Origin of the sequence: Brevundimonas sp., from assembly GCF_016463485.1 — a bacterium.
Classification (GTDB): Bacteria; Pseudomonadota; Alphaproteobacteria; order Caulobacterales; family Caulobacteraceae; genus Brevundimonas.
Window position 1 is genome coordinate 1 of record NZ_JAEMRD010000003.1, and the last position, 87,094, is coordinate 87,094.

77 protein-coding genes and 1 pseudogene are annotated in these 87,094 nt (G+C 65.4%); 44 read left to right on the forward strand and 34 right to left on the reverse strand.

Annotated features, from left to right (window positions below):
- Together JHC99_RS01115 and JHC99_RS01120 are read right to left on the reverse strand one after the other, a co-directional pair.
- Window positions 1-256: NAD(P)H-dependent oxidoreductase subunit E (locus JHC99_RS01115; RefSeq protein ID WP_292151630.1), on the reverse strand; the 256-nt coding region annotated here is incomplete at its 3' end.
- Between the two features lie 69 nt (window positions 257-325).
- On the reverse strand, window positions 326-1,231 hold the full coding sequence (locus JHC99_RS01120; protein WP_292151631.1) for a LysR family transcriptional regulator: 906 nt from the start codon (window positions 1,229-1,231) through the stop codon (window positions 326-328).
- Between the two features lie 167 nt (window positions 1,232-1,398).
- Between JHC99_RS01120 and JHC99_RS01125 the strand changes: the two genes are divergently transcribed.
- A complete protein-coding gene (locus JHC99_RS01125) occupies window positions 1,399-2,841 on the forward strand; it encodes an alpha/beta hydrolase domain-containing protein (RefSeq protein ID WP_292151632.1) in 1,443 nt (480 codons plus the stop codon).
- On the opposite strand, the gene JHC99_RS01130 is transcribed toward JHC99_RS01125, so the two are convergent.
- Complete coding sequence (locus tag JHC99_RS01130) at window positions 2,829-3,377, reverse strand: TetR/AcrR family transcriptional regulator (RefSeq protein ID WP_292151633.1); 549 nt, start codon at window positions 3,375-3,377, stop codon at window positions 2,829-2,831. The genes JHC99_RS01125 and JHC99_RS01130 overlap by 13 nt on opposite strands.
- A 142-nt stretch (window positions 3,378-3,519) precedes the next feature.
- Between JHC99_RS01130 and JHC99_RS01135 the strand changes: the two genes are divergently transcribed.
- The 3 genes from JHC99_RS01135 (at window position 3,520) to JHC99_RS01145 (ending at window position 8,457) form a co-directional block, all read left to right on the forward strand.
- Window positions 3,520-5,175, forward strand: coding sequence for a GMC family oxidoreductase N-terminal domain-containing protein (locus JHC99_RS01135; protein ID WP_292151634.1), 1,656 nt, complete (start codon window positions 3,520-3,522; stop codon window positions 5,173-5,175).
- 37 nt (window positions 5,176-5,212) lie between these two features.
- Complete coding sequence (locus JHC99_RS01140; RefSeq protein ID WP_292151635.1) at window positions 5,213-6,703, forward strand: aldehyde dehydrogenase family protein; 1,491 nt, start codon at window positions 5,213-5,215, stop codon at window positions 6,701-6,703.
- 95 nt (window positions 6,704-6,798) lie between these two features.
- A complete protein-coding gene (locus tag JHC99_RS01145; RefSeq protein WP_292151636.1) occupies window positions 6,799-8,457 on the forward strand; it encodes a carboxylesterase/lipase family protein in 1,659 nt (552 codons plus the stop codon).
- 4 nt (window positions 8,458-8,461) lie between these two features.
- Here JHC99_RS01145 and JHC99_RS01150 read toward each other — a convergent pair whose 3' ends face one another.
- Window positions 8,462-9,793 carry a GntR family transcriptional regulator gene (locus JHC99_RS01150; protein ID WP_292151637.1) on the reverse strand — a complete coding sequence of 444 codons (1,332 nt, stop codon included), beginning with the start codon at window positions 9,791-9,793 and terminating at the stop codon, window positions 8,462-8,464.
- Window positions 9,794-9,901: 108 nt separating this feature from the next.
- Entirely contained in the window at window positions 9,902-12,052 is a 2,151-nt protein-coding gene (locus tag JHC99_RS01155) for a TonB-dependent receptor (RefSeq protein WP_292151638.1), read from the reverse strand.
- A gap of 454 nt (window positions 12,053-12,506) precedes the next feature.
- On the opposite strand from JHC99_RS01155, the gene JHC99_RS01160 reads away from it, so the two are divergent.
- Both JHC99_RS01160 and JHC99_RS01165 read left to right on the forward strand, forming a co-directional pair.
- Window positions 12,507-14,597 (forward strand): tannase/feruloyl esterase family alpha/beta hydrolase, encoded by a 2,091-nt coding sequence (locus tag JHC99_RS01160; protein WP_292151639.1) that lies wholly within the window; start codon window positions 12,507-12,509, stop codon window positions 14,595-14,597.
- 105 nt (window positions 14,598-14,702) lie between these two features.
- Window positions 14,703-16,358, forward strand: a complete 1,656-nt coding sequence (locus tag JHC99_RS01165) for a tannase/feruloyl esterase family alpha/beta hydrolase (RefSeq protein ID WP_292151640.1) — start codon at window positions 14,703-14,705, stop codon at window positions 16,356-16,358.
- Between the two features lie 63 nt (window positions 16,359-16,421).
- Here JHC99_RS01165 and JHC99_RS01170 read toward each other — a convergent pair whose 3' ends face one another.
- Entirely contained in the window at window positions 16,422-17,093 is a 672-nt protein-coding gene (locus JHC99_RS01170; protein WP_271143684.1) for a TetR/AcrR family transcriptional regulator, read from the reverse strand.
- Window positions 17,094-17,430: 337 nt separating this feature from the next.
- Here JHC99_RS01170 and JHC99_RS01175 point away from each other — a divergent pair, with 337 nt between their 5' ends.
- The 10 genes from JHC99_RS01175 (at window position 17,431) to JHC99_RS01220 (ending at window position 29,438) form a co-directional block, all read left to right on the forward strand.
- On the forward strand, window positions 17,431-19,095 hold the full coding sequence (locus JHC99_RS01175) for a carboxylesterase family protein (protein ID WP_292151641.1): 1,665 nt from the start codon (window positions 17,431-17,433) through the stop codon (window positions 19,093-19,095).
- Window positions 19,096-19,146: 51 nt separating this feature from the next.
- Complete coding sequence (locus JHC99_RS01180; protein ID WP_292151642.1) at window positions 19,147-19,986, forward strand: SDR family oxidoreductase; 840 nt, start codon at window positions 19,147-19,149, stop codon at window positions 19,984-19,986.
- A 3-nt stretch (window positions 19,987-19,989) separates the two neighbouring features.
- Complete coding sequence (locus tag JHC99_RS01185) at window positions 19,990-20,928, forward strand: nuclear transport factor 2 family protein (RefSeq protein ID WP_292151643.1); 939 nt, start codon at window positions 19,990-19,992, stop codon at window positions 20,926-20,928.
- A 214-nt stretch (window positions 20,929-21,142) separates the two neighbouring features.
- Window positions 21,143-23,383, forward strand: a complete 2,241-nt coding sequence (locus JHC99_RS01190) for a TonB-dependent receptor (protein ID WP_292151644.1) — start codon at window positions 21,143-21,145, stop codon at window positions 23,381-23,383.
- A gap of 89 nt (window positions 23,384-23,472) precedes the next feature.
- Window positions 23,473-24,300, forward strand: a complete 828-nt coding sequence (locus tag JHC99_RS01195; RefSeq protein WP_292151645.1) for an SDR family NAD(P)-dependent oxidoreductase — start codon at window positions 23,473-23,475, stop codon at window positions 24,298-24,300.
- Between the two features lie 4 nt (window positions 24,301-24,304).
- The gene (locus tag JHC99_RS01200) at window positions 24,305-25,105 is read left to right on the forward strand and encodes an SDR family NAD(P)-dependent oxidoreductase (RefSeq protein WP_292151646.1); all 801 of its coding nucleotides are present in this window, start codon (window positions 24,305-24,307) and stop codon (window positions 25,103-25,105) included.
- Window positions 25,105-26,448 carry an MFS transporter gene (locus JHC99_RS01205; RefSeq protein WP_292151647.1) on the forward strand — a complete coding sequence of 448 codons (1,344 nt, stop codon included), beginning with the start codon at window positions 25,105-25,107 and terminating at the stop codon, window positions 26,446-26,448. Before JHC99_RS01200 ends, JHC99_RS01205 begins: the two co-directional genes overlap by 1 nt.
- A gap of 47 nt (window positions 26,449-26,495) precedes the next feature.
- Complete coding sequence (locus tag JHC99_RS01210; protein WP_292151648.1) at window positions 26,496-27,530, forward strand: hypothetical protein; 1,035 nt, start codon at window positions 26,496-26,498, stop codon at window positions 27,528-27,530.
- Window positions 27,527-27,877 (forward strand): nuclear transport factor 2 family protein, encoded by a 351-nt coding sequence (locus JHC99_RS01215; RefSeq protein ID WP_292151649.1) that lies wholly within the window; start codon window positions 27,527-27,529, stop codon window positions 27,875-27,877. The genes JHC99_RS01210 and JHC99_RS01215 overlap by 4 nt, the downstream gene beginning before the upstream one ends.
- Before the next feature lies 1 nt (window position 27,878).
- Window positions 27,879-29,438 (forward strand): NAD(P)/FAD-dependent oxidoreductase, encoded by a 1,560-nt coding sequence (locus tag JHC99_RS01220; RefSeq protein WP_292151650.1) that lies wholly within the window; start codon window positions 27,879-27,881, stop codon window positions 29,436-29,438.
- Between the two features lie 10 nt (window positions 29,439-29,448).
- On the opposite strand, the gene JHC99_RS01225 is transcribed toward JHC99_RS01220, so the two are convergent.
- Both JHC99_RS01225 and JHC99_RS01230 read right to left on the reverse strand, forming a co-directional pair.
- Window positions 29,449-30,249: an SDR family NAD(P)-dependent oxidoreductase gene (locus JHC99_RS01225; protein WP_292151651.1), complete on the reverse strand. Its 801-nt coding sequence runs from the start codon at window positions 30,247-30,249 to the stop codon at window positions 29,449-29,451.
- Window positions 30,246-31,430 carry an MFS transporter gene (locus tag JHC99_RS01230; protein ID WP_292151652.1) on the reverse strand — a complete coding sequence of 395 codons (1,185 nt, stop codon included), beginning with the start codon at window positions 31,428-31,430 and terminating at the stop codon, window positions 30,246-30,248. The genes JHC99_RS01225 and JHC99_RS01230 overlap by 4 nt, the downstream gene beginning before the upstream one ends.
- Before the next feature lie 108 nt (window positions 31,431-31,538).
- On the opposite strand from JHC99_RS01230, the gene JHC99_RS01235 reads away from it, so the two are divergent.
- A complete protein-coding gene (locus JHC99_RS01235; protein ID WP_292151653.1) occupies window positions 31,539-32,567 on the forward strand; it encodes an amidohydrolase family protein in 1,029 nt (342 codons plus the stop codon).
- A 22-nt stretch (window positions 32,568-32,589) separates the two neighbouring features.
- On the opposite strand, the gene JHC99_RS01240 is transcribed toward JHC99_RS01235, so the two are convergent.
- Window positions 32,590-33,942 carry an MFS transporter gene (locus JHC99_RS01240; RefSeq protein WP_292151654.1) on the reverse strand — a complete coding sequence of 451 codons (1,353 nt, stop codon included), beginning with the start codon at window positions 33,940-33,942 and terminating at the stop codon, window positions 32,590-32,592.
- A gap of 287 nt (window positions 33,943-34,229) precedes the next feature.
- On the opposite strand from JHC99_RS01240, the gene JHC99_RS01245 reads away from it, so the two are divergent.
- The 3 genes from JHC99_RS01245 (at window position 34,230) to JHC99_RS01255 (ending at window position 36,655) form a co-directional block, all read left to right on the forward strand.
- Complete coding sequence (locus JHC99_RS01245) at window positions 34,230-35,306, forward strand: amidohydrolase family protein (protein WP_292151655.1); 1,077 nt, start codon at window positions 34,230-34,232, stop codon at window positions 35,304-35,306.
- 72 nt (window positions 35,307-35,378) lie between these two features.
- Window positions 35,379-35,813, forward strand: a complete 435-nt coding sequence (locus JHC99_RS01250; RefSeq protein ID WP_292151656.1) for a hypothetical protein — start codon at window positions 35,379-35,381, stop codon at window positions 35,811-35,813.
- Window positions 35,810-36,655 (forward strand): fumarylacetoacetate hydrolase family protein, encoded by an 846-nt coding sequence (locus tag JHC99_RS01255; RefSeq protein WP_292151657.1) that lies wholly within the window; start codon window positions 35,810-35,812, stop codon window positions 36,653-36,655. Before JHC99_RS01250 ends, JHC99_RS01255 begins: the two co-directional genes overlap by 4 nt.
- Before the next feature lie 9 nt (window positions 36,656-36,664).
- Here JHC99_RS01255 and JHC99_RS01260 read toward each other — a convergent pair whose 3' ends face one another.
- On the reverse strand, window positions 36,665-37,327 hold the full coding sequence (locus JHC99_RS01260; RefSeq protein WP_292151658.1) for a TetR/AcrR family transcriptional regulator: 663 nt from the start codon (window positions 37,325-37,327) through the stop codon (window positions 36,665-36,667).
- A gap of 160 nt (window positions 37,328-37,487) precedes the next feature.
- Here JHC99_RS01260 and JHC99_RS01265 point away from each other — a divergent pair, with 160 nt between their 5' ends.
- A complete protein-coding gene (locus JHC99_RS01265; protein ID WP_292151659.1) occupies window positions 37,488-38,339 on the forward strand; it encodes an SDR family oxidoreductase in 852 nt (283 codons plus the stop codon).
- Between the two features lie 260 nt (window positions 38,340-38,599).
- On the opposite strand, the gene JHC99_RS01270 is transcribed toward JHC99_RS01265, so the two are convergent.
- From JHC99_RS01270 to JHC99_RS01300, 7 genes are read right to left on the reverse strand one after another with little or no spacing between them, the layout of a single operon-like run.
- Window positions 38,600-39,313 (reverse strand): SDR family oxidoreductase, encoded by a 714-nt coding sequence (locus JHC99_RS01270; protein ID WP_292151660.1) that lies wholly within the window; start codon window positions 39,311-39,313, stop codon window positions 38,600-38,602.
- On the reverse strand, window positions 39,304-40,131 hold the full coding sequence (locus JHC99_RS01275; protein WP_292151661.1) for an SDR family NAD(P)-dependent oxidoreductase: 828 nt from the start codon (window positions 40,129-40,131) through the stop codon (window positions 39,304-39,306). Before JHC99_RS01275 ends, JHC99_RS01270 begins: the two co-directional genes overlap by 10 nt.
- A 27-nt stretch (window positions 40,132-40,158) precedes the next feature.
- Complete coding sequence (locus tag JHC99_RS01280) at window positions 40,159-40,971, reverse strand: SDR family NAD(P)-dependent oxidoreductase (protein ID WP_292151662.1); 813 nt, start codon at window positions 40,969-40,971, stop codon at window positions 40,159-40,161.
- On the reverse strand, window positions 40,971-41,885 hold the full coding sequence (locus tag JHC99_RS01285; RefSeq protein ID WP_292151663.1) for a VOC family protein: 915 nt from the start codon (window positions 41,883-41,885) through the stop codon (window positions 40,971-40,973). Before JHC99_RS01285 ends, JHC99_RS01280 begins: the two co-directional genes overlap by 1 nt.
- A 27-nt stretch (window positions 41,886-41,912) precedes the next feature.
- Entirely contained in the window at window positions 41,913-42,671 is a 759-nt protein-coding gene (locus JHC99_RS01290; RefSeq protein ID WP_292151664.1) for an SDR family NAD(P)-dependent oxidoreductase, read from the reverse strand.
- A complete protein-coding gene (locus JHC99_RS01295) occupies window positions 42,668-44,053 on the reverse strand; it encodes an MFS transporter (protein WP_292151665.1) in 1,386 nt (461 codons plus the stop codon). Before JHC99_RS01295 ends, JHC99_RS01290 begins: the two co-directional genes overlap by 4 nt.
- Entirely contained in the window at window positions 44,050-44,268 is a 219-nt protein-coding gene (locus JHC99_RS01300) for a ferredoxin (protein ID WP_292151666.1), read from the reverse strand. Before JHC99_RS01300 ends, JHC99_RS01295 begins: the two co-directional genes overlap by 4 nt.
- Before the next feature lie 148 nt (window positions 44,269-44,416).
- On the opposite strand from JHC99_RS01300, the gene JHC99_RS01305 reads away from it, so the two are divergent.
- The 3 genes from JHC99_RS01305 (at window position 44,417) to JHC99_RS01315 (ending at window position 47,420) form a co-directional block, all read left to right on the forward strand.
- Window positions 44,417-45,793: an aromatic ring-hydroxylating dioxygenase subunit alpha gene (locus tag JHC99_RS01305; protein WP_292151667.1), complete on the forward strand. Its 1,377-nt coding sequence runs from the start codon at window positions 44,417-44,419 to the stop codon at window positions 45,791-45,793.
- A gap of 31 nt (window positions 45,794-45,824) precedes the next feature.
- A complete protein-coding gene (locus JHC99_RS01310; RefSeq protein ID WP_292151668.1) occupies window positions 45,825-46,406 on the forward strand; it encodes a 3-phenylpropionate/cinnamic acid dioxygenase subunit beta in 582 nt (193 codons plus the stop codon).
- An 87-nt stretch (window positions 46,407-46,493) separates the two neighbouring features.
- Window positions 46,494-47,420 (forward strand): zinc-binding dehydrogenase, encoded by a 927-nt coding sequence (locus JHC99_RS01315; RefSeq protein ID WP_292151669.1) that lies wholly within the window; start codon window positions 46,494-46,496, stop codon window positions 47,418-47,420.
- A 50-nt stretch (window positions 47,421-47,470) separates the two neighbouring features.
- Here the strand turns inward: JHC99_RS01315 and JHC99_RS01320 are convergent, their stop codons facing one another.
- Entirely contained in the window at window positions 47,471-48,019 is a 549-nt protein-coding gene (locus tag JHC99_RS01320) for a glutathione peroxidase (protein ID WP_292151670.1), read from the reverse strand.
- Window positions 48,020-48,137: 118 nt separating this feature from the next.
- On the opposite strand from JHC99_RS01320, the gene JHC99_RS01325 reads away from it, so the two are divergent.
- Both JHC99_RS01325 and JHC99_RS01330 read left to right on the forward strand, forming a co-directional pair.
- Window positions 48,138-48,536, forward strand: coding sequence for a limonene-1,2-epoxide hydrolase family protein (locus JHC99_RS01325; protein WP_292151671.1), 399 nt, complete (start codon window positions 48,138-48,140; stop codon window positions 48,534-48,536).
- Window positions 48,537-48,641: 105 nt separating this feature from the next.
- Window positions 48,642-49,922, forward strand: coding sequence for a cytochrome P450 (locus tag JHC99_RS01330; RefSeq protein ID WP_292151672.1), 1,281 nt, complete (start codon window positions 48,642-48,644; stop codon window positions 49,920-49,922).
- A gap of 143 nt (window positions 49,923-50,065) precedes the next feature.
- Here JHC99_RS01330 and JHC99_RS01335 read toward each other — a convergent pair whose 3' ends face one another.
- On the reverse strand, window positions 50,066-52,492 hold the full coding sequence (locus tag JHC99_RS01335) for a TonB-dependent receptor (protein WP_292151673.1): 2,427 nt from the start codon (window positions 52,490-52,492) through the stop codon (window positions 50,066-50,068).
- 257 nt (window positions 52,493-52,749) lie between these two features.
- On the opposite strand from JHC99_RS01335, the gene JHC99_RS01340 reads away from it, so the two are divergent.
- On the forward strand, window positions 52,750-53,514 hold the full coding sequence (locus JHC99_RS01340) for an SDR family NAD(P)-dependent oxidoreductase (protein WP_292151674.1): 765 nt from the start codon (window positions 52,750-52,752) through the stop codon (window positions 53,512-53,514).
- On the opposite strand, the gene JHC99_RS01345 is transcribed toward JHC99_RS01340, so the two are convergent.
- The 5 genes from JHC99_RS01345 to JHC99_RS01365 form a co-directional block, all read right to left on the reverse strand.
- On the reverse strand, window positions 53,511-54,410 hold the full coding sequence (locus JHC99_RS01345) for a fumarylacetoacetate hydrolase family protein (RefSeq protein ID WP_292151675.1): 900 nt from the start codon (window positions 54,408-54,410) through the stop codon (window positions 53,511-53,513). The genes JHC99_RS01340 and JHC99_RS01345 overlap by 4 nt on opposite strands.
- 28 nt (window positions 54,411-54,438) lie before the next feature.
- Complete coding sequence (locus tag JHC99_RS01350) at window positions 54,439-55,206, reverse strand: SDR family oxidoreductase (RefSeq protein ID WP_292151676.1); 768 nt, start codon at window positions 55,204-55,206, stop codon at window positions 54,439-54,441.
- Window positions 55,207-55,302: 96 nt separating this feature from the next.
- Window positions 55,303-57,570 (reverse strand): TonB-dependent receptor, encoded by a 2,268-nt coding sequence (locus JHC99_RS01355; RefSeq protein ID WP_292151677.1) that lies wholly within the window; start codon window positions 57,568-57,570, stop codon window positions 55,303-55,305.
- 187 nt (window positions 57,571-57,757) lie between these two features.
- Window positions 57,758-59,380 (reverse strand): AMP-binding protein, encoded by a 1,623-nt coding sequence (locus JHC99_RS01360; protein ID WP_292151678.1) that lies wholly within the window; start codon window positions 59,378-59,380, stop codon window positions 57,758-57,760.
- Between the two features lie 216 nt (window positions 59,381-59,596).
- Entirely contained in the window at window positions 59,597-60,619 is a 1,023-nt protein-coding gene (locus JHC99_RS01365) for an NADPH:quinone oxidoreductase family protein (protein WP_292151679.1), read from the reverse strand.
- A gap of 239 nt (window positions 60,620-60,858) precedes the next feature.
- Between JHC99_RS01365 and JHC99_RS01370 the strand changes: the two genes are divergently transcribed.
- The 7 genes from JHC99_RS01370 to JHC99_RS01400 all read left to right on the forward strand — a co-directional run bounded on the left by JHC99_RS01370 (window position 60,859) and on the right by JHC99_RS01400 (window position 67,151).
- On the forward strand, window positions 60,859-62,139 hold the full coding sequence (locus JHC99_RS01370; RefSeq protein ID WP_292151680.1) for an MFS transporter: 1,281 nt from the start codon (window positions 60,859-60,861) through the stop codon (window positions 62,137-62,139).
- A 73-nt stretch (window positions 62,140-62,212) separates the two neighbouring features.
- A complete protein-coding gene (locus JHC99_RS01375) occupies window positions 62,213-63,007 on the forward strand; it encodes an enoyl-CoA hydratase-related protein (protein ID WP_292151681.1) in 795 nt (264 codons plus the stop codon).
- Between the two features lie 35 nt (window positions 63,008-63,042).
- Window positions 63,043-63,438 carry a Zn-ribbon domain-containing OB-fold protein gene (locus tag JHC99_RS01380; RefSeq protein ID WP_292151682.1) on the forward strand — a complete coding sequence of 132 codons (396 nt, stop codon included), beginning with the start codon at window positions 63,043-63,045 and terminating at the stop codon, window positions 63,436-63,438.
- A complete protein-coding gene (locus tag JHC99_RS01385; RefSeq protein ID WP_292151683.1) occupies window positions 63,438-64,628 on the forward strand; it encodes a thiolase family protein in 1,191 nt (396 codons plus the stop codon). Before JHC99_RS01380 ends, JHC99_RS01385 begins: the two co-directional genes overlap by 1 nt.
- A gap of 48 nt (window positions 64,629-64,676) precedes the next feature.
- A complete protein-coding gene (locus JHC99_RS01390; protein ID WP_292151684.1) occupies window positions 64,677-65,645 on the forward strand; it encodes a lactoylglutathione lyase in 969 nt (322 codons plus the stop codon).
- Window positions 65,646-65,649: 4 nt separating this feature from the next.
- A complete protein-coding gene (locus JHC99_RS01395; protein WP_292151685.1) occupies window positions 65,650-66,186 on the forward strand; it encodes a carboxymuconolactone decarboxylase family protein in 537 nt (178 codons plus the stop codon).
- Window positions 66,183-67,151: a DMT family transporter gene (locus tag JHC99_RS01400; RefSeq protein WP_292151686.1), complete on the forward strand. Its 969-nt coding sequence runs from the start codon at window positions 66,183-66,185 to the stop codon at window positions 67,149-67,151. The genes JHC99_RS01395 and JHC99_RS01400 overlap by 4 nt, the downstream gene beginning before the upstream one ends.
- Window positions 67,152-67,154: 3 nt before the next feature.
- On the opposite strand, the gene JHC99_RS01405 is transcribed toward JHC99_RS01400, so the two are convergent.
- The 4 genes from JHC99_RS01405 to JHC99_RS01420 are packed head-to-tail and all read right to left on the reverse strand — an operon-like array spanning window position 67,155 to window position 70,570.
- Window positions 67,155-67,823, reverse strand: a complete 669-nt coding sequence (locus JHC99_RS01405) for an SDR family NAD(P)-dependent oxidoreductase (protein WP_292151687.1) — start codon at window positions 67,821-67,823, stop codon at window positions 67,155-67,157.
- 20 nt (window positions 67,824-67,843) lie between these two features.
- Complete coding sequence (locus JHC99_RS01410; RefSeq protein WP_292151688.1) at window positions 67,844-68,479, reverse strand: glutathione S-transferase N-terminal domain-containing protein; 636 nt, start codon at window positions 68,477-68,479, stop codon at window positions 67,844-67,846.
- A gap of 16 nt (window positions 68,480-68,495) precedes the next feature.
- Window positions 68,496-69,683, reverse strand: a complete 1,188-nt coding sequence (locus JHC99_RS01415) for a thiolase family protein (protein ID WP_292151689.1) — start codon at window positions 69,681-69,683, stop codon at window positions 68,496-68,498.
- Window positions 69,680-70,570: a 3-hydroxyacyl-CoA dehydrogenase gene (locus JHC99_RS01420; protein ID WP_292151690.1), complete on the reverse strand. Its 891-nt coding sequence runs from the start codon at window positions 70,568-70,570 to the stop codon at window positions 69,680-69,682. Before JHC99_RS01420 ends, JHC99_RS01415 begins: the two co-directional genes overlap by 4 nt.
- A gap of 259 nt (window positions 70,571-70,829) precedes the next feature.
- On the opposite strand from JHC99_RS01420, the gene JHC99_RS01425 reads away from it, so the two are divergent.
- The 5 genes from JHC99_RS01425 to JHC99_RS01445 are packed head-to-tail and all read left to right on the forward strand — an operon-like array spanning window position 70,830 to window position 75,739.
- Window positions 70,830-71,981, forward strand: coding sequence for an acyl-CoA dehydrogenase family protein (locus JHC99_RS01425; protein ID WP_292151691.1), 1,152 nt, complete (start codon window positions 70,830-70,832; stop codon window positions 71,979-71,981).
- The gene (locus JHC99_RS01430) at window positions 71,981-72,997 is read left to right on the forward strand and encodes an acyl-CoA dehydrogenase family protein (RefSeq protein WP_292151692.1); all 1,017 of its coding nucleotides are present in this window, start codon (window positions 71,981-71,983) and stop codon (window positions 72,995-72,997) included. The genes JHC99_RS01425 and JHC99_RS01430 overlap by 1 nt, the downstream gene beginning before the upstream one ends.
- Entirely contained in the window at window positions 72,994-73,794 is an 801-nt protein-coding gene (locus JHC99_RS01435) for a crotonase/enoyl-CoA hydratase family protein (protein ID WP_292151693.1), read from the forward strand. Before JHC99_RS01430 ends, JHC99_RS01435 begins: the two co-directional genes overlap by 4 nt.
- Before the next feature lie 7 nt (window positions 73,795-73,801).
- The gene (locus tag JHC99_RS01440) at window positions 73,802-74,938 is read left to right on the forward strand and encodes an acyl-CoA dehydrogenase family protein (protein WP_292151694.1); all 1,137 of its coding nucleotides are present in this window, start codon (window positions 73,802-73,804) and stop codon (window positions 74,936-74,938) included.
- 21 nt (window positions 74,939-74,959) lie between these two features.
- The gene (locus JHC99_RS01445; protein ID WP_292151695.1) at window positions 74,960-75,739 is read left to right on the forward strand and encodes an SDR family oxidoreductase; all 780 of its coding nucleotides are present in this window, start codon (window positions 74,960-74,962) and stop codon (window positions 75,737-75,739) included.
- Here the strand turns inward: JHC99_RS01445 and JHC99_RS01450 are convergent.
- The 3 genes from JHC99_RS01450 to JHC99_RS01460 form a co-directional block, all read right to left on the reverse strand.
- A complete protein-coding gene (locus JHC99_RS01450; protein ID WP_292151696.1) occupies window positions 75,736-76,719 on the reverse strand; it encodes a fumarylacetoacetate hydrolase family protein in 984 nt (327 codons plus the stop codon). The two genes, JHC99_RS01445 and JHC99_RS01450, sit on opposite strands and share 4 nt — an antisense overlap.
- A gap of 36 nt (window positions 76,720-76,755) precedes the next feature.
- On the reverse strand, window positions 76,756-79,200 hold the full coding sequence (locus JHC99_RS01455; RefSeq protein WP_292151697.1) for a TonB-dependent receptor: 2,445 nt from the start codon (window positions 79,198-79,200) through the stop codon (window positions 76,756-76,758).
- Between the two features lie 192 nt (window positions 79,201-79,392).
- The gene (locus tag JHC99_RS01460) at window positions 79,393-80,010 is read right to left on the reverse strand and encodes a TetR family transcriptional regulator (protein WP_292151698.1); all 618 of its coding nucleotides are present in this window, start codon (window positions 80,008-80,010) and stop codon (window positions 79,393-79,395) included.
- A 67-nt stretch (window positions 80,011-80,077) separates the two neighbouring features.
- On the opposite strand from JHC99_RS01460, the gene JHC99_RS01465 reads away from it, so the two are divergent.
- Genes JHC99_RS01465 through JHC99_RS01475 form a run of 3 tightly spaced genes read left to right on the forward strand, consistent with a single transcriptional unit; the run spans window position 80,078 to window position 83,196 of the window.
- Window positions 80,078-80,809, forward strand: coding sequence for an SDR family NAD(P)-dependent oxidoreductase (locus JHC99_RS01465; RefSeq protein ID WP_292151699.1), 732 nt, complete (start codon window positions 80,078-80,080; stop codon window positions 80,807-80,809).
- Window positions 80,810-80,836: 27 nt separating this feature from the next.
- On the forward strand, window positions 80,837-82,135 hold the full coding sequence (locus tag JHC99_RS01470) for an acyl-CoA dehydrogenase family protein (protein ID WP_292151700.1): 1,299 nt from the start codon (window positions 80,837-80,839) through the stop codon (window positions 82,133-82,135).
- The gene (locus JHC99_RS01475) at window positions 82,132-83,196 is read left to right on the forward strand and encodes a phosphotransferase family protein (protein WP_292151701.1); all 1,065 of its coding nucleotides are present in this window, start codon (window positions 82,132-82,134) and stop codon (window positions 83,194-83,196) included. Before JHC99_RS01470 ends, JHC99_RS01475 begins: the two co-directional genes overlap by 4 nt.
- 63 nt (window positions 83,197-83,259) lie before the next feature.
- Here the strand turns inward: JHC99_RS01475 and JHC99_RS01480 are convergent, their stop codons facing one another.
- Entirely contained in the window at window positions 83,260-84,594 is a 1,335-nt protein-coding gene (locus JHC99_RS01480) for an amidohydrolase family protein (protein WP_292151702.1), read from the reverse strand.
- Window positions 84,595-84,758: 164 nt separating this feature from the next.
- Here JHC99_RS01480 and JHC99_RS01485 point away from each other — a divergent pair, with 164 nt between their 5' ends.
- Window positions 84,759-85,163, forward strand: coding sequence for a VOC family protein (locus tag JHC99_RS01485; RefSeq protein WP_292151703.1), 405 nt, complete (start codon window positions 84,759-84,761; stop codon window positions 85,161-85,163).
- Between the two features lie 12 nt (window positions 85,164-85,175).
- Here JHC99_RS01485 and JHC99_RS01490 read toward each other — a convergent pair whose 3' ends face one another.
- The gene (locus tag JHC99_RS01490; RefSeq protein ID WP_292151704.1) at window positions 85,176-86,012 is read right to left on the reverse strand and encodes an IclR family transcriptional regulator C-terminal domain-containing protein; all 837 of its coding nucleotides are present in this window, start codon (window positions 86,010-86,012) and stop codon (window positions 85,176-85,178) included.
- 226 nt (window positions 86,013-86,238) lie between these two features.
- Between JHC99_RS01490 and JHC99_RS01495 the strand changes: the two genes are divergently transcribed.
- Window positions 86,239-86,703 carry a hotdog domain-containing protein gene (locus JHC99_RS01495; protein ID WP_292151705.1) on the forward strand — a complete coding sequence of 155 codons (465 nt, stop codon included), beginning with the start codon at window positions 86,239-86,241 and terminating at the stop codon, window positions 86,701-86,703.
- A 14-nt stretch (window positions 86,704-86,717) separates the two neighbouring features.
- On the opposite strand, the pseudogene JHC99_RS01500 reads toward JHC99_RS01495, so the two are convergent.
- A pseudogene (locus tag JHC99_RS01500) lies at window positions 86,718-87,094 on the reverse strand (SDR family NAD(P)-dependent oxidoreductase); the annotation flags it as partial.

The following is an 87,094-nucleotide window of genomic DNA, read 5'->3' on the forward strand; positions in this document are numbered from 1 at the left end:
CGGCCGGCTGACGGCGAAAGTCGTGATAAAAGGTCACCACGCCGTGGACATCGGCCCTGCTCAAATTCAGCGCATCAGCGACTACAGGAACGATGCGGTCGTCGATGTATCCGAACTCGGCTTGCACGGCATGCAGCCACGGCAACAGCATGCCGCGATCAATACCCAGCGTCGCCTTCAGCCGGTCGACCGCCGCCGCGTAGATCGGGTCCGCTTGAACACCCGGTCGTTCAATCGGCCTGTCTTTGCGTCCCATCCGACCGGACTGCCGCGCCGGCAGACCACCGTCAAATCGCGGTTTCCAATGGATGATAAGCAGAGACTATCATGGTGGAGAAAATTTCGGCGCGAGGGCGAGGCCTCGCGCGGCAAGTGCCGCGGCCTTGGCTAACCGGCTGGTCGGTGAACGATCCGAGATGATCAGGCCGACCCTGCTAAAGGGCAATGGATCGTCGAATCGGACCACCCGCGCCCACAGGTCTGTCGGCAGAAGGCTAGCGTAGACATCCGGCACGATCGACGCATAGACGCCGCTCTCGACCAGCGCCATCAGGGCCACATACGAATCCGCCGTCGCGCGGGGATGTACCGCCAGACCCCGTTCAGCGAGATGGGCGTCCAGTATTCTGCGGTTCTGCATCCCTTCGTGGAGCAGGCACAGGGGGTAGGACAGGGCCTCATCTACGCACATGCCTGCGGCGTCGGTCGGGCGGCTGCCCGCTTGGGCAAGAAACACTGCGCGCTCGGAATACAACGGCACGCTGACAACCTGGGCCGGCGGCTCGTGGTCGAGATAGGTGACCCCAGCGTCCAGCTCGAACGCGGCCAAGCCCCGCTCGATCTCGCGGGAGGTCAGCGAGCGCACGGAGACGGTCAGGTCCGGATGCCCAGCCCTCAACGCCCGCACGAGTGGGCCGATGACGGGCATGGATGCGGGGATCGCACCCAGCCGCAAGTCGCCTCGCAGCGCCCCCGTATCGGCCTCGGCCGCCTGGTGCAGCCCATCCAGCATGGCAACGACCTGCTGGGCCCAGGGCAGAATGGCCGCACCGTCCGCTGTCAGGCCGATGAAGCGCCGGTCCCGATCGACAAGCCGCTTTCCCAGCAGATCTTCCAACGTCAGCAGACCCGCCGACAGTGCGGGTTGGGTCACATTGCACGCCGCCGCCGCACGAGCGAAATGCCCCTCTCGGGCCAGGACGACGAAATATTCGAGCAGTCGCAGTTGCATGACGTGTTCCGTGACGGGTCGACGAGGACATCTGGATCCGTGCTCGGTAATCTCTAGCGGGCGGCTCTGTCACAGCCAAACTCGCGCGCCATCGCTTGTCATTCTAGATACGATCACACATTCTGGATTTGATCGGCTCGTCAGGTGTAGACGGACAAGGCTCGAACATGACCATAACATCGCTCGACATGGCGAAATCCGCATCGCCGCCTGGCCGAGCGATGACGACCTGGCCGATCGCAGGCCCACCTGCGCTCACCCTGACGGCCTTTGACCTCGCCGAGGTCGGATACCGGGTCGATGAACATCTCCTGTCCGGGCACGCCACCGCCTACAAAGCGTCAGGGCCCCAGGGCCGCGACGGCCGCTGGTCTGCGAGACCGCGAGATACAGCCCAATACGCGACGCGTCTGGTTGTCGTGCGGCCCGTCGATGCGACCCTGTTCAACGGCACGGTCGTCGTTGAATGGCTGAATGTCAGCGCCGGGGCCGATACCGCGCCGGAGTGGGGATACACGCATCGCGAACTGATCCGGAGCGGCTACGCCTGGATCGGTGTGTCTGCTCAGAAGGCCGGGATCGATGGCGGCGGACTGATGGCTTTTCCCGGAATGGAGGCTCTGAAAAAGGCCGATCCCGAACGCTACGGATCGCTCAACCACCCCGGTGACGCCTTCTGCTACGACATCTTCACCCAGGCCGCAAAGGCGGTTCGGGCCGAGCCGGAGAGACTCTTGGGCGTCCAGGCAGCGAAGACACTGATCGCCGCCGGAGAGTCACAGTCGGCAGGACGGTTGACGACCTATATCAACGCCATCGCGCCGCTGGAACAGGTGTTCGACGGATATCTGGTCCATTCGCGATTTGGCGGCGCACCGGGCCTCGGCACGTCGTCGATCCTGATGTCGCTGCTGACCGCGCTGCGGCCGATCCATATGCGCGCCGATACGCCCGTCCCGATCCTGAACTTCATCACCGAGACCGACCTGATGATGAAGCGGTTCGGCTATCTTCCGGCGCGTCAGCCTGACCATGATCGACTCAGGACCTGGGAGGTCGCGGGCACGGCTCACGCCGACACCTACGTCATGGGGGCGTCCCCGATGGACAGTGGCACGGCGTCCTTGGAAGCGTTGGCCCGCGCCATGGCCCCGACCTGCGACCTTCTGGGTCTGACCCTGCCCGGCGAGATCAACGCGGCTCCGCAACACCACTATGTCATGATGGCCGCCTTGTCCGCGCTGAACCGGTGGGTCACCACAGGCGAGGCTCCGCCGACCGCGCCGCGATTGACGCTGGAAGCCGACAGACCGGCGAGGCTGAAACTTGACGACACCGGCAACGCCGTGGGCGGCATACGCTCGCCCTGGATGGACGTCCCGACGTGCCGACTGTCCGGGCTGGCCGTAGCGAAAAGCCGGATGGGGGCTCTTTTCGGATCAACCGCTGCCTTCGCACCGGCCGTTCTGGCCCGCCTCTATCCGGCCGGGTACGACGACTATATGGCAAAGTTTCGTGAGGCGCTGACGGCAGCGATCACCGCCGGTTTCATCCTGCCCCAGGACCGCGCCGAGATCGAAGCCCTGGCGGCGGCGAGCTATCCGAAGTGAGCTGAACCTCGGGGTGTCTGCTCCGCGTCGGACCGGATGCCTTCGAGCAGCAGGGCCAGGATGCGCGGCGCGCGGACCCGGCGCTCCTCCAGTCCCCACCGCTTCAAGGCAGACCCCGCCATGACGGTCAGGTCCAGCAGGTCCGTCTCGTCGAGATCCAGACGGACGATCCCGGCGCGGCGCGCGGTCTCCAGCGGAACCTGACAGATGGCGACGAACCGAGCCAGCAGCGGTGCCGGAACAATGAGGTCGCTGTCCAGCAGAGGTGCGACGTCGATGTCCTGGTCGATCATGGTCCGGATGAGGCTCAGCAGCCCGTCCGGCTGATCCGCGAGATCGGCCGCCTGGGCTTCGAGGTCGTCGAGGTTGCGGTTCAAGAGGGCGACGACCAGGTCGATCCGCTCCGGGAAATGCCGATACAGGGTGCCCCGCCCTACCCCGGCCCGTTTCGCGATCTCGCCCAGCGGTGCCTCGACGCCGCCCGCCGCGAACACCTGAGCCGCCGCGTCCAGCAGGGCAGCCCGATGACGGACCACATCCTTGCGCGGCAATGGCTTCGGAACAGAAATCGTCTTTTTGTTCAAAACGGACATTGATGTACTGTTTTTTCGGGTGGATAGTCGTCGTCTGGAACCGCGACCGACGCAAGCGTCACGGACCATACAAGGGACGAAAACCGTGCAGGACCAATTCGACTACATCGTCATCGGTGCAGGTTCGGCGGGCTGCGTGCTCGCCAACCGACTGTCGGCCGACCCGGCCAACTCGGTCTTGCTGGTCGAGAGCGGGCCTTCAGACGACAGCCTGTTCGTTAGGATGCCACGCGGGATCGGCGTGCTGCTCACCCCCGGCAACGAGCGGCTGTTCACCTACGAGGCGCGCCAGGGCGGCAATCGCAAGACCGAGACCTGGGTTAAGGGTCGTACGCTCGGCGGATCCAGCTCGGTCAACGGCATGGTCTATATCCGGGGCGCGCCCCGCGATTTCGACGGCTGGGAAGCCGAAGGCTGCATTGGCTGGGGCTGGGACGAGATGCGTCGTCGCTTCATCGAGCTGGAAGACCACGAACTGGGGGTGGGCCCGGATCGGGGCGTCGGCGGGCCGCTGAAGATCAGCGTGCCCGCGTTCGGCGATCCGATGAGCGAGGCGTTGATCACCGGCGCGGGCGAACTGGGTGTGCCCCGGGCCCGCGACATCAATGACCGGGCCTCAGTCGATGACGGCGGGTTCGGCTATCAGCCGGTGACGATCCACGACGGCTCGCGATTCAGCGCCGCCAAGGCCTTCATCCACCCGATCCGCAAGCGTGACAATCTGACGGTCGTCAGCGACACCCACGCCCTGCGCCTCCATTTCGACGGGACGCGAGTCACCGGAGTAAGGCTGCGCGGCAAGGCCGGCGAGCGTGACGTCCGGTGCGGGCGCGAAGTCATCCTCAGCGCCGGCGCGATCGAGACCCCCAAGCTGCTGCAACTGTCGGGGATCGGCCCGCGCGACCTGCTGACCTCGCTGGGAATCGACGTGGTCGCCGAGGCGCCCAACGTCGGCAAGAACCTGATCGAGCATCGCTATCTGTCGATCCAGCACCGCAGCCGTGCGCCCAGCCAGAACGAGAAGCTGCGCGGGCCGGCTATGCTGGGCAGCCTGCTGACCTATCTGTTTACCGGCAAGGGCCCGATGACGCGCGGCGCCTACGAGGGTGGGGGCTTCATCAAGACCGACCCGGCGCTGGCACACCCGGACATCCAGATCGGCGTCGGCCTGTTCTCCATGGCAGAGATGGGGATGTCGCTGGACGGTGCTCCGGAGCCGAAACCGGGCGAGACGCCCAAGCCGCCGAAGATGCAGGTCGATTCCGCGCCTGGAGTCTCGGTGGGTGGCTATTTCACCCAGCCCAAGAGCCGGGGCGAGATGCGGATCCAGTCGGCCGATCCCGATACGCCCCCGATCATCGACGCCAACTATTTCTCTCATCCCGACGACCGCAAACACTCCATCGCGATGGTCCGCTGGATCCGACGGTTGATGCGGACCGAGGCGGTTCGACCTCTGATCGTCGAGGAACTGGTTCCCGGTCCCGCCTGCGAAACCGATGACGAGATCATCGAGGCCTTTCTGACACTTGGGACCACCGCCTTCCACGTCGCAGGAACCTGCCGGATGGGATCGGATGCTCAGTCAGTCGTCGATCCTCGATTGCGCGTCCGGGGTGTCAGCGGTCTGCGCGTCATGGACACCTCCGTGATGCCCACTCTGGTGTCCGGCAACACCAATGCGGCGACCCAGGCCATGGCCCTGCGCGCCGCAGATCTGATCCTCGAAGACGCCGCCTGACGGCTGACCCCTCCCCTATTCTCTGGAGACCACCACCGTGGACATCCCCTTCACCGACATCAGCAACCTCTATATCGACGGCAGATGGGTACCAGGTGACGCACCCGCCGAGGCGGTCCTGAACCCCGCAACGGAACAGATCATCGGCCATGCGCCGGTCGGCGGCGTCGGCATGGCGGACGCCGCAGTCGATGCGGCGCGACGGGCCTTCGACAGTGGCCCGTGGCCGCTGATGTCGATGGCTGAGCGGGTAGCGGTGATGACCCGCCTTCACGCCGCACTCGAGGCGCGCAAGGCCCGGATCGCCGCCCTGATCGTCGCCGAGGTCGGATGTTCACAGGGCATCACCTGGGCCATGCAGGTCCAGGCACCGCTCGACCATTTCCGCGACGCCATGGTCCACGCCATGCGCGACACCACGGTGCAGTTGCCGATCGAGGCCACCCCCAACCCGATGAACCCGGAAGGGCCTCAGATTCTCGGAGGAACGACCGTGGTGCGCGAACCGGTCGGGGTGGTCGCCGGGATCACCGGCTACAACTTCCCCTTCCTGCTGAACCTGTCGAAGGTCGCGCCTGTCTTGCTGGCCGGCAACACCCTGGTGCTCAAGCCGTCGGCCTTCACGCCGTTCTCGGCCCTGTTGTTCGGTGAGGCGGCCGACGAGGCAGGCCTGCCCCCCGGCGTGCTCAACATCGTCAATGGAGGGCTCGAGGTCGGCCAACTGCTGACGACCGATCCCCGTGTCGACTTGGTCAGTTTCACGGGCTCCGAAACCGTCGGTGCCGCGATCATGGCCCAGGCCTCGCCGACCCTGAAACGCGTGCATCTGGAACTCGGCGGCAAGTCAGCCCTGATCATTCGCCACGACGCCGACGTGCAGCGCGCGGCCATGACGGTGGTCGGGATGCTGTCGGTCAATGCGGGCCAGGGCTGCGCCCTGTTGACGCGCCTGCTGGTCCACAACAGCATCCGCCCGGCCTTCGTCGAGACGGTCAAGGCCTTCGCCGCCATGTGGAAGATCGGCGATCCGGCCGATCCCAGCGTCATGATGGGGCCACTGATCCGCGAGTCGCAGCGCGCCAAGGTCGAACACTATATCCAGCTGGGTCTCGATTCCGGAGCAAAGCTGATCCACGGCGGCGGGCGACCGGCGGGCCTGGACAAGGGGTTCTTCACCGACCTGACGCTGTTCGACGATGTCGACAACAACTCGGCCATCGCCCAGGACGAGATCTTCGGGCCGGTCGGCTGCATCATCGGCTTCGACACCGACGACGAGGCGATCCAGATCGCCAACGATTCTCGCTACGGCCTGAACGGCGGCATCGAGACTGCCGACGCCGCGACCGGTTATGCGATGGCCAGACGTATCCGCGCGGGCAGCGTGATGATCAACGGCGGCACCGGCAAGATGAGCTTCGCCCCCATCGGTGGCTACAAGCGATCCGGCGTCGGCCGCGAGTACGGGCCGGACTGGCTCAAGGAATTCACCCAGGAGAAATCCATCTTCTATCCGGTCGGCCGCTAGCGGCGACAGGCGACGGCGTGCAGGCCCCGTCGGCCATCGGCGGATCAATAAAGGCGCAAGGCCGATCCAACGGCGCGCTCAAGGGAGACTGAGACATGGCTGACACTTTCGCCGCGCCGAACCGGCGTACACTGTTCGGTGCAGCGGCGCTCGCCGCCGGCGCCGCCCTTTCGACCGAGGCCATGGCCTCGTCTGGCGTTGTCGCACAGGCCACGCCAGAGGCTCCATCCAGCCCAGGGTTCCCGGTCGTCGAGACCACCCACGGCAAGGTGCGCGGCCAGACGAATGGCGATGTGCGACAGTTCAAGGGCATCCCCTACGGTGCCCCGACCGGAGGTCGAGACCGCTTCATGCCGCCGCGCAAGCCGGAACCCTGGACCGGTGTCCGCGACGCGCTCGGCTTCGGCCCGGTCAGTCCCCAGACCCTGATCGATCTGCGCGCCGACCTGGCCATGCTGGTGCAGTGGGACCGTCAGGAGGGCGGCATGGGAGAGAGCCCGCTGCACCTCAATATCTGGACCCAGGGTCTGGACGACGGCAAGAAGCGGCCGGTGCTGGTCTCGATCCACGGCGGTGGTTTCGAGAGCGGATCGGGCAATGCGCCCGGCTTCGACGGGGCCCAGCTGGCCCGCTACGGCGACGTCGTGGTGGTGACGGTCAGCCACCGGCTGGCCAGTTTCGGCTATATCAACCTGGTCGACAACGGCGCACCGGCCGAGTTCGCCTCGGCGGGCGTGACCGGCATCATGGACCTGGTCCTGTCGCTGGAATGGGTGCGCGACAATATCGCTGCCTTCGGCGGGGATCCGGCCAATGTGACGATCTTCGGCCAGTCCGGCGGGGGCTACAAGACGACCGTGCTTTTAGCCACGCCCGCCGCCAAGGGCCTGTTCCACCGGGCGATGGTCCAGAGCGGCTCGGCGCTGAAGCTTACGGAACGCGAAGCCTCGGCCCGCACAGCTGCGGCCCTGCTGAACCATCTGGGGATTGACAAAAGCCGCATCACCGACCTGCAACAGGTGCCGTGGACCACGCTGCTGGAGGCCCAGACGGCGGTGGCAGCAATGCCGACCGGCGGGCGGTTCTCGCCTGTGCTCGACGGGTCCTATCTGCCGCGTCATCCGTTCGATCCGAGCGGTCCGGCGGAGTCGGCCGACATCCCCCTGATTATCTCGACGACGCTCGAGGACGGCGGCCTCATCAGCTTTAACTGGGACCTGGACGAGGCGGGACTGAAGGCTCAGATGGCCGCAAGGATGGGTCCGCTCGGCGACCAGGCCGTCGCCCTGTACCGCGCCCGCTATCCGAACAAATCGCCCTTCCTGATCCAGGCCCAGATCGCGACCGATGCCGGCTTCCGCAAGAACGCGATCCTCCAGGCCGAGCGCAAGGCAGCCCAGAGCCCAGGCAAGGTCTGGATGTACCAGTGGGATTGGGAAACCCCGGCATACGACGGCAAGTTCGGAGCCATCCACGGTATCGACGTCTCGGCGTCGTTCCACAACTACCGCGACGGCATGGTCGGCTGCGGCGTGGCGTCGGGGCGGCTGATGTGCGACCGACTGGCCTCGACGCTGATCGCCTTCGCCAAGACCGGCAATCCGAACAACGAACAGATCCCCGCTTGGCCCGCCTATGACGCCGGGACACGCGCAACGATGATTTTCGACAACGAGATGCGCGTCGAGAACGATCCCAGGTCGGAGATCCTCGGGTTCTGGAACAGCCTGCCGGCACCCACGCCGGCGCGGTAGACCCTCAAAGCCGTGGCAAGTTCTGTGTCCGCTCAAGGACGATGCGTCGCGCCAGTGGTGCATCGCCCCTGAGCAGGGCCTGACGCAGACCTGGAACCGACGCAACGGCGGGGGCCGTAACTTGCGTGGAGACGGCCGCCACGACGGACAGGAATATCTCGATCGCGTCATCGCCGGACAACGGACCGAGTTGGTCAAAAATCGATGACTCACCGACGGATTTCAACCGCTCTGCACGGACGGCATCCGGCGTCTCGCAGGCGGCGCTCACCGCCTCGAGCTGGAGCTGTCGATGGAAGGACGCCAGATCGTCGGAGGCGACCGTCGTCTGCCCCAGATACTCAAGCGCGCGCGCAACGGCCCGAGCCGGGTCGGGCACTGTGACGACCACGCCACCGGAACGCCCGCGCTCCATTCGGACCACCCCGTTCTGCTCCAGAATGCGGACGGCCTGTCTAAGGGTGCCCACCGTGACCTTGTAACGCGCCAACAGGTCGCCCGCCCCGCCGATCCTCGCACCCGGCCGCCAGCCGAGCAGGCGAACGTCACGCAGCAGCTCGCGCGCCAGGCGCTCGGCCGGGCTGGATCCGCCGCCTATGGGCTGTTCAGTCTCGATCGGCGGCAGGAGGCGACCCTCCCTGTCGATGGCGCTCCAGGCGTCCTGGCTGTCCCGGATCACGGCCAGTTGTCGGCGGCGCAGATCGAAAAGAGCGGCGACATCGCCGGCCATTTGCGCGTCGACCATTTCCAGCAGGGCGTCCCACCACGAGCGCTGAAAGTCCTGCCCCCCGGCGACGACGCTGTAGGGTGCCAGATCCTGGCCGTAGTCGGCCGTCACCTCATAGGCGAGACCGGCCAGAGGGTCCCTGACCAGACGTCGGATGGCGACCATCAACTGACCGATCTCGCCGGCGGGCATGAGGCCGGCATTGCTCGCGCGCCTTAGCCGTTGGGCCAGCTGGCGTATGCGCTGGCACTCGACCAGCTCAAGCCTTGGCGTCGCTGTCAGAAAGACGTGTGTGTCGGTCGCCTTCAACAAGCGTTCGAGGGCGTGGGGGCCCTTCATCCGGCTTTCCAGCACAATGGCGAGCGCCCTACCGGCTGAACGTGGATCGGGAGGAGAGACGACTAGGCCACCGCCCGCGCCCCGCTTCATCGTGGCGACGCCACGCTCATCGAGAATGCGGACCGCCTGACGCAGGATTGACCGCCCGACATCGTGGCGAGCGCGTAGATCCTGCTCGGACGCGACCACGTCTCCCGGCTTCAGGTTCGATCCCCGGATCAGGTCCGTCAGTTGTGTCGCGAGTTGGACGGCGGCCGGATCGGCGGACATGGTTCTAACCGTCATTGTCGCACGGACGCCGCCGATCGATACGCGATCCGGCGAGGCCCGGATAGAGACATCGATCGACGGCGCTTGCGCGACGCGCCGAAACCCGGATCAGGTCCCGAAATCGAACCGCAACTCGACTCCGAAGAAGCGAGGCTGGCCGTACAGATAGGTGGCGACGCCGAACTGGCTGGTCAGCTGGTTGTTGGTCCCGGTGATATATTCTTCATCGGTCGCGTTGCGGACATAGGCGGCGGCACTGACGCCCGTGCCGTTGATGTTGCGCCAATCGGCCCGCAGATCGATCCGGGTATAGGCGTCGACATTGGTGCCCATGCTGGACAGGGCGACCAGGGCATTGCCGTTCGGCACGTTGGCCGGATCGGTCGCGATGCCGCTCTGGTAATAGACGCTGGCCAGAGCCGACAGGTCGCCCATGCCTTCGGGCAGCGGGATTTCCACGCGGGGCGTGAAGTTCAGCTGGTGCTCGGGCGTGTTGGGGAAGCGGCTGCTGGACAGGTCGCCCAGCAGGGCATCGTTATAGCTGTCGTATTTGGCGTCGAGATAGGTGTATTGCACCGAGGCGCTGAACCAGTCGGTCGGGGCAATGGTCAGATCGAGATCGATCCCGGCGATGGAACCCGCAGCCGCGTTGCGCGTCACCGTCGATGCCGGCACGGTCGCCAGGTTCACGAACCGCTGGATGTTGGTGTAGTCATCGTAGAAGACGTCGGCCGCATACCGCACCTGCCAGTCGCCCAGGACGGCCAGACCCTTGATCCCGAACTCGTAGTCCGTGACTTCCTCGGGCTGGAAGAACTGGTCCGCCGGGTTGATCGCCGTGCCGTTGAAGCCGCCGCTCTTGAAACCCTTACGGACGGTCGCATAGACATTCAGATCCTGGCTGAACTGGTAGTTGGCCGCGACGTTCCATGTCGTCGCATCGAAGCTGGCGAACAACCTGGCACCCGCCGCCGCGCTAAGACCGGTCGGGTAGGGCTGGAGCGGCGAGAACAGCACAAAGGTCTCTGACGGTCCGCTCGAGCGTTCGTCGGTGGTCTTGCGAATGCCGCCGGTCAGGGTCAGCTGATCCGTGACGGCCCAGTCGACCTGACCATAGAAGGCTCGGCTGCCCGAGGACCCTTGGGCGATGTTGACGGCCTGGATCACGCCGCCGTTGGGCAGAAGGCCCGGGATCCGCACGAACTGACGCGTGTCAAATCCGTAGACGATCGGCGTGTTGGAATCCTCGGTGAAATAGCCGATGACCCCGTCGATGTTCCCGAAGTTGAATTGGGCCTGGAACTCTTCGCTGGTGGTCTTGGTCTTCTTGCCGACCGGGTTGGTGACGTGCAGGACCGTTACCGGGCTACCGTCGAGGTCATAGGATTGCCCGGCTGTGAATCGACGCTGGCTGTAGATGTTCTTCAGCGTCAGGTGATCGTTGAGGCGCCAGGTGGTCGTATTGATCCAGCCCTGGCTGTCCAGCTTGATGAAGTCAGGCTCGTAGTTGGTCGCGATGGATCGCGGCCCTCGCGCCCTCTGGGCCGTCAGAGCCGTCTGCAACTGGGTATAGATCGGCTCATTCGAGAACGTCGGGGTGATGACCGACAGCAGCAGGCCGGAACCGGCCTCATCGACCTCGACGTCCTGATAGAGCAGCGTGTTCTCGAACCCGTCGAACGGACGTGCCGTAATGCTGGCGCGCCAGGCCTGACGGTGCTCGTCATCCATCTGATCACCGGTCGTGACATTGTCGGTATAGCCGTCGCGGCGCAGCATCTGGCCCGCCACGCGGAACATCAACCTCTCGCCCAGGAGCGGGCCGCCGAGACCGAACTCGACGTCGCGGCGGCTGTAGTTGCCGACCCGGCCCAGCAGATAGCCGTTGAAGTCCTCGCTCGGCGCCTTGGGCGCGAACAGGATGGCACCGCCGGTGGTGTTCCGGCCGAACAATGTGCCCTGCGGTCCCTTCAGGACCTGGATGCCCTGCAAGTCGAAGATGGCGTCTCCGAACGAGGGCACTTCGGCAAAGTAGGGCACGACGCCGGGAGAATTCTGACCGAAGGTCTGACCCTGGCCGCGAATCGAATAGGTGATGTTGTTGCGGTTTGCGGTGGTGTTCTGAACACTGAGGCCCGGCGCGACCTGACCCAGGTCGTTGGCATCCCGGACGCCCTTTTCTTCGAGGATTTCCTCGCTCAACGCCGTTACGGCGATCGGCACTTCCTGCAGGCGCTCCTGCCGACGACGGGCAGTCACGACCACGTCGTCCACGGCCGATGCGGAATTCGGGTCACTGGATGATGGCGTAGCCTGCTGTGCGGATACCAGCGTCGGGGCCGTCAGGCAGGTCGCGAAAAGCAGACCTGCAAGGCCAAGCTTGCGAAGTGGGCGCGCGAAAGCGGCGCCGAAAGCGTGATCGTTCATCGTTCCCTCCGTGCCGGCAACACCCTTGATGGGTGCTGGTGGGATGATCCCCCCGCCGTGCATTGAACAAATCAGTCTCATATGTTCAGAAAGTCGGCAAGAAGATTCGTCTGATATCAGAACGGTGGTTTTGGAGACCAACCAAAGGCGGGTTGATATTGGGTCACCCATTCAACCTCGTTCCCACTAGAGAATAGTTGACCGATATCAGAATGACTGCATAGATGGCATCATCGGCCGCAGAGCCGGGACCGGATGCGGTCACACATTGGGAAGAACGCTTATGTTGAATGTCGTCGATAAGCCGGCGCTGGAGACCCGCGGCTACGTCGTTCGTGACAGCTATTTTGGTGCCCCGTACATCGACCGGGACGAATGGCGCGAGAAACCCTACCCCCATCGCAACGTCCACGGGGGATTCGCAGACACCGACACGCGCTTTACCTTCTACTTCCCGGCCGAGGAGGAATGGGGCGGCCGGATGTATCATCCACTCGAAGGTGCCCATGCGGGACACGAAGAGGCCTTTGCCGGGGCCATGGGCGCGCTGCTGGGTGGTCTCGACATGATGGTCGGCCTGGGCGGCTATATGGTCGAATCGAACTCGGGCCATATCGGCGACGACATCGATCCGCGCGCCGGCATCGATCCAAGCCTGTACGGCTATCGCGCCAGCGTCGAGAGCGCGCGGTTCTCGAAATACGTCTGCAAACAGGTGTTCGGCCGCGAGCCGGACTACAGCTATGTCTGGGGCGGCAGCGGCGGTGGCCGCCGGTCGCCACTGTGTCTGGAATATTGCGACGGCGTCTACGACGGCGCCCTGCCCTTCATGGGCGGCGGCAATGTCGAGCCCCACGGCACAAACTCGCGTGTCCGCAGCGAGCAGCCCTTCTCGTTCGGCAGTATGTTCAACGTCCAGCGCCTGTTGCGCGGCGACAAGCTGGACAGTGTCATCGACGCCATGGCCCCCGGCGGCAGTGGCGATCCCTTTGTCGGGCTGACCCAGCACGAGCGCGAGGAACTGGCCAACCTCTATCGCCTCGGATACCCGCGCGGCGACGAGTTCATGATCGCCAAACCCATGGGCCAGATCTGGCTGTGGTGTTCGATCGCCGGAATGCTGCTGGAGGAGGACGCGGACTATTTCGCGAACTTCTGGACCCAGCCCGGCTATATCGGTCACGATCGCCCCGAGGTGGTCAGGGACGACCTGATCGACGTCAAACTTCCGATCACCCGCATCATCACCGCCCAGGACCTGATGGGCGAGGAGTTCGCCGGGGCCGAGTATGCCGACTCCAAGGCGATGATCATGCTGATGGCATCCAGCAGCGGGGCCTGGGACCTGCCCGTCGCCATCGAGGTCAAGGGCCTCACCGGCGGCTACAGCACCGGCTGCGGCGTCAGGATCGACAGCGGTGCCGTCGCGGGCCGGCAATTGTTCTGCACCCGCGCTGTGGGCGACATCTGGTTCTGCGACGGTCGCGCCGACGCCAACATCCTGCGCTTCCGAGGTGTCGAGGTCGGCGACAGCGTCCACCTGGACAACCACGCCTTCCTGGCCTTCTGCTACGCCTATCGACACCACATTTCGGAAGATCCGCTGAACGACTTCCTGCGCGTGGACGGTCAGCCGATCTATCCGCAGCACGGCGTGCCGGTGCAATCGCCGCTGATGGGCGTGCCCTATTCGGGACAGTACGAGGGCAAGCTGCTTTGGGTCCACCACACCCATGACGCCTCGCTATGGCCGCCCCAGGGCGTCATCTACAAGAGGGCGGTCGAAGAGGCGCAAGGGCCTGAAAAGGCACGCGAGAGGTTCCGTCTGCAGTGGACCCAGAACGCCGAGCACGTCCCGCCGATGCTGCTGCCGACCAATCCCAAACGGGCGACGACGACCTGGCTGATCGACTATATGCCCGTTATCGAACAGGGACTGGTCGATCTGGCGACCTGGGTCGAACAGGGCATCCCACCTGCCGAGACGACCTATGCCTTCTCGGACGGAAAGGTCACCCTGCCTCATTCCGCCCGGGAACGCGGCGGCATTCAGCCGGTCGTGGAGGTTACCGCCAACGGAACCGTGCGGACCGACGTCAGGGTCGGTGAACCGGTCACCTTGACCGTCCACGCCGAGGCACCCGAGGGCGCAGGGACCTTCACCCAGGCGCATTGGGATCTCGACGCCAGCGGCGCCTATTCGCTCATGGCCGAAGTGGCACATGGCCAGACCGACCTGACGCTGTCGACGACGACCGCCTTCGACAAACCCGGCGTCTATTTCGCCACCTGCCGGGTGCGGCTGAACCGTCACGGCGATCCGTCGGCCCGCAGGCAGGTCGAAAACCTCGCCTCGGCCAGGGTCGTGGTCACCTGAGTTCAGAACAACGAACGGGTCCAAGGCGACCCAGACTTTTCCAACGCCGGTGATGCGTCCGATCAAGAGGCGCGATGCCTGCGACAACGTCCAGGGAGAACAATCGTGAGTCTATCTGTGAAATCCAGACTACTGGCGTGCGGCGGTGCCGTCGGGGCGCTGGCGCTATTCTACGGGTCATCCGCGTCCGCAAGGACGTGCGAGACCGCCACGGTCCAGGCCAGCGCACCGGCCGACACCACGATCACTTCGGCGACCCCGACGGCGGCCCCTGTGCCGCACTGCCGGATCGAGGGCTATGTGACGACCACCAACCCCGGTCCGAACAAGGTCAATTTCCGCCTGCAACTGCCCGACACCGGTTGGCAGAACCGCTATTATTTCATCGGCATGGGAGGGGCGGCGGGATATGTGCCGTCGGATTCGCAGATCCCCGCCGGCAATCCGCTGGTTCAGGGTTTCGCTGTCGCCGGCACCGATACGGGGCACACCGGGCACATCCTGGACTGGAGCTTCCTGGCCGATCCCGCTCAGGCCCGCGACCACATCGACCGCGGGGCCCATGTCACCGCTGTCGCGACCCAACAGATCACGCGTCTCTATTATGGCGTCCAGTCCTTCTATCGCTACACCTCCGGCTGCTCAGGCGGCGGGCGGATGACGACGGAGGCCATCGAGCGGCACCCCGAGGACTATGACGGCGTCCTGCTCGGTGCCCCCGGTGGTCGCAGCTCGGCGACCATGCTGGCCTTCATCAACGCGGCCCAGCAGATGGCGCGTGAGCCGGGTGCCTGGGTCTCGCCGGCCAAGTTCGCCATGCTGGACGCCAAGGTCACCGCCGCCTGCGACGAGATCGACGGTGCCAAGGACGATATCATCCAGGACCACACCAAATGTCGCTTCGACTTCGACACGGTGGCCTGCACCGACGGTGACAAGCCGGATTGCCTGACTCAGCCCGAACTCAAAAGCATCAAGGCCATCGTGGCCGGGCCCCGCAGTCCGGCAGGCCAAATCAAGGTCGGCTTTCCGATCTCCAACATGACCGTGTGGGCGGGCTTCATGGGCCAAGTTCCGCCCCCTTGGTCGGACGCCGCCACGGTCGAGAACATGGCGCGTTCATCGCCCGGCTATGTGATCGGCAGCTCGCTGGCCAAGGTCCTGTTCGGCCCTGACTTCGACGTCATGACCATGGACCTCAACGACCAGGCCACGGTCGATCGCTGGTGGGAAGCGACCAAGGAGCTGGATTTCGGCTGGCCCTACAGCGCCAATCTCGCGCCCTATCGTGCCGCCGGCGGCAAGGTGCTGATGTGGAACGGGGTCAGTGATCCTTGCTGTATCGACACGGAGATGGAGCAATATTACGCCGATGCGGCTGTTTCGGTCGGCGGCATGGACAACCTGCGCCAGTTCGCCAGCTTCTATAAGATCCCAGGCATGGGCCACTGCGGCTCGGGCACGGGGCCCGGCGATGCGCCCGACGTGCTGATGACCGAGCTCATCAACTGGGTCGAGAAGGGCGAGGCTCCCGGACCCGTCGTCGCCCACCGCGGAGTGGATCGTCAGCAGCTGCTGTTCGCCGATCCCGCGACCCGGATGGTGTCCGGTGTCCTCGTGCCGCCGCCGACGGGAACCTCGCGCGATTTCATGCTGTGCCGCTATCCCGAGGTCGCCGTGTTTGATCGCTCCAAGGCCAGCGTACCGAACGCCGTCTACGATGCCGCCAACTGGACCTGCCAGGCCCCGCCACGCACCTGACAGAACCAAGGCCCGACCTGGGACGCCGCTCCACCTGCATGGGGCGGCGTCTTCGTATCCGGATCAGCTTGCGTCGGCCTTGCGGAAATCGGCTCGGGCCTCGGTCGAGAACGGGCAGGTCAGCACGGCCAGAGCCGCCTCGAACACGTCACTGCAATACTGGTCGGTACTGGCATAGCCGGCCGGCGAAAGCTTGAGCTTGCCGCCCAGTTCGGAAATGCCGTTTAGAAAAACGCTGGCGCTCAGTGCAAGGCGGCGACGAAAAACATCGGGCTCGAGATGCGAAAGCGATTCGCTGAGTTTGCTGCGGATCTCGGTCGAGGCCGGAGAGATATCGGTCGAACGCACGAACGGATGCTGTTCCGGATCCAGATGCATGACGGCCAGGGTGAAGCGCGCATAGTCCTTCATGTCCTGTGCCTCCAACACGGTCACCAAGGGCGAGAACAGGCAACTCAACATCCGCGCCACGCTGAAATCATTCTCGGCCCGGGCCGCGTCGAGCAGGCTCTGGCGATGGGCCTCCATGGCCGGAAGCCGCATCTCCGACACCGCCTGGATCAGGCCGAGCTTGGACCCGAAATGATGCTGGACGACATAGTTGTTGGCCTGGCCGGCGGCGGTGGCCAGTTGGCGCAGCGACACCCCATCCAGACCGTGCTGACCGTACAGCCGTTCCGCCGCCAGCATCAGCTTCTTGGCGGTCTTCGGATACTCGTGAAACAGTCTTGCCATCTGCGGTCCATGCCCCACTGCCGCACAAAATAAAAGCAGACGATCCCGCGAGAAATTAGAGACGATCGCTGCCGATCCGGTTTAAGGCGCTTGACTTATACAGGCGTTCGTCCTCAGATGCAGCGGGGCATTTCGAGCGGCAGCAAAGGCAAACGCCGCTTGATCAGACCTCGAAAAAGCAGTCGTCGGCGCGTCGCCGTACGACGCGGGAGTGGAAACGCAGTCATCACCGTTCTCACCCGCTTTGCGGCGCGGTCGGCCATGCCGACTCTTCGACAAAGCGTGAGGCGGACCACCAGCAACGAGATCCCTGGGGTCTCCGGGAAACAGGTTCGGCATGTCTAATCTCCTCGCACTCAGCGGCGCCGCATCGGCGTCGGCCGCGGTCATCCTCGCCGCCGTACTCGCCGTGGCCCTGCCGCCGCCCCCTGCACAGGCCCAGGACGCGGCACCCATCGTTGCGACCCCCGAAGGCCAGCTTCAGGGTGTACCATCCAAGGGCGTATTGTCGTTCCTCGGCGTCCACTATGGAGCCGATACAGGCGGCGCGAACCGCTTCCTGCCGCCAGCCGCGCCACCGGCCTGGGGCGGAGTTCGGGTCGCTGACCGCATGGGTGATCGGTGCCCACAGCCCCCCGTGAACATGCCGCCGGAGATGGCGAGCGTCCTGTCGTTCTCCGACTTGCCGACCAGCGAGGATTGTCTGGTCCTGAACCTGTGGACCCCGGCGGTCGCCGACAACGCAAAACGTCCGGTCATGGTCTGGCTGCACGGCGGTGGCTTCTTCCTCGGCAGCGGCGGCGACAAATATTACGAGGGCAGCAATCTGTCGCGCGGTCAGGATGTTGTGGTCGTCACCCTGAACCACCGCCTGAACGTGTTCGGCTATCTTGAACTCGGACCAGAGGCCGGACCTCAGTACGCGGACTCGAACCTGGCGGGCATGCTCGACATCGTGGCGGCTCTGAAATGGGTCAAGGCCAATATCGCATCCTTCGGCGGTGACCCCGACAACGTTACCATCTTCGGCCAGTCGGGCGGCGGCTCCAAGGTCAGCACCCTGCTGGCCATGCCGTCGGCCCAGGGCCTGTTCCACAAGGCAATCATCCAGAGCGGCGCGGCCGTGAAGGTCGGCACGGTCGAGGCCGCGACCGCCACGCGTGACAAGCTGTTCACCCAGCTGGGTCTTCAGGTCGGGGACATCGCGGCTCTGCGAGCCCTCCCGACCGACACCCTGATGAAGGCAGGCGCCCGCGCCGGACTGCTGGCCTATATGCCCGCCGTCGACGGCGAGACATTGCCGACCAATCCGTTCGATCCGGTCGGTTCACCGCTCTCGGCCAATGTTCCGATCATGGTCGGCTCGACCAAGGACGAGGCCACGAATGTGGTCCTCAGCGATCCGACCTGGCAGACGATGACCGAGGCCGATCTGACCACGCGCGTCGGCGGCATGGTCGGCCCGGCCGAGGCGGCCAACACCATCGCCCTGTACCGCGCCCAGGCCCCGAACGACCGGCCGATGCACCTCTACACCAGCGTCATGACGGACATGATGTTCACGTGGAGCTCGATCACACTGGCCGAGCGCAAATATGCCCAGCAGGCCGCGCCGGTCTTCATGTACAAGATCGACTGGAACTCGCCTGTGCTGGGCGGCAAGCTCAGGTCGCCCCACGCGGTCGAACTGCCCTTCATCTTCGACAACGTCGATGTCTCTGCCGGCCTGGTTGGCGCAGGCCCCGAGCAGAACGCGATGGCGGACCTGATGAGCGCCACCTTCGCCGCCTTCGCCCGCACCGGCAATCCCTCGATCCCCGGCGCACCCGCCTGGCCGGCCTATACGCCGCAGACACGCGAGACCTTCATCTACGACGTCCCTCCGACCGTTGTCGCCGATCCCAACAGCCAGCTCAGGGCCTATTGGGCCGCCCGCGCCGCCCAGCCTCAACCGGCCGAGTCCCCGATCCAGGGCGTCATGGACGGAAAGAAGTTTGAATAGCCGCCCTCTCCCCGAGAACGCCCGACCGACCCCTGTGAACGGAACAACAGCATGACACGTCTGGCCGGCAAGACTGCCGTCATCACAGGAGCCGGCTCGGGCATCGGCCGCGCCTCCGCCCTGAAGTTCGCAGCCGAGGGCGCGGCGGTCGCCGTCACCGATATTCTCGGCGACACCGCCGAGGCCGTCGCCGACGAAGTCCGGACTGCAGGCGGCAAGGCGATCGCCTTCGCCGTCGACGTCGCCGACGACCGGGCCCTGAAGGACATGATCGACCGCACGATCGCCGACCTGGGTAAGCTGGACATCCTGTTCAACAACGCCGTCAACACGGCGGCCGGCAAGCGCAAGCGCGACGTGGACTTCCTGCAGTTCGATCCCGCAGTTTTTCACGAGATCGTCCAGGTGAACGTGCTGGGAGGGGTGCTCGCGTCGAAATACGCCCTGCCCCATATGTTGGAGCGCGGCAGCGGCTGCATCCTGTTCACCTCCTCGACCAGTTCGCTGGGCGGCGACGTCGCGCAGTTCTCCTACGGCGCGTCCAAGGCGATGGTGAACTGGTACGTCAAGACGATCGCCACCAACTACGGAAAGCAGGGCATCCGCTGCAACGCGGTCATCCCCGGTGTGATCGAGACCCCGGCGATGAAAGCCTGGGCCAGCGCCGAGATGCACGCCGCATTCATGAAGCTGCAGAACACGCCCCGTCTGGGTCGCCCCGAGGACATCGCTAACCTGGCCGCCTATCTGGCGTCCGACGAGGCGGCCTTCATGAACGGAGGGCTCTACAAATGCGATGGCGGCATGACCGCTCCCCTGCCCTTCGCCCAGCTTCAGCTCGACTACCTGATCCCCCGACACAAGCCGCCCGTCACGCCTGTGGGGGCCTGATCGATGGGCGTACGACAGGAAGACGCCGTTCAGGAAATGCTGGCGGCATGGAGCAGCAACGGCGCGATCGACATCGACCGTGTCGTCCAGGGTTTTGCCGACGACGCCCGTTGGACCCTCTACATGCCGGACGGGCCGACACTGGTCGGACACGACGCCATCCGAGCCGAACTGGAGCGGCAGGCAACATACATCTCGGCCATTGAGACGGAGATCGTGCTCGTCGCCTCAAGCGATGACATGGTGATCGCAGAGCGACACGATCGCTTCATGCGACACGGCAGGCCTGTCGAGCGATGGGTCGCAGGTGCCTTCGAACTGAACGCCGAAAGCCGCATCACGGCCTGGCGCGATTATTTCGACGGGCTGGATTTCGCACGGCAGGCCGGCGTTTCGCCGGACAGGCTTTCGGGCCTGGAGAGCCTTGACGCGCAGCCCGGTCTGGATCGCCGCCCCCCGGTCCCCGAAGCGACAGACGGGACCGGACTGTCGATGGCCCTGCATGCGCCGCAGGGGCCTCAGCAAGCGTTCGTCGAGGCCTTCTGCGAGGCCTGGGGTGACGGAACGCCGACCAGCCGGCCCGATGTCGATCGCATCATCGCGATGATGGCACCCGACGCCGAATGGCGGCTCTGGGTTCCCGGCGGGCCGCTGGTGGAGGGACGTCAGGCCCTAGCGGCCGAAATCACCCGCCAGATCGCCTATTCGGGCCACAACCGGTGCAACACCGTCCACGCGGTCTCGAATGCGCGCGTCGTCATTCAGGAGCGATCCGACTGGGCCGTGCTGGTAGGGCGGCCCTGCCCGCATCAGATGATCGCCATCTACGAGCTGGACGACGAGGGCCTGATCGTCCGCTGGCGGGAATATATCAACATGGCCGATCTGGATCGGAAGCGCGGGGTCAAGGCCGAAGTCGCCCACGTCGAGATCATTGCGTAAGTCACTTGACTTATGTTTTTCAGAAGATCAATCTGAAGTCAGATCGCAATCAAGGATCAGGGCTCGCTACCAAGCTTCAGGGACCCGCCGCGCTTCGTCCAGTCGATGCAGACACGACAGTCCCCGCGCACGTGACGACATTCAAACCAGCTCGAACATCAAGGACGGCATAGACGGTCCTGAGCTGGCCAACATCATTTCCTTAGGGGGAAACATGGCTAGACATACCCTGTTCGCGGGAGCGAGCGCGCTTGCACTCATACTGTCATCGGCGGTCGGACCGAGCGCCGCCCAGGCCCAGGACCGCCCGGCACCGGCCGAGGAAGACCAGGCCTCCGCACTTGGCGACATCGTCGTCGTCGCACGCCGTTCCGAAGAACGCCTCCAGGACGTTCCGCTCAGCGTGACAGGGATCTCGGCGGAGGAGCTTGAAAGCCGCACGATCACGACCGGCACCGATCTCCAGAAGCTGGTTCCAACCCTCAGCGTCGGCGTCAGCATCTTCGGCGGGGCGCAGCAGTTCTCGCTGCGGGGTGTTCGCACCGGCGTGGTCAGCTATCTCAACGAGGTTCCCGTCAACGCCGTCCTGGCCGATCAGATGCTGTGGGACCTGGCCTCGATCCAGGCCGTCTCCGGCCCCCAGGGCACCCTGTTCGGCAAGAACAGCACCGGCGGTGCCGTCCTTTTCGTGCAGAACACGCCGACGGACGAATTCGAAGGCTACCTCGAAGGGCGGGTCGGCAGCTACAACCTGTATGAAGGCACGGCCGTCGTGAACCTGCCTGTCAACGACATGCTCGCCCTGCGCTTCGGGGCCCGCGTGACCCGGCGTGACGGGCTCATCGACAACCTGACCGGCCCGGACCTTCAGAAGCTGGACCACCGGTCGCTTCGGTTCTCGGCCCGGTTCACCCCCAATGAATATCTGAGCAACGTCACGACCTTCAACCTCGCGGATCGAGACGACACGCCCTACGCCCAGATCAGTGGTGCCGGCCCGGGGACTCCGACCTGCCCGACGGCCCTGCCGGCCTGCATCTACGGCGCGGCCTACGGAGTCGAACTGGCCGCCCAGCGCACGCGCGGCATTCGCACCGTGTCCATCCCGCTGAACGCCAGCCAGACAGCGACGCCCTGGCAGTTCACCAACGTGCTGAGCGGCTATTTCGGATCGGTCACGGCCAAATACATCTTCGGCTACCAGAAGAACGAGGACCGCCAGTTCACCAGCCAGCTGTCGATCCCCCTGCCCGTCATCATCGGCCTGAACGACAACGAGACCAGCCTGACGACACATGAAGCCCAGCTGCTGGGGACCGCGTTCGGTGAGCGACTGTCCTGGGTCACCGGCCTTTATTCGTCGGCCAGCGATGTGAACAACTTCAACGCCTATCTGTTGTTCGCGCCGGTAGGCACGCCTCACAACATCAATACGACCCAGCAAACTGGCGGCAACACCACCACCGATTCCTGGGCTGCCTATGCCCAGGGCACCCTGGCGGTCACAGATCGCCTGAACCTGACGGCCGGCATCCGCTACACCGAGGACGATGTGAAGACGGCCCAGTTCGGATTCAGCCCCGGCCTGCGCTGCAATCTTCCTGCGGCCCTGCCCAGCGTGAACATCGCCACCTGCACCCAGCGGATCGCCGCCCAGACGGACGCGGTGACCTACAATCTGTCGGTCGATTTCAAGGCCACCGACGACGTGTTGCTGTATGCGACCACGCGCAAGGGTTACAACGCCGGCGGCTTCAACGCCAATATCAACGATCCCGATCTGGAGGTCGTGCGGCCCGAGTTCATCACCGACTACGAGGCCGGTCTGAAGGCGGACTGGAGCCTGGGCAGCATGCCGATCCGGACCAACCTGTCGGCCTTCTACGCCGAATACACCGACATCCAGCGCACCACCTCACTGCTGTTCCAGAACCTGGTCGTGACCGGCAACTTCAACGCCGCCGAAGCGACCATCTATGGCGGGCAGATCGAACTTCTGGCGCGGCCGCTGGAGCCCCTGACGATCCAGGCCTCCTACGGCTACCTGCACACCCAATACGACAGCTATCAGAACGCCATCCTCGGCGACGTCAGCGGCAACCGCTTTGCCCAGGCACCCCAGGATTCGGTGAACCTGTCGGCGACCTGGCGTCACCCGCTCAGCGTCGGCGAACTGGTCGGCCAGATCGGCTATGCCTACATCAGCGAGGTCGCCTTCGCCGACGATAACCTGACGACACCCGGCAATATCGCCCCGGCCTATGGCCTGATCGACGCGCGGCTGGACTGGAAGGACGTCGGCGGTCGCGGCATCGATCTGGGCGTCTACGTCAAGAACGCGACCGACGAAGATTACCTGCTGAACACCACCGACCGGACGACCCCGTTCGGCTTCCAGTCCCAGCTTTATGGCGACCCGCGGACCTTCGGCTTTGAAGTTCGCTACGCGCTTTAGACCCCACCACCCCGCCTGCCGCTCCCGGCCCACGCACCGGGAGCGGACTTTTCTTTTTCGCGTGAGCGACCCCATTGAAAGAGTCGGCAATGATTGACGAAAGCCGGCGAGATCCGACCTTTGTCTCGAAATACGGTCCCTGGGTGCTGGTCAGCGGCGCTTCGGAGGGAACGGGTGCGGAACTGGCAACCCTCGCTGCGGCCAAGGGCTGCAACGTGGTGCTGGTGGCACGACGGCTGGACAAGCTGGACACTCTGGCCACGACATTGCGCGATCGGTTCGGTGTCGAGGTCGTGACGCAGTCGCTGGACCTGACCGTCGCCGACGGTGCCGCTCGGCTTCAGGCCTGTGCTGACGGACTTGACCTTGGCCTGGTGATCTTCAACGCGGGCGGCGACAACGTCGGCGGCCCCTTTCTGGCCAAGCCCTACTCCGAGTGGCGACAACTGCTTCAACGCAACATCGACATGCTGACCGAGGCCTGCCACCGCTTCGCCACGGCTTTCGTCGCCAAAGGTCGCGGAGGGATCGTCATCATCGGATCGGAGGCGGCGTTCCAGGGCACGGGTCGGCTGGCGCTCTATTCCGCGACCAAGGGCTATGCCCTGAACCTGGGCGAAAGCCTGTGGCGCGAGCTGAAACCCAGGGGGGTCGATGTCCTCAACGTCCTGATCGGTGCGACCGATACGCCCAAGCTGCGCACCGTGTTCGAGAAGAACAATCTGTCGCCGGACGCCGTACCGCTGACCCTGGCCGAAGATGTCGCGCGCGTCGCACTCGACCACCTCGGCGATGGGCCGACGGTGGTCCTGGACGCCCTGGACGACGACGAAAATCCGATGCTGTCACGACGCCTTCGGCGCGAGCGGGTCGTGTACCACAGCGAATTCCTGAATCACTTCTATGGGCCGGAATGACGCCATGAGACGGCTTGAGGGCAAGATCGCCATCGTCACGGGCGGGGCCGGCGGCATAGGCTCGGCGACCGCGAGGAGGCTGACGTCCGAGGGCGCAATCACGATGATCGCAGACCATGATCTTGAGAGGGCGCAGACTGTGGCGGGCGCGATCGGCCACAGAGCCACCGCGGCCTTCTACGACGCTGAGAAGACCGAAACGGTCGAGGCCCTCGTCGCTTCCACCGTGGCGCAATTCGGTCGTCTGGACATTTTTCTGAACAACGCTGCGATCACGACGCCGCAGATCCAGAAGGACGACACGACGGCGGTCGATATCGCGTTCGAGACCTGGGACCGGGTCATGGCGGTCAACCTGCGCGGCTATCTGGCCGGCTGCAAATATGCGGTTCCGGCCATGCTGAAGACCGGGGGTGGCGCGATCGTCAACACCGCTTCGGGGTCTGGGCTGGTCGGCGACCTGTCGCGGATCGCCTATGGAACCTCCAAGGCGGGTGTCATCGCCCTGACCCGTTCGGTCGCCACCCAGTACGGACGACAGGGCATCCGCTGCAACGCGGTCGCCCCCGGCCTGATCCTGACCGAGGCGGCCAGGGACGGGGTGCCCGAACTGATCGAGATGATCCAGAACCACGTCCTGACGCCGCGCCTCGGCACGCCGGAGGATGTCGCCGCCGTGGTCGCCTTCCTGGCGTCCGAGGACGCGGGCTTCATCAACGGCGAGACCATCGTCTGCAACGGCGGCTCGCTCGCGCATCAGCCTCATACCCACGACCTGGCGCAGTATCTGGAAGGGCGTCACTGATGTCGGACACGTTGATCGCCCCTGCTGCAAAGGTGCCGGGCAAACACTATCGCTGGCTGGTGCTGGCCGTGCTGACCGCCGTGCATTCCACGCACCACATCGACCGCAACGTCCTGTCGGTCGTGGTCGAGCCGATCCGTCAGGAGTTCGGGTTGAGCGACAGCCAGATGGGGATGCTGGGCAGCCTGGGATACGCCCTGGCCTTCGCCATAGCCGCGATCCCTATGGGCTATCTCGTCGACCGGGTGAACCGCCGGAATATGCTGGTCGGCATTCTGGCGCTGTGGAGCATCATGACGGCGGTCTGCGCCTCGGCCAATTCCTATGTGCAGTTACTGCTGGCGCGGATGGGGGTCGGCATCGCCGAGGCCGGCGGAGCCCCGACCGCCATGTCGATGGTCTCGGACTATTTCCCGCCCAAGCAGCGATCGACCGCCATCGGCATCTGGTACCTGAGTTCGGCCATAGGCACCGGCATCATCTTCCTGGTCGGAGGCATCCTGGCTCAGTCGTTCGGCTGGCGGACCGTGTTTCTGGTCGCGGGGATCCCCGGGCTGGTGATGGGGGTGATCCTGTTCCTCGTCGTGCGCGAGCCCCGGCGCGGGGGATCGGAGGTCATCGTCGTCGATACGCCAGAGGCCAGCCCCGAAGCCATCCCTGCGCCGTCTGCCGACGAGGCGGAGAAGGCCGCGACGCTCAGCGAAGCGTTCGCCTATGTGCTCCGCCGTCCCGCCATTCTCAGCATGATGGCCGGGATCGTTCTGGCCGCAGCGATGAGCTCGGCGTTCGCCCTTTGGTCGGTGTCGTTCCTGGTCCGCGTCCACCAGATGCCCCTGGCCCTGGCCGGGGTGTCGATCGCCGTCGCCTTCACGGTTTTCGGGATCGTCATCCCCCTGATCTCGGGACTGATGGGTGACCGGCTATCGAACTCGAAACAGGGCCACCGGCCGGAGCGTCTGGCCCTGCTCAGCGCCACCACAATGACCGGCGTGGTCATCTGTGGGGTCGCCGCCGCCCTGTCGGGCAGCGCGGTGATGGCGGTGGCCATGATGTGCCTGTGGTGCGGACTGATGCTGGCCCACAACGGACCGGCCAATGCGCTGGTGCTCAGCTTGCTGCGTCCCCGGATGCGCGGCGTCGTTGTGGCGACCTTGCAGACGGTCGCGACCGTCGTGGGCACAGGCCTTGGCCCATTCCTGGTCGGCGTGCTCAGCGACGTCTACGGCGGCCCGAACTCACTGCGCTGGGCCATCATGACCGGCATGTCGCTGAACGTCGTGGCGGTGTTGTGCTTCCTGAATGCGGCCCGGACGGCGCGCCGGGATTCCCTGCTGGACGGCTGAACCATTCTCCGGTTTAACTAAACAAAGATAGGGAAACTGTTCAGGATATGCGCACGTTCAACCGGACGATGCCGCGTGCCGACTTCAACTATCAGGTGCTGGTCGCACCGATGGAGGTCAGCGCCCCGGCCATGAACGACACACGGGGCTTCTTCGGCCTGGTGATGAACAAGACCATGCCCTACGGCGTGCTGAGGGATGCGGAGGGCCATCTGTACGCCCCCGTCCGCGCCCTGATGGCACCGACCGGCACGCCCAATCCGACCACCTTCTTCTATCAGTCCACGCGGCTGGGCGAAGACACCCTGGTCATGGACCGGCCACGCATGGCGGCCCAGGCCCAGACCGCCCTGCCCGTCCAGACGCTGGAAGGCGACACGGTCGTCTGGCGCTCGCCCGACACCGACGCGGGCAACACCTGGCGGGTCACCGCCTCGGCCGAGCGGTTCACCTGGACCGAGGACGGGCTGTTCGAGATCAGCGGCAAGCTGCTGGGTGTCGGGATGCAGTGGTATCTGCCCGGCGTCGACTGGGGCACCTTCTACACCGCCCAGATCTATGAGGTCAGCGGCGTCTGCGACGGCCATCAGGTCAAGGGCGTCATCTCGCTGGATCAGGCCTATCTCGCCGAGGGCGGCGCGATCCACTACAAGAAAGACCTGATCGTCAACAACGGCATGCACGTCATCTGGTGGAATTTCGCCACCGTGTACGAGGACGGCACGTTCGACGTGGGTTCGTTTTGCGTCGGCCACGAAATGCTGGGCTACGCCATCTTCCAGAACGAGAAGGGCGAGATCCGCACCACGACCAAGATCGAGGGTGTCTCCCACCATCCCGACGGCGACTATTTCTGTGACACGGCCCGCATCATTCTCGACGACAGCGAGGAATGGGAGTTCCTGCCCGATCCCAAGGGCCGGATGGTCAGCTTCCTGGGCGGATTTCCGATCACGGCCCAACAGGAGGGCCGCTGGCGTCGCGTCGGCGACACGCGTGTTCCATCCCACTGGCTGGGCTGGGGCGAGACCGACAGGCGCAACGGGACGTCGCGCAATGTCCGGGGATCGGACATCGCATGACCATCTCAAAGACCGAGATCGAACGCTTTCTGCACGGCCAGCTCGACGCCTGGAATGCCCATGACCGCGAGGCCTTCTTCGGCTTCTATCGCGAGTTCGGGCGGAACGGTCTGACCATCGACTACGTCGGCAAGCCACGCCGCGACGCCATGGAAATCCTCGAAACCATGTGGGCCGACCACAATCTGCGGATGCGGCTGGAGGCGGTGAAGGCGGTGATCAACGGGCACGAAGCGGCCTGTCATCACCGCAACCATATCGAGGCCGCCAATGTCGTGATCGAGACGATGGAGCTCTACGACTTCGGCGACGGAACCCTGTCGATCCGCTACTTCATCGACGCCTGATATGGATGATCGCCACGACGTCGTCATCGTCGGCGGTGGCCACAACGGCCTGATCGCCGGCACGTATCTGTCCAAGGCGGGCAAGCGTGTCCTGGTCGTCGAACAGGCTGCCATGGCGGGCGGTCTGTCGCAGTCCGACCATGTGATCCCCGAAGCGCCCGATCACATGATCAACACCGGCACGGCCGAGCTGATCCACATTCGCGCCTCGCCGGTCATGCAGGAACTCGACCTGCGCAGCCACGGCTGGAAGACGGTCGAGACCGACCCGACCTATGCCTGGCTCGACCCCGATGGCGGCTCGATCGCCGTGTTTCGCGACCCGCGCCGGACGGCCGAGGATATCGCCCGGTACTCGAAGGCAGATGCCCGGGCCTATCTCGAATTCATCGAGCTGATCGACGGCCTGATGCAGTTTGCGGGGGCCATGGGCAAGGCCGATCCGGGGGTTCGTACGGCGGCCAACTATCTGGACCTGGCCAAGGTGGCGATCCGCAACAGGGCACTCAAGACCAAGCTCCAGCTCATCAGCACAGCGCCCGCCGACCAGCTGGCGGCCGAATGGTTCGAACATCCGGCGACCCAGGCCCTGTTGCTCGGCATCGTGGCGGGCGCAGGTCCGTTCGACACCGACGGAAACGGCATCGCCTATGCCCTGTTTGGACTGCTGCACCGGGTCGGGGTGTCCAAGGCCGTGGGCGGGATGCGGATGTTCGCAGATGCGCTGGTCAGCGCCTATGCGGCCTCGGGAGGCGATCTGATGCTGAATGCCGAGGTCGCCGAGATCGTCATCCGCGACGGCGCGGCCCGGGGCGTGCGCCTGAAGGACGGTCGCACGATTGAGGCTGGGGTGGTGATCGCCACCTGCGACCCTATCACGGCCGCACGCCTGGCGACGCCGGGCGGCCTAAACCGGGTCACGCAGACCCGATTGGAGTACGCCCCGGCCCACCGCGCCAACGTCGGGCCGTCGCTGATTAATGTCGCCTCGTCCCGGCCCTTCCGGCTCAAGCGGCATCGGCGCGACGACGGCGTGGATCTCAACCAGACGGTCGGCCTGATCGGCACCGCTGACGAACTGAGGCAGGCGCTGGTCCAGGCGCGGCGCGGATTGGTCCCGACGGTGCCGGTTTTCTCCGTGTCGCCGATGACCAACTGGGACCCGTCGATGGCACCGGACGGTCAGGGCGTGGTCTATATCTATCTGCCGGTCTTCCCGGTCGATGTGAACTCAGGCTGGGACACGTCCAAGGCCCCGGCGGCCCAGGCCATCATCACGCGAGCGGCGGAATACTATGACGGCTTCGACGGCGAACTGGGGCGGTGGTTCGAGACCTGTCCTGACCGCGAGGCTCGTACCGGCCTGACCAAGGGCTGCGTCACCCATGTCGATTTCGGGGCCCAGCGGACGGGGGCTAAACGTCCGGCCTTCGGTCTGGGCGGACCCGAGCCCCTGGCTCCCGGCTTCTTCCTGGGCGGCGCGGGGATCCATCCCGGCGGCGGGGTGTCAGGCGGTCCGGGGCGGCTGGTGTCGAAACGGGTGCTCGACTACCTGGCCTGACGGCCAGCGATCACATCATCACGCCGGAATGCAGGGCCAGCTGACCGCCGTCGTTGTTCAGGATCACCCCGCTCAGATAAGAGGCCGCGTCCGACGCCAGGAAGGCGATGGCCTCCGCCTGTTCCCCAACCGTGCCCATGCGTCCCAGCGGAACGCGCCCCACGCGGGCCCTGAGCCGTTCCGGGTCCATGCCGGTGGGGCCAGTCGTCATGTCCGTCGCGGTGATGCCCGGACAGACGCAGTTGACCCGAATGCCGTATCGTCCCCACTCGACCGCCAGAGATCGGGTCAGGCCGACGACGCCGTGCTTGGACACGACGTAACCGATCTGGTTCGGCACGGCCGCCAGACCCGCGATCGACGCGACATTGACGATCGCGCCCCGTCCCGCCGGGATCATCGCCGTCTTGGCCACCACTCTGGACCAGTAGAACTGCGAATACAGATTGGTGCGGATCACCCGATCCCAGGCGACGAAATCCTCGGCCGGCGCGACGACAGAAATGCCGGCGTTGTTCACCAGGATGTCGATCCGGCCGTACGCATTGAGCACCCGGGCTGACGCTTCATCGGCAACGGCCTCGTCGGCGGCGTCGCCGACGATGACACAGCCCTTGCCCCCCTTTGCCTCAATCTCCGCGACCACTGCCCCCGCCGCAGCGGGATCGAGATCGTTGACCGCGACGACGGCACCCTGATCCGCCAGCAGCAAGGCCGTGGACCGGCCGATGCCGCCGCCTGCGCCCGTGACGATCGCGACCCTGTCCTCGAAGCGCATGGCGTCAACCTCCTGGTGTTTGATGAAGCTCATGTGCCGACCGCCCTGGCTGACAGGACGCTTGCTCGCCCTGCGATCAGGCCTGTGGTGATCAGGCCGAACCCGATCAGCGCGACCAGCCCCGCTACCGCCTCGAACCCACCCGTCCACTGATGCAGAAGGCCGATGCCCAAGGGCGCGAGGGCCGCCGGGATATAGCCGACGCTCTGGGCCATGCTCGACATATGGGACGCGACATGGCTGTCGGGCGACCTCAGCAGCACCATGGTCAGGGCCAGCGAGAACAGCCCGCCCTGCGCCAGTCCCTGAACGATCGCCCAGACCCAGACGCCGGAAAGCGGAGCCAGCAACAGTCCCAAAAGGCCCACCGTTCCGAACACCGACAATACCACCGCGATCAGACGCTGCGCCGGCCTGCGTGTCGCGATCGAGGGAATGGTCAGGGACGTCGCCAACTGAACCACGATCAGGACTGACAGGACCAGGCCGGCCGTTACGGCGTCCAGCCCCCGTTCTCTGAGGATCGGGGCCAGCCAGCCCAGTACGCAAAACGCCAGCGCCGACTGCAGCCCCATGAACAGCGCGACACTCCAAGCCAGCGGATCGCGCCACAGGCCCTTGACCGGCAGGACGACACTGACCGCCGTCGTTCCTCCGCGCAGTTGCGGCCCCCAAAGGACCAAGGCCGCCACGACCGGCACCGCCCACATCGACAGACCGACCTGCCAGCCGCCGCCCAGCATCGCCTCGACCGGCACGGTGACCGCAGCCGCCAATGCCGCACCGCCAGAGATCGCCGTGACATAGCCGCCGGTCAGCAGAGCAGTCCGGTCCTCGAAATCCCGCTTCACCAGGGTGGGCAGAAGCACATTGGCCGTGGCGATGGCCGCTCCCGCCAGGATCGAGAAGGAGAACAGCGCCCAGACCGGCCCCAGGGCCCGGCACGCCGTGCCCAGCCCGATTAGCAGCAGGGCCCCGAAGAGACTGCGCTCGGTCCCCCACCGCCTGGCCAGTCGTGGTGCCAGCGGCGCGCACAAGCCCAGACACAGCACCGGCAGGGTGGTCAGCACTCCCACCTGCCATGGCTCCATTCCCGTCGCCCGGACGACTTCGGGCAGCCGCACCGACAGGCTGGCAAACACCAATCTCAGGCAGAAGGCGGTCCCGATGATTCCTGCCGCCAGCAGCAACCTGTCTTTCGGTCGTGACGCCATCCTGTTCGGCTCCTCACCACTGCCGGTCGATCAAATCTATGGGGACCGCTTGCCACAGATCATTCGACAGTGAGAATATCAATCTAATAACAGATATTGAGGAAGCCCATGTTGATCGACGTCCACGCCCACCTTTTCACGCCCGGCATGCTGAACCGGCACCCGTTCTGGGGGCCCTTCATGAAGCCCCAGGGCCTGACCGTCGGCCATTTCTCGCTGGGCACCAAACAGCCCGCCAAGGCGGCGAACGACGCCGAGGCCGAAGCCAATCTGCTGGCCCGGATGACCCACGCCGCCCGGCTCGAGGTCATGGCTCAGCGCGGGGTCGACAAACTGGTGCTGTCCACGCCGTCCCACGCCTTCATGTATTGGGCGGGCGAGTTCGGGACGGAATACGCGCGCATCTGCAACGACGAACTGGCGGCCTTCTGTCGCGTCATGCCCGACAAGTTCGACTTCTGGGCCCATGCCAACCTGGCCGACCCCGAGGCGGCGGTCGCGGAGATCGACCGGGCCGTGCGCGTGCTGGGCGCCAAAGGTCTGTGCGTCGGCGGCACAAACTTCGACGGCATCCAGACCTATGACGAACGGCTGTTCCCCGTCTGGGCCAAGCTGGCCGAGCTGGATGTGCCGATCATGGTCCACGGCTTCAACCAGTCGATCTATCTGGGCGAGCGCCACCACGAAGACCGGTTCGAGACCACCTCCATCGTCGGCGACTGCGTCGATGAGACCCTGTTCTTCTGGTATCTGATCTGCGGCGGTGCGCTGGACGCCTATCCCACGCTGAAGACCTACATCACCCACGCCGGCGGGATGGCGGTGTTCCAGCTGGGCCGGTTGTCGGAACTGAACGGCGTCATGGCACCCGATTCGAAGAACCAGCGCCCGGTCATGGACTATATGAAGAATTTCTACTTCGACCTGGACGTCCACCACCCGGCCCTGCGCCGCGCGGTAGCGGAGGTCGTCGGCGCGGACCAGTTGCTGTACGGCACAAATTTCGGCGGGGCCTATGACTACGGCGACCTGACCGACGGCATCGACCTGTCGGACGTCGATCGCGACAAGATCCGCAGCGGCAATGCGATCAAACTGCTCAAGCTCGACATGACGCGGGCCGCCCAGGCGGCCTGACCCCGACCCGGGCCGCGCCCCTTCAGGAGGGTTGCGCGGCCTGGGCCCTCAGGGCTTCAACGGTCCGTTGGTACGGCTTCAGCCCCGACCAGGTCAGCCACAGCCCCAGCAAGGAGATCGGCCCGCCCACGATGGCCAGGGCATAGGGCAGCGCCGAGTCGTCCTTGAACACGTGGTCGGTGACCAGCGCGATCGACATGGGCCCAAAGCCGATCCCGACCAGCCCGCCGATCAGCAGATAGACGGCGACGGCCTTGCCCCGCATCCGGTTCGGCGTGATCTCCTGCACCGCCGTCGGAGCCGCAGCCTGGGCCATACCGAAGCCGGTGATGACCACGGTCAGCAGGGCAAAACTCAGCCATGGGATCGGGACCAGCGACCAGACGCAGACCGTCGGCAGTACCAGCAGCCAGGCCAGCATGGCGACCCTCAACCGTGCCGCAGGCACCCCCTTGGCGGCCCACCGGTCGCTAATCCAGCCGCTGACCAGGGTGCCGGTCAGGCCGCCGACGGCGACGAGCACGCCGATGATGATGCCCGACGTCTGGGTCGGAATGTCGAACCGCCGGTCGAAGAAAGTCGGCGCCCAGGCCAGGTTGCCATAGCCGACCACTGCCACCACCCCCGGATAGGTCAGGACGCGCGAGAAGGTCGAAAAATGCCGTTTCAAATGGCCCAGAAAGTCGCCCCAGCTGGCTCCGGCCTTGGACAACAGCGCCGCCGCCGCATCGCGCCGGACGGGTTCGCGGATCGTGAACAGCAACAGCGCCAGGAACAGCCCCGGCGCTCCCGCGATCAGGAAGGTCAGACGCCACTGGGACATCAGGCCCACACCCGGCAGGCTCAATCCCACGTCCGGAATGATCCGGGCGATCAGGGCCCCCAGGATCAGCGACGCCCCCGACCCGATCGCCAGCGCCAGATAGTAGACGCTGAACGCCCTGCCCCGCCGATGCGGAGCCACATAATCGGCGATGATCGAATAGGCGGCCGGTGCCAGGACGGCCTCCCCGATGCCGACGCCCATGCGGGTCATCACCAGTTGCTCATAGCTCTGGGCAAAGCCTGACAGGACCGTCATCACGCTCCACAACACCATGCCGACAACGATCAGGTTTCGGCGCACCGTCCGGTCGATCAGCCAGCCGAACGGCAGGCCCGCAAAGGTGTAGAACAGGGCGAACGCGTAGCCTTGCAGGAAGCTGAAGGCCGTGTCGGAAATGCCGAACTCGGCGCGGATGGGGCGGACCAGCAGAGCCGGCAGTTGCCGATCAAGCTGCGACAGCAGGGTCGCGACGAACAGCACGCCGATCACATACCAGGCATATCGAATGGGCGGATACGGGGCTTCGACCGGCGTCGCCTGGACCGTCATTCTCAACCTCCGTCTATGCTCGCCTGGATCAGGCGTCGGGCCCTTCGTCGGCAAACCGACGTGACCTCTCTGGTCGTGCGATCGCGAGCGGCGATGCCCGGTCAAGATACCCGATGACGCCGTCGCTCTGTCAAGGATTGTTTTGACATGCGAATGTCATTCGCGGTACAGAATAGACTGAACACTATCGACCAGATCGTTCAAAATATGCGATGATCGGTCATCAGGAAACGCCATTTGGATCGAAGAGCCTCATCAAGAGGCCTCGACGCAGGAAGGACATCGAAATGCTGATCGATCTTCACGCCCACGCCCCGCTGCCGGGCTACTACAATCAGGACCCGCACTGGGGTCCGTTCTTTGAGAAGCATGACGACGGCCATATCCGCCTGCGGGTCGGTGAGTGGGTTCTGACGCTCGGATCACCGGAACGCCGCGCGGCGGTCAAGCGCGGCGAGACGATGGAAGTCTCCGAATTCATGTCCAAATGGAACGACCCCAAGCACCGTCTTGCGGGTATGGATGCGCTGGGCCAGGACGCCCAGGTGCTGTCGGTGCCGTCGCACTGCTATATGTACTGGGCCGATCCGGCGTTCGCGAACAAGTTCTCGACCACGGTCAACGACACCCTTGCCGACTACTGCGATCGCTCGGGTGGCCGGTTGATGATGTGGGCGACGGCGGCGCTTCAGGACCCGGTCGAGGCCGCCAAGGAAATCCGCCGTGCCTGTACCCAGCTGGGGGCCAAGGGCCTCAGCGCCGGCGGCTCCAACTTCGGCGGCATGGAGTTCGACGATCCGCGCATGGACCCGATCTGGGAAGTCCTGTGCGACCTCGACCTGCCCATGTTCGTGCACGGCTATAACCAGTCCGTGACCTGGGGCGACAAGGCCAATACGGACAAATACGAGACCACGGCCATCGTCGGCATGAATTACGACGAGACCAAATGCTTCTGGTATCTGATCTGCGGCGGTGTGCTGGACCGGTTCCCGAACCTGAAGGTCTATATCACCCACGCTGGCGGCTTCGTGCCCTACCAGCTGGGTCGCCTGGCCCAGACCATCAAGAACCTCGACGTCGTGCACAACAAGAAGGATCTGGAGGAATACCTGCCGAACTTCTGGTTCGACCCGGAACTGCACGAGCTGCCTATGCGTCAGGCCCTCGTCGAGGTGATCGGTGCCGACCGGCTGGTCTACGGCACCAATTTCGGAGGTTCCGACGCGATCCGAGGCGATCTGACCACGGGTCTGCGGGTGTCGCCCGAGGACCTGGAGAAGATCCGCTGGAAGAATGCGGCCGAGCTGCTGCATATCGACCTGAACAAGATGGGCCGGGCGGTCAAGCCGATTGCCGCCTGATCCACCGCAGACTGAGGACGGCGGCTCCCGACGGAGCCGCCGTTTTCGTTCGAGGCCTTGGCGAGGACGTCCATGACCGCTCACCCCGGATGCAAGATCTGCACGATGCTGGACGCTGCAGCGCCGGAGGACGTGGTGTTGGCCGGCGAGCATTGGGGCGTGGTGGCGATGCAGGAGACGCCCGGTATCCTCATGGCCTTCACACGCGACCACGACGCCGGGATCGGGACGGTGTCCGACCAGGCGGCCGCCGCGTTCGGTCCGATGATCAAGACGCTTTCGGCGGGCCTGGTGGCGACCGGCGACTTCGAGAAGACCTCGGTGATCTATCTCGGCGACAATGCAATCCACACCCATTTCATGCTCGTGGGCCGAAAGGCCGGAGATGCGCCCATCTTTGACAACAGCCCGCTCATGGCGCGGTTTGCAGACAAGGATCGTGACCGCACACGCGCGCTCGCGGCCCGGCTCCGGGACGCCCTCAGCCCCTCAGGAACGACACTATGAAACTGGCCCGATGCACCGACGGCGGCGCTCCCTTCTGGGCGGTCGTCGAGCCCGAAACCGACACCGCGAGGCCGATCAAGGGCGGGGTCGCCGCCTGGGGACCGGCCGTGACGCGCGGCGACGGCGAAGCGGCCCTGACTTTCGAGGGCCCTGCTCGGCTTCTTTCGGCGCTTCGCCTGCTCGCCCCGTGCGACAACACCTCCAAGGTCGTGATCGCCGGCGCCAACTACAGCAAACACCTGGTCGAGTTCGGCGTCGCCGCGCCGTCCCAGCCGATCGCCTTCCTCAAGGCCTATGGTGCCCTGATCGGCGCGAACGATCCGATCCGCTACCCGCCCCTGACCGAACAGCTCGACTATGAGTGCGAACTGGTCGTGGTGATCGGGGACGATGCCGTCGATCTCAACGATCCCCTCGCCTCGGTCCTCGGATACACGGCCGGCAACGACGTCAGTGCCCGCGACCTGCAACGCAGCGGGCCGCCGGGGATCGGCATGGACCTCTATGCCGCCAAGAGCCAGGACAGGGCCACGCCGGTCGGTCCCTGGATCGTCACCAAGGACGAGTTCCCGGCGGGCAGTCCGGCGCTGAAACTGTCGACGACCATCAACGGCGAGGTTCGCCAGGACGGGACCACGGCCGACATGACCTGGGACGTCGCGGAACTGATCCGGTTCGTGCAGCCGCGCGTCAGCTTCGGTAACGGCGACCTGCTGTTCACGGGTACGCCAGAAGGCGTCGGTCAGGGATCGGGTCGCTATCTGAACCCCGGCGACGTCGTCGAGGTCACGCTGGAAGGGATCGGCACGCTTCGCAACCTGATCGGGCCCAAGGTCGGCTGAAGCCTCGTCCTAGCCGCGCTTCAGCGTCCGCAGGATAAGGTCGATCGTGGTCTGGAGCCTCAGGGCGAGCGGCTTGCCCTCGGCCGGAGGCACGACCGTTTCACTGAGTGCAAGACGCACCATCATCTCGGCGATGGCATTGCGGTCCACGGGCGTGCCGATGTCCCGCTCCCAGGCATCGAAGACCGGGTCCAGGGCATTCAGAACCCGCGCGATGAAATGATCGAAGTTCGATTCGAAATACTGGATCACGAAGGCCGGTTCGACGTGCAGGAACTGCGATCCACGGCGGGTCTCGTTGTTCGACACACTGTATTTCAGGAAGGCGGCGAACCGTTCAGTCGGTGTCTCGCAACCCTCCATCGCGTGATTCAGTTCGTCGTCGGTCTCCGTGCGCAGACGCAGGACCACGGCCTCGAGCACGGCCTCCATCGACGGGAAATAGCGGTACAGGGTGCCGCGCGATACCCCGGCGGCATCGCAGACCTCCTGGGCCGTGATGCGAGGGGTGCCGTGATTCATCATCACGTTCTGGGCCGCATTGACAATGTTCTCGATGGTCTTGGCCGCGCGGGGATCGGGCCGGCGCGTGCGACCCGCCTCCGGCGCGGCGCGACTGGCCGGGCGCTCGGCCATCGCCTCAGGGCGGGCCTTTCGGGCGCTGACGGTCATGCGTTGAAGGCTCCAGGGATTCGAGCCCAAGGGTAGCCCGCAGGGCCCCGAATCGCAAACCGCACAGGCCTCGGACGAAATAGTTCGAGACAGAAATAGCAATTCTGACTAGAAAATAATCAAGGATCGGCTCGCCAGAGGCCCACGAGGAAATCAGACCATGCATATCGATCTCAGCGCCAAGCGCGTCATCGTCACGGGTGCCAGCCGGGGCATCGGATACGCGACCGCTGCGGCCTTTGCGCGCGAAGGCGTGCGGCTGGCGATCTGTTCACGGAGCTCCGAAACCCTGTCGGTCGTCGCCGACGAGATGCGAACCCTGGGTGCCGCCGAGGTCATCGCGGTCGCATTGGATGTTCGCGACACCGAGGCGGTGCGGGCCTTCGTCGCCCAGGTCGCCGAGGCCTGGGGCGGCGTCGATGTGCTGGTCAACAACGCCGGGCAAGGCAAGGGTGGCAGCCTGGAGAACCTGCAGCCCGAGGACATCCTGGATCACGCCAACAATATCCAGGTCGCCCACTTCCGCTTCGTCCAGGCGGTCGTGCCCCATATGCGCAAGCAGCGGTGGGGTCGGATCATCAACATCAACGCCCTGGCCGGCGCCCTGCCGACGCCGGACGGCATTCCGTCGGTAACCAATCGCGCCGCAGGGATCGCCCTGTCCAAACTGCTGGGCCAGCAGCTGGCCAAGGACAATATCCTGGTCAACAGCCTGAACATGGGCTGGATCGACACGGGCCAGTGGGATCGCCACTACAAGGAAATGCCCTCGACGATCACGCGCGAGGAGTTCCTTGAGATGGTCGTCAAGATCGTGCCGCTGGGTCGGTTCGGGCGGCCGGAAGAAGTGGCCAATGTCTGCGTCTTCCTGGCCAGCGATCTGGCGACCTTCCTCAGCGCTGCGTCAATCGACGTGTCCGGCGGGTTGCAGGGTGCCATCGCCTATTACCCCACGCTGAAGCGCGAGATGCAGGAGATGGGTCGCGACCGGGAGGCTGCGCTGGCGGGATAGGCGTAAGCCGTGTGCGCGGGCGCTGGACCAGGGTGGCGGTTAAAAGCAGACCGCCAAAGCGCCACACCGCCAACACAACCTCTGAATTTCAATAGCTTGCCTGGCCGAAGGTTGGCGGCCGTCACGATACTCGGCGTTCCGACCGGCGAGCCTGGGCGGTTCGCCCTTATCAGGATGTCAAAGACCACGCCCGGAGGTGGGAAAGGTCGCTTCAAGACACAAGACCCGACGAGGAATAAATTCCTCATGCCACGCAGGTCTCAGTGGGCCTCGCCTTGCGGGTAGAGGGCCAGGCGAGCGATGTTGGCGCGGTCCGGCTGCTCCAGCATGAAGCGGATGGCACGGGCGACATCATGTGGGTCCAGCGCGACGGGAGATTCGACCTTGGCCGCCGCCATCATCTTGTCGAACATCTCGCTGGATGTAGAACCCGGCGCGATGGTGCCGACCTTCACGCCCGTCCCCGCCAGCTCGATGCGCAGCGACTGGGTGAAGGCCTCGAGCGCGTGTTTCAGCCCGCCGTACACTCCGCCCGCGCGCGAGATCAGATAGGCGCTGATGCTCGACACATTGATGATCGCGCCTGAGGACTGACCCCGGAACTCTCGTGCGAACACATAGGAGCTGCGCACGACCGCCTCGAAATTCACGCGGATCATATAGCTGACGGCATCGAGGTCGATGGTGTCCATCGTGCCCACCGCCATAACGCCCGCGTTATTGATGACGACATCGGCGCGACCGAACCGCTCTTTCGCCAGGGCCAGGAGCTGTTCCGGCACACCCGCTTCGGCGATGTCAGCGGCCAGCAGGGCGCTGGGGCCCGGCAGGGTGGCGGCCAGAGCCTCGAGCTTTGCCATCCGCCGGCTGGTCAGGACCAGGTTGCACCCGGCCTGGCTGAGTTCCAGTGCGGTGGCGGCCCCAATGCCGGCCGAGGCGCCCGTGAGGACGACGGTCTTGCCGTTCAGCTCCATTGGCCGGGTGCCTTCTTCATGCCGTCGATGATGGGCCGCATATCCGCGACATTGGGCAGGTGGGCAGTGAAACCGCCGTCGACCGACAGGATCTGGCCGGTGACGTAGGAGCTCAGGTCCGAGGCCAGAAAAACGACCATGTTGGCGATGTCTCGCGGCGTACCCAGACGCGGCACCAGACAGTGGCTGAGAAAGATCTTCTGGATATGGGCGGGCAGCCGCTGCTCCAAACCGGGCTGGATGATCAGGCCGGCGGCGATCGCGTTCACCCGGATGCCCCGGGGGCTGTAGCCGGTCGCCATGTGGCGGGTCAGGGCATTCACCGCCGCCTTGGAGGCCGCATAGGCGAAATTGCTGACGTCTCCCGACAAGGACTGGCCCGACGAGATGTTGATGATCGAGCCCCCGCCCCGCTCCAGCATCGACGGGATCGCGTATTTGCAGAACAGCATCGGCGCGCGGGCATTGATCGACTGGACCTGATCCCAAAGCTCGACGGCCATGTCGGGAATGTCGAGATCGCGCGATGAATAGCCGGTCGCCCCGGCGTTGTTGTCGAGGATGTCGACGCCACCGAAGGTCTCGACCGCGAACGCGACGACGGCGCGAATGTCGTCCTCCGAGGTGATGTCCCCGGCCTTGCAGGCGACGTCGTACCCCTGCCCCTTCAAGCCATCCGTCACAGCCTGAAGCTCGGGCGCGCGCAGGTCGGTCAGCACGACCCGCGCGCCTTGTTCCGCCAGGGCCAGGGCCGTTTCAGAACCGATCGATCCCGCCGCGCCGGTGACCAGCGCCACCTTCCCGTCAAGCAATCCCATAGTCTTCTCCCCGTCGATTCGTCGGCTTCAGCCGCCCTGTTGTTCCATCTCGGCCACGTTCGGCGGCCGCGACTGATAGCCCGGCATATGCAGGCCTCCGTCGACATTGATCATTTCGCCGGTGACGAAGCGCGACATCTCCGACGCCAGGAAGACCGCGACGGGCGCGACGTCCTCCTCCGGGTCGCCGTTCCTCAGCAGAGGTTTTCTGGACGCCGCCATCTCGGCAAAGCCCGGCGTCGCCTCGGCCATGCGATGGAACACCGTGCCCATGGCGGCGGGCGACAACAGATTGACCCGGATATTGAACCGGCCCCACTCGTGCGCCGCACTGCGGGTCAGGCCACGCAGCGCCGATTTGGTGATGTTGTAGTCGGAGTTCAGCCAAGCGGCCGTCTCGACGTCGATCGAATAGAAGTTGATGATCGATCCGCCGCCGCGCGCCGCCATGTGAGGCCTCGCCGCCTGCATCGACCACCATCCGGCCCACAAGCCCGAATGCAGTGTGGCATCCAGCATCTCGTCGGTCTTGTGCTCCAGCAGCACCTTGGGGCTGAGGGTGAAGGCGTTGTTGACCAGGATGTCGATGCCGCCGAACAGCTCGACGGTCTTTTCGACCGCGCCCTGGATCTGTTCCTTGATGCGCACATCGGCCTTGATGACCTCCGCCCGTCCGCCGAGTTCCTCGGTCAGTTCCTGTTTGATTGAGGCACAGTAGTCGTCGTTGAACTCGGCGACGACGACCGTCGCCCCCTCGCGGATGAATTTGCGGGCGATACCCCGTCCGATGCCGCCGCCGCCGCCGGTAATCAGGGCGACCTTGCCGTCGAGCAATGCCATCAGCGAAGTTCCTCAGGCGTGCGAATGGTCGTGCCCAGGATCGGGCCGACCAGTTCATGTCCCCAGTAGCTGAGCCTTTCGGCGTTCAGCTCGAACGGGTCGCCGGGCCAGGGATGGGTCTCGGCGATCACCTCGACGGCAAAGCCCGAGGGGGTAAAATGATAGAAGGAGAAATGCGGGTCCTGGGTGTGCTGGCCCAGGGTCATCTGGACCTGGATCTGGCGCTTGTTGACGATGTCCCAGGTCTCGCCGACATCGCGCAGGTCGCCGGTCAGCAGACCCATATGCTGGATGCCCATCCGGCCTGGCGCATGGCCGTAACCGATATCGTGGCTGGTGAGATTGTTCAGCCCGGCGCGATAGAAGCCGGTCTTGCCTTTTCCGGCACCCGAACCATACCACTGGAAGCCCATGATGTTGATCAGGAAATTGTCCAGCTCCGGTCCGTACTCCGGCGTCATCACCACGACGTGGCCAAAGCCCCGGCCGTAGGTGTTGAAGCCGCCGTGGCGCCTGCCGGGCACGAACGAATCCGGTTCGCCCTTCTGGCCGTAGAAGAGTTCATACTGATAGCCTACCGGATCCTTGAACCGGACCACGTCGCGGACGGCGCGGCGGGCGCGCAGGTCGTCGGTCCCGTGTTCGACGGCGATCCCCGCGTCTTCCAGCTTTTTCACCGCCTTCTCGAAGGCGATGCGGTTTACGCATTCCCAGCCGATATAGGCTAGCTTGTCGATCGGGCCGGGCTGGAAGGCGAACCGGTAGCGCCGGTCGTCCATGCGCAGATAGAGCGCGTCGGGCTCGTCCTCGGGTGACTTGGCGATCGCGAGGCCAAGCACCTCGGGGCCGTAGCTGCGCCAGGCGTCGATGTTGGGGCTTTCAAAGCCCAGATAGCCGATACCCCGGATATCCATGGTCAGATCCTCAAGTCTTGCGGTGGGCTAACAGGCGGTCGTGCCGCCATCGATGACGATGTCGGCACCGGTGATGAAGGCGGCTTCGTCCGAGGCCAGGAAGGCAGCCATGCCGACCACGTCCTCCGGCTCGCCGGGGCGGCCAATGGGGATGCCGGCGATCAGCCCGGCCCGCACCGCAGGGTTCTCGACGAAGGCGCGAGTGCCGGGGGTGATGACGAAGCCGGGGCTGATGGAGTTGGCGCGAATGCCCAGCGGGGCACCTTCCAGCGCCATCTGGCGGGTCATGGCGATGACGCCGCCCTTGGTTGCGTTGTGGGCGACGGTGCCGTTGCCGCGCGAGCCCTGCCAGCCGGCCGTCGAGGCGACGTTGATGATCGCGCCGCCCTGTCTGGCCAGATGCGGCCAGGCGTATTTGGTGGTCAGGAAGACGAGGTCGAGTTCGTTCCGGATCGTGAACCGCCAGTCCTCGACCGACAGGTCCGCGATGGAGCCGAACTTCGCGGCCGAGGCGTTATTGTAGACAATGTCGATCCGGCCGTAGGTCGAGACGGCCTTGTCGATCCAGGCCTGAGCGCCCTCGGGGTCGCCGAGATCGCAGACCATGCTGATCATGACGCCGCCGGCCTCTGCGACCAGTCGCGCGGTCTCCGCGTCGGCCTCGGCGTTGACGTCGCAGCCGACGACGATAGCGCCGTCGGCGACGAAGCGGAGTGCCGCCGCCCGGCCCTGCCCGCCCCCAGTGCCCGAGATAAGGGCGACACGGCCTTCCAGACGACGGGTCATGCCGTTGTCTCCGCCTGGGCGTCTCGCGCGTCGAGAGCCGTGCGGATCGCGGCGTGTTTCTCGCGCGTCAATGGATAGGTAAAGGACAGCCAGGCACCGAGCAGGAACAGCACCGCCGACGGACCGGCGAACACCATCTCCAACCCGGAGATGGCCTCGGGCGTATTGGCGGTCATCAGTGCGGGCTTGTACCCGACCATGGCCAGAGCCGCGAAGGAAAGGCCGACCGCCAGCGCACCGCCCAGCTTCCAGCTGCTGATGAGCAGGGCATAGAGGACGCCGGTCTGGTCCGAGCCGGTGTCCAGCCTCAGTTCGTCGCCTGCATCCGCCATCATCGCACGGGGCAGAAGGTTGAAGGCCCCGAACGACAGACCCCAGCCCATCATGCCCAGTGAGACGGCGACGAGATTTCCATCCGGCAGGAAGACGAAGGCGACGCTGACAATCGCCGCCAGCAGCCCTGTGATCCCCAGTACGAAATGCTTGTCTAGCCGCCGCGCCAGCCAGGCCACGGCAGGGACGGTGATCATCGCCGTAACCACTTGCGCGATCAGGACGACACCGATGGCGCTACGATCCAGACCCTTGGCGGCCGTGACGAAAAAGACCAGCATGGCCGAGGCCGTACCGAAGCCCAAGCCGAACAGCAGGTCGATGGCGGCGATGCGGAACACCGCCTTCCGTCCCACGACGGCGAGATACTCTTTGATCCCGACGATATGACGCTGGGCGGAAGCGGCGGCTTCCGGCACCCGCCAGGCGGCCAGGGCGACAGCGGGGGCCATCAGGACGATGATGATCCAGCCCATGATCTGGGTCGGGGCCATGCCGGTGTCGCCGAGCGACTTCAACAGGATGGGAAAGCCCATGACCGTCAGAATGCCCAGCAGCGACGCGAACTGCAGCCAGGCATAGACGCGGGACCGCCCGTCGTAGCTGGCCGCCAGTCCCGACGCCAAGGCCAGTTGTGCAAGAGACAGGACCGACCAGCCGAGAAAGGCCGCCGTCAGGGTCAGCAGCAGATAGATCGGCCCAACACCCGGCTTGGCCATGAACAGTAGATAGACCGCCAACATCAGGGCCGGTGCCCCGAAGATCAGCCACGGCCGGTAGCGGCCCCAGCGACTGCGGGTCCGGTCCATGGCAGCCCCGATCAGGGGATCGACCACGATGTCGAAGATGCGCACACCGGTGAAAATCAGGCCGATCACGGCCAGCGGCAGGCCCAGCACGGTCGCGTAATGCTCGGGGATCATCACGACCAGCGGCAGCGACAGGGCCGTCAGCGGAATACCCATGAGGGACAGCGACAACAGCCCCGGCAGCTTGCGTCCGCCTGCGGGCGTGGCCGCCGGGTTCGCCGCGGCGGAGGGCGCGGTCATCCCGCGACCGGTTCCACGATCAGGGCCGATTGCGGGCAGGACTCGGCGCCTTCGATGGCCCGTTCCAGCAGTTCCGGCGGCACGATCTCCGTCGTCAGGACCACCAGCCCGCCTTCGAGCTGATAGATCTCAGGGCAGATCTCGACGCACGTCCCATAGCCGCAGCACGAACCGCGATCGGCGACCACGCGATGGGCGATAGCTTGTGAACTCATAGTCATCCTCCGTGCCGGGAGTCCCTTGGGGACTTCTCCGGGGGCGCTCGGCCCATCGTTCCTCGTTGAATCGAACAGTTGCATTTTCTATACAGAAATGCCACCTCTGTTCAAAATTATATGGCGCAAGTCGCCGCGGAGGACAACTATGCTGGACCGGACACGGACAACGCTTTCGGACGGGACGACGATCGACGATCTGATCAATGTGCAGACCCGAGAGGTACAGCTGCGCGCGATCTCGGATCCCGAACTCTACGACATCGAAATGCGCAAGGTGTTCGGCAAGACCTGGCTCTTGCTGGGTCACGAGAGCGAGATTCCGGCCTCGGGCGACTTCATTACCCGGCTGATGGGATCCGACCCCGTTCTGATCACGCGTCAGAAGGACGAGACCATCAAGGTCATGCTGAACGTCTGCCCGCACCGGGGCATGCGCGTGTGCGTCAACGACGCCGGCAACGCCAAGGTCCACACCTGCATCTATCATGGCTGGGCGTTCAAGAACGACGGCGACTTCATCGGCGCGCCCGTCGCCGGCGAGAAGATGCACGGCGACATCCTGCCCAAGGAAAAGCTCGGCCTGACCCAGGCGCGCGTCCACATCTACGGCGGCCTGATCTTCGCCACCTGGAATTTCGAAGGCCCCTCGTTCGACGAATTCCTCGGCGAGATGAAGTGGTACTACGACATGCTGTTCTGCCGGACGGACAACGGCCTTGAGGTCCTGGGTCCGCCGCAGCGCTTCACCATCAAGGCCAACTGGAAGACGGCCTGCGAGCAGTCCGCCTCCGACGGTTTCCACACGCTGACGCTCCACCGCTGGCTGGGCGAGTTCGCCAAATTCGGCGATGGCGACCTGACCACCTCGATGTACGGCACCGAAGTGAGCTCCCTGCAAGGTCACTCCCTGCGCTGCATGCCCGTGGCGAACAAGTTCAAGCAGGCCAAGGATTTCCGGGACGGAAACCTGACGATCGCCGAGAAGCTGGCTATCGTGCCGCCCCCCGGTATCACCAAGGAAATGCTGCCCGAACTGGTCCGCAACCTGACGCCGGAACAGCTGGGCCTGCTGGTCGACAGCCCGCCCCAGGTCGGAGGAATGTTCCCCAACGTCCTGATCGCCTTCATTTATGTGCCCCAGCCGGACGGCGAGATCATCGGCCTGACCTCGCTGCACACCTATATCCCCAAGGGCCCGGACGAGCTGGAGTTCTGCAACTACATCCTCGCTGAAAAGGACGCCCCCGAGGAGCACAAGCAGAAGGCGCTGCAGTTCGCGGTACGCATGCTGGGTACCTCCGGCATGGTCGAACAGGACGATTCCGACACGTGGCCGCATATCACCCAGACCGCCAAGGGTGCCGCCGCTCGCAATGTCACGATGAAGTATCAGGCCGTCTGCACCACCCCGCCACGGCCCGACTGGCCCGGTCCGGCCCTGGTCTACGAAGGCTTCACCAAGGACGACACCCAGTGGAACTGGTGGCTGGCCTATCGCGACCTGATGAACGCCCCGGCTTGATCATCGCAGACATCATCAGGATACCATCGCCATGACCATGAACGCCGTCATCCCCACCGACGTCAGCGTCGCCGAGGAGGCTCCCTTCCGTCCCAACCGCGTGCCGGTCGGGTCGCCCGCCTACAACCAGATCGCCGAGTTCCTGTACGAGGAGGCCTGGCTGCTGGACGAGATCCGCCTGAAGGACTGGGTCGCGCGGCTCGATATCGACCTGCGCTACACCTGCCCGGTACGCCAGACCCGGTCTCTGAAGCATCATTCGCAGTCAATCGTCCGGACCGTGATGCATTTCGACGAGACCTACGCCTCGATCCGCGGTCGGGTGGGCCGGATCACCGACACCCAGAGCGCCTGGGCCGAGGATCCGCCCTCGCGTACGCGCCGTCTGGTGACCAACATCCTGGTCGAATCGACCGACGATCCGGACGAATTCGAGGTGAAGAGCTATCTGCTTTGCAGCCGCAGCCGGTTCGAGGAGACGACGTTGCTGATGCTCAGCTGCGTCCGCCACGACCTGCTGCGTCGTCATGGTGCCAGCTTCAAACTGGCCCGTCGCGAGATCATCGTCGACCAGACGGTGCTCGGCTTCCCGAACCTCGCCATCTTCCTCTGACGTGACGCCACACTGACGTCGGCGCCGCCCGGATCGACCGCGCGAGCGCCGACGCGTGCCTCACACTCCCGATATCAGGAGCCGCCCATGCGCGCCGCCGTCATCTCCGGCAACGGATCCGCCCCGGTCCTTCAGGACTTCCCCGAACCGACGGCCCAGGAGGGATGTGTCCTGATCGAGGTCGATACGGCGGGGCTGGGCGGCTGGGACGTGCTGGGCGCCTATCGCCTGGGCGTTCAGTATCCGTGCGTGATCCGGGGCGAAGGCGTCGGCCGCGCCGAGGACGGTCGCCGGGTCTATTTCGGCGAGCGTTCGGTCGCACCCTGGGGCGCGTGGGCGGAGAAGACCATCGTCCCCGTCGCTGAGGTCTGGGACGTACCCGACGACATCGACGATCGCACCGCCGTCACCATGGGTATCGCCGGCACCGGCATCCTGATCCCGCTGGAGGCCGCAGAGATCCAGCCGGGCGAGAGCGTTCTGATCCTGGGTGCCACCGGGGTCCTGGGCCAGATCGGCCTGCAACTCGCCAGAACTTTGGGGGCCGGCCGAGTGGTTGCCGCCGCCCGCAGCCAGGCCGGGCTTGACCGCCTGATGGAACGAGGCCTCGCCGACGCCGTCGTGGCCATGGGCGGCGACTACGACACCGAAGCGCTCAAGGTTGCTTCGGGCGGGGACGGGTTTGATGTCGTCCTCGATCTCGTCTTCGGCAAGCCCTTCCTGTCGGCGGTCAAGGCCACGAAATGGGGTGCCCGCCTGATCACCATCGGCACGGGCGCGGGCCGCACGGTGGAGCTCAATATCGGCGACCTGCTGTTCCGGACCCTGACCTGTATCGGCACCGGCCAGCGCCCGGCGGCCGACCGCGAGCAGATCTGGCGACGACTGCTGGCCATGCAGAAGGATCAGGCGATCGAGGTCGACTACATCGACTATGACTTCGCGGATTCCGCCGACGCCTGGACCGCCCAGGTATCAGGCCCCCACGCCAAGATCACGGCGAAGGTCCGCTGATGACGGTCGCGGAGGGTGCGCACATCCTCCGCGACCATCGTCGGTCGGCGTCAGCCGGCCGCCAACGCCTTGTCGATCGCACCGACCAGTCGAGGATCGGCGGCACCGATGTCGGGGGCAAACCGGTCGATGACCTGACCGTCACGGCCGACCAGGAATTTCTCGAAATTCCACACCACCTCGCCGGGTCCACTCGTCGCGATGCCATAGCCGTTCAGACGCTCGCGCATCGGGCCATCGCCGACGGCCTCGGCCTTGGCCGCCGTCAGGCCGGCATAGAGCGGGTGGATGTCCTCGCCCTTGACGCTGATCTTGGAATACAGCGGAAAGGTCACGTCGAAGCTGGTCTGGCAGAAGCTCGCGATCTCCTCGTCCGTCCCCGGCTCCTGACCGTTGAAGTTGTTCGCCGGAAACGCCAGCACTTCGAGGCCGTCCGCCGCCTTGGCGCGATACAGGGCCTCGAGCCCTTCGTATTGCGGCGTAAGCCCGCATTTCGACGCGACATTGACGATCAGCAGAACCTTGCCGGCATGGTCGGCCAGGGTGTCCGACCCGCCGTCGTTTCGGGTCAGGGGAATGGCGGTGATCGCGTCGCTCATGTCGGCTCCATCAGGTCTGGACGGCGGTCGCCGCCTTGCCCGGAAACCCTAGCAAATCGCCCCCGGACCGCGCTCGAAATCCGGCTTTCCACGCCCGATATCGAAGGAAAATAAGGCCATGAAACGCGCTCCGATAGACATCGTCGGCGACTTCCTCGACGTCTGGTCCGCAGGGCCCGAACCGCTGGAAGCCGCGATCCGCGACCTGTTCCGACCCGACACCGAATGGGTCAACATGGGCCTGTCGAAAAGCGTCGGTGCCGACGAGGCCCTGGCCATGGGTGCGAAATTCGAGGCGGCCATGGGTTACGAGAAAATCCTGGTCGAGACCCTGCATATCGCCGCCCACGGCAATGTCGTTCTGACCGAACGGATGGACCGGCTGGTCGCCGCAGACGGCCGCGAGATCGGCGCCTTTGCCATTGCCGGGATTTTCGAGCTGGACGACGACGGCAAGCTGATCCGCTGGCGCGACTACACCGACCCGTCGGCGATTGCGCTGATTCACGGCCATTGAACGTAACCATCGTCTCTGTCCGATGGACATTTTGATCAGAATGCTATTCTGTATTTGAAACAGATCGCGCCCATGAGGCCGGCTAATTTGCGGGAAGGAAGACCGATGAGCACCGCCCAGATGACCCCTAACAAGGACCTTGCCGAAGGCTTCGCCCAGGTCGGTGCCCTGTTCGCCGGCGACGACCGGAACATCGAGGAAATCTATCGCGATCACCGCGCCAACATGCCGGTGATGCAGGGAGACATCTGCGCTGAACTCGGGGCTGCGTCGTTCGCAGGCGACACCGGCCGCCCGATCTACACCATCTTCAAGCACGCCGACGTCATGAAGGTGTTGCGCGACACCAAGACCTATACCAGCGGGATCCTGATGGAGACGGGACTGGGCCAGTTCCTGGACGGGCTGATGATCACCGGCCTGGACGGCGACGAGCACCGCCAGCTGCGCGGCATCCTGCAGCCATCGTTCACACCGGCGGTGATGGAGGAGTGGCGCGAGACCTATATCCGGCCGCTGATCCAGAAGTCCTTCATCGAACCGCTGGTGTCCCAGGGCAAGGCGGAGCTGGTCTCGACCGTGGGCGTCATGTTCCCGATCCACGTGGTCTATGCGGTGCTGGGCTTCCCAGACGATGATCCGGCTGCGCTCGAGACCTTCGCCACCAAGGCGCTGAAGGTGCTGGGCGGCATGGCCAATGATCCCGAGGCCAAGCGTGCGGCCTTCCAGGCGTTCCAGGAACTGTACGACCCGACCCTGGCCGCCGTTCAGGCGCGCCGTGCGTCCGGTGCCGAAGGCTCCGACCTGATCAGCCGCCTGATCCGCGCCGAGTTCGAGGGTCGCACCCTGAACGATCACCAGATCACCAACTTCGTGCGCATGATGCTGCCGGCCGCATCGGAAACGACGTCGCGCACGTTTGCGATCATGATGACCCACCTGTTCGATCACCCCGAGGTGCTGGAACGTCTGCGTGCCGACCGGTCCCTGATGCGCAAGGTGCTGGACGAGAGCGTCCGCCACGATGCCGTCGCCACCTTCAAGGTGCGCGAGACCCAGACCGAGGTCACGCTTCAGGACGTCACCATTCCCAAGGGGGCGATCATCTCGGCCTGCGTCGGCTCGGCCAATCGGGACGAGACGGTGTTCGAGAACCCTGACGTCTTCGACATCGACCGCAAGCAGATGGCGGCGTTCGGTTTTGGCTTCGGCGCGCATATGTGCGTCGGGATGTGGCTGGCCAAGGTCGAGATAGAGGAGGCGGTGGGCCTGCTGCTCGACTTGCTTCCGAACCTGAGGCTCGACCCCGACTATCCCCGCCCGGTCGTGCGCGGGGTGTCGCTGCGCGGGCCCGACGCCGTGCATGTGATTTGGGACGTTCCCTGAACCCATCGACACCGCCGAAATGACGATCAAGGCCCCCGCCATCCGGCGGGGGCCTTTTTGGTTGGGCCCACGCCTCCCCGCCCATGAAAAAGCCGCCGACCGGTTTCCCGATCGGCGGCAAGGTTCAACAGGAGAAGTCGGGTCTAGAAACGCTTGGTCAGAGAGGCGCCGTAGGTCGTAGGCTCGCCGATGAAGGCAGTCGCGAAGCCGAGGCCGGCGGCATAGACGTCGGCGAACTGGCGGGTGTTGTATTCCTCGCCGGTCAGGTTCTTGCCGTAGATCGCGAACTCGACGTTCTGGGCGTCGAACTCGATGGCGAAGCGGGCGTTCAGCAGGCCATAGCCGGGCGTCCGGGTGATGTCGTTCGACGCGGCATAGATGGCCTTGGTCGCGGCCGACTGGTTCACCGACGGCGTGACCGGGTTGTAGAACTGGCGGCCCAGATACGAGTAATCTACGTGAAGGGTCACCGCGCCGAAGGACGTCGGCAGGACCTGAGTGGCACCTAGATTGTACTGGATTTTGGGAAGCTGGGGCAGTTCCTCGTTGCTCCGGTCGACGGGACAAATCGACGCCGTGCCGGCCGGATTCAGAGTACAGCCGGTGAAGCCCACTCCGGGAACCGCCTGCCGCTCGATGAAGGATCCGCTCTCATATTCGCCGTTCATCAGGCTGACGTTCGAGGTCAGCTCCATGCCGGTCCAGGGCCGGTAGGCGCCTTCCAGCTCGATGCCGTAGACGCGGGCGTTGCCGGCATTGACGATGAACTGGGTGCTTGCGCCGGCCGGTGTCAGGGCGGCGGCGTTACGCTGAACATCCGACTGCCAGGAGTGGAAGACTGCGACGTTGGTGCGCAGACGGTTCTCGAGCCAGGTCGCCTTGAGGCCCGCTTCCAGGTCCTTGACTGTTTCCGGCTGGAAGGCCGGAAGGCCACCGGCGCGGGTGTTCCAGCCGCCGGACTTGGAGGCGCGACGCGTCTGGACGTAGGCGAAGACGTCCTCGTTGATCTGCCAGTCCACGCCCAGGGTCCAGGCGGGATAGTCGAACTTGACCTCCTGCGTCTGGGTGCAGACGCCGGCGACATCGGGCGTGGGCACGTTGCAGGTGCCGGGCAGGCCCCAGACGGTGAAGTTATGAAGTTCGGTGTCGCGGCTGTCCCAGGTCCAGCGCAGGCCGGCGGCGATGCGAACCGAATCCGTCAGCTGGTAGTAGCCTTGGCCGAAGACGCCGGCAGACTGGTTGTGGACGTCCGCCAGGTTCTGGCCAGCCAGTCCGGCGTTGGGACGAGAGACGGCGTTGTAGGGCAGGAAGCCGAAATTCTGCGACCGGCTGAACTCCTGGCCTTCTTCGTTGGAGAAGTAGACACCGGAAATATAGGTGAACTTCTCGCCGACCGAACCGCTGATCTGGAGCTCCTGCGACCACTGGTCGGAGCTGTAGCCGGCCCAGGTCGTCAGAATCGGAACGGGCGTACCGTCCGTGTCAATGATCCCGTCGGTGTCGCTGAAGCGGTAGGCCGTGATGGACTTGAGGGTCGCATTGCCCAGATCGAGCGACGCGTTCAGGCTGAACCCATAGGCCTCAAGCTGGTTTCCGAGCGGTCGGCTGTAGAGGGCACGCACCTCGGCCGGCAGGGTCGCGAAGGTCGGCGTGTTCGGGACCAAATAGCCGGTGGCATAGCTGCTGTAGAAGCCGTTCCGGTTATGAAGCGAGTTGTTCAGCGTCGTGGCCAGGCCGAACGCTCCGAACGATCCGGCCGGGCCGAAGAGTTCGGGGGCATAGGCGTGCAAGGCCGTGAACTGGCCGTTGTCCTCGATCTTGTTGTAGTCGCCGGAGAGGACCAGCTCCAGCCGATCGTCCTCATACTTGAGCTTGGCGCGGACGAAGTCGCTGTCCTGGTCCCAGACGTCCCGTCCCAGGGGGATGCTGCGGCCATAGCCACTGCGGCCCTTGGTGCTGGCGACAACGCGGGCGGACAGCCGGTCGGTCAGGGGGCCGTTCGCGACGAAGCTGGCGCCGACCTGGTCGAAGCTGCCGGCCTCGACCTTGATCAGGCCGCTGTAGTCCTGGTTAGGGTCGGCGCTCAGGATGTTGACGGCGCCGCCGATGGTGTTGCGCCCGAACAAGGTCCCTTGCGGTCCGCGCAGAACCTCGACGCGTTGCAGGTCGAACAGGTCGGTCAGGCCCTGGGACGGGCGGGCGATGTAGACGCCGTCCACATAGATGGCCACGGCCGGATCGTTCGACACCAGCGCCTGCAGGTTGCCCTGGCCGCGCATGGCGACGAAGGCGAAGCCCGACGAGGACGGCGCGCCCGTGGCAATCGAAAGGCTGGGGGTCGTGCGTTGCAGGTCGGTGACGTCGGACACCTGAGCCCGCTCCAGCGCCTGGGCGTTGATGGCTGTGACAGCCACGGGGGTCGATTGCAGGTTTTCTTCGGTCCGACGCGCGGTGACGACGATCTCGTCCAGCTGGTCCGACTGAGGCTGCGATGAAGCGCTCTGGGCGAAGGCCGGAGCGGTCAAGGCCGTACAGGCCAGAAGCCCCAGCACGCCACCTCGGCGAACCATTCTGGACACACGTCGGCTGTTTGAGACTCTCATCGTAACCTCCCCGGTGGGGTCTATCGCCCCGCGCTTCACAGCTGCCGAAAGGCGCTGCGTTGAGGATAAACTAAACAGAATTGGAAATCTGTCGCAAGAATAAAAATCTAGGGTAAGAATGATTACGCTTTATGCTCGGGCGCGTGACATGAACCGCACGCTTGCGAACCGGGTCGCCGACCGACCGTCAGCGCGAAGTCAGCCCAGCCCTCGGAGATGATCCCATGAGCGACACCACCGCCCTGTCGGGCAAGCGAATCATCGTCACCGGTGCAGCCCGTGGTATCGGTGCCAGCGCCGCCCGAGCCTTGGCTTTTGCAGGTGCCCAGGTGTCCGGGCTCGACGTCGTGAAGGCTCCGACCGCAACGACGCATGACGGGCGTCTGACCCATGATCTGTGCGACGTCTCGTCCCGCAGCTCGGTCAACGAGGCCTTCGACAGGGCGGTCCAGGCAATGGGCGGGCTGGACGTGCTGATCCACGTCGCCGGGGTTCAACGCTATACGCCTGCCGAGGCCATCACCGACGACGAGTGGGATCTGGTGGTCGGCGTCAATGCGCGCGGCACGATGATCACCAATCAGGCGGCGTTCGCCCACCTGAAGGACCGGGGCGGGCGGATCGTCAACTTCGCCTCGGCCGCCGGGGCGCTCGGCCTGCGCGGCTGCGCCCACTATGCCGCGTCGAAGGGTGCCGTCCTGGCCTGGACGCGCACCATCGCCCAGGAGTGGGGACCTTACGGGATTTCCGCCAATGCCGTCGCGCCCGGAATGTGGACGCCCATGTACGACACCACGCGCGCGGGCATGACGCCCGAACAACTCGCGGCTCACGATCGCGGCATGGCAACCATAATTCCCCTCGGCGGCAAGCTCGGAGACCCCGATACGGACATGGCACCGGTACTGGTCTTCCTGGCCAGCGACGCCTCGCGCTTCATCACCGGCCAGACCCTGGCGGTCGACGGCGGGCTCATGATGGTCCGCTAAACCAGGCGGACGTCGAGGTCGGAACGCACTCGGGGCGCATCGATGATCGGATTGGTCAGCACGCCGACCCCCTCGATCTCCACCCGCACCACGTCGCCGGGCATGAGCCACTGGGGGTTCGGCGAGCCGGCAGCGACGCCCGAGGGCGTGCCCGTCGCGATCAGATCACCGGGATACAGGGTGAAGATCGTCGACATCAGATGCACCAGGTGGGCGACATCCCAGTGCATCTCGGCGATGTCGGCGCTCTGACGCAGATCGCCGTTGACGTGGGTTGTCAGACGCAAGCCCTTACATCCGGGCGGCAGCTCGTCCGCCGTCACGATCTCGGGTCCGAACCCGCCGGTGTTGAGGAAATTTTTGCCCGCCGTGACCGCCGACGGAATGTAGTTGTAGGCCCGCACGCTGCCGTCGTTGTGGCATGCGTAGCCGGCGACATGCGACAGGGCCTCGTCACGGGAAATCATCCGCCCTCCCCTGCCGATCACGATCATCAGCTCACCCTCGTAGTCGAGCGTGTCGGAGGCTTCCGGTCGCCAGATCGGCTGGTTGTGGGCCACCATCGAGTCACGCGTCCGCAGGAACATTCCAGGGAATTTCTGCGTGTCGGCCTTCATCTCCTCGACGTGCTTCATGTAGTTCTTGCCCAGGCCGATGATCTTGTCCGGCCGGGCGATCGGCGTCAGGTGGCGCAGGCTCTCCAGCGGATGGCGCGCATCCGCGCCTGAGTCCGAGGCGGCCCTCTCCGCGGTGCGCAAGGCGTCAGGACCGGTCGCCAGCAGGGAGCGGATGTCGCGCGGAAGATCGGGCGCCGCGACACTCAGATCGACAACCTCGTCGCCGAGACGGACCCCCGTGGTCGCCACACCATTCAGCTCGAATGACAACAGTCGCATCGACGTCTCCCTTTTCGTTTGATCGGCCTCAGCGGACCATCAACATTCCGCCGTCGATGGGAATGATCTGGCCGCTGATGAAGCGTGCGCCCGGCGATGCAAGAAAGGCCATGGCCGGCACGAAGTCCCGCTCCACGTCACCCAGTCGTCCGCCCAACGGAATCGTCCTGGCCTTCGTCGCATCGTGGTCGGCGAGGTCTTCGACGGTCATGTCGGCGCGGGTCCGGTCGTACATCGGGGTCCAGATCGCGGGCGCGATACAATTGGCGGAAATGCCGTAGCGCCCCCATTCGGCGGCGATGGTGCGGGTCCAGGCGACCACCGCGCCCTTGGCCGCCGCATAGGCCGCCTTGGTCGGATGCCCCCTGACTCCGGCCGCAGAGGCGAAATTAAGGATCGCCCCTCCGTGGTCCTTCAGATGCGGGAAGGCGGCGCGATTGACCAGAAATGTGCCGGTCGCATTCACCGCCATGACCCGGTTCCAGACGTCCAGGGTGGTGGTCGCCGCAGCCCCGCCGGTCGCGACGCCCGCCGCGTGGATCAGGACATCGAGGCCGCCCAGCGTGTCGGCCGCCCGGTCGATCGCACCCTGAATCGAGGCTTCGTCAGCGACGTCGGCGGCCTCGAACCCGACGGCACCAGCCTCCCTGGCTATCGCCTCGCCCGCCTCGGCCGACAGATCGATCGAAACGACACTCGCGCCCAGACCGGGAAAGGCCTGCACAAGCGCCTGGCCCATGCCGCTGGCTCCACCCGTGACGATGATGCGGCGACCGGCCACTGACACGATCGACATCGCAGGCCCTCCTTCTTCGGACGGAAAAAGACGGCGCGGTCCGGGAGGAACCGCGCCGTTGTCACGACCCGAACGCGCGGGTCAGGCTGGAAAACCTCAGAAGGCGTAGTGAAGGCTGACGCCATACGTCCGGGGGCTGCCCACCACGATGGAGTTGAAGTTGGCCGCCGCGAACGAGCCGGACCTCGCCGCGAAGTATTCGTCGGTCAGGTTCTTGCCGTAGGCGGCCAGGGTGATCGGTGCGTTGGCGAAGGTAAACGACAGCTGGGCGTTCAGCAGGCCGTATCCCTCCTGGCTGATCGAGCGGCGCTGGAAATCCGTCAGGGGGACCGGCCCGGTGCCCGTGATCGACACCGTGTTCAGGAAGAAGACCTCCGAGCGGGAGTTGTAGTCCGCGTGCAGGTCCAGACGCCCCGCTTCCAGCTCGATCGGATAGTCGGCGCTGAACGAATAGGTGGTCTTGGCCACCGTCGGGATTTCCGATCCCTTGTAAGGCCCCTCGGTGAATTCCGGATGGATCAGGCCCAGGGATGCGTTCAGACGCAGGTCGCCCAGAAGGGCCGTCGCCTCGAACTCGCCGCCATAGATTTCCGCCGTCCCCGAGTTGAGCACGGCGATGATCACGGGGCTGGCCGACAGGATGGCGTTCTGCTGGATGTCCTCGAAGGTCGAGAAATAGCCGCTCAGCCCCATCCGCAGACGGTTGTCGAAGAAGGTCAGCTTGGCACCGGCCTCGTAGCTGGCGACGCTCTCCTCGTCGAACGGGCGATAGAAGGCGGCGGTGGTGCCGCTGGCCTGCTGGAACCCGCCAGAGCGGAAACCCTTCGAGAATTTCGCGAACAACAGGCCGTCGCCGGGCAGGCGGTAGTCTAGCCCCACCGTGAAGGGCACGGTGTTGAACTCGATGTCGGCGGGTGTGTATAGGCAGCTGCCGGGCGCTTCGTTCAGGCCGATCGCAGTGAACGGGCAGGCGGCCGGGGTGACCGCGGTCGCCGGCGGCTCGGCGACCAGCGCGGCTCCGGCGACGGCGAAGCGTGCCGGCGTGTAGGTCATGCCCCGCGTGTCCTTCACGGCGCGAACGCCGCCGGTGAGGCGCAGGCGCGGCAGGATTTCGTAGCTGAGCTGAGCGAACACGCTCATCGATTCGTTGTCGGGGCGGATCGTATTGTCCTGGATCGCGGTCGGCACCCGGGTGATCGGCGAGTTGCGGATCTGCTCGCGGAAATAATAGGCGCCGGTGGTCCAGTTCAAACGGTCGGCGAAGGCCGTGCCCGTCAGTTGAAGCTCCTGCGACACCTGATGGCCGTCGAGCTCAAAGATCCGGACGTCGGCGGTCGGGATCGGCGTGCCGTCGAGGTCGGAAGCCCCCTCGAAATTCACATTGCGATAGGCCGAGATCGACTTCAGCGTCGCCGAGCCGAGCTGCGCCGTGATCGTGCCGGTGAAGTCGTAGACCTCGGAATCATTGACGGGGTTGTAGCCCGCCTGGCTGACCCGCGACTCGGACGCGGCGACATAGGGCGCATACATCGCCGCCGACAGCCCGGCCTGATACGAGTTCAGCACCCACAACGGCTGATGGTTCGAGCCGGAGTAGTGGTCGAAGCTCAGGTCGACCCTCAGGTCGGGCGAGATGTCGGCGCGAACGCTGGCGCGCAGGAAGTCGTCGTTCTGGTCCGCGACGTCGCTGCGCAGCGTCGGGTTATAGCCATACCCTTCGTGCTCGACGTGGCTGTAGACGAGGCGCGCCGCCAGCTTGTCGTCCACGAGTGGCAGGTTGACGATGCCCGTCGCGGTGATCGCATTGTAGTTGCCGTAGCCCAGCTTCAGCGAGCCTCCGAAATCATAGGACGGCTTGTTGGTCGTGATGTTCAGCGCGCCACCAATGGTGTTGCGGCCGAACAGGGTGCCCTGCGGCCCACGCAGAACCTCGGCCGAGGCGACATCGACCATGGCGAAATTGCTGCCCTCGGGCCGGGCGTAGTAGAGGCCATCGACATAGGTGCCCACTGCCTGATCGACGTTGGGCAGAACGCCGCCGGGCGCGACGCCGCGGATGGCCAGGATCAGATCGTTGTTGCCATAGGGCGTGGCGGTGAAGGTGATCGACGGCGCATTCTCGGTCAGGGCCCGAACGTCCGTGATCTGACGACGGTCAAGCTCGCGCGCGCTGAAGGCGGTGACGGCGACCGGAACATCCTGAAGACGTTCCTCGCGCCGCTGGGCGGTGACAATGACTTCTTCGAGTCCCGTCGCCACTTCGGGCTCGGGCTGCACCGGCACGCTCTGGGCCATCGCGAGCGACGGTAACCAGAACAGCGATGCGCCGGCGAACAGCGCAGCCTTCCTCATGGTGCGTGACATCGTGCTTCCTTCCCTGTGCGCCTTGGTTGGCGGTCGCAACCTGAGCGACCCCTGACGGTCCGCGCGGTCTCTTGTCGTTAGGGAAAGGACACTACAGCGAAAACTAAGTCAACTGCTTTAATCTGATATCCGAATGTCATTCTTGATTTGGTATGCGAACGACGCACCCAACGCACGAACCGCGCGGTTACCGACTGGGCTTGATGTCGGTCGTCTCGATATCCCAGGTGGTCGACGTTGCGCCTTCGTCGCGAAGCTGGAACTTGAGGACCCGCCCCTGCGGATTGACGGGCAACTCCGGCCTGAACTCGATGTAGCGGGGCACGGCATAGTAGGGCACGCGCTCCATCAGCCAGCGGCACAGATCCTCTTCGGTCAGCGCAGCACCCGGCTTGAGCTTGGCGGTGACCTTCAGGTCGTCTTCCTGCATGTTCGACGGCACAGCGTGGACGGCGACCTGCTCGATCGCCGGGTGTGTCAGGATCGAGGTCTCCATCTCGAAGCTGGAGATGTTTTCGCCCCGCCGGCGCAGATAGTCCTTCTTGCGATCGACGAAATAGAAAAAGCCGTTCTCGTCGAACTTGCCGATGTCGCCGGTGTGGAACCACAGATTGCCCCAGACCTTGAGCGTGTCCTCTGGCCGACGCCAATAGCCCTTGAAGATGATGTCGGGCAGCAAAGGCCGGCAGACGACCTCGCCAGACGTGCCGACAGGAACCTCGTTGTCGTTGTCATCGAAGATTCGAACATCGAGCTCGGGCGCAGCCTTTCCGGACGACCCCTCAGCATACGATCCGTCATCCGGCATCGAGGTCAGCAGGCCCTCGGTCAGGCCATAGACGTTGGAGCCGATCTTTTTGGCACCGAAGCGCTCGCGCCAGATCGCCTTGATCTCTTCAGGGAAGGGGTTGCCCTTGACGGTGTGGACCTGTCCGAAACAGCGCGCCATCGCCTCGTGCTCGTCGGCGCGGGCCAGCATGGTGCCTAGCGACCCAAGGATCGACACCACCGTCGCCCCGGACTTCTCGATGGCCGGCCAGAATCCCGAGACCGAGAATTTCGGCGCGAACGAAATCGTCGCCCCGACCAGCATCACCGACACCACCCCCGTCGCCAGGGCATTCATGTGGAACAGCGGCAGCGGCGTCCAGTAGATGTCGTCCGGCCCGAACGGCGCCGAGCGCGTCAGCATCCGCGCGAAATGGCACATCTGATTGCCGGTAATCATGCAGCCCTTGGACGGGCCCGTCGTGCCGGAGGTGTAGATCAGGGCGTTCAGCACGCCGGGATCGGGCAGTTCGGCAAAACCGCTCTCGTCGGTCCCACGATAGTCATCCAGCGCAGCGATGGCGAAGGCGGACCCCTTCGGCTGCTCGAACGCGCCCCGGACCAGAACGGTCTTCAGAGTCGTCAGCTGGTCCTCGATATCCAGGACGCGCTGAAGATATTTCGCCTCGCAGACCAGCAGGGTCGCGCCGGCGTCCTCGATCTGGTGACGCAGGAACTGGCCGATCAGGGCGGTGTTCAGCGGCACACTGATGACGGAAATCTTGTTGGCGGCGATCCAGGTGGTGATCGCATCGATATTGTTGTCCAGCATCGACACGATCGGTGTGCCGGCGGTCAGGCCGAAGTCCCGAAGCACATGGGCGAAGCGATTGCTGGTCCGGTCGAACGCGCCGTAGGTGTGTTTCTCGCCGCTGAAATCCAGAAAGATCTTGTCCGGATGGGCGTCGACCGCGCGGCGCAGGGCGGCGATCGGCGTGTCCCGGGGGCCTGTGCGCCAACCCGCCTGCGTGGTGCTGTTCATCGCGTTCATTCGTCCACCCTTGGCCCGGACGGGTCAATCCGTCGCCTTGGGCCAGGCCCACGACGCCGGCGACACGCCTCGCCTTCCTCGTCCCTGCGGCCCTGCCGTCTCGCCCTCAGTTGACCTGAAAGCCGGACAGAAGCCGGACCCCGCGCGGCAGGATCGTGCAGGCGAAACTAGCCGGGTCGCCCCGACCGGTCCAGCAATATTCTGATATTAGTCGTTCGTTCTGTTTTCAGAACTCACGATCTCGACCACGATCTTGCCGCTCGCGCCGCGCGACGCCAAGCGGGCGATCGCCTCCCCGCCTCTCTCCAGCGGATAGCGTTCCGAGACCAGCGGCCTGATACACCCCTCGGCATGGAGTGCCATCAAGTCGCGCATGTCCTGCGCCCCCGCCAGCGGGTCACGCGCCATCCATGCGCCCCAGAAGACGCCGGTGATCTGGGCGTTCTTGAGCAGGACGAGGTTCAGGGGGATGGACGGAATGCCTGCGGCGAACCCGACCACCAGATAACGCCCCTCCCAAGCGATAGACCGGAACGCCGGCTCGGCATAGGCACCGCCGACGGGATCCAGGATGATGTCGGCCCCGTCTTCGCCGCACGCGTCTTTCAACGCCTGGGTGAAGGCCCTAGCCCGGGCCGCGTCCGACAGGTCGCGATCATACAGCACCCCGGAGTCGGCGCCTCTCGCGAGAGCGGCGTCGAGCTTTTCCTGCGACGAGGCTGCGGCGACGACCCTGGCCCCCAGCGCCTTGCCCAACTCGACCGCCGCCAGCCCGATCCCGCCCCCGGCACCCAGCACCAGCAGGGTCTCGCCTGCGCCGATTCCGGCCCGGCCCACCAGGGCATAATAGACGGTGCCGTAGGTCACTTGAAACGCCGCCGCCTCGTCGAACGGCATGGCGTCGGGGATCACGGTGCAACGATCCGCGGACACGACCACGACCTCGGCCATGGCACCGAACGGCAGGGACGCCGACACCCGCTGTCCCACGACCGGCGCCACGACGCCGGGCCCCACGGCGCGCACGACACCCGACAGTTCGCTGCCGGGTGAGAAGGGCCGGGTCGGCCGAAGCTGATATCGGTCCTCGATCACCAGCACGTCGGGGAAATTGACACCGCAGGCATGAACTTCGACAGCGACCTGACCTGCGGCCGGGACGGGTTCATCGACCTCGTGGACCAATAGGGTTTCCGGGCCACCCGGCGTCACACTCTGAAGGGCTCGCACGGCAAATCTCCTATCACGTCGCGGGACTTGCAGCCCCGCTCTCGACCTATCGGGCGGCGCATCCGTGAACAAGCAAGTATATTCTGGTGTTAGAACGTCGTTTCGCTTGCCGAATTCCAACCGACGTTCTAGCCTTGGCGAAACAGACGCCGCTCCAAGCGCGCCCGGAGGATAGCAGTGCCCGTTAGATTCCGCACATCGGCGACGCCGGGTTCAGGCTGCAAGGCGGGTCTATAGCCATGCCCACAAGCTCGACCTCGCCGCTCGCCAAGGGCGCCTGGTACACCCTCTTCATCCTGACGCTGGTCTATATCTCGAACTCCATCGACCGGACGGCGATGTCGATCCTGATCGAGCCGGTGAAGGCCGAGTTCGACCTGTCCGACAGCCAACTCGGCCTGCTGACCGGCTTGGCGTTCGGCGTGACCTATGCGCTGGCGGGCATTCCGATGGGGTGGCTGATCGATCGGGTCAATCGCACGAAACTGCTGGCAGCCGTCGTGGCGACCTGGAGCCTGTGTACCGCCCTGTGCGGCTTCGCCCAGAGCTATCCGGCCCTGGTCATGGCCCGGCTGGCGGTCGGGGCCTCGGAGTCGGCGGCGGCGCCCACCGCCATGTCGATGATCGCGGACCTGTTTCCCAAGAACCGCCGGTCGACCGCCATGGGCATCTTCTGGACCAGTACCGCCTTCGGCACCGCCATCAGCCTGGTGCTCGGCGGGGTAATCGCCGCGAACTACGGCTGGCGGGCCGCCTTCTTCGTCGCCGGAGTTCCCGGGCTCATCCTGGCGGTGCTCATCTTTCTGACCGTGCGTGAGCCCATCCGCGAACGTGGCCTGGACGAGAAGGCTGGAGAGCCGGCACCGTCGATGTTCCAGACCCTCAAATTCGTCTGCGCCAATCCGACCGTGTTCCATCCGTTTGCAGGCATCGGCCTGGCCTCTCTGGCCATGTCGGGCGTTCCCGTATGGGCGGCGTCCTTCCTGGTGCGGACCCAGGATTTCACCCTGCCACAGGCGGGTCTGTTGGCCGGGCTGGGGGTCGGGATCTTTGGCGCGATGGGTTCACTGCTGGGCGGCCCGCTGGGCGATGCGGTGTCGAAGCGGTGGGGCGTTCAGACCCTGCCGGCCGTGCCCATGGCGGCCTGCGCCATGGCCTGTGCATCCGGCCTCGTGTTCGCGCTGGGATCATCGCTGATCGTTGTGGCCGTCGGCTTCATCGTCTTCGAGATCGTGTCGCGCGCCTTCACCGCCCCCGCCTATGCCATTCTCGTCACCGGCGTGGAGCCACGGATGCGCGGCGTCGTCGTATCCTCGGTCCAGGCGGTGACCAACCTGATCGGATACGGCGTCGGCCCCCTCGTGGTGGGTGTCGTCAGCGACCGGGTCGGTGGCACGAACTCGCTCAAGTTCGGCATCGCCGCAGTGATGATCTTCAGCCTGTGGTCCAGCCTGCATTTCCTGGCCGCCTGGTTTGCGGCGCGCAAATCGGAGCGGTTCGTCGAAGGAGCCACCGCGTGACCGCCAACCCATCCCGATCCCTGAACACCCAGACCGGCCGTCGAACGACCGCCGCACCCGACGGAGCCTGACCATGGCGGATGGAGCCATCGAACGCGCGGTCCAGATCGAGCGCGTCAATCGCGTGGGCTGGGTGGTGCTGAACCGTCCCGGACAGATCAATGCGATCAACCCTGCGCTTCGGACCGAAGCGACGCAGGCCCTGGAACTTCTGGACCGCGATCCCGAGGTCGGGGTGATCGTCATCCGCGGCGCCGGCGAGCGCGGCTTCTGCGCCGGGGCAGACATCAAGTCCCAGAGCGACGCCACCTCCCTGCCCGCACTTCGCGACGGGATGACGCCGGGCTGGATCGAGGTCCTGGACCGGGTCAGAAAGCCCGTCATCGCCGCCATTCATGGATTCTGTCTGGGCGGCGGGATCGAGATCGCCATGGCCTGCGACATCCGTATCGCGGCACCCAACGCCGTGTTCGGCCTGCCCGAAACCGGCCTCGGCCTGATCCCCGGCGGCGGGGGCACCCAGAGGCTGCCGCGCATCGTCGGTCTGGGCCGCGCGCTTGACCTGCTGCTGACCGGCGACCGGATCGACGCGGCCGAGGCGCACCGCATCGGCCTGGTCTCGCGCCTGTCGGCGTCCCCCGAGAGCCTGATCGACGAGGTCCAGACGATCGCCGAACGCATCGCCTCCAAGCCCGCGACCGCCTCGGCCTACGCCAAGGAAGCCGCGCGCGACGGCCTGGAACTCGATCTCCGGGCCGGGCTCAAGCTGGAAAAGGACCTGTTCGTCCTGCTGATGTCCACCGAGGACCGCAAGGAGGCCGCAGCCGCGTTCAAGGAAAAGCGCCCGCCCGCGTTCACAGGGCGCTAGATGAACCGTCGACGTCAAAATCCAGAGGCGGAACGGTGAGAAAACTCCCCCTGCTCAATGCGGAAACCCGGCCGTTCTGGACCGGCGGCGAGGTCGGCGAGCTGCGGATTCACCGTTGCGACGACTGCACGCGCTATTTCCACCCCCCCGCCCCGATCTGTCACCAATGCAGCAGCCTGAACGTCACTCCGACCCCGGTGTCGGGGCGTGGACGGGTCGTGACCTTCACGATCAATCACCAGGCCTGGACGCCAGAGTTCACCGAACCCTACGTCGTCGCCATCGTCGAACTGGAGGAACAGGCGGGCCTGCGCTTCCTGTCCAATATCGTGAACTGTGCGCCCGAGGCCGTCACGATCGGCATGCCCGTGACCGTGGTGTTCGAGAACGTGGAGGACGTCTGGATTCCTCTGTTCGAGAGGGCCGCCTGATGGACAGCCGGTATCTGGAAAAGAACGTCGCCATCACCGGCATCGGCCAGTCCGAGGTCGGACGACCATCCTCGCGCTCCGCCATGCAACTGACCGTGGATGCGGCGCTGGAGGCCATCGCCGATGCAGGCCTGAACCCCAAGGACATCGACGGCGTCTGTTCCTGGCCCGGCGACAACTCCAACGGCTCGAGCTTCTCGCCCGTCGGTCCCCTGTCGGTCATGACCATGCTGGGGCTGAACTGCAACTGGTTCAGTGGGGGCTATGAGGCGGCCGGGCCGCTGGCCGGGGTCATGAACGGCGTCATGGCCATCGCGTCGGGCATGGCGAACCATGTCCTGGTGTTCCGTACCATCACCGAGTCCAGCAACCGCACCAGTGGCTCCAAGGATCAGAGCCTGGCAGCCAAGTCCGGCCCGCGAGACGGCAATTTCATGTGGCAGTGGTGTACGCCGTTCAACGTGCTGTCGGTCGTCAACATCACGGCCATGTACGCGGCCCTCCACATGGAGACCTATGGAACCACGCCGGAACAACTGGCTCAGATCGCCCTGACCACCCGGCGCAACGCACAGCTGAATCCAAAGGCCGTCATGCGCAAGCCCATGACGATGGATGACTATTTCGCGTCGAAGATGATCTCGACACCGCTGCGGATGTTCGACTGCGACGTCCATTGCGACGCCTCCACCGCCATCGTCCTGTCGCGCCGCGATATGGCGAAGGACCTGCGTCATCCGCCGATCCGCATCGAGGCGATCGGCGCGGCGATGAACCAGCCCTATCTGTGGGACCAGGTCGACCTGACCGCCAACGCCATGCCCGACGCCGCCAACGCCATGTGGGCGCGCACCGACCTGAAGCCCGCCGACGTCGATACGGCTCAGCTCTACGACGGCTTCAGCATCCTGACGATGATGTGGCTGGAGGGGCTCGGCCTGTGCCCCAAGGGACAGAGCGGCGCCTTCGTCGAGGGCGGCGGGCGCATCGCGCTGGACGGCCAGCTGCCGCTGAACACCAACGGCGGCCAGCTGTCGGGCGGACGCACCCACGGCATGGGCTACGTCCATGAGGCCTGCACCCAGCTGTGGGGACGCGGCGGCGAACGCCAGATCCGCGACCCGCACGTCGCCGTGTGTGCGGCCGGCGGAGGACCGCTCGCCGGCAGCCTGCTGCTGGTCAAGGACTGAAGATCATTCGGGGAGCGCTCGTGCGCCGCCGACGACAAGGAGAACGAGATGAGCCTCTACGACCTGCTGCTGAGCGGCGACCTGATGGTCCACGACGCCGACCATACGGCCGAACAGATCGTCTCCAAGCTGGAGATCCACGGTCACGCCAACTGGCGTCAGGCCTTCCCCGGCCATCCCTATGTCGCTCACTTCCTGCGGGTGCATAAGTCGCTGGCCGTCTCCCCGACGCGGGTCGAGCCGCAGGGCCATCTGGACTTCCCCAACCACGGCGACCCGATGTTCCCAGGGTTTCTCAAGAGCCTGGAGGATTTCCAGGGGCCGTGCCGTCCGATCAAGACCCACGCCACCGTCCTGGTCTCCGACAATATCGGCGGCGTCGTCGAACACCTGCTGAGCAAGAACCAGCCCTTTCGTCTGGCCCAACTGACGCCCGAGATGCCGTTCGACCGCCTGTGGGTCGGCTGCACGCCGGAGAACCCGGTCTATGAGCCCTCGGTCGACGGCGGTCTGTGCATCGAAGTCATCCCGCTGGCGGCGATCCAGATGCCGGCCGACGCCTTCAGCAATCCCCCGCCCCGCCCGCGCGATCCCAAGCCGGGTGACATGGTCCGCGTCGTCGGCCGGGGTTTCCTGGTTCGCGATCTGGACGACGTCCTGCGCCGGCTCGACACCAACCTCGATCTCCAGCCGGCGAGCGCGGTCCAGCAACTGGACGGCGAGGGCTACAAGGTCGCCCGCATCGGGTTCAACCTGGGGACCAGCGCGACGCTCGACGTCATCCAGCCGACGCAATGGGACAGCCCGTCCGGCCGTTACCTGCATAACTGGGGACCGGGGCCCCACTATATCCGTATCTCGGTCAACGGCCTGGACGCCAAGGCCGAACGCCTGACCGCTTTGGGCGTGAAGTTCGAGCGGATCGAGGACTGCCAGGCCGTCGGCGGCGCACTTCTGCGCGTCGATCCGGCCGAGCTCGGCGGCGCGATCTTCGAGTTCTGCGAAGATCGGGGTTAGCGAAATGGCCCGCGTCGCCCCCCTCCCCCTCGACAGCCTGTCGGATCCCTTGCGCGCCGCGATCGCTCGGGGGACGGCGACGCGGATGCTGTCCAACACCCTGCCGGTCCAGATTTGGGCCCGGCGTCCGGCCGCCGCCAATGCCTGGCTCGAAACGATGGCGGAGATTCACGAGCGCGGCGTCCTGCCCGAGCGGCTGCGAGAACTGGTGCGGCTCAAGATCGCCTCGATCACGACCTGCCCGGTGTGCCAGATCGCACGCAAATCCGACGATGTGTCAGAAGCCGACATCGTCGCCTGCAGCGACTGGTCCGACCCTCGCTTCAGCCCACCTGAACAGGCCGCCCTGCGATTCGCCGAGCTGTTCGCGGGCGACTATTTCTCCATGGGTGACGAGGTCTACGACCACCTGCGCGAACATTTCAGCGAGGAACAGATCGTCGAACTGCATCTGTTCAGCGGCCTGATGCTGGCCGGCGGCCGCATGACCTATGTCCTCAAGGGCTACGAAGACACGAGTTCCGGGGAAACGCCCTCTTGAAGGCCTACTTTTCGCGCCTTTCGCCCAATGTGCAGGGCGCGATCTGGGTGCTGCTGTCGGGCGTGACCTTCGTCACCATGACCACCCTGGTAAAGCATCTCAGCGGCGACTACCCGTCCCACGTCCAGAATTTCTACCGCCAGACCGGCTCGCTGATCGTCGCCATCCCCTTCATGCTGCGCAGCCCGCGACAGGTGCTGTTCGTGCCGCGCTCGACCATGCCGGCGCTATTCCTGCGGTCGCTGCTGGCCACGGTCGGGATGATCCTGCTGCTCTATACCTACGAGGCCATGCCGATGGCCGAGGCGAACGCCCTGTCGTTCACGCGGCCGCTCTGGGTCGTGCTTCTGGCGGCGATCTTCCTGCGCGAAGTCATCGGCCCGAGCCGGATCGCGGCGGTCCTGATGGGTTTCGTCGGCGTGATGATCATCATGCGGCCTTGGGCTTCGGGGGTCGCCATCGGCTGGCCCCACCTCGCCGCCCTGGCTTCGGCTCTCTGTCTCGCAGGCACGATTACCGGCGTAAAATCCCTGACCCGGAGCCTGTCCGCGAGTTCGATCCTGGTCTGGTCCAGCATCATCGGAGAACTGCTGGCTCTGCCCTTTGCCCTGGCGGACTGGCGCTGGCCCAGCCCGGGCGACCTGATCCCCCTGTTCCTCATCGGCCTGCTGAGCGCCGCCAACCAGGTGCTCTTCATCAAGGGCATGGCGGTGGGCGAGGCCGCCGTCCTGGCCCCCATCGACTACGCACGGCTGGTCCTGTCGGTGATTGCGGGCCTGTTGGTGTTCGGCGAATGGCCCGATGTGTTCACCTGGCTGGGTGCCGGGGTCATCGTGGTCTCGACCCTCTACATCACCATCCGCGAGATCCAGTCCAAGCGGGCCAAGACACTGGCCATCGACGCGGGTCAGCCGGATGCCTCAACCCCGCTGGGTCTGGACACGAAGGCCGATCGGACGCCCTGACGCTCAGGACGCCGCCAGCGCGACCCCGGCGCCGTTCACCGCCACGGCCGCGTCCGACAGCAGGAAGGCGATCACCTCGGCAGCATCCTTCGGCTGGACCCAGCCGGCCGGATCGGCGTCGGGCATGTCGCGACGGTTGGTCGGGGTATCGAGGATCGTGGGGATGACGGCATTCACTCGCACGCCCTTGCCGCGCAGTTCATCGGCCAGACTGCGGGTCAGGGCCATGACCCCCGCCTTCGACGCGGCATAAGGGGCCATACCCGTCGCCGGGTCCACGGCACCCGCTGCGCCGACGTTGACGATCGACCCGCCCTGTTTCAGCAGATGCGGCAGTGCGGCCCGGCTGGCCAGGGCTGCGGTCAGCAGGTTCGTCCGGAACATGCGATCCCAGGTCTGCGCCTCACCGCCGACGACGGGCTCCCAGACGAAGCCTCCGGCGATATTGGCCAGTCCGGTAATCGGACCGAGGGCCGTGGCAACGGTCTCGAACGCCGTGGCGACCGACGCCGCATCCGCCAGGTCGACGCCCGGGAGGACCAGATCCGCGTCGATCTCGACCGTGGCCGCCGCATCCACAGCCGCGACGACGACGCCTTGCGCCTTCAATCTCGCGACGACGGCACGGCCGAGCGCGCCTGAGGCACCGGTAACGATCACGATCCTGGACACGACAGGTCTCCCTTGATGGCTCATACAGGAAAGGGCGGCGTCTTCTCGCGCGCCATGGCCCGCTGGACGCCGGGCCGCTCGGCCATACGCTGGGCCAAGGCCGAATAGTGCTTCATCTCGACCATCGGATAGTCGCCCGCCACACCCCAGGCGTAGAAGACCAGCGCATAGGCGTCCGCGACCGACAGACAGTCTCCGACCAGCCAATCGCGACCCACGAGCATCGCGTCGACCTTGCGTAGGTTGGCCTCGAACCGGATGCGGCCCTCGGTCTTGAGCGGTTCATGGGCCGCTTCGTCCAGAGTGAAGCGGAACGGTGCTCGCGCCATCCGGCCGGTGATGTGAACCGTACTGGCGAACCACGCCGTCAGCGACAGGGTGCGCGCCGTGTCGAAAGCATCGTCGGGCAGCAGTCCCGCCTCGGGTGCCAACCGCGCCACATAATCGAGGATGGCGACATTCTCGGTCAGCAACCGCCCGTCAGAAATCAGGGCCGGGACCCCGCCTGACCGATTGGTGCGACGCCAGATCGCGACTGCGTCCGGGTCATGCAGGCGGATGCGGCTGGCCTCGAACGACAGACCCGACTCTTCCAGAGCGATGTGCGACGCCAGCGAACAGGTCGTCGGCGTATAGAAATAGGTCAGCTCCGGCATGGTCACGCCTCCGCCTTCAGGTCGTCGGCGTCGGCATCAGGTTCTCATACACAGTCGCCGTGGCCAGGCCGCCGGCGCAGCAGATGGCCTGGAGCCCGTATTTCTGTCCCGTCCGGCCCAGTTCGTGGATCAGGCTGGTCGCCAGCCGCGCGCCGGTGGCACCCAGCGGGTGACCCAGGGCGATGGCGCCGCCGTTGACGTTCAACCGGTCCGACCCGACGCCGGTCTGCTGCATCCACATCAGGGGAACGCTGGCGAAGGCCTCGTTGACCTCGAACAGGGCGATGTCGTCGAACGACAGCCCGGCGGAGGCGGCGGCCTTCTGGCTGGCCGCGATCGGACCTTCCAGCATCATGACCGGATCGGCGCCGACCACGGCGACCGACCTGACCAGGGCCAGCGGCGTCAGATTGTACTTCTTCACCGCCGCCTCGGACGCCAGCAGCACGACCGCCGCCCCGTCCGAAATTTGAGACGCATTGCCGGCGGTGACGCGACCGTTCTCGCGGAAGCTGGTCTTCAGCGTGGACAGCTTCTCGCGGCTGGTGTCGCGGCGGATGGTCTGGTCGGCGTCCAGCGTCTCGCGCGGCCCCTCCCAGTCCTTTTCGGCCAGGTCGCCGACCGGCACGGACACCGTCTCGGCGCGGAAATGGCCCGCGTCCGTGGCAACAGCCGCGCGCCTGTGGCTTTCGGCCGCGAAGTCGTCCAGCGCGTCGCGGTCGAAGCCGTATTTGTCGGAAATCCGCTCGGCCGCCTCGCCCTGACTGGTCAGCTCATACCGATCCGAAACCATCCAGCCAAACGCCTCGCCGTGGATGGCGCGGTTGGAGCCCATCGGCACCCGCGACATCGCCTCGGCCCCGCCCGCGACCACCAGGTCGCTCAGCCCCGCCGCGATCTGGGCCGCGCCAATATGGATTGCGGCTTCCGACGACCCGCATTTGCGATCGACCGTCATGGCTGGGATCGTCACGGGCCAGCCCGCCCCCAGTAGCGATGTCCGCGCGATATTGGCCGACTGTTCCCCAATCTGGGTCACGTTGCCGAAGATCACGTCGTCGATCTGCCCGGCTTCAACCCCCGCCCGCGCGATCAGCGCGTTCAGCGCATGGGCACCCAGATGGTCGGCACGGACCCCGGCCAACGCCCCGCGAAATTTCCCGATCGGCGTGCGAACCGCCGCGACCACATAGACCAGGTTCACAGGTTGGTCCCCTTCAGGCCGGACCCCGGCACCTTGACGCCATTCTCGTATTTATAGACGCCCCAACCGGTCTTGCGGCCGTAGCGCCCTGCCTTGACCATCTTGATGATCAGCGGGCACGGTCTGAACTTGTCGCCCAGGGTGCTATGCAGATAGTGCAGCACCGACAGCCGCGTATCCCAGCCGGTCAGGTCGCCCAGCTCCAGCGGCCCCATCGGGTGGTTGAAGCCGAGCCTCAGCGCCGTGTCGATGTCCTCGGCGGTCGCGGCGCCTTCCTGAAGCATCCACATCGCCTCGTTACCGGCCATGGCGGACATCCGGCTGGTGGTCAGGCCCGGCGTCTCGTTCACGACGATCGCCGTCTTGCCCAGTTGCGCCACATAGTCCCGACAGATCGCCACGGCCTCGTCGGTGGTGGCCAGGCCGCGCACCAGCTCGACCAGCTTCATCTTCTGAACCGGGTTGAAGAAATGCATCCCGATGACCCGGGTCGGGTCGACACAGGCGGCCGCGATCTCGGTCACGCTCAGCGCCGAGGTATTGGTCGCCAACAGGCCGGTCGGCGCCATCACGGCCTCGGCCTTCTTGACCACATCGATCTTGATCGCGAGGTTTTCGGAGACCGTCTCGACCAGAAGATCGGCCCCGGCCGCGCCGTCGGTGACGCTCGCGGACGTCGTTAGCCTTGCAAGGGCCGCATCCGCTGCCAGTTGCACGACCTTGCCCAACCGGACCCCATCGGCGAGGATGCCAGCGATCGTCGTCTGCGCCTTGGCCAACTGTTCGCCCGAGACGTCGATCAGACAGACGGTATGGCCCGACGACGCGAACGCATGCGCGATCCCGACGCCCATCAGGCCGGCTCCCACCACTGCAACCTTGGCCAATGCTGTCTACCTTCTTGCTGGGCAGGATCGCCGCGTCGTCGCGGGTGCCGGGCACGCCGTGCAGGCCGGTAAAGCCGGGCCGCTTCGGATGCTTTAGCCTCCCCCGTGCGCGACGGACCGGCCGTCGTCATCGTTGGCCCGATCCTAACGGAAAACAGGATGTCGCAGCAAACAGTATTCTCTGGTCAGAACGATATTCTGGAATGTATAGAACGAAACGCTCCGCAAGAGAGCCGATTCAAACGTCCGGGAAGCCTTCGTGAACCTGCTCGACCAGTTCGGCCCGCCTGTCCTGCCAACAGGCCTGGGGCCTCTTCGCACCGCCGTTCGTGACTTCGTCGCCGAATGGATCCCGACCTCGACGCCCGAGAAGCGCGCCCTCTCATGGATGGGGTTCGACGCCGACTTCAGCCGTCTGCTAGGTGCCAAGGGCTGGCTTGGCCTCAGCATTCCCAAACAGTATGGCGGCCACGACGCATCGCCGTTCGAACGGTTCGTCGTCAGTGAGGAGTTGCTGGCCGCCGGAGCCCCCGTTACCGCCCACTGGATCGCCGACCGCCAGAGCGCGCCATTAATCCTGCGTCATGGCACGGAGGCGCAGAAGCAACGCTATCTTCCCGCCATCTGCGCCGGAGAACTGTATTTCTGCATCGGCATGAGCGAACCGGCGTCGGGTTCTGACCTCGCCTCGGTCCGGACCAAAGCCGACCGTCAGGCCGATGGATCGTGGGTTCTGAACGGCCGCAAGGTCTGGACCACCAATGCAGACCGCTGTCACTTCATGATTGCCCTGGTCCGCACCGACCCCGCCAGCGAGCGTCATGCCGGCCTGTCCCAGATCATCGTCGACCTGACCCTGCCCGGCGTCATGATCCGCCCGATCAAGGATCTGTCGGGCCACGAGCATTTCAACGAAGTCACCTTTGACGACGTGCGCCTCGGCGCAGACGCTCTGATCGGCGTCGAGGGCGACGGCTGGGCCCAGGCGACGTCGGAACTGGCGTTCGAGCGTAGTGGCCCCGAACGATTCCTCAGCGCCATGACCCTTTTCCGCTGCCTGGTGGGCGCGGTCGGCCCGATGCCCGACGCGCGTCAGGCCATGGAGATCGGACGTCTCGCCGCCTGGCTCATCTCGCTGCGGTCGATGTCGGTCTCTGTCACCGCCCAACTCGCGAGCGGCGACGATCCCGTCTGGGCCGCCTCCTGCGTCAAGGATCTGGGCACCGGCTATGAGCAGGACACGGTCGAGGTCGCCATGCGGCTGATCGATTCCCTGCCCCCCGGCGAACAGGCTGCGACGACCCGGCGCGTCCTGGCCATCGTCCAGAGCATGGCACCCTCATTTTCCCTGCGCGGCGGCACGCGCGAGATCCTGCGCGGCATTCTCGCCCGCGGCCTGGGAGTACGCTGATGCGAACCCTGCTTCAGGAGACGATCGAGCGGCTGCTGGCAGACGCGGTCACGCCCGACCTGCTGCGCGCCGCCGAGACCGGCGTCTGGCCTGCCGACCTCTGGGCCGAGATCGAGGCCTTGGGCCTGCCCTTCGCCGCCGTGCCCGAAGACCTTGGCGGGACGGGCGCGAGCTGGAGCGACATCTTCGTGGTCGTCCGCGCCTGCGGAGCCGCGGCCGCGCCAGTGCCCCTGCCCGAGGCCATCTTCGCCAACAGCCTGCTGTCGTCGGCAGGCCTCGCCCCGCCCGAAAATGGCGTTATCGTCTTCGCGACCGGTTCGTCCGACGCGCCCCTCGCCGATGTCCCATGGGGGCGTCACGCTCATTGGCTGGTTCTGCATGACGCTAAGGCCGGGCGGATCGCCCTGCATTCTCTCGCGGACGCCGGGATCGTCACGGATGCTAACGTCGCCGGCGAGCCACGCGACATCGTCACCCTTGCGCTCGGCTCTCTGGTTGCCGAGGCCGCGACGTCGGCCTCGACCGACGCCGTCGTGCTGGGCGGGGCGATGCTGAGGTCGGCCCAGATGGCGGGCGCGCTCGGTCGCCTGACCGAGGTCAACGCCGACTACGCCAATGAACGCGTCCAGTTCGGCCGCCCGATCGGCAAGTTCCAGGCGGTCCAGCAACAGCTGGCGGTCTTGGCCACCCAGGCCGCCGCCGCCGTCGCCGCCGCCGAGGCGGCCTTCCTGATGGCCGATCCCGCGCCTGACCTTTTGACCACCGCCTCGGCCAAGGCCGTGTCCGGCGAGGCGGCCGGCATGGGTGCCGCCATCGCCCACGCGGTCTTCGGCGCCATCGGCTTCACCCACGAACACAGCCTGCATTTCCTGACCCGCCGCCTTTGGGCCTGGCGCGCGGAATACGGCTCTGACGCCTTCTGGGCCGAGCGGCTGGGCCGGACCATCGCTGCGGCCGGAGACGACGGCCTGTGGCCCTTGGTCACCGGCGCGTTCGAGGAGACATCAAACCCATGACAGACTTCCTGCTCAAGACCCGCGACGGCCCCGTCGCCGTCTGGACCCTGAACCGACCGGAGGCGCGCAACGCGTTCAGCAAACCCGAGGACATGTTCGAGATCGAGGACGCCTGCGAGGAGGTCCGCGCCGACCCCTCGATCCACGTCGTCGTAATCACCGGCGCCGGCGCGTCCTTCTGCGCGGGCGGCGACATCAAGGCGATGCAGAACCGCACCGGCATCTTCGAAGGCTCGCCCTATCGCCTGCGCAACCGCTATCGCGACGGTATCCAGCGCATCCCTATGGCGCTGTACGAACTCGAAACGCCGGTGATCGCCGCCGTCAACGGCCACGCCATCGGTGCCGGCCTCGACTTCGCCTGTATGGCGGACATTCGCATAGCCTCGACCACCGCCATCTTCGCCGAGAGCTTCGTCAAGCTGGGCATCGTCCCTGGCGACGGAGGGGCCTGGCTCCTGCCACGCATCGTGGGGATGCCGCGTGCCAGCCACATGGCTCTGACCGGCGACGCCCTGAATGCCCAGACCGCGCTAGACTGGACCCTGGTGACCCAACTGACCGCGCCCGAGGATCTGATGACCACGGCCATGGCCCTGGCCCACCGCGTCGCCTCCAGCCCCGGCCATGCGCTTCGCCTGACCAAGCGCCTGCTGCGCGAGGGTCAGCACATGCGTCTCGGGCCCCTGCTCGAACTGTCGGCCGCCTATCAGGCCCTGGCCCACCACACCAACGATCACGCAGAGGCCGTCAACGCGATGATCGAGAAACGCCCTCCCAACTACACGGACAGCTGAGCCCGCCATGACCACCCGCAAGGTCTTCCGCGACGACCACGAGATGTTCCGCGATCAGGTCCGGCGTTTCGTCGAGACCGAGATCGTGCCGCACCACGCCGAGTGGGAACGCGACGGCATCGTGCCAAAATCCCTGTGGCTGCGCGCGGGCGAAGAAGGCCTGCTGTGCGTCACAGCCCCCGAGGAATACGGCGGCTCCGGCGGCGACTTCGGTCACAGCGCCATCCTGATCGAGGAACTGGCGCGGGTGAATGCGACCGCCGTCGGCTTCACCACCCATTCCGACGTCGCTGTCCCCTATCTGGTCAACTACGGCACAGACGACCAGAAGGCGCGCTGGCTGCCCCGGCTGATTTCCGGTGAGTTGATCGCCGTCATCGCCATGTCCGAGCCCCAGATCGGCAGCGACCTGCGCGGCATGAAGACCAAGGCGGTCCGCGACGGCGACCACTATGTCCTGTCGGGCCAGAAGACCTTCATCACCAACGGCATCAATTCCGGCCTGGCTATCGTCGCGGCCAAGGTCGAGGGCCAGGCCAACCCCAAGGACATCACCCTGTTCTGCGTCGAGGAGGGCACGCCCGGCTTCGAGAAGGGCAAGAAGCTTGAGAAGATCGGTCTGCGCGGCCAGGACACCTCCGAACTGTTCTTCTCCGACGTCCGGGTGCCGGTCGAGAACAGGCTGGGCGAGGAAAGCGGCGGCTTCACCTGCCTGATGACCGAACTGGCCAAGGAGCGGCTGGTCATCGGCATCCGCGCCGCCGCCTCGCTGGAGTCCATGCTCGAAAAGACCGTCGCCTATACCAAGGACCGCGTCGTGTTCGGCAAGCCCCTGTTCGAGTTCCAGAACACCCGGTTCAAGCTGGCCGACGTCAAGGCGCGGACCCAGATGCTGAGAGTCTTCATCGACGACTGCCTGCAGAAGCTGCTGGATGGCGAACTGACGCCCGAAACCGCCGCCATGGCCAAGCTGACCAGCGCCGAACTGCACGGCCAGCTTCTGGATGAACTGCTCCAGCTTCATGGCGGATACGGCTATATGAGCGAATACGATGTCGGGCGCGCCTGGGTCGATGCGCGGGTCGCCCGCATCTATGCCGGGACGTCCGAGATCATGAAGGAAATCATCGCCCGCACCCTCTGACGGGCGGTCAGGAGCCGGTTCATGGATTTCGGCATCACCGGCAAACGCGCCCTGATCTGCGCCTCTTCGTCGGGGCTGGGAAAGGCCTGCGCCATCTCGCTCTCGACCGAGGGCGTCGAGGTCTGGATCAACGGCCGCGACGCCGAGCGGCTCGAGGCCGCGGCTACCGAGATCGAAACGCTGACCGGCCGCCACCCCCACACCATCCTCGCCGATGTCGACACCGCCGAGGGCCGCGCTGCCGTTCTGGCCGCCTGTCCCGCGCCCGACATCCTGGTCTGCAACAGCGGCGGCCCCAAGCCCGGCCGCCTTCAGGACTGGACCGAAGCCGCCTGGTCCGAGGTCGTCGCGGCCAAGATGATCTCGCCGATCCTGCTGATCCAGTCGGTGATCGGCGGCATGCGCGAGCGCGGTTTCGGTCGTGTGGTCGCCATAACCTCGGCCATGGTCAAGACACCGAAATTTCCCATGGCCCTGTCCACCGGCCCCCGTGCGGGCCTGACCGCCTTCTGCAAGGCCCTGGCCGGAGAGGTCGCGGCCGACGGCGTGACCATCAACTGCATCCTGCCCGAAAAGGTCGAGACCGACCGGCTGGCCCAGATGACCCGATCCCTGGCCCGCGTCCGACAGATCGACCCGGCCGACGCCCGCGCTGAGCTGGTCGCCTCCATTCCCGCCGGCCGCTTCGGTCGTCCGTCCGAGGTCGGGGACGCCTGCGCCTTCCTGTGCTCGGACCGCGCCGGCTACATCACCGGCCAGAACCTTCAACTTGATGGCGGCGCCTATTCCGGCCTGATCTAGGCTTCCCGGACGATCCGGTTCCTCAGGACGCCGATCCCCGACACCTCCAGCTCGACCTCGTCGCCGGATTTCAGGAACCGCTGGGCCTCCAGGCCACAACCGTTACCCACGGTCCCCGACCCCAGGAACTCGCCTGGATGGAGGGTTTCGGACCGCGAGATGAAGGCGATCAGGTCCTCGAACTTCCAGTGCATGGTACCCGAGTTCCCCCGTCCCCATTCCTCGCCGTTGACACGCGCGATCATGGTCAGATCATAGGGATTGGGCATTTCGTCAGCCGTCACGAGGCATGGCCCCATGGCGTTTCCGGTATCGAAATCCTTGCCCTTCGACGGCCCCAGTTGGCCGATCATCTCGACGGCTTGCGCGTCTCTCGCGCTGAAGTCGTTGTAGATCGTATAGCCAAAGATGTAGTCGCGAGCCTTCTCGACCGGCACGTCCTTGGCCGCCTTCTTGATGTAGCAGCCGAACTCCAGCTCGAAATCCATCATCCGCGAATAGGCCGGCCAGATCACCGTCTCCTCGGTCCCGATCACGGAGAACCGGTTGGCCTTGTAGTAGAGCGGCTGTTTGACGAAGAGGTCCAGGATCCGTTGCTCGGCCTCCGACGGCCCGGTGTCCTCGATGACCTCGACGCCCTTGGCCCGGGCCCGCATCGCACGACCCGCGGCATAGGCCTGGCGCTGGTGCGTCTCGAAGGTGCTGCAGTCCCGCATCTGCGGCGGCGGCTGGATCGGTGCCCTAAGCCTGACGTCCGCGCGGCTAAGGATCGCGGCTTCCGGTGCCGATTTCACCGCCTCCATGGCCATGTCCAGCGCGTCGTCACCGCCCTCGATCAGGGACAGGATGTCGCCCAGTGCCGAAGCCGGAGCCCCGTGCCTTTGCTGATGCACGGCCGCCAGATCAACGACGCGGGTGTCGCCGTCGATGAAGGCCCCGGCCCGACGACGGCCCTCATGCTCGAACGTGACCAGACGCAACGACTTACCCCTTACAGGCCGGCATTTCCCGGCGGATCAGAACGGACGGAAGGTGAGTTGGAGCATCACTTCCCGACCCCGATTGACGTTGCCGCTGAGGTCAGCAAGCCCACCGACCGTGGTCGATCCCGTTCGCGTCGCGATGCCGGTCTGGGGCACGTTCGAGGCGACGTCGACGCGGTATTCCTCGGTCAGATTGCGCCCGATCACGGCCAATTCCCAGCGACGATCGCTGCTGAACACCCGCACCCCGGCATTCAGGAAGGTCACGCCGTCCTGCGCCGCGCCCGGATGCAGTTCGGGGTGCGGATTGTATTCGGACTTGAACAGGGCATCGACGTTCATGCCCCAATCGATGCCCTCGACGGCCGTGGAACCCGTGTAGCTGCCGCCCAGGGAGCCGGTCCATTCCGGCGCATTGACCAGGCGCTGGCCACCCAGTTGCTGACCCGTGAACCGGCCCGTCGTCGGATTGAGCAACAGGTTGCACCCGTCCGCCACCGTCTGGCCGATGTAGCAGGTCGCCAGGAAGTCGGTGTAGGTCGCGTCATTGAAGTTGGCGGCCCCCCGGATCGTCAGGCCCGGCATGGCCGGCAGCCGCAGGGTGAAGTCGCCCTCGAATCCCTTGACCGTCGCGGCCCCGGCGTTGTTGACCCGGATCACCGGCACCCCGCTGGAGTTATCCAGCGAGTTCACCTGAAGGTTCGTGTAGTCATAGCTGTAGGCGGCGGTGTTCACGCGAAGGGCGCCGTCGAACAGCAGAGCCTTGATCCCGCCCTCGAACCCTTCGGCCGACTCGGGCAGGTACAGGGCGTTCAGCGGCGTCGTGAAAGCCGCGCCGGTATTGGTGGCGGCAGCGAATCCGCCCGACTTGAAGCCTTCCTTGTAGGCCCCGTACAAGGTCAGCCGATCGGTCGGCCGCCAGGTCAGGGTGACCTCGGGCGAGGTGTTCTCGAAGTCGGCCGAGCCGGGGGCCACGGGCTGGAAGACGCCATTGCGCGCCACAGCGAAGTCCTTGGATTCCTTACTCCAGCGCAGACCACCGGCCAGCTCAAGCTTGTCGGAGATGTCCCACAATGCCTGACCAAACACCGACTGGGTCGTCCCGTCGATGAAGTGCAGGAACAGCGGCGCTCCGGCCAGGATGTTGCGGGTATAGGTCTCCAGCTCCGAGCTCTCGTAGAAGCCTCCGACCAGGAAGTTGAACGGGCCCGACAGGTCCGACGAGACCCGGACTTCCTGGGTGAACTGGGTGTAACCCGTGTTGCCCGTGAAATCGTTGGCACCGACGGCGTCAGACGGCGCGACCGCATAGGTGTCCACCCTGAAGTCGTCATTCTTGGCCCAGCCGGTGACCGAGGTCAGCTTGAGCCAGTCGGTCGGCCGGTAGTTGAGCTCCAGCGAATGCAGTTGCTGGCTGTAGTTGCCGGCCCCGTCCGCATCGGTGAAGCCTTCGGGCGAACCCACTAGGAACGCCGGATTTATGTTGCCGTTGGCATAGGTCGCATCGGCCCGGCAGTTGTCGACCGACAGCGCCGTCGCCAGGGCAGGATTGGCGACCCCGCCGTTCAGGGCCGTCGCCTGCGGGGCCAGCTGGGGCACACCGTTGGGGCAATAGATCCGCTGAAAGCCGCCGGCCTGATTGTACCCGATGCCCTCGTTGTCTGCGTAGCTGAGCTTCAGCCGTGCATCGAACGCTGCCGTCGGCTCCCATTTCAACGTGCCGCGCGTGAAGAAGAATCGCTGCTGTGGTCCACCCGAGGTCGAGCCCGTCACCGATCCCGGCCGGATCGCATTGGTCGCGGCCGCCGCCGTATCGGCGATGTTGTCGCGCCAGCCTTCCATGTCCGCGCCGTAAACCACCAAGCGCGCGGCCAAAGTATCGGTGATCGGACCCGAGATCGTGGCTTCCAGCTGGCGTTCCTGGGCATTAAACTCATAGCCACCGCGCACTTCAGTCTCGAAGGTTCGGGTCGGATCGGCGGTGGTGATCGAGATCACCCCGGCCGGGCTGTTCTTGCCGAAGAACAGCGCCTGGGGTCCGCGCAGAACCTCGATCTTCTCCATGTCGATCTGACCGACACGCACCGCACCGCCGCGTGACAGCTGAACGCCGTCGATATTGACCGCAACGGTCTGCTCGAAGGTCGGGTTGGAGCCGGCCGTGGTGCCGACACCGCGCAGGGATACCGTACCACCCACGCCGCCCGATACCTCGCCCACGGAAATGCCGGGGGTCACAGCGCGCAGGTCCTGAAGGCTGTCCACCGCCAGGGTTCGCAACTGTTCGGACCCCAGGACCGTGACCGACACGGGCACCGAGATCGGCGCCTCATCGCGACGCCTCGCCGTGACCACGACCTCGTCGATAGCCGACGCCTCGTCCTGATCGGTTTGAGTCTGCGCTACGGCAGGCATGGAAACGCATACGAGGGCCCAGGCCAGAGCCGCGCACGATACGCCGGTCTTGGTGATGTTCATTCTGCTCTCTCCCCGCCCTCGTCCCCGCGTCTGTGGCGGGATCCGTTGGAGCCAATACGGGGCCCGCCTGACAGCCCGACCCCACGACGATGTTAACAGAGACTGGATCGGGAGCAATCGAAAAGTCTGATATCGAAATGGTGTTCTACAATCCGAACTAAATTTGCAGTCTTTATTAAGCGGATCGACGAGCTATTCGGACGGCGACACCATGCCGACAAGGGTCGCGACCAGGTCGTCCAGCGTCTCGTCAGGATGCCAGAAGGGATGGGCCGGGTTCGCGGCCAGCGCCGCCTCGCGCGCCGTCATCACCGCCCGCAGACCCAGACTCAGGAACACCAGCCTGCGCTCCAGCACCTCGGGACTGGCCGGGGCCAGACGCCGGATGTGGTCCAGGCACCGCTGGTAGCCCCGGTTCCATCCGTCCCCGATGATGGCCTCGAACGCCACGCGGTTCTGCAGGCTGAAGGTCGAGATGAAACGTAGATAATCGCCCTCCCCTCCCGCGCGCCCCAGGTCGGTGGACGGCAGGATCAGCACCTCCATCAATTCGCGCAGGAAATGGGGCCCACCGGCGGCCTCCAGCGCGTCCAGTCTCGCATTGCGGCGCTCGTCGATCAGCCTGGCCCCGTCGATGACCAACTGGACGACCAGATCGTCCTTGGAGCCGAAATAGTAGTGCAGCGAGGCCCCGTTCTTCTGGCCGGCCGCCGTCAGAATGTCGCGCACCGACACCGCATCGACCCCGCGCGCGGCGAACAGGCTCTGAGCGGCGCGCTTGATCGCGTCTCTGGCGACATCGGCTTTCATGCATTGACGGTTTAACCCAGACATGTAAAATAAAACAACTGTTTCATTCTTTCGCTTTAGGCATCTTGTGGACCTCGACTTCACCGACCGGAACGTCCTCGTCGTCGGCGGGTCCAGCGGGATCGGCCTGGCCTGCGCCCAAGCCTTCGCCGCGCGGGGCGCATCGGTCGCCGTGACCGGAACGAGAGCGAACAAGGCGGCCTATGGCGAAGGTGCCGGGGCGCTGGAGCCATTCGCCTTCTCCACCCTGAACGTTGCCACGCCGGGCGCGGTCGTGGCCTGGGTGCCGCCGTTCGATGCACTCGACGTGGTGATCCTGTCCCAAGGCGCGGTCCAGTACCGCCGCCAGGAGTTCCAGGCCGAGGCTTTCCGCCAAGTGGTCGAAGTCAACCTGAACAGCCTGATGGCCTGCGCCCAGAAACTGGCACCTGCACTGGAGACCCGCAGCGGAAGCCTGATCGTCATCAGCTCGGTCGGCGGCCTGCGGGCCGCGCGCGGCAATCCCGCCTATTCGGCGTCCAAGGCGGGGGCCATCCACCTGACCCGCACCCTGGGCGACGCCTGGGCCGAGCGGGGGATCCGGGTCAACGGCATCGCGCCTGGCCTGATCGCCACCAAGATGACCGAGGTCACAACCTCAGACCCCGTGCGCCTGAACGAACGCCTCAAGGGCATTCCCCTGAACCGCCTGGGTCGGCCGGAAGAGATCGCCGGGGTGGCGCTGTTCCTGGCCTCTCCCCTGGCTGCCTACATCGTCGGCGAGACCATCGTCGTCGATGGCGGCCGAACCCTGTCCTGAAAAAAGCAACAACGAACGGAAACTCCGATGGCCTGGGAATTCGAGACTGACCCCGATTTCGCCGAACAGCTGGCCTGGATCGACGCCTTCGTGCGCGACGAGGTCGAGCCGCTGGACATGATCCTGCAAAGCCCGTTCGACGTCGACAATCCCCTGAATGTCCGGTTCGTCCGGCCCCTGCAGCAACAGGTCAAGGATCGCGGCCTGTGGGCCTGCCACCTCGGGCCGGAGCTGGGCGGTCCAGGCTACGGTCAGGTCAAGCTGGCCTTGATGAACGAGATTCTCGGCCGCTCGGTCTTCGCCCCGACCGTCTTCGGCTGCCAAGCACCCGATTCCGGCAATGCCGAGATCCTCGCCGTCTACGGCACCGAAACCCAGAAGGCGCAGTATTTGAAACCCCTGCTGGCCAACGACATCGTCTCCTGCTTCTCGATGACGGAGCCGCAAGGGGGTGCCGATCCGACCACATTCACGGCGCGCGCCGTGCTGAAGGGCGACCAGTGGGTACTGAACGGCGAGAAATGGTTCGCGACCAATGCCCGTTACGCCAGCTTCTTCCTCGTGATGGCGGTGACAGATCCCGATGCGCCGCCGCATCGGCGCCTGTCGGTCTTCATCATTCCCAAGGGCACGCCGGGGCTCGAAATCGTGCGCAACGTCGGCTACGGCGACCGCGATCCAAGCCACGCCTATCTGCGCTTCACGGACGTGGGCGTGCCGCTGGATCATATGCTGGGCGGTCAGGGCGATGGCTTCGTCGTGGCTCAGGTGCGGCTTGGCGGCGGGCGCATCCACCACGCCATGCGCACCATCGGCAAGGCGCGCCAGGCCTTCGACATGCTGTGCGACCGGGCCCTGTCGCGCGTCACCCGCAACGAACCGCTGGCCAACAAGCAGATGGTCCAGGAGAAGATCGCCGACAGCTGGATCGAACTGGAGCAGTTCCGACTTCTGGTCCTGCGCACCGCCTGGAAGATCGATCGCGAGAAGGACTACAACAAGGTCCGCGGCGACATATCGGCCGTCAAGGCGGCCATGCCCAAGGTGTTGCACGACATCGCCGCCCGCGCCGTCTACGTCCACGGAAGCCTGGGCCTGTCGAATGAAACGCCACTGGCGGCCATGGTGCTGGACTCATTCCAGGTCGGTCTCGCCGACGGCCCCACCGACATCCACAAGGTGACCCTGGCCAAACAGCTGCTGCGCGGCCGCAAGCATTCGCAGGGCCTGTTCCCCGACTATCATCTGCCCGCCCGACGCGAGGCCGCGCTGGCCAGATACGGCCTCTCGGGCGACGAGGCGGGCCTGAAGGCAGCGGTCGCGTGACCATCGATCGCCCGCACGGCATCGAACTCGTCGATCTCGGCGACCTCGCCGCCTGGATGGATGGTCAAGACCTCGGCACCGGCCCCATCGTCGATGTCGTCCAGTTGACCGGCGGGTCCCAGAACGTCCTGCTGCGTTTCAAGCGGAGCGGCCGTGAATACGTCCTGCGCCGCCCGCCGCTCAACCCGCGTCACGACGGAAGCGACACCATGCGTCGCGAGGCCCGAGTGCTTAAGGCCCTGGCCGGATCGAACGTGCCCCACGCCGGCCTGATCGCCGCCTGCGACGCCGCGTCAGTGCTCGGCGCGGCCTTCTATCTGATGGAACCGCTGGACGGCTTCAACGCCGCCGTCGGAATGCCGCCGCTCCACGCCGGCTCGCCAGACGCCCGCCACGCCATGGGTCTGTCGGTGATCGAGGGCCTCTCGCGCATCGCCCTGATCGACTACCAGGCCGTCGGCCTCGGCGACTTCGGCAAGCCGGAAGGGTTTCTGGAGCGCCAGGCCCGCCGCTGGATGAAACAGCTCGAAAGCTATGGCGAGTTCACCGGCTGGCCCGGTTCCGGCGGCCTGCCCGACGTCCACGCCATCGGCGACTGGCTGGAGCTGAACCGCCCAACGACCTTCCGCCCCGGCCTGATGCATGGCGACTTCCACCTGAAGAATGTGCTGTTCCGCCAGGATGCGCCGGAACTTGAGGCGATCATCGACTGGGAGCTCTCGACCATCGGCGATCCCCTGGTCGATCTCGGCTGGCTGCTGGCCACCTGGCCCGGCCGCGGCGGCGACATGAGCCAGACGACCATCGTCATCCAGCCCTGGGACGGCTTCCCCGAGGCCGAGGAACTGGTCGAGGTCTATGGCCGGCTGACCGGTGCCGATCTATCGAACTTGAACTGGTACCGCGTCTTCGCCTGCTACAAGCTGGCCCTGATCCTGGAGGGGTCGTACGCCCGCGCCTGCGCCGGCAAGGCCCCGATGGATATCGGCGAACGCCTGCACGGCAACGCGGTTCGCTTGCTCGGCCGCGCCAGCCGCTGGATCGAAGGTCGGCGGACGTAGAAAGCCAGACATGAAAACGCCCGCCGGATGCGATCCGGCGGGCGTCTCTGTCTTCAGTCGATCCTAGCGGCGGCCCGAAACGGTCGATTCCGCCGAGGCGTTCTCGAACATCCGGTTGATGTCGCCTGACGTCACCGGCTTGCCGGCCTCGCGCTTGGGCGCTGCACCACCGAGGTTCAGCAGCGGATCGGTGTGGACGGGCACGGCGGCGGCGGCGGCTTTCAGGGCACCGACCGTGCAGTCTTCCTTCTTGAGCACCGAGAACGGGTCGTAGGAGAATTCACGCATCGCATTGATGTGGGTGATCTTGTCGATCGTCTCGCGCGACAGATGCTGGACATCATTCCACAGCTTCTCGGCCGAGTGCGGCCAGACCGAGTCCGAGTGCGGATAGTCGCATTCGTACATGACCATGTCCTCGCCGATGTAATCGAGGTTGGCGAGGCCGAACTTGTCTTCGATGAAGCAGCTGATGATGTGCTTCTTGTAGATGTCGCTCGGCATCTTGCCGGGACCGAAGTTCGAGTTGGTCCAGGCATTGTGGTGGCCATGGGTAAAGTCGGCGCGTTCCAGCAGGTAAGGAATCCAGCCGATACCACCCTCCGACAGGGCCATCTTCAGGTCCGGGAATTTCTTCCACATCGGACCCCAGATCCAGTCGGCCGCCGAGTTGGCAATCGAGATCGGCATCGAGGTGATCCAGGCGTCGATCGGCGACAGGTCCGAGGCGTGCTGAGCGGCCGACCCGGTGCCGATGTGGCAGCAGATGACCACCTTGTTGTCGGCACAGGCCTTCCACAACGGATCCCAGTAGTCGTCATGCAGCGAAGGCCAGCCAGCCAAAGCCGGATTGTCCGAGAACGACAAGGCGTGGACGCCCAGTCTGGCCATCCGTTCGACCTCGGCCACCGCCGCCTGCATATCCCAGAACGGAGTCAGCATCAGCGGGATGAACCGGCCCGGCGCGGCGCCGGCCCAGTCATGGACGTGCCAGTCGTTGTAGGCGCGGATCGCGGCCAGGGCGACGTCCGGGTCCTGTTTCGACGCGGTCTGGAACCGGGCACCAGCGAAGCCGGGGAAGGTTGGAAAGCAGATCGAACCCAGGATGCCGTTGGCGTCCATGTCCTCCACGCGGGCCTTGATATCCCAGGTGCCGCGACGCATCTGCTCGTAGTTGAGCGGCTCCATGCCGTACTCTTCCTTGGGCCGACCGACGACGGAGTTCAGGCCCATGTATCCGGCAGCCTTTTCCTCGAACATCCAGACATCGCGTCCGTCGCGCTGCTCGATGTGGGGCTGGCGGCCCTTGAGGCGCTCGGGCCAGTGGCGGTCGAACGCGTTGGGCGGCTCGATGACGTGGTCGTCCACGCTCACGAGGATCAGGTCATCGACGGTCATGCGGCTCTTCCTCATTTCCAAGGGCGGCTTGTCGCCACCTCTAATCCGGGCGCAGTCTCGTAAGGGCTGCGTCATTCAGAATTCCGTTCTATAACAAAAACGCAAAAACTGTCTAGAAAATATGATGCGTCATCTGGACGCCGGATGCCGAGAGGGAGGGCCACATGATCCGCCGCATGGACCATTTTACCATCGTCACCGATCGATTGGCCGCGACGCTGAATTTCTATGCGATTCTGGGACTGAGCCCGGGCCCCCGCCCCGACTTCGGCTTTCCCGGCGCATGGCTCTATGTCGCAGACAGCCCGGTGCTCCACGTCGTCGAGACGGACCGGATGCCGGAGCCCCGCCGCGGTGCCTTGGATCACATGGCCTTCTTCGCCGAAGACCTGGTTGGAACGGCAGACCGGATCACGGCCGCGTCCCTCGACTATCGGATCATCCGCACGCCACGGCCGTTCAGCCGTTGGCAGATGTTTCTGTTCGATCCCAACGGCGTCGAGGTCGAACTGGATTTCGTCCCGGAAGAGCCACCACCCGCCGACTGGAAATCCCGCGCCGGCCGTTGACGCCGGAACCGATCAGGTCAAGGCGCTGGTCAGACGGCGGCCTGCATCCCGCAAGGCCGCGCCGATCTCGTCAAGCTGGCCGTCTTCGTACTGACCCAGCAGCATGACGCCGACGATGCTGAAGGCGACGTCGCCCGCCCGGTCGAACACCGGCGCCGCGATCGTCTGCACACCCTTGGTGAAGTAGCCCTGATCGCTGGCCCAGCCACGCGCCTCGGCCGCCTCGACCTGCTCCCAGTAATCTTCGAACGTCAGCGGGGTTTGCCAGCGCAGCGCCTTGAAGGCCGCTTTCAGGTCCTTGCGCGACCAGCCCAGATGGGGCGCCATGATCCGGCCCGTCGATGCCATCAAGACCGGCAGCCGCTGACCCTCCGCCATCTCGATACGGACATTGGCCGGACTGGCGACGCTCTTGACCAGAACAATCTTGTCGGGCCCCAGCCGTTTCCACAGGGTCATGGTGATATTGTAGCGGTCGGCCAATTCGCGCATCTGCGGCGTCGCCGCCGCCACCCGCTGGCCTTCGGTCAGCAGGTTCCCGACCAGGGTCGTCAGCCCGACGCCGACGGAATAGGTCTTGGCCACCGCATCAAACTCGACCACGTCCTCAAGCACCAGGGTGCGCAGGATGTTGAAGCAGGTGCTGGCGTTCAGGCCCAGGCTGCGCGAGATCGTCACCGACCGCGTCGGCCCGCCCGCCTCGACCAGAAACTTCAGAATCCGAATCGCATTGGCCGCCGGTTTGACGATCACCATCTTCTCGCCGGCATCGTTCGCCGTCACAGACTCCGCGCCATCGGAGACGCTGGCCTCTTCGCGGACGGCCTTTCCTGCTGCTGATCGCGCCATGCGTACTCCGTCAGTTCGTGCGGCATGGCCGCAATAACCTGTTTTGCCTAGCAGGCATTGGCGCGCAAGCGAAACTGGAAACGACGTCGGCCAAGGCCCGCAAACCCAGGCGGCGCGGCATCGGGGCAAAAGAACTGCGGCGACCCGCCTTGCGCGAGCGGTTCTGGTGCGAGAAACGACATCTCCATACAGTTGCGTCTCGCGGCAGCGTTGGGGGGAAAATCCGATGGTGGATCACATTGCTCTGTGCCGGGGATGCCGCGTCGGCGTTCGGGCCTGCCGATTTGGCGCCGACGACTTCATTGCGATCGGCCCCACCGAGGGCCTGGTCCGTTTGACCTGCCCGTCCGACTTCCAGGGCGGACCCGACGTCGCCCATGGCGGGTGGATCTCCGGCGTTTTCGACGACGCCCTCGGCCGGTTCCTGACCCACAGCGGCCTGTTGACGGTGACCGCCACCCTGACCGTCGACTTCCTGATGCCGGTCCCCGTCGAACGACCGCTGATCCTGGCCGTCCGCATAGACAATGAGGACGGCCGCCGCCGCATCATGTCGGGAAGCCTGCGCCTGGGAGGAGACGACCGCGACCGCGCCACGGCACACGGCGTCTGGGTCGAACGCCGACCGGACCATTTCGACCGCCATCAGGCTCAGATGTCAGGGTTCCGAGACTCGATGCCCGACTCCTGACGGCCGGTGTCCGATCAGCCCTCGCCGAACGCGGCCTCGGCCAGCACATCCTCGAGCGACCGGGGCGGCCGACCCGAAAGCCGTGCGATATCGCCGGTGATGATGTCGAAGCCTCCCGCGACAAAGCCCTGACGGATCGACAGGACGACCTCGACGATGTGAGGTGGCAGGCCGGCTTGCAGGAAGCGGGCGCGCAGGTCATCGGTCGTCATGACAACGTGGCTCAGGGGCTTGCCGCTCAGTCTGGCAACCAGCTCCGCCCGTTCAGTACCCGACCATGTTCTGGGCCCCGTGCCGGTATAGATCGCCCCCTCGTGCCCCTCCCCGGCCAGCAGCCCCGCTGCCGCTGCCGCCAGATCGGCCCGCGACACGAAGGCCACCCGGTTCTCGC

Excerpts from the sequence above, each read along its gene's own strand:
- JHC99_RS01225 (WP_292151651.1), bottom strand. The coding sequence starts at position 30,249 with ATGAGCTTCATCAAACACCAGGAGGTTGACGCCATGCGCTTCGAGGAC.
- JHC99_RS01345 (WP_292151675.1), bottom strand. The coding sequence starts at position 54,410 with ATGCGACTGTTGTCATTCGAGCTGAATGGTGTGGCGACCACGGGGGTC.
- JHC99_RS01195 (WP_292151645.1), top strand. The coding sequence starts at position 23,473 with ATGATTGACGAAAGCCGGCGAGATCCGACCTTTGTCTCGAAATACGGT.
- JHC99_RS01185 (WP_292151643.1), top strand. The coding sequence starts at position 19,990 with ATGGGCGTACGACAGGAAGACGCCGTTCAGGAAATGCTGGCGGCATGG.
- JHC99_RS01280 (WP_292151662.1), bottom strand. The coding sequence starts at position 40,971 with ATGGCATTGCTCGACGGCAAGGTCGCCCTGATTACCGGCGGCGGCGGC.
- JHC99_RS01210 (WP_292151648.1), top strand. The coding sequence starts at position 26,496 with ATGCGCACGTTCAACCGGACGATGCCGCGTGCCGACTTCAACTATCAG.
- JHC99_RS01490 (WP_292151704.1), bottom strand. The coding sequence starts at position 86,012 with ATGGCGCGATCAGCAGCAGGAAAGGCCGTCCGCGAAGAGGCCAGCGTC.
- JHC99_RS01120 (WP_292151631.1), bottom strand. The coding sequence starts at position 1,231 with ATGCAACTGCGACTGCTCGAATATTTCGTCGTCCTGGCCCGAGAGGGG.
- JHC99_RS01300 (WP_292151666.1), bottom strand. The coding sequence starts at position 44,268 with ATGAGTTCACAAGCTATCGCCCATCGCGTGGTCGCCGATCGCGGTTCG.
- JHC99_RS01255 (WP_292151657.1), top strand. The coding sequence starts at position 35,810 with ATGAAACTGGCCCGATGCACCGACGGCGGCGCTCCCTTCTGGGCGGTC.
- JHC99_RS01245 (WP_292151655.1), top strand. The coding sequence starts at position 34,230 with ATGCTGATCGATCTTCACGCCCACGCCCCGCTGCCGGGCTACTACAAT.
- JHC99_RS01455 (WP_292151697.1), bottom strand. The coding sequence starts at position 79,200 with ATGAACATCACCAAGACCGGCGTATCGTGCGCGGCTCTGGCCTGGGCC.
- JHC99_RS01315 (WP_292151669.1), top strand. The coding sequence starts at position 46,494 with ATGCGCGCCGCCGTCATCTCCGGCAACGGATCCGCCCCGGTCCTTCAG.
- JHC99_RS01125 (WP_292151632.1), top strand. The coding sequence starts at position 1,399 with ATGACCATAACATCGCTCGACATGGCGAAATCCGCATCGCCGCCTGGC.
- JHC99_RS01150 (WP_292151637.1), bottom strand. The coding sequence starts at position 9,793 with ATGTCCGCCGATCCGGCCGCCGTCCAACTCGCGACACAACTGACGGAC.
- JHC99_RS01330 (WP_292151672.1), top strand. The coding sequence starts at position 48,642 with ATGAGCACCGCCCAGATGACCCCTAACAAGGACCTTGCCGAAGGCTTC.
- JHC99_RS01370 (WP_292151680.1), top strand. The coding sequence starts at position 60,859 with ATGCCCACAAGCTCGACCTCGCCGCTCGCCAAGGGCGCCTGGTACACC.
- JHC99_RS01270 (WP_292151660.1), bottom strand. The coding sequence starts at position 39,313 with ATGGAGCTGAACGGCAAGACCGTCGTCCTCACGGGCGCCTCGGCCGGC.
- JHC99_RS01320 (WP_292151670.1), bottom strand. The coding sequence starts at position 48,019 with ATGAGCGACGCGATCACCGCCATTCCCCTGACCCGAAACGACGGCGGG.
- JHC99_RS01220 (WP_292151650.1), top strand. The coding sequence starts at position 27,879 with ATGGATGATCGCCACGACGTCGTCATCGTCGGCGGTGGCCACAACGGC.
- JHC99_RS01215 (WP_292151649.1), top strand. The coding sequence starts at position 27,527 with ATGACCATCTCAAAGACCGAGATCGAACGCTTTCTGCACGGCCAGCTC.
- JHC99_RS01390 (WP_292151684.1), top strand. The coding sequence starts at position 64,677 with ATGAGCCTCTACGACCTGCTGCTGAGCGGCGACCTGATGGTCCACGAC.
- JHC99_RS01385 (WP_292151683.1), top strand. The coding sequence starts at position 63,438 with ATGGACAGCCGGTATCTGGAAAAGAACGTCGCCATCACCGGCATCGGC.
- JHC99_RS01395 (WP_292151685.1), top strand. The coding sequence starts at position 65,650 with ATGGCCCGCGTCGCCCCCCTCCCCCTCGACAGCCTGTCGGATCCCTTG.
- JHC99_RS01240 (WP_292151654.1), bottom strand. The coding sequence starts at position 33,942 with ATGACGGTCCAGGCGACGCCGGTCGAAGCCCCGTATCCGCCCATTCGA.
- JHC99_RS01265 (WP_292151659.1), top strand. The coding sequence starts at position 37,488 with ATGCATATCGATCTCAGCGCCAAGCGCGTCATCGTCACGGGTGCCAGC.
- JHC99_RS01495 (WP_292151705.1), top strand. The coding sequence starts at position 86,239 with ATGGTGGATCACATTGCTCTGTGCCGGGGATGCCGCGTCGGCGTTCGG.
- JHC99_RS01485 (WP_292151703.1), top strand. The coding sequence starts at position 84,759 with ATGATCCGCCGCATGGACCATTTTACCATCGTCACCGATCGATTGGCC.
- JHC99_RS01260 (WP_292151658.1), bottom strand. The coding sequence starts at position 37,327 with ATGACCGTCAGCGCCCGAAAGGCCCGCCCTGAGGCGATGGCCGAGCGC.
- JHC99_RS01200 (WP_292151646.1), top strand. The coding sequence starts at position 24,305 with ATGAGACGGCTTGAGGGCAAGATCGCCATCGTCACGGGCGGGGCCGGC.
- JHC99_RS01335 (WP_292151673.1), bottom strand. The coding sequence starts at position 52,492 with ATGGTTCGCCGAGGTGGCGTGCTGGGGCTTCTGGCCTGTACGGCCTTG.
- JHC99_RS01310 (WP_292151668.1), top strand. The coding sequence starts at position 45,825 with ATGACCATGAACGCCGTCATCCCCACCGACGTCAGCGTCGCCGAGGAG.
- JHC99_RS01190 (WP_292151644.1), top strand. The coding sequence starts at position 21,143 with ATGGCTAGACATACCCTGTTCGCGGGAGCGAGCGCGCTTGCACTCATA.
- JHC99_RS01350 (WP_292151676.1), bottom strand. The coding sequence starts at position 55,206 with ATGTCGATCGTGTCAGTGGCCGGTCGCCGCATCATCGTCACGGGTGGA.
- JHC99_RS01305 (WP_292151667.1), top strand. The coding sequence starts at position 44,417 with ATGCTGGACCGGACACGGACAACGCTTTCGGACGGGACGACGATCGAC.
- JHC99_RS01325 (WP_292151671.1), top strand. The coding sequence starts at position 48,138 with ATGAAACGCGCTCCGATAGACATCGTCGGCGACTTCCTCGACGTCTGG.
- JHC99_RS01250 (WP_292151656.1), top strand. The coding sequence starts at position 35,379 with ATGACCGCTCACCCCGGATGCAAGATCTGCACGATGCTGGACGCTGCA.
- JHC99_RS01435 (WP_292151693.1), top strand. The coding sequence starts at position 72,994 with ATGACAGACTTCCTGCTCAAGACCCGCGACGGCCCCGTCGCCGTCTGG.
- JHC99_RS01410 (WP_292151688.1), bottom strand. The coding sequence starts at position 68,479 with ATGCCGGAGCTGACCTATTTCTATACGCCGACGACCTGTTCGCTGGCG.
- JHC99_RS01360 (WP_292151678.1), bottom strand. The coding sequence starts at position 59,380 with ATGAACAGCACCACGCAGGCGGGTTGGCGCACAGGCCCCCGGGACACG.
- JHC99_RS01180 (WP_292151642.1), top strand. The coding sequence starts at position 19,147 with ATGACACGTCTGGCCGGCAAGACTGCCGTCATCACAGGAGCCGGCTCG.
- JHC99_RS01445 (WP_292151695.1), top strand. The coding sequence starts at position 74,960 with ATGGATTTCGGCATCACCGGCAAACGCGCCCTGATCTGCGCCTCTTCG.
- JHC99_RS01285 (WP_292151663.1), bottom strand. The coding sequence starts at position 41,885 with ATGGATATCCGGGGTATCGGCTATCTGGGCTTTGAAAGCCCCAACATC.
- JHC99_RS01470 (WP_292151700.1), top strand. The coding sequence starts at position 80,837 with ATGGCCTGGGAATTCGAGACTGACCCCGATTTCGCCGAACAGCTGGCC.
- JHC99_RS01170 (WP_271143684.1), bottom strand. The coding sequence starts at position 17,093 with ATGGCAAGACTGTTTCACGAGTATCCGAAGACCGCCAAGAAGCTGATG.
- JHC99_RS01340 (WP_292151674.1), top strand. The coding sequence starts at position 52,750 with ATGAGCGACACCACCGCCCTGTCGGGCAAGCGAATCATCGTCACCGGT.
- JHC99_RS01355 (WP_292151677.1), bottom strand. The coding sequence starts at position 57,570 with ATGTCACGCACCATGAGGAAGGCTGCGCTGTTCGCCGGCGCATCGCTG.
- JHC99_RS01205 (WP_292151647.1), top strand. The coding sequence starts at position 25,105 with ATGTCGGACACGTTGATCGCCCCTGCTGCAAAGGTGCCGGGCAAACAC.
- JHC99_RS01230 (WP_292151652.1), bottom strand. The coding sequence starts at position 31,430 with ATGGCGTCACGACCGAAAGACAGGTTGCTGCTGGCGGCAGGAATCATC.
- JHC99_RS01460 (WP_292151698.1), bottom strand. The coding sequence starts at position 80,010 with ATGAAAGCCGATGTCGCCAGAGACGCGATCAAGCGCGCCGCTCAGAGC.
- JHC99_RS01430 (WP_292151692.1), top strand. The coding sequence starts at position 71,981 with ATGCGAACCCTGCTTCAGGAGACGATCGAGCGGCTGCTGGCAGACGCG.
- JHC99_RS01480 (WP_292151702.1), bottom strand. The coding sequence starts at position 84,594 with ATGACCGTCGATGACCTGATCCTCGTGAGCGTGGACGACCACGTCATC.
- JHC99_RS01440 (WP_292151694.1), top strand. The coding sequence starts at position 73,802 with ATGACCACCCGCAAGGTCTTCCGCGACGACCACGAGATGTTCCGCGAT.
- JHC99_RS01145 (WP_292151636.1), top strand. The coding sequence starts at position 6,799 with ATGGCTGACACTTTCGCCGCGCCGAACCGGCGTACACTGTTCGGTGCA.
- JHC99_RS01375 (WP_292151681.1), top strand. The coding sequence starts at position 62,213 with ATGGCGGATGGAGCCATCGAACGCGCGGTCCAGATCGAGCGCGTCAAT.
- JHC99_RS01275 (WP_292151661.1), bottom strand. The coding sequence starts at position 40,131 with ATGGGATTGCTTGACGGGAAGGTGGCGCTGGTCACCGGCGCGGCGGGA.
- JHC99_RS01175 (WP_292151641.1), top strand. The coding sequence starts at position 17,431 with ATGTCTAATCTCCTCGCACTCAGCGGCGCCGCATCGGCGTCGGCCGCG.
- JHC99_RS01295 (WP_292151665.1), bottom strand. The coding sequence starts at position 44,053 with ATGACCGCGCCCTCCGCCGCGGCGAACCCGGCGGCCACGCCCGCAGGC.
- JHC99_RS01290 (WP_292151664.1), bottom strand. The coding sequence starts at position 42,671 with ATGACCCGTCGTCTGGAAGGCCGTGTCGCCCTTATCTCGGGCACTGGG.
- JHC99_RS01235 (WP_292151653.1), top strand. The coding sequence starts at position 31,539 with ATGTTGATCGACGTCCACGCCCACCTTTTCACGCCCGGCATGCTGAAC.